Here is a 115,343-nt window from a genome sequence, read left to right on the forward strand (position 1 = left end):
GTTCGGCGGCGCGCACGAGGGAGCGGCCGATGTCGGTATCTGGCTCGCACAACGCGGCGTGCAGCACTGGCAGTCGCCACGACGCATCGCCGACGGCGCGCATGCCGGCACGGATGGCGCCGCGCTGCCGGCCTGGAATCCGGTGTTGTTCCAGTCCGGCACCGGCCCGGTGCAGCTGTACTACAAGCTCGGCCCGAATCCGCGCGATTGGTGGGGCCTGCGCACCACCTCCGATGACGACGGTGCGCACTGGTCGCCGCCGCAGCGCCTGCCCGACGGCATTCTTGGCCCGATCAAGAACAAGCCGGTGCAATTGCCGAACGGACGCATCCTTGCGCCCAGCAGCAGCGAAGACCGCGGCTGGCGCGCGCATCTGGAATGGAGCGACGACGACGGCGCGCACTGGCAGCGCGGCATGCCCCTCAACGACCCGGCGGTGATCGGTGCGATCCAGCCCAGCGTGTTGCTGCATGCGGACGGGCGCGTGCAGGTACTCGGGCGCAGCCAGCAGAACAAGTTGTTCAGTACCTTCTCGCAGGATGGCGGCCTGCATTGGCAACCGATGCAGTTGCTGGACGTGGAGAACCCCAACTCCGGCACCGACGCAGTGATGCTGCACGACGGCCGCGCCCTGCTGGTCTACAACCCCGGTATCGCCGGCAAGGACTGGTGGGATGGTCGCGGCACGCTTGCGGTGGCGCTATCGACCGACGGCGTGCACTGGCAGCGTGTACTCACGCTGGAAAACAGCGCAAAGGACGAGTTCTCCTATCCGGCGGTGATCCAGACCCGCGATGGCCTGGTCCATATCAGCTACACCTGGAAGCGCCAACGCATCAAGCATGTCGTGATCGATCCGGTGAGGCTAGGCGGCAATGCAGATGGCACGATGCCATAGCCACTTCTGCATTGTCCGGAAGTAAGCCAAGCGCACGGTGTCCTTGCCGCTCGCGGGACACGCCGCGAAATGCGCAAGACACAAGCCCAATTCAGTCGAGCGCGCGGTGCCCTCGCCGCTCGCGGGACACGCCGTAAACCCGTCCCTGGGGGCTCGGTGGCGGCATCCATGCCGCCACACGGTCCCGCAAGCGGCGAGGACACCGCACCAGAGAAGTTGTTGGCTGTTTTATTGAAAGCCATGCGTACCGACCATCGAGACAGGTCCTTGCCCGCCCACCGTCGCGGGACCTTACGCGGCATGGATGCCGCGTAAGAGCCTACAAGGACGTACTTGCGGCGTGTCCTGCGATGGTGGGCGGGCAAGGGCCCTGCAACGAAGCACCAGATCAGACGCTTTGCGTTCGCTGCTTCCACAGTGACCTGTCTAAGCTCAACACAACATGCTCTTGAGCTCGGCCGCCGCTTCAACGCAGCAAAGCCTAGTGGTCGAGGGCGCAATGCCCTCACCACTTCCGGGACACGCCGTGAATCCATCCGTGGAGGCTCCGTGGCGGCATCCATGCCGCCAAGGGTCCCGGAACCGGCAAGGGCATCGCGCCTGCTAAGTTGGTCGTGCGCTGATGGAACTGCACAAGCGACGCGCCGACAACCGCTCCTGCTCTTCTCCATGCATACCGACCATCTCGACAAGTCCTTGCCCGCCCACCGTCGCGGGACCTTACGCGGCATGGATGCCGCGTAAGAGCCTACAAGGACGTACTTGCGGCGTGTCCTGCGATGGTGGGCGGGCAAGGACCCGGCAGCCAAGCTACAGCTCAGATGCCACGTCTTCGCTTCACCTAAATTGCCCAGCCACAGCGTGCAAAAAGGTCCCAGCTCACGTGCTCCACAATCGGCATACAGCGCCTCACAGCTCCTGCAACAACCCCACGATCCGCCGCACACGCGTCACATCGGTACGCTGGTAGTCGCCGCCCAGATCGGAGATGTACGCATGCGGCGCATGCACCTGCGCCGCAACCGGCCCACGTGAGGAAGCATGGAATTCGCGCGCGCCGGTGTTGGCGCGCAGCGCACGCACATTGCTTTCGGACACTCCAGCGCCCGGCATGATGCTGATGCGGTCGCCCGCCTGCCGCACCAATGCGGCAATGGTGTCGACACCTTCAAGCGCGCTCGCACGCGCACCGGAGGTCAGCACGCGCTCGCAGCCCAGCGTGATTGCATCTTCCAGCGCGCGTGACGGCTCGGCACTGACATCGATCGCACGATGAAAGGTCACGCCCAGCGAACCGGCTGCGGCGATCAACACCCGCATCGTGCCCATGTCGACCTGCCCGTGCGGATCCAGCGCGCCCAGCACCACGCCATCGCAGCCCAGCCGCACGCATTGCTCCACATCGCGCCGCATCACCTCGACCTCTGCCGCATCGAAAACGAAGTCGCCCACGCGCGGACGGATCAATACGTATAGCGGAATCTGCAATCGCTCACGCACCACCGCCAGCGTACCGAATGATGGCGTCAGCCCGCCGCCATCCAGGCCCCCGCAGAGTTCGACCCGCATCGCACCGCCTTCCTGCGCCGCCAATGCCGACCCCACCGAATCGGCGGCCACTTCCAGCCCCAACGCACTCATGCTGCAGGCTCGGTGGTGTAGTGGCTTTCGCCGGGCACCAGCAGATCCTGCCGCTGCGCATCGCAGACCGCGTAACTGAAACCCTTCTGGATCGCAAACGCACCCACCTCGCCGCGCTTGTTCATCGCCAGAAATCCTACCTGCAAGGTGCGGGTGAGTTCGGGCTTGCGCCGGATCAGCCGCATCACCACCTCGCGGCAGGCATCGGCCGGCGACTTGCCCTGGCGCATCATTTCCACCACCGCAAAACTGCCGACATTGCGGATCACCTCTTCGCCGACGCCGGTCGAGGTCGCACCGCCCACCTCATTGTCCACATACAACCCCGCGCCGATGATCGGGCTGTCGCCAACCCGGCCGTGCATCTTCCACGCCATGCCGCTGGTGGTGCACGCGCCGGACAGGTTGCCGTGCGCATCCAGCGCCAGCATGCCGATGGTGTCGTGATTGTCCTTGCCACCCGGCAATTTGGCATCGCGCCAGGCACGGTTTTCGATATTGGCTTCCGGCGAATACTTCGAGGTCTTCAACCACTCTTTCCACGCCGCTTCCGAGCTGGGCGTGAGCAGCTTGGTCTGCGGGAATCCCTGCTCCAGCGCGAACTGCCGCGCGCCATCGCCGACCAGCATCACATGCGGGGTTTTTTCCATCACCGCGCGCGCCACCGAAATCGCATGCACCACATCTTCCAGTGAAGCAACCGAGCCGCAATTGCCCAGGTGATCCATGATGCAGGCATCCAGCGTCACCCGGCCGTCGCGGTCCGGATAGCCGCCCAGCCCTACGGTGGGATTGCTCGGGTCCGCTTCGGGCACGCGCACGCCGGCTTCCACCGCATCCAGTGCGATACCGCCGCTGCTAAGGATTTTCCAGGCTGCCTGATTGGCGGCAATGCCGAAATCCCAGGTGGAAATCACCCGCGCCGCGCCGCGCGGCAGCGCGGTAACGCGTCCGGCCGTGCCGGAACCGGCGGCGGCCTGCGCACGTGCGCCCCACCCGGCCAGGCCGGAAGCGATCGCACCAAGCGTGGCGCTCTTGAGGAAGTGACGACGTTGGATCATCCGGGCGAACTCCATGCAGAAGGAAGACAGGCAACCGCACTGCGCGGCCACAGCCTTCCATCATGCGGCAGCACCGTGCGCGGATAAACCGCCTTCCGCCACCCAGCAATGCGGATTCGCGCATAACGCGCAGCACTGACTGTAAAACCCCTCTCCCATAGGGGCGAGAAGGCACGGCTGGCGCGCGTGCCTTGGAGCGCCCGCGCTGCTGGCGCGGGCCGGGGCGCGGAGCGGAGGTTGGGGTGAGGGTACGGGCAACCGACACCGCCCTGCACCGCCGTACCCTCATCCGGCGCTACGCGCCACCTTCTCCCATTGGAGAAGGGAAGCATCAAGCCCCTCCAACGGGAGAGGGGTCGGGATGAGGGTACGCAGGCAAGTGATGCCGATCGCCCAGCCCGCCCCCCAGCGGGCACTGCACACAGCACTCAGCAGCGATCGAAAAAATCTTCACCCCAGTTAACCCCGTTTGCCGCACTGGCCCGTTTACTCAATAGAGGCGCAGTGCACGGCGACCTTGGGCTGTCCGTTGTTCACCCATCCCTCTTCGCCACGCAAAGGATTCCCATGCCCCGTCACAGCCTTCTTGCGCTCGCCTTGCTGCTGAGCGCCTGCTCGCACGAGCCGACCGAGCCGAACAGCGACAGCTCGCGCGCCACCGTGCTGCCTGCCACCGCGCAGCCATCGCCATCCACCGCTTCGACACCCGCGCAGATCGAGGGCAGTCTCGCAGCGCCTGTCCCCGCCCACCCCATGCAGCCGCCGTCTGTACCGAGTCCACCACCGGTACCATCGCCATCCGCAATGCCGATGCCGATGCCAGCAGCGGCCATCGCACTTGAGGCCTCCGTTGCACAGCGGGCGCCAAGCGCCAAGTGGGCCGCACCACGCCCAATACTCGACAACCGCATGCCGATGCCGCTGGTCCTGCCGGCGCCGGCCGAAGACCGCGAAACCTATCAAACGCTGCGCGACAACCCGATCGTGCAGACTGCGGCGAATCCGGTGTCCACCTTCAGCATCGACGTGGACACCGGCAGCTACAGCAATGTGCGACGCTTCCTGAGCGCAGGCACGCTGCCGCCGGTGGACGCCGTGCGTGTGGAAGAGCTGATCAACTACTTCCGCTACGACGACCCCGCGCCCACCAATGGCCAACCGTTCGCCGTGCGCACCGAACTGGCGCCCACGCCCTGGAACAACGACAGCCTGCTGTTGCGTGTCGGCATTGCCGGCCGCGACATTGCCACCGCCGATCTGCCGCCGGCCAACCTGGTGTTTCTGGTCGATGTCTCCGGCTCGATGGACTCGCCTGACAAACTGCCGCTGCTGCAATCCTCGCTCAAGCTGCTGGTGCGTCAGTTGCGGGCGAAAGATCGCATCACCCTGGTGACCTATGCCGGCAACACCGCAGTCGTGCTGCCGCCCACGCCCGGCGACCAGCAGGGCCGCATCATCGAAGCCATCGACAGCCTGCAATCGGGCGGATCCACCGCCGGCGCCAGCGGCATCGAACTGGCCTACAGGGCTGCCCAGCAAGCCTATCTGCGCGGCGGCATCAACCGCATCCTGCTTGCCACCGATGGCGACTTCAATGTCGGTGTCACCGACTTCGATCAGCTCAAGGGCATGGTTGCCGAAAAGCGGCGCTCCGGCGTGGCGCTGTCCACGCTCGGCTTCGGCACCGGCAATTACAACGAAACGCTGATGGAACAGCTGGCCGATACCGGCGACGGTGCCTACGCCTACATCGACTCGGCGCTGGAGGCCCGCAAGGTACTGACCCATGAGCTCGGTGCCACGCTGGCCACGATCGCGCGCGACGTCAAGATCCAGGTCGAATTCAATCCGGACACCGTCAAGGAATACCGCCTGATCGGCTATGAGAACCGCGCACTGCAACGCGAGGACTTCAACAACGACCAGGTCGATGCAGGCGAGATCGGCGCCGGCCACACCGTCACCGCGCTGTATGAAATCACCCCGACCGACGGCCACGCATCGGTGGACCCGCTGCGCTATGCCAACACCGCCACACCTCGAAAAGTGCGTGCAATCGACAGCGAACTGGCGCACGTCAAACTGCGCTACAAACTGCCCGATGCACAACGCAGCCAGTTGCTCGACACGGTGGTCCGCAGCAATCAGCGCCGGGCCTTGAACGCCACCAGCGATGCCTTCCGCTTTTCCGCCGCAGTGGCCGGGTTCGGCCAGCGCCTGCGTGGCGGCACTCAGCTGCACGGCTGGGATTATCCGCAGGTGCGCGCCCTGGCCGCGGCCAGCCTGGGCAGCGACCGCTTCGGCTACCGCGCCGATTTCCTGCAGATGGTGCAGCAGGCCGATGCACTGAGTAGCCGGCCAATTGCAACCACCGACTGATGCGCGCGGCACCTGCCTATACTGCGCGCATGCAACCTGCCGACCTTGCGCATCTTCCCGACGAGGAGCTCATGCTCCTCGTCGCCAATGGCTTTGTCGAACAGCCGGCCACCGAGTTGTTCACGCGTCACAACCGCGCGCTGTTCAACTTCCTGGCCTGGTTGTGCGAAGGCAACCTGAGCGAAGCCGAAGACCTCGCGCAGAAGACCTGGGTCAAGCTGATGACCCGCTGCAGCGACTACCGCCCCGGGCAGGCCGCCTTCACCAGTTTTCTGTTCCAGATCGCGCGCAACGGCTGGATCGACACCCGTCGCAGCGCCTCTCACAGCACCTCGGTGGCGCTGGACGACGCGCATCTGCAGCTGCCCGATGACGACCTGTCCACCGAGCAGCTGGCCATGCTCGGCCAGCAACACCATCGCGTGCGCGCCGCGGTGATGGCATTGCCCGACGCACAACGCGAAGTGGTGGTGCTGCGCTTTTTTGCCGAGCTCGGCGTCGAAGAGATCGCCCAGGTGATCGGCGAAGGTTTCGAGACCGTCAAGAGCCGGCTGCGCTATGCATTCGCAAAGTTGCGCCTGAGTCTGGACGCGACCCGATGAGCCAGTCCTTCGAACGGTTTGTCGCCGGCAGCGATGGCCTTGCCGCACTGCTGCGTGCACTGCCGGCGCATACGCCGCCGGCGTCGATGCAGGCGTGGTTCGCACAGGCCGCACGCAACGCCGATGCCGAACGCGCGGCAGTGCATCCACCGCAGGACACCTTTCAGTTCGAAGCACCCGCCACGATGGCGGCGATGTTTGCGGCGGCCGCCGCGCAGGCAGAGCAGGCGCAGGCCGCACGGCGTGCTGCCGTGCAGGCGCGTCTGGCACAGGGCCAGCCTGTCGATCAGGCCGGGACGACGAGCCTGAGCGAGTCCGCGCGTGCGTGGATCGCCGCGCAGCAGCTACACGCCGATACGGCAGAGCTGCGTCCGACGGCGGACGTGGCCGCAGCATCAGCTGCCCTGCTGGCTGCGGCAGTACCCGCATCTGCGGAGGAAGCCGGAGCTGCATCTGGAGTCGCATCGCGCGCGCTTTCTGGGCCTGATAGCGCGTCCACATCCACCTCCCATGCATCGGCGCAGGCGCAGGCATCAGCAGCCACAGCAAGCTCAAACCCCGCCCCTGCCGGCAACCCAGCCGCCCGCCGACGCAGCAGCCGTCGCCCGCGCTGGATGCCGACGCTGGCCTTCGCAGCATCGATCACCCTGGTGGTTGGCCTCGGATTGCAGTGGCAGGCCAGTCAGCCCACCGCGGAGGCGCCGGCAGCGGCTGCAGTCGGGACGGCAGTCGTCGAACCATCGACAGTTCACCCAGCCAGGCGCGCGCCTGAGCAGCTCGATCCCGGCGCAGAGCATGCGTTGGTTTTGCCTGCGGTGCCGGCACCAGCGGATGCCGAAGTCCCCGAAACCGCAGCGCGCCCGAGCGCGGCATCCCCCTCCCCGCCGCCAGCGCCGTCAGCCCTGCCATCGCCCCCCTTGGCCTCGGAACCAGTCAGTGCACCGGCACCTGTAGCGCCTGCGCCGTCATTCGACTCCGCACTCGCCGCCGAACCCACGCCAGGCACTGACCTGCAATCTGCCGACGCCCAGCCACCCGCGGCGCCTGCACCAGCTCCAGCCCCCATCGCCGCACTCCCCGAGGATGCGTCGGTAAGTGGCTCGCTCGCAGCCAGTGCCCGGCGCAACGCGCCTGCGGCACTTGCTCCCATCCCGCCCCCGCCCGCACCGGCATCGCTGCCGGCCCCGATGCCGGTGACCGAGCAGGCGCCGATCGTCATCAGCGCAACAGACGGCACGCTGCAATCACGCGCGCCTGTTGCAGGCCAGCCCGCACCGCTGCGCGTGCTCCACGCACCCTTGCCGCAGACAGACGCCACCCGCGCAACACCGCCCGCCAGCCAGCCAGCCGTCGGCACCACGGCAACCGAGATCAGGATGTCTCGAGCAAAATCCGCTCCGGTGCGCCGCATCGCGCCGATAACGCGCGCCATGTCGCCGGCCGACTGGCTTGCGCGCCACGTCGCCGCTGACGATCACGCGCCGGCTCGGATCCGCATCCTGGCCGCCACACCCGATGCACCCGAAGTGCAGGACTGGGCCACCCGACTGCGCGCGCGCCTCCGGCAACGCGGCTGGTCATCAACACAGGTGGAGGTCTTGCAGGATGTAGGGCTTGAAGCCGACCAACTGCGTGTCGAGCCGCTGACTGTCACGCCCTAGGCCACCGCACCGCGCGCATCGCTGCACTCGCCTGCGCAACCGGGCTCACGCACCCGCCGCCGGAGCGTCGTCGCGCAATCTGCTGGTCAATACATGGTCGCGCCAGACGCCGTTCAATTGCAGATAACGACGCGCATAGCCTTCGATCTGGAAGCCCAGCCGCTGCAGCACACGCGCACTGCGCAGGTTGTCGGGGACGTATTGCGCCATCACTCGATGCAGGCCAAGCGGGCCGAACGCAAACCCGATGCCCTGCGTGGCCGCCCACTGGATCAAACCGCGTCCCTGCTGCTGCGCATCCAGGCCATACCCGAGATGACAGCCCTGGAAGGCACCGCGCTGGATCTGGGTGAAGCCGACCGTGCCGATCACCTGTGCATCGCGCAGCAACACCAGTTGCAATTCGCGCTCGCCCGGCACCGCGGTGCGGTAGGCGATGCTCAGCCGGCGCCAGCCCTCGGTGGTGTAGAACGCCGGTGGCCGCAGCGGCATCGCCGCGGCCAGATGCGCGCGATTACGGCTGTGGTAATCGGCCATCGCGGCCGGATCGACGATGGCCAGATCGCACAGCAGCACACCGTCGGCGTGCTCGACCGGCGCGAAGACGGGAAGACTCATGACAGCCGCGGGCGCGCCTTGCGCGCGGCGTGCGAGTTGTGTGGAGCAGGCTGACACATACAGATCACGCCCCCGCAAACGGTTGCCCTACAGCAGCAAGACATCCCAGCCATCTGCGGTGTCGGCATGCACTGCACGCAGCAAGGCGGCACTCGTCCGGGCAGCGCGGCCCCTACCCGACCCTCATCCCGGCACTGCACGCAACCGGGCAGCGTCATCGCCCAGCACTGGCGCTTTAGGCGGCAACCGCCGCAAGCGCCTGCGCAACCTGTGCTTCGATCGCATCCAGGTTCGGCAGCAACGCGCTCTGCTCGCCCAGCAGCACGCGCATGTGCACGCCGTCGGGCAGCGCATCTTCGGAGGCGTCGGCCAGCAGGCCATCGCGCGGCACCGAGATCAGCTGCGGGAACGAGGCGGTGAGCAAGGCGAAATACGGCAGCGCCGGATTGCCGCCCAGCGCCTTGAGCACGATCACCTTGTTGTTGACCGCCGTGGGTTCGTCGCCCATGCCGCTCAAGCGCGCGAACGACAGCAGCGGCACCTTCCAGCCGTACCAGTCGATGCGCCCGACCACCCAGCGCGGCATTTCGGCCATCGGCTCGACCGCCACCCGCGACATCACCTCGGCCACCGTGGCGTTCGGCAGCAGCACGCGCTCCTGGCCGGCCTGGATCAGGACGCCGCGGATTTCGTCATTGTTGGCGTAGCTCATCGCACCTGTTCCGTTCTTGAGAGGAAGCGCCCGGCTTACGCCGGCCAGCGCTGCGCCAACGCCCGCGCCAGCTGCGCAGGGTCGCCGGTCAGAATGCCCTGGCGTGCCAGACGCGCCGCCGCGGCCGGGTCGTAGCAGCCGTCGGCGGATTGACCCGCCAACCAGCCGCCCTGCTCGGCCAGCGCCAGCGCGGCCTCGACCAGCGCCTCGTTGGCGCCGCTGAGCATCAGCACCGCGCTATCGGTCGGCGGCAACGCGGCCACCAGCCCGGCCGGATCGGCCTGCGCGACAAACGCCAGCGCGCCGGCATGTTGCTGCACGCCGATGTCGTCGGACAGCACGTAGACCTTGCCCGCCGCAATCACCTGGCCGGCTTCGCCCAGTTCGACCGGCAATGCCGACACGCGTCCCATCTGCCGCACCAGGTTGCCGTACTGCCCGCCATCCAGGGTCATGCGCACCAGCACGGCGCGCGGAAACGCCGGCGGCAGCGCGGACAGCAGGCGACGGATCGCATCCGGCCCGCCGATACCGGCCAGTACCAGCACCGCACCGGTGGTGTCACCGGCCTGATCCAGCTCCACCAGCGACAGCCCGCCGGTCGACAACGCGTCCATGTTCAATTCGGCACGCGGGCGCACCACCACCGCGACCTCGTCGACCAGGCCCCAGGTACTGGAATCGCCCAGCGTCAGGCCCGGCGTGTCGGCCGCGGCCTCGGACGTGTCCACGCCCCGTGCGAACAAGGCATCGCCGGGCACGCTGTCGAACGCATGCGCGGCTGCCTGCAGATGCTGGTCCAGCTGCAGGTCCGAATGCTGCCGCGGCGCCAGTTCCAGGCCCGGTTCGGGCTGCAGCGACGGCTCGCTCTCGGTGCCTGGCGGCAGTACGTCGGCATGGCCATGCAGCTTGGCGGCCAGATGGCGCACCCAGCGCTGCGCTTCCCAGCCCTCGCGGCGCACGGTCAGTTCGGCCTCGTCGAAGATCACCGTGACGCCGGGCATGTTGAAGGCCGGCTCCAGCGCTTCGAGCGCGTCTTCGATCGACGGCTCCAGCGCGACCAGCACCGCCACCGGCTCGGCATCGCGCAGCATCTGCACATCTACCGCGGAGGGCTCGTCTTCCAGCACCACGTGGGCGCCAGCCAGGCCGAGCGCTTCACGCAGGCGCTCGCGCGCCTGCCCGGGGCGGCCCAGCAGGGCGACCGGAGTTCCCATTGCGCCATTATTCTCGGACACGGGCGATCCCCAGCAGGTCATACACGTTTCGCATCAGATCCAACTCTTGGTAAGGCTTGCCCAGGTAACGCTGCACGCCGATCTCGAAGGCGCGCTGGCGATGCTTCTCGCCGCTGCGCGAGGTGATCATCACGATCGGCACCGCTTTGAAGCGCGGGTCGGCACGCATCGCGGTCGCCAGCTCGTAGCCGTCCATGCGCGGCATTTCGATGTCCAGCAGCATCAGGTCGGGCACGCGCTCCTGCAGCAGTTCCAGTGCCTCGACACCATCGCGTGCGGTGGTGACATCCAGATTGTGGCGTTCCAGCACGCGGCTGGTGACCTTGCGCATGGTCAGCGAATCGTCCACCACCATCACCAACGGCACCTGGCGCTGCGATTCGGCCGGGGTTTCCGGCGCCGGACGCGCCGGCTGGCTGAGATAGCGGCGCACCAGCGGGGCCACGTCCAGAATCACCACCACGCGGCCATCGCCGGTGATGGTGGCGCCGTAGATGCCCGGCACCGAGGCGATCTGCAGGCCCACCGGCTTGACCACGATTTCGCGGTTGCCCAGCACCTGATCGATCGCCACCGCCGCGCGCAGGTCGCCCGCACGCACCAGCAGCAACGGCACCTGCGCCTGACCATCGGCACGCGCGGTGGCCTGGCCGACCAGCGAGCCGAGATCGTGCAGCACGTACTCTTCGCCGGCATAGTGGTAGCCGCCCTCGCCCGATTCGTAGCGGCTGCGCGAGATGCGGCCGATACCGCTGACCGACGCCACCGGCACCGCGAAGGTGGTATCGCCGATGCGCACGAACACCGCCTGGGTGACCGCCAGCGTCTGCGGCAGGCGCAGGGTGAAGGTGACGCCCTGGCCGCGCACCGAGTGGATGTCCACCGAGCCGCCCAGCTGACGCACTTCGTTGCGGACCACGTCCATGCCCACGCCACGGCCGGCCAGCTGGCTGACCTGCTCGGAGGTACTGAAACCGGAGGCGAAGATCAGCCCATCCAGTTCGGCCTCGCTGAGCTCCTGGCCGGGTTCGATCAGGCCGCGCTGCTCGCCGCGGCGACGGATCGCCTCGCGGTCCAGCCCGGCGCCGTCGTCGGCCACTTCCAGCACGATTTCCGAACCTTCACGGCGCAGACGGATCGCGATGCTGCCCTCTTCCGGCTTGCCCGCGTCCCGCCGTTGCTCCGGCGCTTCCAGACCATGTGCCACCGAGTTGCGCAGCATGTGTTCCAGCGGCGCGACCATGCGATCGAGCACGTTGCGATCGAGTTCGCCCTGGGTACCTTCCAGCAGCAGATGCACCTGCTTGCCGGTGTCGCTGGCGGCCTGGCGGACCACACGGCGCAGACGCGGCACCAGGCCGTCGAACGGCACCATGCGCGCACGCATCAGGCCGTCCTGCAGCTCGGAGCTGACGCGCGACTGCTGTTGCAGCAGGCCGTCGTACTGACGCGAGAGATCTTCCAGCACGCCCTGCAGACCGCCCAAGTCGGCGGCCGATTCGTTCAGCGCGCGGCTGAGCTGCTGCAGGGTGGAGAAGCGGTCCAGTTCCAGCGGATCGAAGGTGCGATCGCCCTGGTCCTGCTCGCGCTGATAACGCGCCACGATCTGCGCTTCGGTTTCCAGATCCAGACGACGCAGCTGGTCGCGCAGACGGGCGTTGGTGCGATCCAGTTCGCCCATGGCGCCGCGGAAGGCGCCCATCTGCTGTTCCAGCCGCGAGCGATAGATCGCCACTTCGCCGGCGTGGTTGACCAGGCGGTCGAGCAGGTCGGCACGCACGCGCACCTGTTCCTGCTGCGTGCGCGGCATCAGTTCTTCCTCGACCTGGCCGTCGACCGGGATGGGCGCCGACAGCGGTGCCGGTTCCACCGACGCCTTGGCGATCGCACGCACATCGGCGTCGCTGGGCTCTGCGGCATTGCGGCCACGGGTGCGGGTTTCGAAGGCTTCCACCAGGTCGGTCGGCATCGCCACGGCGCGGTGCATGCCGGTGCGGGTCAGCAACTGATGCAGGCGGTCGAAGCCGCGCTCGAACAGGCGCACATCGTCGCGGTCGATGTCGGTCCGGTTGGCCGCCACCGCTTCAAGCAGCGATTCGATCGCATGGCCGAGGTCGCCGATGGCGTTGATGCCGGCCATGCGCGCGCCGCCCTTGAGCGTGTGCAGGTCGCGCTGCAGTCCGTTGAGGACCTCACGGTCTTCCGGCACCTCGCGCATGCGGGCGATCAGACCATCGCAATGGTCGAGCAGGTCACGGCCTTCCTCGACAAAGATGTCGACCAGTTCGCCATCGAGCTGGTCGAAGTTGAGCGGGCCGGTATCGAAGGCTGCGCCCACGTCACTGGCGGCGCTATCGCCCGCTGCGGCGTCTTCCACCGGCGCACTGAAGGCCACGGCTGCGGCGTCTTCGTGTTCGCTTGCGGAGTCGGTGGGTTTGGCTTGCTCGGCTTGCTCTGTGTGTTCGGTGTGTTCGGCTTGCTCGGTGTGTTCGGCTTGCTCGGCGTGTTCGACTTGCTCGGGATACTCGACAGCATCCGTTGCGTTCGCAGCCTCGAGCGTCACGTCTGCGTCTGCGTCTGCGTCTGCGCCTGCGCCTGCGTCTGGATGCTGCGCGTTGACCTCGGCATCGGCATGGGTGTCCGCCTCGGCGTCAGCAACGACGTCCGAATGCAGCTCCGGCGCAATTTCCGACTGCGGATCGCCGGTCTCTTCGACCTGATCGGCCACCTGCGCCATCTCGAAGGCTTGCACCGACTCGATGGTGTGTTCGGGTAGCGCTTCCGCAGCCTGTTGTACGTCTGCAGCGTTGTCTGCGTCTGCGGCCTGTTCCGCCGCTGCAGACTGTTCTGTCTCTGTAGCCTGCCCTGCTTCAGCCTGCCCTGCTTCGGCCTGCTCTGCTGCTGGAGTCTGCTCTGCTTCTGCAGCGCGCTCGGCTTCCGCAACGTGCTCAACTTCGTCGGCATGCGCGTGCGCGCCCAGATGTTCCTGGTCGCCCGACTCGACATGCGATTCCGATTGCGCAGCCTCGTCCGCATGCGCAGGTTCCTGTAGGTGCACCTGCTCGCCCGACAGCGCATGTTCTTCGGAAGACGGATGCTGGCCCAACTGCGCGGTGTCTTGCACCTGCAACTGGTCGCCAAGCTGCGCGTCGGCATCCTGCGGCAGCCCGGCATCGCCGTGCTGCGCTGCCTCCTCGGCAGGCGGCTGCGCGTGCGCACCGATAGCCTCGTCGTGCGGGGTGGACACGTGGTCACCTTGCTCGGTCGACTCGCCGTCCAGCGCCGCGCTGTCCTGCGTCCAGTCTTCGCTGGTCGCCGCTTGCGTGTGGTCGGCCAGCGGGGCCTGCGCATGCACCGCTTCCAATGCCTCGATGGTCTCGACAGGCGCTTCGTCCGCGGACGCCGCGTCATCGCTCAATGCCGCGTCGGCATCCTGCGCGCTTGCGTGGCCCTCGCGCTGCTCGAGCTGCTCGTGCTCGGCAGCGTACTCGCCCGGCGACTGCTGCTCGGCGTCTGCACGCTCGGCAGCAATCTCCCCGGCTTCGGGTGCGGAGAGCGTCTGCGCATCGCCCAACGCGGCTTCCGCGTCGGACAACTCGTCTACTGCCACGTGCTCGCCAGCTTCCGGCACGTCACCTGCTTGCGCATGCGACGCCGCATCGACACGGCCGGCCTGCTGCAATCCGGTCGCATCCCAGGCGTCGGCGTCGACCACCGGCTCATCGGCCGGCGTGTCGTGCACATCGAGGCCAGGCGACTCGGCTTCGGCTTCGTCTGCATGCTGGTGCCGATGCTGGTGCTGGACAGCATCGCCACGCGACGCATCGGCGACCGGCTCCACTCCAGCATCGGATGCGACTGCATCCCCGGCCGGGGCCTGCGCAGTCTCGACCGAATCAGCAACCCGCTCCTGCTCCGGCGCAGCAAGGTCTGCCGTCTGCGCCTGTTCGTGCGGTGCCGGTGCGTCCAGCGCAAGCGACGAGGTGTCTTCAGCCTCGGCCTCGGCCAGCTCGTCCACCGCGATCGCTGCGTCGGCATCGGCGTGCGCATCGGCATCCGCTGCGTCATCGGCGGCATGCACGGGCGCGCTGTGATCGCTCGTATCCGACGGCAGCGCGCTGGCGTCCAGGTACTGCGACAGATCCTGCGCATCGGTCAGCTCGACCGCCGACTCGCTGCTGACCGCCATCTCGCCCGGCGCATCCAGATCTTCCAGTTCGTCCAGGAACGCCTGCGGTGGCCACTGCGCTTCCGGCAGCGTCTCCACCAGCGCGCGCAGGCGCTCGCTTAACGGCGCAAACGACGGAATCAACGGCGCATCGGCGCGCAAGGCGGTCACGGTGGTCGCGATTGCCGACGCCGTCGCGGCAATGGCGTCGATGCCCTCATGCGAGGGGAGCAGCGACGCGGCAAGCAGACGCTTGACGTAGCTCTCGGCCGGCGTGGTCACCAGCGTGATTTCCGGCACGTCGGTCATCGCAAACGCGCCACTCATGGTGTGCACCGCGCGCAGCAATTCTTCGCTCGCCAACTGCGGCTCGGCCTGGTTGGCCTGCAGCCATGCGTTGACGGTTTCCAGGTGGGTGGCGACTTCGGCTTCCAGGATCTCGCGCAGCACGCTGTCCACCGACGCCGGTGTGCCACCGGTCGCCGCGAACACGCCTGCCGCTGCCGGAATGAAGGCGACATCCGCAGCCACCGGCGTCGCCGGCGCGGCCACGTAATAGACTTCTTCGCCCGCGGCCACACGCTCGGCAACTGCCTGGATGTCCGGCAGATCGGCGCTGATGCGGCCCTGGTCGCGCAATGCGGCGTTGAACTGCGGCAGCACCTTGTAGGCCAGTTCGACCATCGCCACCACCGCCGGGCTGGCCGGCCGCGAGTTGTCGAGCACGCGGTTGAGCATGCTTTCGATCTTCCAGCTGAACTCGCCGAGCACCTGCGCGCCAACCAGACGACCGCTGCCCTTCAAGGTGTGGAAGACGCGGCGGATCGGGCGCAGGTTGTCCTGGCTGTGTGGCGCGGCACGCCAGACCGGCAGCAGTTGGCCAAGATTGACCAGCTCTTCGTCGAATTCCTCCAGGAACACGTCGCGGATATCGTCGTCGATATCGCTGTCGCCAAAGCCGCCGAAGATGCCGGCGTCGGCACCGGCCTGGGCCGGCTCGCTCACTGCCGGCTCGGGCGCTGCCTTCGCAGTCTGACTGTCGGCATCGGTGGTCTGTTGTACCTGCGGACGCTGCACATCGAACTGCGCGGCGGCCACGTCGAGCTGGGCCAAAAACGCCGTCGATGCGGCGTCCAGTTCGAACTCGCTGACCACGCCCTGCTGCACGCGCGGTGCGCTCTGCTCGGCGGCGTCGTCAGCCGGGGCTGGCTGCGGTTCGGGCGCGGATTCGACGAACGGGTCGTCCAGCTCTTGCGGCGCCATGGGCGGCAGCGGCGGCGGCGAGAACGCATCCTCGATGCTGGTCTGCGCGCGGCCGGTCTGGGCCTGCGCGATGAAGTCCAGCGGTGCCTCGGTCTGGTCGGCATCGCCGGGCAACTCGATCTGCTCGATCTGCAGCGGCGTCGGTTCGGCAACCGCCGGCGTGGCGCTGTCGTCCTGCTCCAGCCCACTCAGATCCACGGTGTAGCTGACCTGCGCGGCATCGGCCGACACGCTGCCGTCCTGCTCGGCCAACACCGGGTCGAACACCGAGGTGGCGATCGGTGCGGCGTGTTCGGTGGTTTCCAGCTGCCAGTCGCCGGGCGCCTGCGCGCCATCGTCGGACAGGTCCAGCGGCGCAACCGTAAACGGCACGTGCGCCTGGCCGGAGACGGTTTCTTCGGCGGCGACCGGGTCGAACGAGAACACCGTATCGGTGGCGGCAGCGCCGGTGTCGTGCACCACGCTGGCGGCAAACGGCGCCTCGACCACGGTTTCGTTGGCCCATTCCAGCGACGGCGTCGGCGCAGCGTCATTGGCCGCCAGCGCCGGGGCAGCGGCCTGCTGAGCGAGCGATGCGGCAAGCGGCTCGGCCACGCTGCCCGGCTGGTCGGCACCGACCGGCAGGTCGGAGGGCTGGCCCGAGGGCAGCGGCCAGTAGCGCAGCGTTTCCAGGCTGTTGCGGGTGATGTCCAGGATCTCCTCGCGGCCGGGACGGCGCTCGCGCAGGGCTTCCAGGTAGTACTCCAGGCTGGCCATCGCATCGGCCAGCGTGTCCAGCTGGCGCCCGCTGGGCACGCGCTGCTTGCCGATCAGTTCCAGATCGACATAGCGGCGCACGCCTTCCAGATAATCGGCGGCCTGCGGCAGCTCGAGGATGCGCAGCGCACCGCCGACTTCGCCGAGCAGATGCGGCACGTCGGTCAGGCGGGCGTGGTCCCAGTTGGTCTCGATGAAGGCGACGAAATGCTCGCGCGCCGCACCGAAATTGGCGATCGCTTCCTGTGCCAGCACGTCCACCGTGCGCCGCACTTCCGACGACGTGGCGCTGTTGCTGGCTTCATTGCCGTCGCCGACATCGGCACCCAGGCTGGCGACCTGGTCATCCAGCGAGGCATCGACATACAGCAGCGCGCCGGCGATATCCAGCAGCACGCCTTCGTCCATCTGCACCTGGCCGTCGACCACGCGCGCCAGCGCATCGCGCTGCTGCACGACCACATTGCGCGCCACGCCCAGGCCCATCATGCCGAGGGTGTCGGCAACGCTGCCGAGATCCTTGACCTGGGTCTGCAGGTCGGCGATCTCGCCGCCGGTACGCAGGTGCAGGTCCAGCGCGTCCTTGACGCGCAGCAATTCTTCCTTGACCGCATTGCCGACGGTGTCGAGCAACTCGCGATTGCGCCCGCTCAGGCTGCCACGGGCATGATCCAGTTCGGCCTCGGTGGCGACACCGGCCTGCGGATCGAACGCGAACAGCACGCTTTCGCTCAGACCGGGTTGACCACGCGTGGCACGGATTTCGTTGAGCAGCGGCAGCAGCACGATCGGGATGTCGCGGTGACCGTTTTGCAGGCGCTCCAGGTAGTCGGGCAGCAGCACGGTGCCGCGCATCAGCATGGCGCAGGCTTCGTCGCGGTCGGCCACCTCGCCCACCTGCACCGCCTGGGCCAGCAGCTCGAGTTCTTCGGCCACCATCGCCGGGGCGTACAGCTCCACCATGCGCAAGGTGCCCTGCACCTGGTGCAGATAGCCGGCGCAGAAGCGCATCCGACTGGTGTCGGACGGTTCTTCGGCAAAATACTCGATCTCGTTGCGCGCCTGGCGCAACGTCTCGTCCAGCTCCGGCTTGACCCAGCCCAGCGCGGCGTGACTCATCGCATCGCGAAGCGCACTCATTGCAGCCCCCTGCCTACGGCCGGGGTACCGCCGAGGCGGCCACCGGTCTGTTCCTGCATCGACGTAACGCTACTACGCGCCATCTGCTGATCCTTTCCCGTTCCGCGTCGTGCTCACGCCGGCAGCTTGAAGTCGGCGACCGAACGGCGCAGATCGGCAGCGAGCTGAGCCAGGTTGCCGATCGACTCGGCCGTCTGCTCCGCACCCTGCGATGTCTGGCTGGTGATCTGACGGATCACGCCCATGGTCTGTGTGATATCCGTCGCTGCGGCCGACTGCTGGTGCGCGGCGATGGAGATGTTCTTGATCAGGTTGTTTAAGGCGTTGGACACGCGCTCGATTTCGGTCAGCGCGGTGCCGGCGTCTTCGGCCAGGCGTGCACCGGACACCACTTCGGAGGTGGTCTGCTCCATCGAGCTGACCGCCTCGTTGGTATCGGCCTGAATGGTCTGCACCAGGCCTTCGATCCGCCGGGTCGCGCCGGAGGTACGTTCGGCCAGGCGCTGCACTTCGTCGGCCACCACCGCGAAACCGCGACCGGCCTCGCCCGCCGAGGCGGCCTGCACCGCGGCGTTGAGCGCCAGGATGTTGGTCTGCTCGGAAATGTCGTTGATCAGTTCCACGATCGAGCCGATCTCCTGCGAGGATTCGCCCAGGCGCTTGATGCGCTTGGAGGTTTCCTGGATCTGGTCGCGGATCTGGTCCATGCCCTGGATGGTCTCGCGCACCACGCCGGCACCTTCGGCGGCGATCACCACCGAGCGCTGCGCCACTTCGGCCGACTCGGTGGAGTTGCGCGACACCTGTTCGATGCTGGCGGCGATTTCGCTGATGCGCTCGGAGGCGGTGGTGATCTGGTTGGCCTGCTGGCCGGCGGCGTCGGCCAGCTGCATCGCGGTGGCCTGGGTCTCCTGGGTCGACACGGCGACCTTGGCCGAGGTGTCGTTGATCGTGGTCACCAGGTGGCGCAGCTCGTCCACGGCGTAGTTGATGGCGTCTGCAATCGCGCCGGTCATGTCCTCGGTCACCGAGGCCTTGACGGTCAGGTCGCCCTCACCGAGCGAGCTGATTTCGTCCAGCAAGCGCATGATCGCCTGCTGGTTGCGGCTGTTGAATTCCACCTGCGCCTGGTAACGCACGTCCTGCTCGCGCGAGCGTACCCGCACCGAGCTCCAGACAAAGCCAATGATCGCCAGCAGCGCCAGCAGGCCGGACACCACGCCCAGCCAGAAGTTCGGAAACAGGCGCGTGTCGCGCACCGAGCCAAACGCCGAGAACGCATCGAACAGCTTCTTGCTGTCGTCCAGCATCTTGTTCGAGCCGGCGGTCAGCGCCGCGGCCGAGGACTGCGCGGCAAAAAGGTTGCGCGAGCTGGCCAGGATGGCGTCGACGTCCTTCTTCATCGTCGCCCACTGCGCCTGCGACTGCTCCAGCGCCGACAACGCGGCCGGGTTGCGCACCGCGGCGATGCCCAGTTCGTCGTTGCCTGCGCGCAGGCCTTCGAGCATCTGCGTGAACACCACCGAGTCGCGTGCCAGCGCATCGCCGGAGGCGGCGGCATTGGCGCCACCGGCACGCATTTCGGTCACCCGGCGCGCCATGGTGCCGGCGACCACGACCTGCTGCAGCGTGTTGTAGATCTGCGAGGCGGGCGCGCCGCTGACCGTCATCGCGCGCACCACTTCGTTCAACTGCGCCTGCAGCTGCGGCACGCTGCCGGAGAAGCGTTCGGCGTTGCCTGACAGACCGAGCACCGCCGGTTCGCTGGCGATGACCTGATCGGCATTCTTGCTCAGCGGCACCCAGGTCGCCTTGAGCTGGGCCATCGAGCTGGCGACCGAGCCTTCCTGACCGTAGCGGCCATCCAGTTCGCTGACCGTGCTGTCGATGCGGGCCTTGGTCTCCTTGAACGCGGCAAACGCCTTGGGGTCGCCGGAGACCGCTTCGCGGCCCTGGTTGGCCAGCTGCTGCGACAGCACCTGCAGATCTGCCGCGCCGGTGCCGGCACCGGCCAGGCGACTGCCCTGCCAGGTGGCGACGCCGGTATTGGCGCCGAACACGATCATCGACAACACCAGCAAACCAAGCCAGAAGCTGGTGCTGACGCTGCCGAGCTTGTTGGTCTTGCGGGCGTCCGGGGCGGTACTCATGGTTCGACCTCGATCTGTATGACGTGGCGGGGTCGCGGCTTAGGCCGCGGCCTGCCGGAATTCAGGAGTGCGCGACAGCAACGCCAGGGAGAACACACCCCAGTCCTGCGTCTCGTTGCGGAAGGCACGGTCGATGAAGTGGGCATAGCGGCCTTGCGCCAACTCGCCGGGTTCGACCGCCTGGACCTGCTCGAAGCTGCGCTGGCCGTACAGCTCGTCGATAGTCAGCGCGACGTCGCCGCCGCTCTGGCGCATGATCAGCACGCGCTGGCCTTCCTGCAGCACCGTCCGCCGGCCCTCCAGGAACTGCTTCAAATCGATCACCGGGAACAGGTTGCCGCGCAGGTTGCCCACGCCCAGCAGCCAGGGCTGTGCGCCCGGCACCGGGGTGACCGGCGGCATCGGCACGATTTCCGCAACTTCGCGGAAATCCGAGACCAGCCGCCGGGTACCGACGCGATAACCGACGCCGCGCCAGATGTCAGCCGAGAACTGGCGTTCCGGCAGCGGCGTGGCGTGCGCAAGACTACGGCGCTCGTAGTCTTCGAGAATGTCGAATGGAGAACGCATCAACGCACCAATTGTTTGATGCGGGCGATCAGATCGTCTTCGCGCGGCGGCTTGACGAGGTAGTCGCTGGCACCTTGTCGCAAACCCCAGGCCTTGTCGGTTTCCATGCCCTTGGTGCTGACCAGCAGCACGGGGATGTCCTTGGTGGCCTGGTCGCGCGCCAATGCACGCGTTGCCTGGAAACCGCTCATGCCGGGCAGCACCACGTCCATCAGCACCAGATCGGGCGCCTGGCTGCGAATCAGCGCAAGTCCCTCTTCGGCATTGTCGGTGGCGACGACCGTATGGCCTGCTTTTTCCAGCCATTGACTGAAGACTGCCCTGTCGGTGGGCGAGTCCTCGATCAATATAATTCGAGCCATGTTGCCTTTCCCCCTGGTCAGGCGTGGACGTACGTGCGAATCGCGCTCAGTAGTTCTTCACGTGTGAACGGCTTGGTCAGATATTGCTCGGAGCCGACGATGCGGCCGCGTGCCTTGTCGAACAGGCCGTCCTTGGACGACAACATGATCACCGGCGTCGACTTGAAGAGCTGGTTGCCCTTGATCAACGCGCACGTCTGGTACCCATCCAGGCGCGGCATCATGATGTCGACAAAAATGATCTGAGGTTGCTGGTCGGCAATCTTGGCCAGTGCCTCGAAACCATCGGTTGCTGTCACTACTTCACAGCCTTCCCGCTTCAGCAGCGTTTCGGCGGTGCGGCGAATGGTCTTCGAATCATCGATCACCATCACCTTCAGTCCTGCGAGTTCCCCACCCGCAGCAATGTTTTCAGTCATGCAAATATCCCCGGACGCGCGACGCTTCTTCCCTGCCGGCGTCGCTACGAAACTGCATGTATATCCCAAGACCCGCATTGACTGTCAAGGGTACGTTGCCGGGGGCCCGCCAGGCGGACGTTCCGACCGTGTGCAGCTGCGGGCCGAGCGGCAAGTCGCGCATTCACGACCGGCCGGGCGCGCCATCGCCACCGCTTGAAGTTACCATCGGCAGCCTGTTCTAAAGGTTTAGCTCCCCATGTCGCTCGACGTCGTTGTGGTGATGGATCCCATCGCCTCCATCAAGATCGCCAAAGACACCACCTTCGCCATGTTGCTGGAAGCGCAGCGGCGTGGTCACCGCCTGCAGTATGTGCGTCCCGGCGGACTCAGCCTGCGTGAGGGTCGCGCGGTGGCACAGGTCGCACCCTTGAGCGTGCGCGAGGACAAGGCCGGCTGGTTCACCCTGGGCGAGTTCGCCGAACTGGAATTCGGCCCCGGCCAGCTGGTGCTGATGCGCAAGGACCCGCCGGTGGATGCGGAGTTCGTCTACGACACCCAGGTCCTGAGCGTGGCCCAGCGCGCCGGCGCGCAGGTGGTCAACGACCCGCAGGGCCTGCGCGACTACAACGAGAAACTGGCCGCATTGCTGTTTCCGCAGTGCTGCCCGCCGACCCTGGTCAGCCGCGACTCCGCCGCGCTCAAAGCGTTCGTGCTCGAACATGGCCAGGCCGTGCTCAAGCCGCTGGACGGCATGGGCGGGCGTTCGATCTTCCGCAGCGGCACCGGCGACCCCAACCTCAACGTGATCCTGGAAACGCTGACCGACGGCAATCGCAAGCTGACCCTGGCGCAGCGCTTCATCCCCGACATCACTGCCGGCGACAAGCGCATCCTGCTGGTCGATGGCGAGCCGGTGGACTACTGCCTGGCACGGATTCCGCAGGGCGACGAATTCCGCGGCAACCTGGCCGCCGGCGGACGTGGCGAAGGCCGGCCGCTGTCCGAGCGCGACCGCTGGATCGCCGCGCAGGTGGGCCCGGAAATGCGCCGCCGCGGCATGCGTTTCGTCGGCCTGGACGTGATCGGCGATTACCTGACCGAGGTCAACGTCACCAGCCCCACCTGCGTGCGCGAGCTGGATGCGCAGTTCGGCCTGAACATCGCCGGGCTGCTGTTCGACGCCATCGAGGCCGGCGCGGCGCAATGAGCGCGGCCGCGGCACTGCCGGCTCCCATGGACGAGCGCCGCCGGCTGACCGCGACGCTGGTGATCTCGCTGCTGCTGCACGGCGTGCTGATCCTGGGCGTGGGGTTTGCGGTCAGCGAGGACGCACCGCTGGTGCCGACGCTGGATGTGATCTTCAGCCAGACCAGCACCCCGCTGACGCCCAGGCAGGCCGATTTCCTGGCCCAGGCCAACCAGCAGGGCGGCGGCAATCACGCCACCGCGCAACGCCCGCGCGACAGCCAGCCCGGGGTGGTGCCACAGGACCGCAGCGGGCTGGCACCGCAGGCGCAGCGTGCGACCACGCTGCAGGCGCCGGAACCGACCCAGACCCGCGTGGTGGCCAGCCGCCGCGGCGAGCAGGCCGTGCCCACGCCGCAACCGAATCCGCAGACCGACCTGCTCTCGCCCACCGATGCGCAACGCGTGCAGCGCGACGCGGAAATGGCCCGGCTCGCCGCCGAGGTGCATCTGCGCTCGGAGCAATATGCCAAGCGCCCCAATCGCAAGTTCGTCTCGGCTAGTACCCGCGAATACGCCTACGCCAACTACCTGCGTGCCTGGGTGGACCGCGCCGAGCGCGTCGGCAATCTCAATTACCCGGACGAGGCGCGCCGGCGCCGACTCGGCGGCAAGGTGGTGATCAGCGTGGGCGTGCGCCGCGACGGCAGCGTGGAAAGCAGCCGCGTGCTGGTCTCCAGCGGCACCCCGGCGCTGGATGCGGCAGCGCTGCGGGTGGTGCAGCTGGCGCAGCCGTTCCCGCCACTGCCCAGGACCAAGGACGACGTGGATATCCTGCAGGTCACGCGCACCTGGCTGTTCCTGCCCGGCGGCGAGCTGCACGACGATCGTTGAGCCGTCGCGCGTCCCGACAGGGACGCGTCTTTCTGCGGCATGCCTTCCCGGCGGACTGCGTTGGCCAGTGCGTTGCGCGCGGCGTTATGCGGCCTGCGCGGCTGCGTACAGCCGGTCGGCCAGCTCGACGATCGCGTCCGCATCCTGCACGCGCGCGCGCCAGGCGGCGGGAATCCCGTCGATGCCATGGAATGCACCGGCCAGCTGACCGCAGATGGCCGCGGTGGTGTCGGCATCGTCGCCCAGGTTGGCCGCACGCAGCACCGCATCGGCGAACGTGTCGGTGGTGGCGAAGCACCAGAGTGCCGCCGACAGCGCATCGACCACATAGCCGGTGCCGCGGATCCGGGCGGCGGGAACTGCCGCATGGTCGCGCACCGACAACGCACGCAGCGCCGGTGTCGACAGCCCTTCGCAGCGGGTCTGCAACACCTGCTGGCGCTGGCCACCGAGCAATGCGGCACGCAACTGGAAGGCGAACAGCCGGCAGGCATCCAGCGCTTCGTCGGCAGCATGCGTGGTGCGCGAGCTGTCGGCGGCGCGCTCGCCCAGCTCGTCGGGGCGGTGCGCGTAGTACATCGCCACCGGCGCCAGCCGCATCAGCGAGCCATTGCCGGCCGAGCGTGGATCGGTGCTGCCGCTGAAGGCCGGGCCGCCATCCAGATAGCGCTCCAGTGCCTGCCGCACGGTCGCGCCGATGTCGAAGCAGGTGCCGGTGCTGCTGAGATAGCCGTGCTGGTACCAGTTGCAATAGCGGTTCATCTGGTCGGCGGCGTCGAAGCCCTGCCGATACAGCAGGCTGTGCGCCAGGCACAAGGCCATCGAGGTGTCGTCGGTCCACTGCCCGGCGCGCAGCGCGAACGGGCCGCCGCCGCGCATGTCGTCGATCGGCGTGAAGCTGCCCGGCGCGCAGAATTCCAGCGTGGTGCCGAGCGCATCGCCCACCGCCAGGCCCAGCAGGCAGCCGCGGAAACGCGCGCGTTGCAGGTCGTCGGTCATGGCGCGGCGCCGGCGGCCTTGGCTGCGCGTGCAGCCTGCTGCTCGAGCAGGGTCAGCGCCACGTTGTCGCGCAGATAGGCCGGCTCCACCCGCTCCGGCGCCACGCCTTCGCCGCGCAGCAACGCCGGCACGGCCAGCGTCAGCAGGTCGGCGGCATGCGGTAATGCGGCGGCATCGATGCTGCTCAGCCGGGTCGCAAATCGTTGTTGCAGCACTGCCTCGGCAGCGGCGAACCCGCTGCCGACACCGGCAAAGCGCTGCGTCGTGTCCGGCACGACGCATTCCTGCGGTGCGCACACCACTTCCGGCATCAGCTCCCGCAGCGTATCGCCAGCGCTCGCGAAGACGCCGGCATACACCTCGCCCATGCGCGCATCGATGCAGGCCAGCACCTGCGTCGCCTCGGCGGGCGCGCGCAGGGCCAGCACCTGCAGCGTGGACACCGCCAGCACCGGCACGTCCAGGCCCAGCGCGATGCCCTGCGCAATGCCAATCGCCAACCGCACGCCGGTGAAGGCGCCCGGGCCACGACCGACCGCGATCGCGTCGAGCTGGCGGCGCGCGATGCCGGCGTCGGCCAGCAGTTGCTCGGCCCACGGCAGCGCCAGTTCGGCATGGCGACGCGGCGCCAGTTCGAAGCGCTCCAGCACGCGGCCATCCACGTGCAGCGCGACGGAACAGGCTTCGGTGGAGGTCTCGAACGCGAGGACTTTCATGGCAGGACCGCAGGCAGGAAGGGGACGCTCAGGCGTCGCCGAACGGCAACGCGAGCACGCCATTGTCGCCCACCGGCTCGGCGACGCCAAAGAACGCGCGCACGTCGCCGATCTCGCGGGTGCGCGCAAACGGCGGCAGCGACTGCATGAAGGTGCGGCCGTAGCCCTTGTTCACCAGGCGCGGGTCGCACAGCACCAGCACGCCACGATCGGTCTCGCTGCGGATCAGCCGGCCCACGCCCTGCTTGAGCGCGATCACCGCCTGCGGCAACTGCTCGTCGCGGAACGGGTTGCCGCCGTCGCGGCGGATCGCATCCAGGCGCGCTTCGAACACCGGGTCGTCGGGTGCGGCGAACGGCAGCTTGTCGATCACCACCACGCTCAAGGCATCGCCGACCACGTCCACGCCCTCGCGGAAGCTGGCCGACCCCAGCAGCACGCCATTGCCGGAAGTGCGGAAACGCTGCAGCAAGGTGGCACGCGGCGCCTCGCCCTGCACGAACAGCGGCCACGGCGCGCCGCGCAATGCGTCGGCCGCCTCGCGCAGCGCGCGGTGCGAGGCGAACAGCAGAAATGCGCGGCCATTGGACGCGTCCAGCACCGGCATCAGCGCCGCGATCAGCGCCGTGCCGAATCCGCGTGCGGCAGGATCGGGCAGATGCGGCGGCAGGTAGCACAGCGCCTGGCGCGCCCAATCGAAGGGGCTGGGCTGCAGCAAGGTCACCGGATCGCTCAGGCCCAGGCGCTGCGCGATGTGGTCGAACTCGCCGCCCACCGCCAGCGTGGCCGAGGTGAACACCCAGGCCGCATGCGATTTTTCGCGGTGCTCGCGCAGCGGGCCGGACACATCCAGCGGCGTGCGCTGGCAGCGGAACCCGCGCGGGCTGAGCTCGTACCACAGCACATCGTTGTCGACGGTTTCCGGCAGCTCCTGCTCGAAATCCGGCACCGGCGCATCCTCGCCCAGCCACCGCGACAGCCGCGCCAGCGCTTCCTGCGCACGTGCACAGCAGCCATCGAACCCGGGCGAGGCCTCGCGCAACGGCAGCAGGGCCTCGCCCAGCCGCGCCAGCGACGACAACACCGCATCGAAACCCTCGCGCACCTGCGGCTTGGCCAGCGCGCGCCATTGGGTGCCGCGTGACGGCAGGCCCTCCATGCCCGCACGCAGGCCGCGCAAGGCCTCGTCCAGGGCGAGGATCGGCTCCTGCAGGCTGGCCTGCGCACCGGCGACCAGGCGCGCTTCGACCATGCAGTCGCGCGCCAGTTCCTGCCACGGCCGCATGCCGAAGCTCTCGCCGAAGAAGTTCGCCGCCAGCTCCGGCAGCTGATGCGCTTCGTCGATGACGAAGGCCTGCGCGCCGGGCAGGATCTCGCCGAAGCCTTCCTGCTTGAGCGCCAGATCGGCCAGCAGCAGATGGTGGTTGACCACCACCAGATCGGCGGCCTGCGCGCGCTGGCGCGCCTGCACCACAAAACACTCGCTGTAGAACGGGCATTCGGTGCCCAGGCAGTTGTCGACGGTGGAGGTCACCAGCGGCAGCAGCGGCGAGTCGTCCGGCAGGGCTTCCAGCTCGGCCATGTCGCCGAACTGGGTACGCCCGCTCCAGGCCACGATGCGCTGGAACTGCGAGACCTGCTCGGGCGTGGCAAAGCGGGGCTCGCCGCGCGCCTGCTGGGTGCGGTATTTGCACAGATAGTTCGCGCGGCCCTTCAGCAGCGCGCTGCGCAGGCCGATGCCGAGCGCGGCGCGCACGCGCGGCAGGTCGCGATGGAACAACTGGTCCTGCAATGCGCGTGTGCCGGTGGAGACGATGGTCTTCAGCCCCGACAGCAATGCCGGCACCAGGTAGGCGTAGGTCTTGCCGGTGCCGGTGCCGGCTTCGGCCAGCAGCACATCGCGTGCCTCGAACGCCTCGGCAATCGCGCCGGTCAGGCGCAACTGCGCGGCACGCGGCGCGAACGCATCGAGCTGACGCGCAAGCGCCCCGCCCTCGCTGAGCGCCTCGATGCTGGCAGTGGCAAGTTGGGACATGGGACCGGGAGCTGGGGCAGGAAGCGCGACAGCCTAGCGCGTGCGCGCTGACGCTGCCTGGATTGCGCCGGTGGGCCGGTGGCGGCACTGACCGCGCAGCCGGCGTTTACGCACCGAAACAAACCGCCTGCCGCCGCTGGCGGTCGCGCGCGGGAACGAACGGCTCGCGTCGAGCAGGTGCGCGCAACTGACAGGCGGCATCACGCTCGCCGCGCCTGTCCTGCAGCAGGCGCAGCCGGCGGTGTGGCCGTGCTCAGTAGCGCTTCACGCCGGGCACCGTGCACCCGGCAATCTGCGACTTGGCCGAGGCGGCGTTTTCCTTCTCGCCACGCGCCAGCCGCGACTGCTCGATGGTGGCCCAATGTCGGCGGCACAGCGGCCCGGTCTTGGAGCCCAACTCGATGGCCTGTTTGGCGAAACGCTCGGCGGCGGGCCAGTCGGCCTGCAGCACCGCCACTTCGGCGCGCTCCTGCAGGATGGCGGGATCGCCGGAAACCAGGCCCACGGCCTGATCCAGCGACGCCGCCGCGCCGGCCAGGTCGCCGGCCTGGCGCTTGCTCTTGGCGGTCTCGCGCAGGTCGTCCACCTGCGGGTCGCGCAATGGTTGCACCGACAGCTCGGTATCGTCGACGCCGGCCTCGCGTTCGATCAACAGCAGTCGCTGTGTCGGCGTGGTCGCGTCCACCGGGGCCGGCGGTGGCGCGGGTGGCGCGCTGACGCAGGCGGTAAGTGCGGCAGACACGCCAGCGAGGGCAAGCAAACGGTGCAGTCGGTTCATCGGGTCACTCCAGTCAACGTGCAGGTGCAGCCGCGGCGGGTGCCGGCGCGGGTTCTTCCGGCTTCTTTTCCAGACCGAAGAAGCGACGCCAGCCACCACCGCTGGATTGCTCGGCCGGCGCGGATGCATCGCCGGGCACGCCTTCGATCGACGGTGCATTACCGGCACAGGGGGCATAGGCCGGGGTGAAGCCGACCACGAACGGGAACTGGCGCGCGCCCGGGCAGCCGGCATCGGTCACGCCGGTACCGGCCGCGTCCACCCACTGCCAGTCCAGGCCCTTGCCGCTGACCTTCAACGGCGCACTCGGCAGCCGCGCGAAGATGCTGGACCACACCCGCATCGCGCCGGTGGCGCCGTACAGGCCGGTCTGCTCGTTCTGGTCGTTGCCCATCCAGATCACCGCCAGATGGTCGCCGGTGTAGCCGGCGTACCAGCTGTCGCGGCCGTCGTTGGAGGTGCCGGTCTTGCCGGCCGGCGACAACCGTCCCAGGCCATCGCCCAGCAACTGCCGCGCAGTGCCGCCGCTGACCACCTGCTGCAGGGCGATGCTGATCAGGTTGGCCGCCACCGAATCGCCCTCCTGCGCTGGCGCCGGGGTCTTGTCGTAGCGCTTGAGCAGCTTGCCCTGCGGATCGAGCACGCCGCGCACCGCATGCAGCGGCTGGATCTCGCCACCGGCAGCCAGGAACTGGTACAGCTGCGCCATGCCGTACGGGCTCTGGTCGGTGGCACCGAGGATCAGCGAGGGATTGGTGTCGGCCTTGATGCCGGCCAGTACCTGGATCAGCTGCGCGATGCGTTCCGGGCCGACCTGCATGCCCACGCGCACCGTGGCCTGGTTGTAGGAATGCGCCAGCGCATCGATCAGCCGCACCGTGCCGTGACTGCGGTTGTCGGAATTGCCCGGCGACCAGGTCTTGCCGCGGCTGAGCTGCACCGTCACCGGTGCATCGTCGACCCAGCTGGACAGCGCCCAGCGGTCCGGCGAGGCCAGCGCCAGCAGGTAGACGAACGGCTTGAGCAGCGAGCCGACCTGCCGCTGCGCTTCAACCGCGCGGTTGAAGCCCGGCTTGGCCACGTCGCGGCTGCCGACCACCGCCAGCACGTCGCCGTTATGCACGTCGGTCAGCACCAGGCCGGCCTGCAGCGGTGGGCGCTTCTTGGTGTCCAGCCGCTTGATGGTGCCGGTCACCGCGCCTTCGGCATAGGCCTGCGCGGACGGCGACATGCCGGTGAGCACGCTCATGCCGGCACCCTGCAGCACGCCTTCCGGGTAGTCGTGCGCCAGCTGGCGCCGCACCAGGTCCACATAGGCCGGGAAGCGGTTGGCCGCGACCAGCCCCGGCTCGGTGGGCACGCCCAGCGGTGCGGCCAGCGCGCGCTTGTATTCGGCCGCGTCGATCAGGTTGTTTTCGTGCAGCTTGCCCAGCACGAAATTGCGCCGATCCAGCGCGCGCTCCGGGTTGCGTCGAGGGTCGTAGTAGGACGGCCCCTTGACCAGCCCGATCAGCAAGGCGATCTGCTCGGTGGTCATCGAATTGAGCTCGCGGCCGAACCACAGCTCCGCGCCCGAAGACACGCCGTGGATCGCCTGGCCGCCGCGCTGGCCGAGATAGACCTGGTTGAGATAGGCCTCCAGGATGGTGCGCTTGTCGTAACGCGCCTCCATGATCACTGCGTAGAGAATTTCGTTGAACTTGCGGGTGACGGTCTGTTCCTTGCCGATGCCGAGCAGGCCGCTGCGCGCCAGCTGCTGGGTCAGGGTGCTGGCGCCCTGGCGGACCTGGCCGCCGGAGCGCGCCATGATCCAGGCCGCACGCACCATGCCGCTCAGATCGATGCCGTGGTGGCTGTTGAAGTCACGGTCCTCGACCGCCTGCAGGCCGGTGACCAGCAGCTCGGGCACTTCCTCCATGCGCACCAGGCGGCGCTCTTCCTGCTTCTGTCCGTACAGCGTGGCGATGCGCGCCGGGTCCAGCCGCGCACTCTTGAGCGCCTTGCGGTCACCGGCGTCGCGCAGGCTGGCTACCCGCCCGCCGGAGAGGCTGACTTCCACCCGCAGCGCAGGTACGCGCCCATCCACATCGATATAACCGCGGCTGGCGATGGTGAAGCGACTGCCGTCTTGCTGGTAGGTGCCGGCCAGCTTGGCTTGCCCGTCGTCACGGTAGGAGGCGGCGTCCAGTTCGGTCTTCAAGGTGGCTGCATCCAGCGCATTGCCCGGCGCCAGCACCAACGGCCGCCCGTACACGCGGGTCGGGATCTGCCAACGCAGCTCGCCAAACCGCTGGGTGACCTGCTTGTTCAGATACACCGTGTAGGGAATCAGGAAACCGAGCGCCAGCGCGAATGCCGCAAAGGCCCAGACAATCAGCCTGCGTTGCCAGCGGGAACCTTGCTCGGTGGAGTCGTCCTCGAAATCGTCGGGAGCGTCGTTGTCGTGGCGTCGGGGCACAGGGATGCGAGAATGTAGAGTCCGGCGAGTCTAGCGCAGCGCTGTCGTGGTTGTGGTCAGCCGGCCCCTCTGACTTAAGAGCGGCTAACAAAACGGCCACGCTCACCGTCAGCGGGCACGGACCGCCTCCGGCATCTGCGGGTACCCTGCGTCCCCTGCGCTTGCCTTGCGCCGTCCTCGCCGCCTGACGACTGCTCGCCGGGTTTTCTTCGTCACGCCACGTCTGGAGTTCCAACGGAATGTCGATGTCCCTGGCCGATGCACGCTATCTGTTCAATCGCGTGCTTGGGCTGATTCACCGCAGCGTGGCGAGCATGCGCACACGCGGCTGGCGCGCCACCTGGCAGCGCATTCGCGTGCATACGCAGGCACCGCCGGTGGCGCTCGGCACGCCGCTGTGGTTGCCGGAAGCGGGGCCGTTTGCCGCGTTTGCGGTTCCGCACAGCGACACCCCGCGCGTGACGCTGGTGATTCCGGTCTACAACCACATCGCGCACACGCTGGCGTGCCTGCGCGCACTGGCGGCGCATCCGCCGCTGCTGGATGTGGAGATCATCGTCGTGGACGATGGCAGCAGCGACGCCACGCAGGCGCAGCTGCCGCTGGTGCAAGGGCTGCACTACCACCGGCGCGCCAGCAATGGCGGTTTCATCGCCGCCTGCAATGACGGCATCGCCCTGGCGCGCGGCGACTACGTGGTGCTGCTCAACAACGACACCATCCCGCAACCCGGCTGGCTGGATCGGCTGATCGACACATTTGCCCAGCACCCCGGCGCCGGGCTGGTCGGCGCGCAACTGGTGTACCCGGACGGACGCCTGCAGGAATCCGGCGGCGTGGTGTTCGCCGATGGCAGCGCCTGGAGTTACGGCCGCTTCGAATCGGCCGACGACCCGCGCCATGCCTATGTGCGTGCGATGGACTACTGCTCCGGCGCGGCCATCGCGCTGCCACGCGCGCTGTTGCAGACGCTGGGCGGGCTGGATCGCCGCTACATGCCGGCCTACTACGAGGATACCGACCTGGCGTTTGCGGTGCGTGCCGCCGGCTACCGGGTGCTGGTGCAGCCGGCCAGCGTGGTGGTGCACGACGAGGGCACCAGCAATGGCACCGACACCCGCACCGGCGTGAAGGCGTACCAGGTGCGCAACCAAGGCGTGTTCGCCGACAAGTGGCAGCAGGCGCTGGCAACGCAGCTGCCGGTCGGCACGGTCCCCGGACCTGCGCTGCTGCACCGTGGCCAACGCCAGGTGCTGATCCTGGACGAATGCGTGCCGCAACCGGATCGCGACTCGGGCTCGTTGCGGCAGTTCAATCTGATCCGCCTGCTATGCGAAGAGGGCGCGCACGTGGTGTTCGTGCCGACCCGCCGCGAACACGCCGGACGGCACACGCAGGCACTGCAGCAACTGGGCGTGGAAGTCTGGTACGCGCCGTTCCTGGACGGCATCGGCAGCTGGTTGCGCACGCACGGCCCGCGGTTTGCGGTGGTGCTGCTGGTGCGTCACCACGTTGCGCATGCCTGCCTGCCGCTGCTCAGACAATACGCCCCGCAGGCGCGCACCCTGTTCGACACCGTCGACCTGCACTACCTGCGCGAGCGCCGCGGCGCCGAGCTGGCCGGCGATGCCAACCTGTTGCGCGCGGCCGAACGCACCCGCCTGCGCGAGCTGGAGATCATGGCCGCCACCGATGTCACCTTGCTGGTCTCGGCGGCCGAACAGGCGCAGCTGCAGGCGGACGCACCGCAGATCCGCACCGCCCTGCTCTCCAACCTGCATGAGGTGGCCGGCAGCGGCCGCTGCTTCGAGCAACGCCACGACCTGGTGTTCGTCGGCGGCTTCCGGCATCCACCCAATGTGGATGCGGTGCAGTGGTTCATCAGCGCGATCTTTCCGCAGGTGCGTGCGCAATTGCCGCAGGTGGTCTTCCACTGCATCGGCGCGGACATGCCGGAGGCGCTGACACTGCTGGCCGACGAATGCCCAGGCGTGCAATTGCATGGGCATGTACCGGATCTGCTGCCCTTCATGGAGAACGCACGCATCGCGGTGGCGCCGCTGCGCTTCGGCGCCGGCGTCAAAGGCAAGATCAACCTGAGCATGGCGCACGGGCAGCCGGTGGTCGGCACCACCTGTGCGGTGGAAGGCATGCATCTGCGCGACGGTGAGGATGTCTGCGTGGCCGATGACGCCGATGCCTTCGCCGCGGCGATCGTGCGCCTGTATCGCGATGCGGCGCTGTGGCAACGCCTGGCCGACAACGGATTGCAGAACGTGGCCCGGCATTTTTCGCTGGATGCGGCGCGTGGCACGGTGCGCGCGCTGTTTATCGCGGAGTGAGTGCGTGCCGGGTGCTCAGGGATGGCGTTGTGGGTGGCGCCGCCGAAGACAGCCGCTGCGTCAACGCTGCTCGGTCACGGCCTTGACCCGGCGCGTGAACTCGGCCAATTCCGGCAGCCCCGGATCCAGCTGGTGCGCCTCGTCCTGCGCGCGTCGTGCAAAGGCGGCGTCTTCCTGTCCAAGGCGTTCGCTGCCCACCGCAACCCAGCGTTGCGCCAGCCGTCGACGCGCGCCGGCCAGTGCATCGCCATTGGGTGTCAGCGCCTGCCAGGCATCCAGGCAGCCGCGCGCGGCACGCAGGCGGTTGTTGCGCAGCTCGTCCTCGAAGCAGCGCTGACTGGCAGGCACCACACGTGCGGCGGCCTGCAGCACGCGTGGATCGCGCGGCGCCAGCGCCTGCGCGGCACGCACCGCGTCGTAGGCACTGGCGCCGGGCGGCGTCATCCACTGCTGCTGCGCTTCGGCAGCTGCCACCCGTTGCAGCAGCGCGCGCAGGCGGCGCTCGCGGGTACCGCGCGACAGCCCGGTTTCGGGGCTGCGTTGGGCATCGCGTGCACGCGCAATCGCCTGCTCGGCCTGCGCAATCGCTGCGGCGCCGGGCAGCAAGGTCTTGGCTTCCTGCAGCGACTGCAGCGCGGCGTCGAACTGGAAATCTGCCGCCTGCCGGCCGGCTTGCGCGGCATATTCGCCTGCTACCTGCTCCAGCCCACGCTGGGCGGCCACATCCGCCGGCTCGGCTGCCAGCACTGCGGTGAAATCGCGTGCGGCCGGTGCCAGCCGGCCACGCCGCAACAGGCCCTGCGCGCGCTGACGGCGCTGGTCCAGCGCACGGTGATAGTGGCCTTCGGTCAGCGGCACATCGGCATGCCCGGCGTCATAGCGCTTGGCGGCGGCCAGCAGCATCGCCGCATCGGCCAGCGCATCGCGCGCCAGGGCCTGGCGCGCCTGCGCCAGCAGATCTGTCAGGGCGTCCTCGCGTCCTTCCAGCGCATCGGTGCGGTCCGGTGCCAGGGTCAGGATGCGCTGATACAACGGCAGCGCGCTGTCCGGGCTGCCATCCAGGCGCCCGTGCTGTTGCGCGGATACCGCCTGTGCGAACAAGGCGTCCAAACCTGCCCGACGCGCCTGCAACTGGCGCAGGCGCAGTGCCACCGGTGCGATCTGCGCCTGCGGTACCTCCAGCGCGCCCGCCAGCGTCAGCGCGCGCTGCGCAGCAGCGGCGTCCCCGGCCGCAATCGCCGCGCGCGCCTGCACCACGGCGGCGGCACCGGTGCGCGCCAGGCCGGCGCGGGCTTCGCCACGATCGCTGTCCAGCGCAAGCGCAGCAGCGAACAGTTCGCGCGCGCCGTTGCCATCGGCCGCACTGAGATGGCCACGCGACAGCGCCGCATCGCCCCGCTGCAGCAGTTGCTGGATACGCGTGTCCGGCCACAGCCAATCGGCCAGCGGCTTGCGCAGCACGACCGTGGCCAGCAGGAGACAGGCACACAAGGCCAGCACCACGCGCCATAGCGCGCGGCTGCGCAATGGTGCCCAGAGGCGAGGCGATCTTGCCCAGCGCGGAAGCGGGAGCATGCGGTGGCGTCCGTCCTTGGCGCGACCTGACGGGGACGCGTTCACCCCGTCATGGTAGCTGGCTGCTGCGAAGACGATGTGGGCTTGGGGGAATAGGGAATAGGGAATAGGGAATAGGGAATAGGGAATAGGGAATCGGGATTCGGGGAATCGGGATTCGGAAGCGGGAAGCGGGAAGCGGGAAGCGGGCACACCTTGTTTGCTGTGGGTGCGGTCTGTTTCCAGGCGATGGGCGCCGGCGGGCTGCGGCGCACTCAACCGAGTCGCCGCACCTCGCTCACCCCAGGCAAGGCGTCCAGCTTGCCAAGCAGGCTGGACAGCTGGTCGTAGTCGCTGACCTTCAGGCGCAGGCGCAGTTGCGCCCTGCCGGTGTCGCGCACGTTGTCGCTGTTGATTTCCAGCACGTGCGCGTCCTCCTGCGCGATCAGGTTGGTGATGTCCTTGAGCAGCCAGCGGCGGTCGACTGCGCGCACCTGCACATCCACCTCGTAGCCGCTGCCGGCCTGGCCCCACTCCACCGGCAACACGCGCTGCGGATGGGCCGCGGCCAGACGCGACAGTGCCGCGCAATCGGTGCGGTGCACGGTGATGCCGCGGCCGCGGGTCAGATAGCCGGCGATCGGCTCGCCCGCCACCGGCTGGCAGCAGCGTGCCAGCTGCACCAGCAGATTGCCCACGCCCTGCACGGTGAACTTGGACTTGCCCAGGCCGTCGCGGCGCGCGGTGGGCCGTGGCGGCGCCGGCACCGCCGGCTGCGAGGCGGCCCGCTCGGCTTCCAGCAGCGCACGGCTGACCTGGTTGGGCCCGGTATCGCCCAGCGCCACCTGGATGTACAAGTCGTCGACATTCTCGGCGTGGAACTTGCGCGTGGCCACGCTCAGGTCGGCGTGCTGCAGGCCCAGCCGCTTAAGCTCGCGATCGAGCAGGTCCTTGCCGGCCTGTACGTTGCGCGCGCGGTCGAGCTTGTGGAACCACGCGCGCACCTTGTCGCGCGAACGCCCGCTGGCCAGGAACCCATTGGACGCCAGCAGCCAGTCGCGCCGCGGGTCGGCCTCCTTGGCGGTCATGATCTCCACGCGGTCGCCGCTGCGCAGCCGGTAGGTCAGCGGCACGATGCGGTCGTTGACGCGCGCGCCGCGGCAGCGATGCCCGACCATGGTGTGTACGTGATAGGCGAAATCCAGCGGCGTGGCGCCTTGCGGCAGGTCGATGACCTCGCCCTTGGGGGTCAACGCATACACGCGGTCTTCGATCAGCTCGGCGTCCAGCGCGCCGGCCAGTTCGCCGTGGTCGCCTTCCTGCACCTGCTCCAGCAACTGGCGCATCCACAGGATCTTGCGGTCGAAGGCTTTTTCGCCGCCCTTGCCGCCTTCCTTGTATTTCCAGTGCGCGGCCACGCCGAGCTCGGCCTGCGCGTGCATCTCGTGGGTGCGGATCTGGATTTCGATCGTGCGCCCTTCCGGGCCGACCACCGCGGTATGCAGCGAGCGGTAGTCGTTGGCCTTGGGCCGGGCGATGTAATCGTCGAACTCACTCGGCACCGGCGCCCACAGCGAGTGCACCGCCCCCAGGGCGGCATAGCAGGCGGCCACGTCATCGACCATCACCCGCACCGCGCGGATGTCGTACAGCTGGTCAAAGGAAAGGCGCTTTTTCTGCATCTTCCGCCAGATGCTGTAGATGTGCTTCGGCCGCCCGCTCACCTCCCCGCGCAGGCCCTGCTGGGCCAGCGTCGTCGACAGGGTGCGCTTGACCGCGTCCAGATAACGCTCGCGCGCCACGCGGGTTTCGTCCACTTCGCGGGCGATGCGGCGGTAGGTCTCCGGCTCCAGATGCCGGAACGCCAGGTCCTCCAGCTCCCACTTCACCTGCCAGATGCCCAGCCGGTTGGCCAGCGGCGCATGGATGTCGCGGGTGAGCTGGGCCAGTGCGCGGCGCTGTTCTTCGCTCAGGCGGTCGGCCACGCGCATGCGCGCCAACTGCCGCGCCAGCAGGATCGGCACCACCCGCAGGTCGTGGATGATGGACAGCAGCAGCCGCCGCAGACCTTCGCTGTTGCGCCCGGCCTCGCGACCGGCGTGCAGGGCCCAGACCTGATCGGCCGCATCCAGCCCGTCCAGCAGGCCTTCGACCGCCACCCGGCGCTCGGCCGGCTGCCACGGCAGGCCGGCGATCGCGCCGCGCAACGCCGGCAGGTCGAACAGCAATGCCGCAATCAAGGTGGCCTCGTCGGCGGCCAGCAGCGCCAGCGCGTCCAGGGTGTCGGCGAGCAGCGTCCAGGCCACGTCCTCGCTTGGCGCCGGCAACTGCTGCCAGGCCTGCGCCAGGGCATCACGCAGATCTGGCGCGATCGACGCGATGGCGGGACGCTGCAGCAAGGCATGCAGGCGCTCGAGTGAGGAACTGGTCACAGCGGTGGACACGGCGATGGGCAACAACGGGGGGCTGACAGCTACGGTAACGTGCGCGTCACCTTCTCCACAACGCGCAATCGCTGCATCGTCGGCACAATCCCGCGTGCTTGCGCTTATGGTCGGTTCACCCGCCAACGTCTTGATTCGCAACCGCTGTGCGCCGCTTGTGCGGCAATGCTGCAGGCCAATCGGCACGCTCAATCGGCTTTTTACGTGCTTTTTACAACTCGCCCAAACCGCCTGCCTATCCTCCAGTGGCGTTGTCGCTGCGTCCTGCCGCGGCGACGTCACTCCAACCAACTGCGAGGTAGCCGATGAAGACCTGGAAGAAGCCTGTCGTTCGTGAAGTCAATTGTGGCGCCGAGATCAACTGCTACGTCTCCGGCGAATTCTGAGCTCACCTGCCGCCCCTCCTCCCGATGCATGACCGGCAATCGCCGGCAGATAGGTAACAGTTCTCCATGCGCATCATCGTTCTGGGATCGGCGGCCGGCGGTGGGCACCCGCAGTGGAATTGCCACACACCCGCCAGCAGGCGGGCATGGCAACAAGCCGATGGTGCCCAGCGTCGTACCCAGGCCAGCATCGCCGTCAGTGCCGATGGCCAGCGCTGGGTCCTGATCAACGCCTCCCCCGACCTCCGTCAACAAATCCTTGCAACGCCCGCACTCTGGCCGCAGCGTGACTTGCGGCATTCGCCGATCAAAGCGGTGCTGCTGACCAGCGGCGAGATCGACCATATCGCCGGATTGCTGTCGATGCGCGAGAGCCAGGCGTTCTCGCTGCATGCCAGCAGCCGCGTGCTGGATCTGCTGTCGCAAAACCCCATCTTCGATGCGGTCAATCCCGCCTACGTGCAGCGCCAGCCATTTGCGCTGGACACGCCGGTGTCGCTGCTGGGCCTGCAGCTGACGCCATTCTCGGTACCCGGCAAGGTGCCGCTGTTCATGGAGTCGCGTAGCGGCGGCGACCTGGCCGGTTCCAACGAGGAAACCCTCGGGCTGACCATCGACGATGGCCAGCACCGCGTGCATTACATTCCCGGCTGCGCGGCGATGACCGATGCACTGCGCGCGCGCCTGCAAGGCGCCGAACTGGTGTTCTTCGACGGCACACTGTGGCGCGACGACGAAATGGTGCAACTGGGCATCAGCCAGAAGACCGGCCAGCGCATGGGCCACATGAGCATCGACGGCCCCGACGGCACGATTGCCGCGTTCGCTCCGCTGGAGGTGGCGCGCAAGATCTTCATCCACCTCAACACCACCAATCCCGTGCTCGACATCCACTCGCCGGAGTACGCCAGCGCGCGCGCCAGCGGCTGGGAAGTCGCGCACGACGGCCTGGAGATCACCCTGTGACCACCCTGCTCACTCCGGACCAGCTGGAGGCGGACCTGCGCGCCATCGGCGCCCGCCTGTACCACGACCAGCATCCCTTCCATGCGCTCCTGCACGAGGGCAAGCTCGATCGCGGCCAGGTCCAGGCCTGGGCGCTGAACCGCTTCGAATACCAGCGCTGCATTCCATTGAAGGACGCCGCGATCCTGGCGCGCATGGAAGACCCGGCGTTGCGGCGGATCTGGCGGCAACGCATTCTCGATCACGACGGCAACAGCCCCAGCGATGGCGGCATCGCGCGCTGGCTGCACCTGACCGACGCGCTCGGCCTGGAGCGCACGCTGGTGGAATCCGGCCGTGCGCTGCTGCCCGGCACCCGTTTCGCGGTGCAGGCCTACCTGCAGTTCGTGCGCGAAAAAAACCTGCTTGAGGCGATCGCCTCCTCGCTGACCGAGCTGTTCGCCCCCAACATCATCGGCCGGCGCGTGGCCGGCATGCTTAAGCATTACGACTTCGTCTCGCCCGAAGCGCTGGCCTATTTCGAGCATCGTCTGACCGAGGCGCCGCGCGATTCGGATTTTGCGCTGGACTACGTCAAGCAGCACGCCGATACCGTCGAAAAACAGGCCCTGGTCAAGGCCGCGCTGCACTTCAAGTGCTCGGTGCTGTGGGCGCAGCTGGACGCATTGCACGTGGCCTACGTCGCCCCGGGCATCGTGTGGCCGGATGCGTTCGTGCCCGACCGCGACGCCAGCCGGGCCGCGGCGTGAGCAGCATCACCCGCGACAGCCAGCCGGCCCTGCGCGCAGGCGTGCGCCTGCAGCACGACCGCGCGCGTGACCAATGGGTGCTGCTGGCGCCGGAACGCGTGGTCGAGCTGGACGAGATCGCACTGGTGGTGGCGCAGCGCTATGACGGCACGCGCTCGCTGGCGCAGATCGCGCAGGAACTGGCAGGCGAATTCGATGCCGACGCGGCTGATATCGAGATTGATGTGATCGAGCTCACCACCACGCTGCATCAGAAGCGTCTGCTGCGGCTATGACCGTCGCCCCGCCGCCACTGTCGGTGCTGCTGGAGCTGACCCATCGCTGCCCGCTGGCCTGCCCGTATTGCTCCAACCCGATCGCGTTGGCGGCGCTGCGCGAGGAAATGAACACCGCCGGCTGGCGCTCGCTGCTGCAGCAGGCCGCCGACATGGGCGTGCTGCAGGCGCATTTTTCCGGCGGCGAGCCGATGCTGCGCAAGGACCTGCCCGAGTTGGTGGCGCATGCGCGCGCGCTCGGGCTGTACAGCAACCTGATCACCTCCGGCGTGGCCGGCGGCGAGCCGATGCTGGACCAGTTGCAGGCGGCCGGACTGGAGCATGTGCAGCTGAGCGTGCAGGACGTCGACCCGGCCGGTGCCGACCGTATCGCCGGCTATCGCAACAGCCTGGCAAAAAAGCGCGAGTTCGCCGCCGCCGTGCGTGCGCGCGGCCTGCCGCTGACGCTCAATGCGGTGCTGCATCGCCATAACGCCGAGCGCGTGCCCGGCATGATCGCGCTGGCGCTGGAATGGCAGGCCGAGCGCATCGAAGTGGCGCACACCCAGTACTACGGCTGGGGCCTGCGCAATCGTGCCGCGCTGATGCCCAGCCGCGAGCAGCTGATGGCCACGATTGACGCGGTGGAATCCGCCCGCCGCGAGCTCGGCGACCGCCTGGCGATCGACTTCGTCACCCCCGATTACTACGCGCGCCAGCCCAAGCCGTGCATGGGCGGCTGGGGCCAGCGCTTCGTCAATATCTCCCCGCGCGGCGATGTGCTGCCCTGCCATGCGGCCGAAACTATCGACGGCATGCGCTTTGACAACCTGCGCGAGCGGTCGCTGGCCGACATCTGGAACAACGGCGAGGCCTTCGTGCGCTTCCGCGGCACCGCATGGATGCCGGAGGTCTGCCAGGGCTGCCCCAAGCGCGAGATCGACTGGGGCGGCTGCCGCTGCCAGGCGCTGGCGCTCAGTGGCGATGCCGCCACGCTGGACCCGGTCTGCGAACGCTCGCCGCGGCATGCCGAGGTGCGCGCCACCGCCGAACGCGAGGCGGCCGCACTGCCGCCGGAGTTCGTCTACCGCCGCCCCGGCCGCCCCGAACGCGTGGCATCGGCCAGCGCAGACGCACGAACCGCCGACGCACCGTAGCCGGCTGCGGCAGGCGCGGGCTAGCGTCTACACTAGCCGCCTCTCCTGATCGGATGGCATCCATGTCGCTCGCGCGCCGCATTCCCTTGCTGGTCTGCCTGACCCTCGTCCTGAACGCCGCTCCGGCCCTCGCGCAGCGCGCGGTGCAGGGCGACCTGCAATCGCAGATGAGCACCGAACAGTTCAAGGCCGCCGGCCTGGACAAGCTCGATGCCGGCGAACTGGCCGCGCTCAACGACTGGCTGCAGGGCAAGGTCGCCAAGGAAGCTGCGGTCGTGGTCGAACAGGCCAAGGAAGCCGGCCGCCAGGAAGTGATCGTCAAGAACCGCGGCTTCTTCGATTTCGGCAGCAAGGAGCCGATCGAGAGCAACATCGTCGGCGAGTTCAAGGGCTTTTCGAAGGGGCGCGTGTACACGCTGGCCAATGGCCAGGACTGGGAGCAGACCGACGCTGCGACGTTGTCGGGCGTGCGCAAGGAGGCCCCCAAGGTCAAGATCAAGCCGGGTCTGGTCGGCGTGTGGTATCTGCAGATCGAGGGCTACAACACGCCGGCCAAGGTGCGCCGGGTCAAGTAAGCGCGTCCAGGCATTGCCCGCCCGCCACCGCAGATTGAGCAGGCCACGGAGAACACGCATGCGTTGGATGCTATGTTGCAGCCTGGCGTTGCTGGCGTCGCTGGCCTGGCTCGCAGGCGTTGCGCCTGCAGATGCGGCCACGCCCACCCTGTCAGCGCAACAATGCGCTGATGCGCCCGAAGTCGGCATCGACCAGGCGCTGGTGTGCTATCACGATGCCATCGAGCGCCAACCGCTGGTCTACCGGCGCGTGGCCACCCGCACGGTGGGCGGTGTCGAAAGGCGCGATTACCTGCTGACCTCGCAGCAGTGGTCGCCGGAGGACCTGGTGCAGCCAGCCAGCTGGCAGCACGATGTGGCGATCTACGTGCCGGCGGATGCGTTGCCCACGCGTGCACTGCTGATCTCCACCAATGGCACCCGCCAACCGGCCGATGGCGGCGCGCCACAACCGCCCAGCGAATTGCCGCCCGAGTCCCTGGCCACATTGGCGCAACGCAGCCGCACCGTGGTGATCGCGCTCGGCGATCTGCCCAGCCAGGCACTGACCTATCGCAACGATGGCACGCCGCGCCGCGAGGACGACAGCGTCGCCTACAGCTGGTCGCTGTTCCTGGCATCGCCGCAACAACGCAAGACCATGCCGCTGCATGTGCCGATGGCCGCCGCAATCGCGCGCACCATGAGCCTGGCCGAACGCGAATTGGCGCCGTTGCAGATTCATCGCTTCATCCTCGCCGGCGCCTCCAAGCGTGGTTGGGCCAGCTGGCACGCCACCATCGCCGATGCGCGCGTGGAGGCCGTGGTGCCGTTCGTGATCGACATCCTCAATCTGCCGGCCGTGCTCGATCATATGTCCCGGGCCTATGGCGGCAACTGGCCGATCGCATTCGGCGCCTACGCTAGGCAGGGAATCACCGCGCAGCTGCACACGCCGGCATTTGCGCAATTGGTGCAACTGCAGGACCCGCTGAGTTATCTGCACACGCCGCAGCGCAAACGCCTGGCCGTGCCCAAGTACATCGTCAATGCCAGCGGCGACGATTTCTTCCTGCCGGACAACACGCAGTTCTTCTACGACGCGCTGCCCGGCAGCAAGGCGCTGCGCATGGTTCCCAACAGCGCGCATAACGGCATCCGCGCTTCCATCGTCGACAGCCTGGTGCCCTTCGTGACCCGGCTGCAGCAGCAGCGTGCATTGCCAAAGGTGCGCGATTCCCTGCACGCAGGCGAACACCCGCAGATCCGCTTCCAGTCGTCCGAGCGCCCTGCGCAGTTGCGTCTGTGGCAGGCGCGCAACCCGGCAGCGCGCGATTTCCGCTATGTCTGCGGCATTCGTTACAGCGCCACGCCGATCACACCTGCACGCGGCAACACGGTGTCGGTACCGGTGCAGATTCCCGACGCTGGCTGGAGCGCGTACTTCGTCGAGGCCACCTACGCGGACGGCTTCGTCGCCACCAGCCAGACCTACGTGCTCGGCAAGCAGCAATACCCGACGCAGGCGCCACCCAGCGACGGCGCGGCCTGCAGCACCTTGCCGGCGGGCGCAGCCTCCGCGGCGGCTGCACGCTGAGCCGGCGACTGCGCGAGCACTGACGTAATCGGGCTGGCGGTAGCCACCGCCGAATCCAGTGTCGATGTCGCGGGGCGATGCCAGCGCCGCTCAGCGTCCAGATGGCGACAACAGACGCGACCGTTGCGACAGCGCGGTGGCGCGTGCGCGCGCTTCCGCACTGCGCAATCACGCCCATGCAGGCAGCCCTGGAACGGGCGATTTTGCACTTGAGTCCGCCAGCAAGATCGATCCAACCCGACTGAACCATTGACATCGTTGTCACCAACTTCTACACAGGCCGCTACTCGCCGATCGCATTGGCCGCTCGGACGAATCCAAAGGACTGCACGTGGCTGCGACTTCGCGTTCTGCTCTCGCTTCTGGCTTGCCCACCACACCGATTGCCACCGGCTTTATCGCAGCCGACGTGGGTGGCACGCATGTGCGGGTCGGCCACATCGCGCGGGTAGGTACTGCTGCGACCGAGTTGTCGCATTACCGCACCTACCGCTGCGCCGAACACGCCAGTCTGGACGCCATCCTTGCCGACTTCCTGCAGCAACGGCGCGACGTCGAGGCGGTGGTGATCGCCAGTGCCGGGGTGGCACTGGACGATGGCAGCTTCATCAGCAACAACCTGCCGTGGACGATTTCGCCTGGCCGCATTCGCGCCGCGCTCGCCGTGCCCAGCGTGCACCTGGTCAACGACTTCGAAGCGGTGGCCTACGCCGCACCGCTGATGGAACAACGCGCCGCGCTGCAACTGAGCGGGCCGACGCCGCGGCATGCGCGCGCCAGCGGCCCGATCCTGGTAGTCGGCCCCGGCACCGGGCTGGGTGCGGCGGTCTGGATCGATGCCAAGCCACGCGCGATCGTGCTCGCCACCGAGGCCGGCCAGGTCGCCCTGGCCAGCAACGACGAGATGGAACTGCAGGTGCTGCGGCTCCTGTTGCGTGGCGAGCGCTATCTGCCGCTCGAACATGTGCTGTCCGGGCCCGGCCTGCTGCATCTCTACGATGCCCTGTGCGAACTGCAGGGCGCCACGCCCCGCCATCGGCTGCCGGCCGCGATCACGCATGCCGCGCTGCACGAAGACGATGCATTGGCACGCGATTGTCTGCAGGTCTTCTGCGCCATCCTGGGCAGCGCGGTCGGCGACATGGCGCTGGCCTACGGCGCCGCCGGCGGCATCTATCTGGCCGGCGGCTTTTTGCCGACGATCGGGCCGTTCCTGCAGAACAGCCGTTTTCGCGAGCGTTTTCTGGCCAAGGGACGCATGCGCGCGGTACTCGAACGCATTCCGGTCAGGCTGGTCGAGCACGGGCAACTGGGCGTGCTCGGCGCGGCCAACTGGTATCTGCAGCACCACGCTGACCTGTCGTAAGCGATCCACCACGCGCTCGGCCCCGGGCGCGCGTCTGCAAGACCCCGCATCCGGCGAGCAGCAGCCCGCCGTCCATCCCTGTGCGTGATGAGGAGAGACATCATGAAATACAGCACCACCCTGCTGTCCAGCGCGATCGCGTTGTCGCTGGCATTCGCTGCGCAAGCCCAGGACACGGTCGACCAGGCCACCGATCTGGATGCCGTGCAGGTCGTCGGCATCCGTGCCAGCCTGGAAAAATCGCTCGACACCAAACGCAACAACGCCGGCATTTCCGAAGCGATCACCGCCGAAGACATCGGCAAGTTTCCAAGCACCAACGTGGCCGAGGCGCTGTCGCAGATTCCCGGCGTCACCCTGGACCGGCGCTTTGGCCAGGGCGAGCGGGTCAGCATCGACGGCACCGACCCCAGCCTCAATCTGTCCTTCCTGGACGGCCACCCGGTGGCGCAGGCGATCTGGCTCTACGGCGAGCAACCCAGCCGCGGATTCGACTACACCTTGCTGGCGCCGCAGATCCTGGGCCGCGCGGAAATCCTTAAATCCTCCGAAGCGCGCCTGACCGAAGGCAGCCTGGGCGGCACCGTGTTGATGCACACCCGGCAACCGCTGGACCTGGACGTCAACGAGGTGGCCGCCTCCATCGGCTACAGCTACAGCGCGCAGGCCAGCGAAGGCAAACCGAACGCGGCGCTGCTGTATAGCTGGAAGAACGCGGCCGACACCTTCGGCATTGCGGTGTCGGCGCAGCATTACGAAGAACGCGTCGATCGTCGCGGTATGGAAGTGTTCGGCTATGCGCCGGCCAGCACCTTCGCCAATGCAGCAGGCGGCGTGCCCGCCGATGCGGACGTGCCCAACTCGATCAACGCGGCCTGGTTCCAGCAGGATCGCGAGCGCGACAGCGCCGTGGTCAACCTGCAGCTCAAGCCCAGCCAGGCGCTGGAATTCAACCTCAGCGGTCTGTACATCAACGAAAACTTCGACAACTACAACCAGTCGATGTACAGCTTTCTGACATGGAATGCCGGCACGGTGGCGGCAGTGGACCAACTCGGCGGCCTGCGCAATGGCGTGGTGACCAGCGGGCATTCCGGCGCCAATGCCGACCCGCTCGGCGGCAGCGTGATCTACGACAACAACGTGCGCGAATCGGAAGTCACCACCAAGGGCCTGGACCTGCGCGGCGCATTCCGCGGCGATGGCTGGGGATTGAATGGGCAGGTGGGCCAAAGCAGATCCGAGAACAAGGACCTGTCGCAGTATTTCATCGAGCCGTTCTACAACGGCGGCTTCAGCTGGGACACGCGGCGCGGCATCCGTTTCGACGATCCGGCGCGTGCGCGCGATCCGGCCAACTGGGGCTCGGCCGGCGGCTGGTTCGGCAATAACGGCATCTTTTCCACCGAGAGCAAGGACACCTACGGCCAACTCGATCTGAATCTGCAGTTCGACAGCGTGTTCAACCAACTGCTGCTGGGAGTGCGCCATGGCAAGCATGAGGAGCGCTTCGAGCTCAACGTCTATGGCGGCGTGACGCCGGGCACGCTGGCCGACGTGGGCACGATCGGGCTGACCGATCTGCAGGATTTCTATCCGGACCACGGCCGGCATGTGCAGGCAGGCCGAAACAACGTGCTGAACTGGATCCGCAACAGCCCGGTCGACTACGGCGCGCCGGATCCGGCCAGCTACCTCAACAACACCTGGGCGCTGCAGCAGACCAATAACGCCGCCTATGCGCAGTTGAACTTCTCCGGCGGCGGCCTGCGCGGCAATCTCGGGCTGCGTTATGTCGATTCGAAGACCGAGGGCAGCGGCTTCGTCTACAGCGGCACGCCCACACTGCAGAACGCCGACAGCCTGTGGCAGACCCGCACGCGCAAGGAGGATTTCCTGCTGCCTTCGCTCACGCTGTCCTACGAGGCCGCTGACGATTGGGTGTTCCGCTTTGCCGCGGCCAAGGTGATCGCCTGGGCACCGTACAACCAGATGGTCAACAACACCTTCCTCAACGACACCACGCTGACCGGCAGCGGCGGCAATGCCGAGCTGTCGCCGTACGAATCCTGGAACTTCAACCTGTCGGCCGAGTATTACTTCGCGCAGCAGTCGGTGGTGGCGTGGTCGCTGTTCTACAAGAAGATCGACAACTACATCGACACCAGCGCCAGCGTGGAGCGCCAGTACAACGCGCTGCGCGATACCGCGCCGCAGAGCTGGGCGCAGTTGCTCGGCAGCAACGGCTGCAGCGCCGATGGCTATTGCGATTACAGCATCCAGCGGCCACGCAATGCCGGCGATGGCAAGGTCAAGGGCTTCAACATCGCGTTCCAGCAGCCGTTCGGCGACAGCGGCTTCGGCCTGACCGCCAACTACACCTACGCCAATGGCGAAAACAACACCGGCGACGCCCTGCCCTACCAGTCGCGCAACAGCGTGGCAGTCAGCCCGTACTACGAAAAAGGCCCGCTCAACGCACGGCTGACCTACAACTGGCGCGACAGCTATCTGGCCGGCGGTTACGTAGCCGGCGCCGCGCCGGCAAGCGTGGATGACTACGCCGAACTCGGCGCGAGCATCGGCTATGCGTTCAGCCCGAACTGGTCGCTGCAGATCGACGCGCAGAACCTGCTGGACGAACAATACCTGCAGTATCTCGGCGACACCGACCATCTGGCCGGCCGCTACAGGAGCGGGCGCCGCTACATGGCGAGCCTGCACATGAAGTTCTGACAGCGGCTGGCAACCGGACGGCGCGCACCGCCAGGCGGTGCGGCCAATGTCCGGAACCGGCATGTACCGGGCGTACACGCCGGTTCCCGGCACCGTCCACGCCCAGCTGACCACTGCGCGCTGGGTTGCGTTCACCGCTCAAAGCGCAGTGCTCGGCCTGAGTGGCCAGTCGGTGGCAGGACCAGCGCCGACCCCGCGCGCTGGCGATGGCGGCAAGCCGTCGTCACCAGCGCCTCCGGCACCAGTCAGTTGCGCAACGCGGCCACCCGCTGCGACAGCTTCTTCGCCGACACGCCCGATTTGGCACCCAGCTCCTGCGCAAACACCGACACACGCAACTCCTCCAGATCCCAGCGCAGCGACTGCCATTCATCACGTTGCTGCAGACCACGCGCAGCCGCCTGGTCCAATGCATCCACGAACGGCTTGAGTTCGAGCATGCGCGCCTGGTCGCGGGCCGGATCGCGTTTGGCGCGCTCGGTCCGCAGGATCATGGCCTTGAGATAGCGCGGGTAATTGGCCAACGCCTCGGCCGGTGTTTCGCGCAGGAAGCCGGCGTGCACCAGCGCGCGCAGCTGTTGCTCCATATCGTCCAGGTTGCCGCGCGCCCAGCCCATCAACGGCGCTTCCAGCAGGGGCTTGAGCTCGGCCACCGCAGCGAGAATGCTTTCGGCCAGCTTCAGCCGCTCCATCGCCTCGCCGAACAGCCGCTTGATCGCCTCGTCGCGGCGCTGCGCAAAGGCACCGGGGTCGCGGATGGCGCCCAGACCATCGGCCAGCACCGCGTTGAGCGCGGCATCGACCAGATCGCCGCGCAGGCGCTCCTGCGATTCGATCGCCGCATACAGCAGGCCGGTCTTGGGCGACACCGGCAACTGCTTGCGCGCCTGCTTGATCTTGTCGGCCAGCGCGATTTCCAGCAGCCGGCGCACGCCGCGCGGATGCGCCTGCGCCGCCTCGTTGCGGTCGGCAAAGATGCGCAGCGCCGCGTCGTCGCCCTGATCCACCAGCGCCGGATAGGCCGGCACGCCGGCTTCGCCGGCAACCTGTTCGGGAATCGGCGTGGACGGAAAATCGCGCAAGCCCTCGGCAGCCAGCGCGCGCCCTGCACGCGCGGCGAAGGCCTGGCCGGCACGCTCGCCAAAGTGGGCGCGCAATCCGTCCAGATCGCGCGACTCGGCCAGCACCTTGCCGTCGTCATCGCGCAGGCGCAGGTTCATCAGCAGATGCGTGTCCAGCGACTCTTCGTCAAAATCCAGCGCCGCCACCTGCGTGCCGGTGGTCTTGGTCAGAAAGCGCGCCAGCTCGCCGCGGATGTCGTCGGCCGAGGCGATGCTGTAGGCCTCGTAGAACGCGCGCCCGAAATCCGGGGCCGGCACATAGTTGCGCCGCTGCGCCTTGGGCAGGCTGCGAATCAAGGCCGATGCCTTGTCGGCGACGAAGCCCGGCGCCAGCCACGACAGCCGCGCCGGATCCAGCGCGTTGAGCAGGTGCAGCGGCACGTCCAGCGTCACCCCGTCATCGATGGCGCCCGGCTCGAAGCGGTAATGCAGCGGCAACCGCGCATCGCCCAGCGGGAAATACTTCGGAAAACGATCGGCCTCGCTGCCTTCGCCCGGCAACAGGTCATTCAAGCTCCAGTGCAGGCTGCGGCGCTTGTCCGGCGGCAGGGTTTTCCACCACGCATCCAGCCCGCTGGCCGAATGCAGTTCGGCCGGGATACGGTCCAGATACCAGCGCGCCTGCCAGTCTTCGTCGGCCACGATGCCGGCGCGGCGCAGCTTGGCTTCTTCTTCGCGCGCCTGCTCCAGCACTTTGAGGTTGTCGGCGATGAACGCCGCACGCGTATTGATCTCGCCCGTGACCAGGCCCTGGCGTACGAACAGGTCATGCGCGCCGGCCGGGTCGATCTTGCCGAAATGGACCGGCTTCTTCGGCGCCAGCACCAGGCCGAACAGGCTGATCTGTTCGGACGCCACCACCTGCCCCTGCGCACGCGACCAATGCGGGTCGAAATGCTTGCGTGCCAGCAGATGCCCCAGCTCGGCGATCGCCCAGTCCGGCTCGATCGCGGCATTGGTCATGCCCCAGACTTTTTGCGTGTCCAGCAGCGTAGCCGCCAGAATCCACGGCGGCGGCTTGCGTGCCAATGCCGAGCCGGGGAACGGCACGAACCGGCGTTGCCGCGCCGCGAGAAAGTCGCCTTTTTCGGTGCGATGGCCGATCTGCGTGGGCAGGCCGGCCAGCAGCGCGCGGTGCAGGGCCTGATACGCCGCTGCACGTTCGCGCTCGCTGGTGCGTGCCGTGGCTTCGGCCGCTTCGGCCTGTTTGGCGGCAGCGGCAGAGGTGGGTTGTGCAGGTGGCGCGTTCGGATCCGGCTTGCCTTCTCGTGCCAGCCGCGCAGCGCGATGCAGCTGCCCGCGCGTGGGCCGGTTGGCGTTGTGCCCATCCTCGCGCGCAGGCGCGCTGGCACCGGCCAGCAGTGGCGCCAGCATCGCGGTGGCCGGCTCTTCGCTCCAACCCAGCTCTTCGCACAACAGGCGCAGCTGCCGATGCAGCTCACGCCATTCACGCATGCGCAGGAAGCCGAGAAAATGCCTGTTGCACCAGTCACGCAGCTTGGACTGGGTGAGATCTTCGTGCACCTGTCGGTAGGCCTCCCACAAGCGCAGGATACCGACGAATTCCGAGCGTGCGTCGGCAAACAACGCATGCGCGTTGTCGGCCGCTTCGCGTGCCTCGGGCGGGCGCTCGCGCGGATCCTGGATGCCCAGGAAGGCGGCGATGATGATCATCTCGCGCAGGCAGCCGTGCTGTTGCGCGGCCACCAGCATGCGCGCCAGCTTGACGTCCACCGGCAGGCGCGCCATCTGGCGGCCGGTCGCGGTCAGGCGGCGGTTGCCGTCGATCGCGCCCAGCTCCAGCAACTGCTGCCAGCCATCGGCGACCGCACGCTCGTCCGGCGCTTCCAGGAACGGAAAATCCTCGATCCGCCCCAGCCCCAGTTGCAGCATGCGCAGGATCACGCCCGACAGCGACGAGCGGCGGATTTCCGGATCGGTGAATGCCGGCCGCGCGGCAAAGTCCGCTTCGGCATACAGGCGGTAGCAGATGCCCTCGGCAATGCGCCCGCAGCGGCCCATGCGCTGGTTGGCGCTGGCCTGGGAGATCGGCTCGATATGCAGCCGGTCCAGCTTCTGCCGCGGGCTGTAGCGCTTGATCCGCGCAAAACCCGGGTCCACCACGTAGCGGATGCGCGGCACCGTCAGCGAGGTTTCGGCCACATTGGTGGCCAGCACCAGGCGCCGACGCGGCCCCGGGTTGAACACGCGGTCCTGGTCGGCCGCCGACAGCCGCGCGTACAGCGGCACCACTTCGGTTTCGCGGTACTTGCGCCGTTCCAGCGACTGGTGCGCGTCGCGGATCTCGCGCTCGCCGGGCAGGAACATCAGCACGTCGCCACGCGGATCGATGCGGGTGATCTCGTCGATCGCCGCCACGATCGCATCGTTGACGGTGCGTTCGCCATCGCGGCCATTGCCACGTTCGCCGTCGTCAGTGTCGCCGGCCTCGCCTTCGAGCGGCCGGTAGCGCACTTCGACCGGGAAGGTGCGGCCTTCCACATCGATCACCGGCGCATTGTCGAAATGCTGGGCGAAGCGCTCGGTATCGATGGTGGCCGAGGTGACGATCAACTTCAGATCGGAGCGCTTTTGCAGCAACTGCTTGAGATAGCCCAGCAAAAAATCGATGTTGAGGCTGCGTTCGTGCGCTTCGTCCACGATGATGGTGTCGTAGGCCGACAACCAGCGGTCGCTGGCAATCTCGGCCAGCAGGATGCCGTCGGTCATGAACTTGATCCGCGACTGCTCGCCGACCCGGTCGGTGAAGCGCACCTGGAAGCCCACCGTGGTGCCCAACGGCGTCTTCAGCTCCTCTGCCACGCGCGCCGCCACCGCGCGCGCGGCGATCCGGCGTGGCTGGGTGCAGCCGATCATGCCGGCCGCACCACGCCCGGCCGCCAGACACAGCTTGGGCAGCTGGGTGGTCTTGCCCGAACCGGTTTCGCCGGCGATGACAACCACTTGATGGTCACGGATCAGCGCGATGATGCGCTCGGCCTCGCGCGCGATCGGCAGTTGCTCATCGAGTGTGATGGCCGGCTGCTGCTCGGCGCGCGCCTGGCGTTGCGCCTGCGATGCCGCCAGCGCCTGCTCGAACGCCTCGCGCACCTGCGGGTTGCCGGGCTTGCCTTGCCAGCGCGACCATAGACCGAGCAGCCGGCCACGGTCGCGGCTCATCGCGCCATCGACGGCGCGGCGGCGCTCACGCAAGGTGTTGGCAAGGTCGGTGTCGATAGCGCTCATTGATGGAAAAATGTGAAAGATTGAATGACAAGAGATCCTTTAGCCTGTCTATTGTGACCCGATATCAGTTTCCTCAGGAGGACCATCCACATGTCCAAGAAAAAGAACGCCAACAAGCCCGTCGTCATCAATGAAGCATTGGACGCACTGCCGGTCGCCGCAGCATCGGCACCACATATCGATATCGGGATCAAGGACAGCGATCGCAAGCAGATCTCCGACGGTCTGGCCCGCTACATGGCTGACGCCTTCACCTTGTATCTGAAGACCCACAACTTCCACTGGAATGTCACGGGGTCGATGTTCAACTCGCTGCACACCATGTTCGAGACTCAATACACCGAGCAGTGGGCCGCGCTGGACGAAGTGGCCGAGCGCATCCGCGCCCTGGGCTACAACGCACCGGGCTCCTACAGCGAGTTCGTTGCCCTGACCTCGATCCCGGAAGAACAGGGGCTGAGCGACAGCGCCGACTGGCGTGAAATGGTGCGCCAGCTGGTCAGCGGCAACGAGGCGGTCTGCCGCACCGCACGCAAGGTGCTGGGCACCGCTGACGACGCCGGCGACGACCCGACCGTGGACCTGCTGACCCAGCGCCTGCAGACCCACGAGAAGTATGCCTGGATGCTGCGTTCGCTGCTGCAGTAACCCCCTGGGCTTCACCCCCGCGGGTTTGCCCAAGGTTTCGCTGCGCCGAAACCTTGGGCCCCTGCTGCATAAGTTAGACACAGAGCCCCTCTCCCCTCGGAGCGAGGAGGCACAGCTGGCGCGCCATGGGCTCACGTGCCTTGGAGCGCCCGCACTGCAGGCGCGGGCCGGGGCGCGAGCGGGGGTTGGGGTGAGCTTACGGAGCGAAGCTCCAATCGCCTTAGGCAACGCTCGGCCACCGGCCATTTTCCATGCCGCACGCCGCATATTCAGCAACGTCCGCATCAGCACTCGTAGGCACACCCACCACATCGCGGCAATCCCCGACGCACCATCGCGCAACAGCGTCAGCCTGACACCGACCAGGGCTTGACCTGCGCGGTATCCTAAGCAGATGTCTTCCCCCGCCCACGAACTGCTCAGCCGCGTCTTCGGTTACGACGACTTCCGCGGCCCACAGCAAGCCATTGTCGAACACGTCGCTGCGGGTAACGATGCCCTGGTGCTGATGCCCACCGGTGGCGGCAAGTCGCTGTGCTATCAAGTGCCAGCGCTGTTGCGCGACGGCATCGGCATCGTGGTCTCGCCGCTGATCGCGCTGATGCAGGATCAGGTCGAGGCCTTGCGCCAGCTCGGCGTGCGCGCCGAATTCCTCAATTCCACCCTGGACGCGGAGAACGCCCAGCGGGTCGAACGCGCCCTGCTGTCGGGCGATCTGGACCTGCTCTACGTCGCCCCGGAGCGCCTGCTGAACCCGCGCTTCCTGTCCTTGCTGGAACGTAGCCGCATCGCACTGTTCGCCATCGACGAGGCGCATTGCGTTTCGCAATGGGGCCACGATTTCCGTCCCGAATACCGCCAGCTCACGGTGCTGCACGAACGCTGGCCGCACATCCCGCGCATGGCGCTGACCGCCACCGCCGATCCGCCAACCCAGCGCGAGATCGCCGAACGCCTGGACCTGGTCGACGCGCGCCACTTCGTCAGCTCCTTCGACCGCCCCAACATCCGTTACACCGTGGTGCAGAAGGACAACGCGCGCAAGCAGCTGCAGGAGTTCCTGGGCCGCCACCGCGGCTCGGCCGGCATCGTCTATGCGATGTCGCGGCGCAAGGTCGAGGAGACCGCGCAGTATCTGTGCTCGCAGGGCTTCAACGCCCTGCCCTACCATGCCGGCCTGCCGGCCGAGGTGCGCGCGGAAAACCAGCGCCGCTTCCTGCGCGAGGACGGCATCATCATGGCCGCCACGATCGCCTTCGGCATGGGTATCGACAAGCCGGACGTGCGCTTCGTGGCGCATGTGGATCTGCCCAAATCGCTGGAAGGCTACTACCAGGAAACCGGCCGCGCCGGCCGCGATGGCGACCCCGCCGAGGCCTGGCTCTGCTATGGCCTGGGCGATGTGGTGCTGCTCAAGCAGATGATCGAACAGGGCGAAGCGGCCGAGGAGCGCAAGCGGCTGGAGCGCGCCAAACTCGATCACCTGCTCGGCTACTGCGAATCGATGCAATGCCGCCGCCAGGTGCTGCTGGCCGGCTTCGGCGAGACCTATCCCAAGCCCTGCGGCAACTGCGACAACTGCCTGACGCCTGCCGCCGCCTGGGACGCCACCGTGGCCTCGCAGAAGGCGCTCAGTTGCGTGTACCGCAGCGGGCAGCGCTTCGGTGTGGGCCACCTGATCGACATCCTGCGCGGCAGCGAGAACGAGCGCATCAAGCAGCTCGGCCACGACCAGCTGAGCACCTACGGCATCGGCCGCGACCTGGACGAGCGCACCTGGCGCGGGGTGTTTCGCCAGCTGGTGGCCGCCAGCCTGCTGGAGGTCGACAGCGAGGGCCACGGCGGGCTGCGCCTGACCGATGCCAGCCGCCAGGTGCTCAAGGGCGAGCGCCAGGTGATGATGCGGCGCGAGAACCCGGCTGCCGGGCGCGAGCGCAGCGCGCAGCGGACCGGCCTGCCGGTGCAGCCGCAGGATCTGGTGCTGTTCAATGCCTTGCGCGGCCTGCGCGCGGAGCTGGCCAAGGAGCAGAACGTGCCGGCCTTCGTGATCTTCCACGACAGCACGCTGCGCAATATCGCCGAACAGCGCCCGACCAGCATCGACGCACTGTCGCGTGTCGGCGGTATCGGTGGCGGCAAACTGGCCCGCTATGGAGCGCAACTGATCGAGATCGTGCGCGAGCAGGGCTGATGCAACGGCATGTATCATCGCAGTGGCGGCGCTGGCACAAAAATCCGCAGAATCGACAGCGCGCATTCAATCAGCCGTTGCTAGTTTCACAAGGCGATCTGGCACGCGCTGTCAGTCCCTCTTGAGTAGAGTCCACCCATGAAACGCAGCCTGCTTCTTCTGGCCACTCTGTTTGCCGCCGGCAGCGCGCTTGCCCAGGCCGGCGAGAGCAGCGCCGAGCCGGGGTCGGCGCGGTCGCTGGACCTGAGCGTTCCGCAAGCCCCGGTGCAGTACCGCTCCGATCCCGAATACAGCACCGACCCGCCGGGCACCTTCTACGGCGACAAGAGCGGCCCCAAGCCTGCGTTGACCCGCCCCAGCGCGGCCTCGCTCGCTGCCGAACGCGCCGAACAATGCCAGGGCAAGCTGCATGGCGCGGTCGAAACCGGCATGGGCTATTCCAACCGCGGCGGCAACAGCAACTGGCAGGCCGTCAACCTGAATTCCTGCAAGACCTATTACGACGACGACGGCAAGGCGCACCAGATCGGCGTCAGCATCAGCGTCGGACGCGGCGAAGGCGCGCTGTTCGGGCCGCGCTACGGCCCCGGCGGCTATGGCCCCGGCCCATTCGGCTGGTAACCGTACGGCTCCGTCTGCGTTGACAGAGGGTTCACTGCCGCATCGCTGAGAATGTGGCCTGCCTTACGAGACGTGCTCATGTCACAGAACAAGGAACGGCCAGTTGTATTCGTCGTCGAAGATGGCGATGGCACCCGACAACTCAGCTGCCTTGTGCTGGAAAGCTATGGTTTTACCTGCCGTAGCGCAGGCTCGGTCGAAGAAGCGCTGACCCTGATCGAAAGCGACCCGCGCGTGGATGTGCTGTTTTCCGACATCCATTTCCCGGGCGGTCTGACCGGCGTGGATCTGGCGCTCAAGACGGCGCACGCCCCATATAACCTGCCCGTGCTGCTGACCTCCGGACTTGCGGTCGAGTATGTGGAAGAGATCCTGCCGGACGGTGTGGCCTTCCTCGAAAAGCCCTATACCCCCGAGCAGCTGCTGAGCGCCATCCGCAGCGTGATGGCCAAGCACCGGGTGCTCCCTACCCCGGTCGCATAAGGGCAGCGGCGCCGCGCAGATCGATGTGATGGCTTCCGCTGCAGCTCGACCTTCGTTGATGTGACCAGGCTGGGGTACGGATCGACGCATCCCGATGGGACGATAAATGTCGGAAACGTCCCGACAGACTGTCGGCGCGGCCCCTATTTACGTGATGCGCACCTCATTTAGACTGCAGCCACCGGACGCGAGGCCTGTTGGGCCGCTCAACTCGAGCACGCCCCTGCCGGAACATTGCCGGCACCGGCCAAGCGGCTCCCACATCGTGGTGGGTTGGTCGTCCATCAGCCTGGCTGCGCGCTTTACTCGACGAAAGAGTCGTTCGTGCGCAAGCACAGACGGCTCACTTGGGTTTGCAGTCGAACTGCTCGGTGACACGCCGGCCCTGTATCCGAGCTCCAACGTTACGAGCTCCAACCTGCAGCTCGATCTGTGCCGATGCTCATCGCGGCTGAGCTCACGCGCTGGCGTTGCATGCGCGTTGAATTGATCACCTCCAAACGCTGCTCCTTATGCGCTTGTGGCTTGAGACTTATCGGCTTGCCGTTGCCGCCAGCACAGCGGCAGTGCGCCGGTATTGCCACGGCAGCGCCGGCAGCCAGATGCCCAGCAACCGCGCTCGCAGCTATAGCGTGCTCTTGCGCGGATGGCGATGCACCGCTGCTGCGAGGGACGAATGCAGTGTATTTCACGCCATCAAGCAGGCCGCTCGCTAGGCTGATGTCAGTGCAGCACTTGGCTGCGAAGACTTTCAGGAAATTCCCATGGGCGACAATTCGTTTCTGTCACCGGCTTTCGTCATTCTGGTTATCGGCGTGATCGCTGTGGTGTTCTGGCTGGTGACCCGCGCCAAGAAGAAGCGCAACAAGAAGTAAGCAACGCAGGAAGCACGCCAGACATCGGGATGCGACGTATCCCGCGCTCGATACGCACTTACCCTGAGTTGCTGATACCGGGCGCCGGTCCCGGCCGGCCTCTGCCTGGCACGGCCAACACACGCTACTTCCCGCGTAACAGCGCAGCAGTGCTAACGCTGTCTGGAAAGCGAGGCCCCGCAGCGACATCGCTGCGTTGAGGCCGCGCGGATTGTATGCATGTGCCGTGTCAGCAGCATCGGCAGGCGACCGCCTTGCGATTAGGCGCGCCGAAAACCGACGCCAATCAGAACCGCTCGCCTGTCGGCAGATAGCGCCATTCACCGATGGCCAGCTTGCCCAGCGACACACGGCCCACGCGCAGGCGCCGGATGCTGACCACCTCCAGCCCCACCTCAGCGCACATGTAACGCAGCTGGCCGGGTTGCACGTGCTTGATCGCAAACCGCAAGCGCTCCTCGTTCTGCCAGCTCACCTTGCACGGCGACAGGCTGCGCTGCTGATACACCAGGCCATGCGCAAGCCGCGCCATGCCATACGGGCGCAGCTCACCGCGCACCTCCACCAGGAATTCCTGTTCGATCGAGGTCGCATCGGCACTGAGCCTGCGCAGCACGCGGCCGTCCTGGCTCAGCACCAGCAAGCCGCTCGCCTCGTCCTCCAGCGGCAGCGGCGCGTTCAAGCGCAGGAAGTGCCGCTTCAGCACACGCATCTCGAGCTGGTCCAGTGCGCTGCGCGTTGCCGGCGTGGCCAGTGCCAGCGCCGCTTCGGCGCTCATGCCTGCCGGTTTGTGCAGCAGCAGCGTGGCAGGCTCGGCAGCTGCGAGCACGGCGTCTTCCGCCAGCGTCACCTGCGCTGCAGTGGCCAAGGCTTGCGGCTCTTCGACCACGGCCCCGTCCACACTGACCCAGCCGCCTTCGATGTACTGCTGCGCCTCGCCACGCGAGCAGCCGAACAGCGCGGCCACGCATTTGTCGAGACGGATCGGATTGGACATCGGGCGAGCTCGGTTTCAGGGCACGGCAGTGTACGTGCTGGGTCGATGGATGCGTGAGGCCGGCTTCTGCACCGCCCGACAACATGGGAAACTGGGCGCTCACACAGGAGATTGCAGATGTTCATCAAGTTCGGCACCACCCGGGTCCGCCTCAACCATATCTCCGTCATCAGCGATCCCTTCAATGCAGGCGAAAACTTCGGCTCGTACTGCCACTCTGTCCGGGTCGGCCTGCTCTCCGGCGAGGAAATCTTTGCACGCTTCAATACCGAAAGCGGCGCCGAGCAGCTGCATGCAGAGGTGCTCGCTGCACTGGAAGGTTGAGCGCAAGACCCACAGTGCCGCCACGCGCGTGATGCCTCACGCGCGATGCATGCCGCCAACAACAGCAGCCGGCCAAGCCAGCTTGCAGGGTGCACGTGGCAAGGCCGACTAGCCGCACCGCAGCAGAGCCGATCGAATCGCGTGACCCCGCTACACCGGCGCTGGCGCTGCTTGAAGACACGCGTCTTGCCGGCATCGCGACACAGGATGAATTGGATCCTGTCCCAGCACCGTCTTTGCCCTGAGTGCGTCCACCTGTCAGCAGAACGTCGGAAAATCGTTCCGCCGTTGGCACGCTTCGATCCAGCAATAACGCGAGAAACAAGCAATTTCTGCGCGCATGTCAGGCCGCTGCGGACGGCTGTCGGGAAATTTCTTCCACACGATGAATTCAATATAAGTACTTTCAAATACGAGCCTTTAGCTCGTCGCAATCCGGCCGCTAGCTGGGGCAAGACGCTCTGGTGGATGACCCATTCATCAAGCCCCTCAGTTGCACTACCTGGATGCGGTCATGAATACATATCTGCAACGCCTCAATGTCGGCCGCCGCTTGGGCATGGCCTTTGGCATCTTGATCCTATTGTCGGGCCTGCTTGTGGCCACCGGCCTAGTCACCATGTCCAACGCCCGTTTCGAGCTGGACACCATCGTCAACAGCAACATGGAGAGGATACAGCTGTCCTCGGAAATGCTCGACGCCAACACCAACGTGGCAATCGGCCTGCGCGACATCGTCATGGTCTCTGGCGACGCGGCCAATCGCCGTTCGATGGACATGATCGAAAAGAACCGCGCACGCTACAAGCAGGCACACGACGCCTTGGCCGCACTGCCCAGCAGCGCGGCTGAAAAACAGGCGCTCGACCTGGTGCAGGAAAAGCGCGACATCTCGGTCAAGCTCAATAACCAGATTCTCGAATACGGCCTCCGCGATCAGAACCAGGAAGCGCAGGCCTTGCTGCAAGGCGACGCCGCAGCGGCCATGGATGCGCAGCAGACGGCGATCCGCGAGAACGCTGCACTGGAGCGCCGCCTCAGCAAGGATGCCTACGCGGCCGCGGTTGCCTCGATGCATCGAGGCAAAATCACCCTGGCCACCGGCGGCATTGCCGCACTGGTCATCAGCGGCCTGCTCGCATGGCTGATCACACGCAGCCTGACCCAGCCGCTCAGCCAGGCCACACGCACCGCAGAAGCGATCGCGGCCGGCAACCTGCACAACGATGTGCACACCAACGCCAACGATGAAACCGGCCGTCTGCTCAAGGCCATGGACAAGATGCAGCTGCAGCTACGTAACCTGATCACCGCGCAAACCGACATGGCCAGGCATCACGACAACGGCCAGATCAGCTTCCGCATCGATGCGGCGGCATTCCCGGGCGACTATGGGCGCATGGCCAACGACACCAACCTGCTGGTTGCCTCGCACGTGGCAGTGCAGACCGACCTGGCACGCATCATGGGCCGGTATGCGGTTGGCGAACTCTCCGAAGACATGCAGCCGCTGCCCGGCGAAAAGGCCGTTTTCAGCGACACCATGTCGCAGGTCAAGCTCAACCTGTCGGCGATGAACCATGAGATCAAGCACCTCGCCCAGGCCGCCGCCAATGGCGACTTCAGCGCGCGCGGCGATGCCGAGCGTTTCCAGTTCGATTTCCGCATCATGGTCGAAAGCCTCAACCACCTGATGTCCACGGCCGACGGCAATCTGCAGTCGCTGTCGTCGCTGCTGCAGTCCATCGCCGCCGGCGACTTGACCGCACGTATGAGCGGCGAATTCCGCGGCGTGTTCGCACAGATGCGCGATGACGCCAACACCACGGCCAGCCAGCTGGCGCAGATCGTCGGCAACATCCAGGAATCGGCCGTGTCGATCAACTCCGCGGCCAGCGAAATCGCCGCCGGCAACCAGGACCTGTCACAACGCACCGAACAGCAGGCGGCCAACCTCGAAGAAACCGCAGCATCGATGGAAGAGCTGACCTCCACCGTCAAGCAGAATGCCGAGAGCGCACGCGAGGCCAACCAGCTGGCGATCGGCGCCGCACGCGTTGCCTCGCAAGGTGGCGAGGTGGTCGGCAAGGTGGTGGACACCATGACCGGTATCGAAGCCTCGTCCAGGAAGATCGCCGACATCATCAGCGTCATCGACGGCATCGCCTTCCAGACCAATATCCTGGCCTTGAATGCGGCGGTGGAAGCCGCGCGTGCCGGCGAGCAAGGCCGCGGCTTTGCCGTGGTGGCCTCGGAGGTGCGCACGCTCGCGCAGCGGTCCTCCGGCGCCGCCAGGGAGATCAAGGACCTCATCGACGACTCGGTGCAACGCGTGGCCGAGGGTTCGGCACTGGTGCACAGCGCAGGCAAGACCATGGGTGACGTGGTGGCCAGCGTGCAACGCGTCACCGACATCATGGGCGAGATTTCTGCAGCCTCGCAGGAACAGTCGGCCGGAATCGAGCAGGTCAACCAGACCATCACGCATATGGACGAAACCACCCAGCAGAACGCCGCGCTGGTGGAAGAAGCCACTGCCGCCGCGCGCGCGATGGAAGAGCAGGCGGTGCAGCTCACCGATGCGGTGGCGATCTTCAAGATCGACGCACGCCAGACACGGCAGTCCGCCTCGCGCGTAGCGGCACCGGTCGCACAGCTGCTGAGCAAGGTCCGCAACGCCTGAGCCAGCGGCCGGCACTGCGCCGTCGACCGGGTCGTCGGTGCAGCCATGCTGATGCAACACCGCGGATGTGCCCGCGGCCATTGATGCCATCGCATACGAAGAAAGCGCCCGCCAGGGCGCTTTCTGCGTTTATACCGCCTGCTCACCGGCATTCGGCGCAGACAGCTCAGGCACCGCAACGCGCGCCCAGTGCACACAAAACAACCTGGAAAACAAGCACGCAAACCACTCAAAAGCGCTTGTTTCCAGCGCCATGCCTGGTTACGCTGCGCCGGTCGAAAGAGAGCAGGCCGGATGGTAGCCCGGCCACCGTCTGCAGCGCAGGCGGCATCTTAGCCATCGGTACCCACGACATCCGCAGCCGGCGATGCCGGCACTGCAGGTGTGTCCGTGCGTGCTCTCGTCACCGCTCGGCACGCCTTCTCAATCAGGAAGGATCACCCGTGAATACCAGTAACGACAGTTACGATCTGCATCGCCCAATCAACGATGAGCATGCCAGCGTGCATGCTTGCGCATACGCAGCGGACGCAGACGCAAAGCCATACGACGATGCCTTATCGCACTGGCGACAAGCCCATCTCGACACGCGCGTGATCTGGCGGCGGCAGCTCATGCTCCAGGGCGGCATGTCGGTGCTGTTGGCAGCCTGGCAGATGCCGCATTCGCCGCGCTGGGAGTGGGAAGCCATCGACCTGCGGCAGGATCGGCACCTGTGCGGCGGCAACTGCGATTCATCGCTAGCGGCAATGCGCGCTGCCGATGCCTGGCCGGCACTGTGCGGTGACGAGGTCGCAGTGCTCGCCTAACATCATGCAGCGCGTTGAACCGTCTTTCTGCCCCGGCGGTGCCATGCCGGTACGGCCGCGCAACAGCCGGCCCACCGCGGCTAGCGCGTGTAGAGACCGGGACGATAGCGTTCCATCAGCGACTGCGGAGCCAGCGGCGGCGTGAAGCCGTAGCGCGCATAGAGACCATGCGCATCGCCGGTGGCCAGGCTGAAACGGCGCAGCCCCTGTAGATCGGGGTGCGCCATGACCGCATCCATCATTGCCTTGCCATAGCCCTTGCCCTGATGCTCGGGCAACACGAACACATCGCCCAGATAGGCGACGGTTGCGTAGTCGGAAACCACCCGCGCAAACGCCACCTGCCCGCCCTGCAGAAACCCGCCGAAGCATAGCGAGTTGGCGATGGAGCGCTGTACCACCGCCAGCGGGGTGTCCCTGGCCCAGCTGCTGTGCTGGGCCAGGTAGCGATGGACCAGCGCAACATCGAGTTCGGAGTGATCGGTGGAAACGCGCAGCGGCGACATGACAACGACTCCGGCAACAGTAGGCCTCAGGGTAGCGCCTGCGCAGGCAGCAGCAACAGTGCGCACAGCACCAGCATGAATCCTGCGATCGCCGCATCCAGCACACGCCATGCCCGCGGATCGCGGAAGGCCGGCTGCAGCAAACGCGCGCCATAGCCCAGAGCGGAAAACCACGCGATGCTGGCCAGGCACGCACCCGACGCGAATGCCCAGCGCAGCTGGCCCGGGTAACGCGCGGCCAGGCTGCCCAGCAGCAGCATCGTGTCCAGATAGACATGCGGGTTGAGAAAGGTAAATGCCAGGCACGCCAGCATGGCACGCTGCCAGCGTTGCGCACCGGCCTGCGACGGCGCCAACCCGCTGGTGCCACGCCAGGCCCTGCGTGCAGCCAGCGCGCCATATGCCGCGAGAAATGCAGCTCCCGCATAGCGAAGTCCCTGCAGCAGCTCCGGCCATTGCGTCACCAGTACGCCGATCCCGGCCACGCCCAGCACGATCAGCGCGATATCGCCAAACGCGCAGATCGCCACCACCAGACCGACATGCTGGCGCTGCAGTCCCTGCCGCAGCACGAATGCATTCTGCGCACCGATTGCGATGATGAGACCTGCGCTGGCGATAAAGCCAGAGATTGCGGCTTGAAGGAACACGAGCACCTCCCGGATCACAGGCGCCAATGCTGGGCGTTCCGCTGCAATTAGGAAAACTAAATCTTCTGTATCCTGCTTAGAACTTCTAATCCTGCCAAACGCCATGGATCTTCTGCATCCGCAACTGGCTGCATTCGCTGCCGTTCTCGAGGAAGGCAGCTTCGACGCCGCTGCGCGGCGGCTGTCGGTGACGCCGTCGGCGATTTCGCAGCGGATCAAGGCATTGGAAGACCGGCTCGGCCAGGTGCTGGTGATCCGCAAAGCCCCCTGCCGCCCTACCCCGGCCGGCGAGCGCTGCTACGCCGGGTGAAGCCGATGCAGGTCCTGGAATCCGAAGCGATCGCCGACTTCCTTCCCGGCGACAGCAGCGCCGGGCATCCGCGCACGCTGGCCATCGCCGTCAACGACGACTCGCTGCAGACTTGGTTTCTGGCGGCCCTGTCGGCGCTGCACCGGGAGCACGGCGTTCTTTTCGATGTGCAGATGGACGACCAGGACCACACCCTGGAGCTGTTGCGCTCCGGGGCGGTGCTCGGTGCCGTCACCGCCGAGCGCAAGCCGCTGCAGGGCTGCAATGTGCAGGCGCTGGGAGTGATGCGTTACCACGCCATCGCATCGGCCGCATTCGTTGCGACGCATTTCAAGCAGGGCTTCAGCGCAGCGGCCCTGGCCCACGCACCGATGCTGGTGTTCAACCGAAAGGACACGCTGCAGACCCGCTTTGTCCGCCGCATCACCCGTACGCAGGTGGCGCCGCCGATCCACTACCTGCCGACCTCGACCGGTTTCGTGGAAGCGGCCGCACGCGGACTCGGCTGGTGTCTGGCGCCGGAATCGATGGTCGTGCCAGCCGTGCGCGACAGGCAGGTGGTCATCATCGACCCGACACGCTGGCTCGATGTGCCGCTGTACTGGCAATGCGCTGCGGTGCGCTCGAGCGCCTTGCAGCAGCTGGGCCAGGCCCTGCGCAAGGCCGCGTCTGCGAGCCTGCGCTGAGACCGGCCGTGCCGCACGCGAAGCGGGCGGGCAATACCCATGAACGAGGCGCGCAACTGCCGGCAGGCTATCGCACCGGATTGGCCTGCAGGTGCATCGCTGCCCTGCCCGCGCACTTGGCACAGCCGCGTTGCCCGGCATCCCGCTGCCGCCGCAGCGACAGCCGGGTCGCCGTGCCACGCCGAGCCTGCTAGCCTTTCCGCCTATTCCGTTGTGATTGCCGATCCGTCATGAAAAAAGCCGTTGTTCTGTTGTCCGGGGGCATGGATTCCGCCGCCGTCATCGCGCTTGCGCAGGAGCAGGGCTTTGCCGTGCATGCCTTGAGTGTGCGCTACGGCCAGCGCCACACCTCCGAGCTGGACGCCGCCGCGCGCGTGGCGGCGGCGCAGGGCGTCATCGCGCACAAAGTGGTGGACGTGGACCTGCGCAGCATCGGCGGCTCGGCGCTCACCGACGACATCGACGTGCCCGATGCCGGTGGCGACGGCATCCCGGTCACCTACGTGCCGGCGCGCAACACCATCATGCTGTCGCTGGCACTGGGCTGGGCCGAGGTGATTGGCGCCAACGACCTGTTCTGTGGCGTCAACGCGGTCGATTATTCGGGTTACCCCGACTGCCGGCCCGAATTCGTGCGCGCCTTCGAAGTGCTGGCCAACCTGGCCACCAAGGCCGGCGTGGAAGGCGCCGGCCTGCGCGTGCACGCACCGCTGCAGTTCCTCAGCAAGGCCGACATCGTGCGTGAAGGCGTGCGCCTGGGCGTGGACTTCGGCCTGACCGTGTCCTGCTACCGCGCCGACGCCGACGGACGCGCCTGCGGCCACTGCGACGCCTGCCGCCTGCGTGCCGCCGGTTTCGCCGACGCCGGCGTCGCGGACCCCACCCACTACGCCATTTCGCCTTGACGCCGCTGTAGGGTAGAATGCGCACCCCGGCGCACTGCCGGGACAGTGGGCCGTTAGCTCAGTCGGTAGAGCAGAAGACTTTTAATCTTTTGGTCGATGGTTCGAATCCATCACGGCCCACCAATCAGATCAGCAACTTGAAGAGCGCCGAAGGCGCTTTTTTTGTGCCCGCCGGAAAGTTGCCGGGACCTGCGTTGCCGGGGACCCTGCGTCACGGCCGCGAAGTCGGATGGCATCCACCATCTGGCGCGCCGCCGTCAACGCCGGCTCCTTTCTTGCCGATCGCGCGTGTCATCTTGCAGGTCGCGGGCCCGGCGCAGGCGGCCGTGGCGCCCTCGCCAATCATGTGGCTCCCGTCTTCCAGATGCGCGATTGCACGCGCCGCGTTCGTCGCGCAGCTCCAGCGGCGCGTGCCTGCTTGCGCAGCCAGCCGAGGACGTCCACTGCAGCATCCACGCGCATGCAGACATGCAGGCGGCCCAGTACGACGCTCTGCGCATCGCCGCCCGGCAGGATCTCGTCAAAGCCGGTGGCTTCGCAGGCGATCAGGACGGGCGAGGCATCGGGCTGCGCGTCGGAATGCAGCATGGCCAGCACATAGCCCTGCATCATCTCGACGTTGAGGACGACGCCCGTGCAGACGCGGAACTGTTTGCCCATGCTCATCGCTGCGGCTCCAAAGAGGGGCAAACGATCACTGCAACGAGAGGAAAACAGGCAGACGCAGCGGTGTGGATGGCTTTGCTCGTGCCTGCGAGGCTCGGCCTCATGTTGAGCGAAGCGGCACGGTTCCATTCGAGAGCGCTGGCGGTCAAATTGAAATGGCGGCCGAATCGGCCTGCCGCAGACGCGGATACTCCTTGGGTGTCGTAGTACATGCAGAACTCCTGAGTAGATTGGAGTCCGCCAACCCGAGACCAAGCGGGGTGGCGGACGGCACGGGTTGGTCTACCGGACTCAGGGACCGGCGGGGCCGAAGCCCCCCGCGTACCGCCCGCCATAAACATGGCAAGCACGCACCCCGCTCGATGCCGGGCAACAAAAAAGCGCCTTGCATCGATCGATGGGCGCTGGTGCGCCTGAGTAATCGGGAGACCAATCCCGGTCGCCGATTGTGCGGCGATGTTGGAATACTCGCGCCGACGCTCGGCGCCTGTCAACGCAAAACGCACCGCGCGGCGACGACGGTTGCGAAGAAACGCGGCGAAAGCACTGCCCGCGTAGCCAGCAAAACCTGAAACTCCAGCACATCCCGTCGGACGATCGGCCCGGGGCGCTGCGGCTGCGCCCATATGCCACAAGCCCTGGCGGGAGTGGACTGGCGCCGCGGCAAATGCGAATTCACATGCCGCGCCACGTTTCCTATCGTTGTTGGCTCAACGACACGCGAGCGCCACGCCATGACCAACATCGAAAAAGCCGGAACGTTTCTGCTTGGAGACCGCAAGCTCACCCGCATCGGCTACGGCGCAATGCAGCTCGCGGGGCCTGGCGTGTTCGGCCCGCCCAAGGACCGCGACGGTGCGTTGGCGGTGCTGCGCGAAGCCATCGCGCTGGGCGTCAACCATATCGACACCAGCGATTTCTACGGGCCGCACATCACCAATCAGCTGATCCGCGAGGCACTGCATCCCTACCCGCAGGAATTGACCATCGTCACCAAGATCGGCGCCGCGCGCGGCACGGATGGTTCCTGGCTACCTGCCTTCTCGCCGCAGCAGCTGGTCGAGGCGGTGCACGACAATCTGCGCAATCTCGGGCTTGAAACGCTGGATGTGGTCAACCTGCGCGTGATGTTTAAGACGCAGGAGCCAGCGGAAGGCTCGATCGCCGAGCAACTGGAAGCCTTGATCAAGCTGCAGCGCGATGGCCTGGTGCGGCACATCGGCATCAGCAACGTCACCGCAGCGCAGGTGGCCGAGGCACGCGCCATGACCGACATCGTCTGCGTGCAGAACATGTACAACATCGCGCATCGACATGACGACGAAATCATCGACACGCTCGCGCGCGACGGCATCGCCTACGTACCGTTCTTCCCCCTTGGCGGCTTTTCGCCATTGCAATCGTCCACGCTTGCCGCTGTTGCCCAGCGCCTGGCCGCAACCCCGATGCAGGTGGCACTGGCGTGGCTGCTGCAGCGCTCGCCCAACATCTTGCTGATTCCGGGGACCTCGTCGGTGGCGCATCTGCGCGCCAATCTGTTCGCGGCGGAACTGAAACTGCCGGCCGATGCCGTCGAAGAATTGAACAGGATCGCCGCGTAAACGCAGACGGCCGTGTCCTGGCAGGCAGCGCCTTGCACCGGGGATCAGTGCGAGCAACTGAGCGTTGCGGGTTGTCGTCAGGCGGGTACAAACGGCATGCCAGCAACCGCAGTCGATGCGTGACACGCCGATTGCGGGCAACCGGCTGCGCCTGCCTTTCTTGGGTGAGCGCGGTCGCTCTATCGCCCGGGCTTAGCGCTCGGGCTTAGCGCCCCGGCTCATCGTTCCACAGCAGCTTGTGCAGCTGCATCTGGAAGCGCACCGGCAGACGATCGGCCACGATCCAGTCGGCCAGCTCCCGCGGCGTCACTTCGCTCTTGCTGGGCGAAAACCACACCGTGCAGCGGCGGTCCAGCGCATGCGCGGCGACAATCTCGCGCGACCATTCGTAATCGGCGCGGCTGCAGATCACGAACTTGATCTGGTCGCGTGCGGTCAGCAGCGGCAGATTCTCCCAGCGATTGCGCTGTTCCTCGCCGGAGGCGGGCGTCTTGATGTCGACCACCCGCGAGACGCGCGGATCCACGGCCGACACGTCCAATGCACCGGACGTCTCCAGCGAAACATCGAAGCCGGCATCGCACAGCTTCTGCAGCAGCACCAGGCAGCGCTTCTGCGCCAACGGCTCGCCGCCGGTCACGCAGACATGGCGCACGCCGTGGCTGGCCACCTCGGCGACAATCGCATCGATGTCATGCCATTCACCGCCGTGGAAGGCGTAGGCGGTGTCGCAGTAGTGGCAGCGTAGCGGGCAACCGGTCAGACGCACGAACACGGTCGGCCAGCCGGCGGCCTCGGCTTCGCCCTGCAGGGACAGAAAGATTTCGGTGATCTTCAATCGCGGCAACGGCGACTGGACGATCTCGCTGGGGACGACGGCGGCGGCGTTCATTGGCAAAGTATGCGTCACGCCCGAAGGCGCGCACGCGCGGGCTCAGCGCAGTTGCTGGCCGAGACGGATGGACTGCAGACGTTCCTGGGCCACGCGCGCTGCGTCGGAGCCGGGATACTGCGATGCGACCTGCTGCAAGGTCTGCTGGGCCTGGTCGTTCTTGCCTTCGCCATACTGCGACAGGCCAAGCTTCAACAGGCCGCCAGAGGCCTTGTCATGCGTGGGGTAGCGGCTGACGAGATCGCGAAACTGCGCCTCGGCCAGCTGGAAATTTCGGGTGGCGTAGTAACTCTCACCCAGCCAATACAAGGCATTGGGGGTGTAGACGCCGTTGGGATACAGCTCCAGAAAACTCAGGAACAACTGCGAGGCATCGTCGTACTTGCCGTTCTTCAATGCATCGAAGGCGACGTTGTAGGCAGTGCGTTCCTCGTTGCTGACGGCCAGGGTGCCTGGGTCGCCATGCACGCTGGGCGGCTTCTCGGAAGTTGCCGCCGCTGCAGGCCGCGCGGCCGGAGCCGGGGCGGGTGTGACGCTGCCGGTGGGAGATGGCAATGGCGGGGTTGCGCCACCTGCACCTTCCAGACGATTCAGGCGTCCGTCCAGGTCCAGATACTGATCCTTGGACTGCTGCTTGAGTTGTTCGTTGTCGTGCTGCAGCTGCTCCACGGTCGCTCGCAAGCCCTGCAGGTCCGAACGCGCCTGCTGCAGCTGATTGAGGAGATCGTTGTTGGCCTGGCTGTTGGCCTGCTGCTGCTCGAGAACGGCAACACGATCAGCGAGACTGGCTCGCTGCGCGTGTGCCGGCGCGGCGACCACAAGGGCCGCCGCGACGAACAGGGATGTCACTCGAAAGCGCATCGCTTCTTACTGAGCCGTGTACACGATTTCGACGCGACGGTTCTGCGACCAGCAGCTTTCGCTGGTTTCGGTGCAGACCGGACGCTCTTCGCCGTAGCTGACGACGGTCAGCTGGCTGGCGGAACCGCCGGCAGCCTGCAACGAGGACGACACGGCATTGCCGCGACGCTCGCCCAGACCCATGTTGTACTCACGCGAACCGCGCTCGTCGGCATTGCCCTGCAGGGTGATGCGCGAGGAAGGACGGTCACGCAGGTACTTGGCGTGGCACGCCATGATGGCCTGGAATTCCGGCTTCAGGGAGTCCTGATCCAGATCGAAGTAGACAACGCGCTGGCGCAGGCAGGCATCGGTATCCAGGTCGCCCGGGCCGTACAGGCCAGAGGTGGACGGGCCGGTGGGAACGGAGGAACCAGCGGTGGTGTCAGTCGCAGGAGGCGGAGTTTCCTTCACCTTCTTCGAACAACCGGCCAGCACGGCGACGGACAACAGGGAGACAAGCAAGACGCGGGTGGACTTGTTCATGGGATACCTATGGAGGCTCTGAGCCAATGAGTGGTTTAACGCAGCGAAATATTAACATTAATGCGCGGTTCGGTAAGGCCCCCATGCAGGTTCTCTCACATCTCCATCGGCCAAGACCAGACGCTGGCGGACGCGAGCGTCGGAGGAGACCGCGTAGAGCACGCCGCGACCACCCTCACGCGCGGCGTACAGCACCATGCTGGCATTCGGCGCGAAGCTCGGCGACTCGTCCAGCGAACCCGGCGAGAGCGTGCTCCAGCTTGGCGAACCCAGGCTGCGGTCCATCATGGCGATGCGGTAGCTATTGCCGCTGCCCTGTGCCACGGCGACCTTCTTGCCGTCGAACGAGACGCTGGCGGTGGCGTTGTAGTTGCCCTGGAAGGTCACGCGGTTGGCGCTGCCGCCGCTTGCGGCCACCTGGTAGATCTGCGGACGACCGCCGCGGTCGGAGGTGAAGTAGATGCTGCCGCCGTCCGGCGCCCAGGTCGGCTCGGTGTCGATGCCGAAGTGATTGGTCAGCTGAGTCAACTGTTTGCTGCCCAGATCCATGACGTAAATTTCCGGGTTGCCGCTGCGCGACAGTGCCAGCGCCAAGCGGCGACCGTCCGGCGAGAACGACGGCGCACCGTTGATGCCGCGGAAGCTGGACACCAGCTCACGCGCGCCGGTGGCGATGTCCTGCAGGTAGATCGAGGAATTGCCGCGCTCGAAGCTCACATAGGCCAGCTTCTTGCCGTCCGGGCTCCAGTTCGGCGACAGCAGCGGCTCGGCCGAGCGCACGATGGTCTGCGGGTTATAGCCGTCCGAGTCGGCCACCATCAGCGCATAGCGCATCGCGCCGCCCTTGCCGCTGGCGGTGACATAGGCAATCCGGGTCCAGAACGCGCCACGCACGCCGGTGATCTTCTCGTAGATCGCGTCGGCCATCTGGTGCGAGACATCGCGCATCGCATTGGCACGTGCGGTCATCGCCAGGCCGAGCAGGCGCTCGCCCTTGGCCACGTCGAACAGTTCGTACTCGACGCGGTAGGCGCCTTCGCCGGCATCCATCACGCGGCCGACCACGATGTAGTTCTGCTTGAGCGTACGCCAGGTCTGGAACTGCACCTCGGTTCCGCGGGTCGGCTTCTCGACGATCTGCGCAATCGGCAGCGTGCGGAACTGGCCGGAACGGTCCAGGTCGGCGCCGACGACGGCAGACACATCGGTCTGCGGCGCAGTGCCGGAGCCCTGGTAGGGCATGGGCACGACGGTGATCGGCGTCGCCGAAGCGCTACCGCCGACGATATCGATGGTGAGCCCTTGCTGTTGCGCGAGTGCGCTCAGCGGCAACAACAGGGCGGTCAAGGCAGCTAGCCAACGCAGCGGTTTTTTCATGGACGGCTCGGATCGGGCAGGAAAAGTGTGCAAGGGATACCAATCAGCGAGTGAACATACTCGCAATCGTGAACGAGACAGCGTGAAAGTGGAGCGAGTGGTCAACCATCGGGCGTTCCATCGGCCAAACCGGCGAGCAGGCGTGCGGTGGTGAAGCACCACCTACCCGGCAGAACTACGTCAGGCAGCCGGGCCACACCCCGCAAATCTACATCCGGACCGAGGCGCAGCGCAGATCATGCGGCCGCGCGCCCGATCTGGGGCTTACTAGTCCTGCGGGGTGAACACAAACGTCAGGTTGCGCTGGAACACCGACTCGAACCCACGGTACGGCAATGGCTGCGCGCTCAGCACCGCGGCTTCGATCGAGCGCTGGCCGGCCTCGTCGTAAGGGCAACCCGGCGCCACCTTGGCCTCCATCACGGTGCCACCCGGCAACTGGCGGATGTTGATGCTGCACTTCTGGCCTGGCGGCACCGATGGCGGGCGCACCCACTGCGCCAGCACCTTCTGCTGGATCGCCGCGGCGTACTTGGCCGACAGATCGGTGTTGGTACCGCCCTGCCCTGCGGTCGGCTGCGCGGTGGCGGCGGCAGCCGACGAGGCCTGCTGCGCACGCGCGGCGGCGACCTGGCGCAGTTTCTGCTCGGCCAGCGCGGCTTCCTTGGTGGCCTGTTCGCGCTGGCGGCGGATGTCTGCGATCTTCTTTTCGCGTTCGGCATCGGCGGCAGCCTGCTGCGCCGCGGCCTGCTTCTTCTTGGCGTCGGCTTCTTCCTGCTGCTTGGCCAGGCGCAGTTTCTGCTCGGCCTCTTCCTGGCGTTTGCGCTCGGTCAGGTCGATCTGCTCCTGACGGCGCTTGGCCTCCTGTTCCTGCTTGGCCTTTTCCGCCGACAGCGCCAGCGCGTCGACGCGGTCCTGGTCGACCTTGTCCGGCTGCGCGACGCGCTCCTGCGCCTGCGCCTGTTGCGGCGTGGGCGCATCCTGCGGACGCGGCTCGGGAATCGGCTGCGGCGGCGGCACGGTATCTTCCGGTGCCGGTTCGGGCAGCGGTGCCGGCGGTGGCGGTGCCTCCACCGGCGTGGCCTTCAGCGCCTGGCGCGCAACGCGTGCTTCGGCCGCGGACACGTCCAGCGAGGCTTCCATGCTGGGGTCGCCCGCGGCCGGCTCGACCGAGCGTTCGGGCGACCACAGCCAGCCGGCGATGAACACCAGCGCGACCAGCACGTGCACGACCAGGGCCAGCACGACCGGCCGCAGCCAGCCATCCTCGCGCGCCGTCTGAGTGGGGAGTGCGTCAGCGTGCATCGCTGCCTGCAGTGCCGCCGGAGTCGGAGATCAGGCCGACCTTCTCGACCTTGGCCTGCTTGAGCACGTCGATGGCGTCCATGATCTTTTGATACGGCGCGGCGCGATCGCCGGCCACGACCACGCGCGCGTCCTTGTCCTGCGCGACGATGGCGGCAAGTTGCGCCTGCAGCGCCGCCACGTCCATCGCCTGCGGCTTGCCCTTGGGCAGCTGCAATGCGAGCTGGCCGTCGGCGGCGACCACCACCACGACCGGATCCTGCTTACTCTCCAGCGCCTTGGCGCGCGAGCTGGGCAGGTTGACGTCGGTGCTCAGGGTCAACAGCGGTGCGGTCACCATGAAGATGATCAGCAGCACCAGCATCACGTCGATATACGGCACGACGTTGATGTCGGATTTGAGCTTGCGCTTCTTACGGCGGGAAATACCGGAAATCATCGCGGAACGTTCCTATTGATCCCCCGCACATGGATGTGCGGGCTCTTGCGAGGGACTCGCCCATCCAATCCATCGCACATGCGTGTGCGAGCTGTCGCGAGTGGCTTGCCTGTCCAATCCCTGCGCCACGTCAGACGCGCATGTGCGAACGCCGCACCTGCCACGTCCACGCACCGGGATGTGCGTGCCGTGACGGGGCATTCGCCTGGCTGCCGGCTGTCGCAGGGCACGCGCATTACTCGTCCGCGCCGGCCTGGCGCTGCAGAATCGAGCTGAACTCGTCGGCAAAGGTCTCGTAGCGCACCGACAGCCGTTCCACGCGGGTGGTGAAGCGGTTGTAGGCCCACACCGCGGGAATCGCCACGAACAGGCCGATGGCGGTGGCGAACAGCGCTTCGGAAATACCCGGTGCGACCGCAGCGATACCGGCCTGCTCGCCGCTGCTGACCATGTCGTGCATGGTCACCATGATGCCGAACACGGTGCCGACCAGGCCGACGTACGGCGCGGTGGAACCGATGTTGGCCAGCAATTCGAGATTGCGCTCGAGCTGGTCGACTTCGCGGGTGAAGGCGGTGCGCATGGCGCGCTGTGCGCCTTCCAGTTGCACCCGCCCGTCCAGCCGGCGACGGTCGCGCAGCCGCGAGAACTCGCGGAAGCCGCTCTCGAACATCGACTCCAGACCGCCTACGGTGCGGTTACGGTCGGTGGCCGACGCGTAGAGCTTGGCCAGATCGGCGCCGGACCAGAAGCGGTTTTCGAACTCGTCCGCCTCGCGGTTGGCCTGCTTGAAGGCGCGCGCCTTGCGGAAAATGATCACCCAGCTGATGAACGAGCCGATCAGCAACAGCAACACGATGATCTTGACCGGGATACTCGCCCGCAGGATCAGATCGACATAGTTGATGCTGCTGTTGTGCGCCACGCTGGCGGTCTGTGCCGCAGCGGCGGCAACGTCCTGCGGTAGTGCTTCCACTACCGTGTCCTGCAGGGCCAGGAGCAATGCAATCGACATCCGTTTGTTCCTCAGTAATCGGATTCTGGGGTTTCTAGAGCTTTCAACACGTCATACAGCGCATCGTCCATCCCGCGCGGGCGGAAGTCGCTGGTGCCGAGTGCGGCAATGCGCACCTCGGCGGTCAGCAGCACTTCGCCCTCGCGACGTACCGACTGCGCAAACAGCAGGCTGGCCCGTTTGCATCGCAGCAGTACCGCCGACACTGACAGCGCGTCGTCGAGCCGGGCCGGCTTGAGGAAATCCAGTTGCATCGAGCGGACCGCGAACACCAGCTCGTGCTGCTGGCGCATGCGCTCCTGCCCGTAACCGAGTGCGCGCATCCACTCCGTGCGCGCCCGTTCCATGAAAGCGACGTAGCGCGCGTGGTAGACCACGCCCCCGGCGTCGGTATCTTCCCAGTACACGCGTGTCGGCCAACTGAATACAGGCGGGGATTGGGGAATCGGGAGTCGGGAATCGGCGGTCATGGGCACGGCTGATTGATCGAGACGGCCCGGGCGCGCGATAAACGGAGCGTCATCAGAACAGGTCTCCCGGTTCGCCGATGCCCGGTGAGCGGTCGCGCGGCGGCTTCAGGCCCAGGTGCAGATAGGCCTTGGTGGTGACCATGCGGCCGCGCGCGGTGCGGATCAAAAAACCCTGCTGGATCAGGTAGGGCTCGATCACGTCTTCCAGCGTGCCGCGCTCTTCCGACAGCGAGGCGGCCAGCGACTCCACCCCGACCGGGCCGCCGTCGAAATGATCGACGATGGTACGCAGCATGCGGCGGTCGAGCTCGTCGAAGCCTTCCGGGTCGACCTTGAGCATCTGCATCGCCGCCTGCGCCACCGGCAGGTCGATATGCCCTGCCGCCTTGACCTGGGCAAAGTCGCGCACCCGCCGCAGCAGCCGGTTGGCGATACGCGGGGTGCCGCGCGCGCGGCGGGCGATCTCGGCCGCGCCCTCGGGCGTGCAGTCGATGCCCAGGATTGCCGCGGAGCGGATCACGATGCGGGTCAGTTCCTGCGGCGAATAGAACTCCAGCCGCTGCACGATGCCGAAGCGGTCGCGCAGCGGCGCGGTCAGCAGGCCGGCACGGGTGGTAGCACCGATCAGGGTGAACGGCGGCAGGTCGATCTTGATCGAGCGCGCGGCCGGGCCGTCGCCGATCATGATGTCGATCTGGAAATCTTCCATCGCCGGATACAGCACTTCCTCCACCACCGGCGAGAGGCGATGGATCTCGTCGATGAACAGCACATCGTGCGGCTGCAGGTTGGTCAGCAGCGCGGCCAGATCGCCGGCCTTCTCGATCACCGGCCCGGAGGTCGAGCGCAGGTTCACGCCCAGCTCGTTGGCGATGACATGACTGAGCGTGGTCTTGCCCAGACCCGGCGGCCCGAAGATCAGCACATGGTCCATCGCCTCGCCGCGCGCCTTGGCCGCTTCGATGTAGATCTCCATCTGCTCGCGTACCGGCTGCTGGCCCAGATAATCGGCCAGGCGCTTGGGCCGGATGCTCGCATCGGCGGCATCGTCTTCGCGGGTGGCACTGCTGGCGATGATGCGGTCCATTGAAAAGCCGGGAATGGGGAATCGAGAATGGGGAATCGAGCGGACAATAGTAGCGGTTACCGGCACCGCTGGTGCCCTTTTCAGCCGCCGCCGAGTGTCTCGGGCCGGCGCAGGCCGTTGCTTTTCCTATTCCCCATTCCCGTCTCCCGATTCCCAAGGCCGCGACGCTGTCGCGGCCTCAGATCTCCACCTGCGCGCCCAGCTCGACCAGGCGGTTGCCGGGGATGCGGAAGAAGCCGGTGGCCGGGGCGGCGTTGCGATGCATCAGCGCGAACAGCTTGTCGCGCCAGATCGGCATGCCGCGGTTGGCGCTGGCCACGATGGTCTCGCGGCTGGCGAAGAAGGTGGTGTCCATCGGGTCGAAATGGATGCCGCCCTGGTCGCAGGAACGCATCAGCGCCAGCGGCACGTCGGGCGTTTCCATGAAGCCGAAGCGCACATAGACGCGGTAGAACTCGTCGCCGATCGACTCGATCTGCAGCCGCTTGTCCGCCGGCGCGTACGGGATCGGCAAGGTGTCGACGTTGAGGAAGATGTTGCGCTCGTGCAGCACCTTGTTGTGCTTGAGGTTGTGCATCAGCGCATGCGGCACCACCATCGGGTCGGCGGTGAGGAACACCGCCATGCCCGGCACGCGCGCCGGCGGGGCCAGCATCAGGCCCGGCAGGAAGCTGTCGATGCGGATGCCGTCCTTGCGGATTTCCTCGCGCAGCAGCGCGCGGCCGCGGCGCCAGGTGCGCATCAGGGTGAACACCACGATGCCCAGCGCCAGCGGGAACCAGGCACCCTGCAACAGCTTGGCGCCGTTAGCGATGACGAAGGCCAGCTCGATGAAGAAGAACACCACGCACAGCGGCAGCACCCAGTTGCGCCAGCGCGGCCACAGCGAACGCGCCACCAGCGCCAGCAGCAGGGTATCGATCAGCATGGTCATCGACACCGAGATGCCGTAGGCCACCGCCAGATTGGTGGAACTGCGGAAGATCAGCACCAGCGCGATCACCATCACCATCAGCAGCCAGTTGATGCCGGGCACGTAGATCTGGCCGATGGTGGTGCGCGAGGTGTGCTTGATCAGCATGCGCGGAATGTAGCCCAGCTGCATCGCCTGGCGAGCCACCGAATAGGCGCCGGTGATGACCGCCTGCGACGCGATCACGGCCGCCAGCGTGGCCAGGATGATCATCGGATACAGCGCCCAACCCGGCACCGCTTCGAAGAACGGGTTCTTCAGTGCGGAAGGGTGATTGAGCACCAGCGCGCCCTGCCCCAGGTAGTTGAGCAGCAGCATCGGCAACACGAAGAAATACCAGCCATGGCGGATCGGTTTGGCGCCGAAGTGGCCCATGTCCGCGTACAGCGCCTCGCCGCCGGTCACCGCCAGCACCACCGCGCCGAGAATGAACACCCCGTGCCAGCCGTGCTCCATGAAGAAGCGGATCGCCCACCAGGGGTTGAAGGCCTTCATCACTTCCGGCGCGTCGACGATGTTCCAGGCGCCGATCGCCCCCAGCGACAGGAACCACAGGCAGGTGATCGGGCCGAACACCTTGCCGACCTTTTCGGTGCCGAAGCGCTGCACCATGAACACCACCAGCAGCACGATCACGGTGATCGGCACGATGAAGGGATGCAGACTGGGCGCGGCGATTTCCAGGCCCTCGACCGCGCCCATCACCGAGATGGCCGGGGTGATCACGCCATCGCCGAAGAACAGCGAGGCGCCGAAGATGCCGAGGATGCCGACCACGTACGCCGAGCGCGACCCGCTGCGCAGGGTGCGCTGGGTCAGCGCCATCAAGGCCATGATGCCGCCCTCGCCCTCGTTGTCGGCACGCATGATGATGGTGACGTACTTGAGCGTCACCGTGACCATCAGCGCCCAGAACGCCAGCGACAGCACGCCCAGCACGGTGTCGTGGTCGCTGGTCAGCCCGTAGTGCGGCGAGAACGCCTCCTTGAGGGTGTACAGCGGACTGGTACCGATATCGCCGAAGACGACGCCAATGGCGCCGATGACCAAGGCCATATGGCTATTGGCAGGCGCATGGCCGTGGCCAGCTGCGGAAGTGGGGGTCTGGGACATGAAGTGGGCAGGGTATCGCCAAGGGGCGTGAAGGAGAGGAAGACGGCGCGGCGTTGAGTGACTAAAAACGTAGTGATCGATGGTCGGCAGGGTGCGGGCGGCGCGCAGGGAGCCGCAGTGTACGAGTGGTCCCTGCCGATTCCGAGCACCGGCCGCGCCCGCCTGGCGGGCGCGCAGCCGTTTTGCCAGGCGCCCTTAACGCAGTGCGGCCTGGAGGGCCTTGCGAATGACCGTGGCGACTTCGTCGCCCTCTGCCCCGGCCTCGCGTGCCATGCGTGCGGCCTCGGCCGGCTTGTAACCCAGTTGCTGCAAGGCCACCGTGGCTTCGGACACCGCATCCGGGCCAAGCTGGCCGGTGATCGGCGCGCCACTGCTGAAGTCGGCGGCGCGGTCGCGCAGCTCCACCACCATACGCTCGGCGGTCTTCTTGCCGATGCCGGGGATGCGGGTCAGCGCGGTGATGTCGCCGCTGGTGATCAGGCGGGCGAACTCGTCCACGCTGACCCCGGACAGCACCGCCAGCGCGATCTTGGCGCCGATGCCGGTGACCTTCTGCACGTCGCGGAACAGCCGGCGCTCGCCTTCGCGCAGGAATCCGTACAGCGACACGCTGTCTTCCTTCTGCGCGTAGTGGGTGAACAGGATCACGTCCCGGCCGACATCGGGCAGGTCGTAGAAGGTGCTCATCGGCGCCTCCAGCTCATACCCCACCCCACCGACATCGATCACCAGCCACGGCGGCTGCTTGTAGGCCAGCAGCCCGCGCAGGCGGCCGATCATTGGGCACCGCCTTGGCGGTGCCGGGAATGGGGAATCGGGAATGGGGAATCGCAACAGCGCGCACTGCTGTGGACTCTGCGTTTGCAATTCCCGATTCCCGACTCCCGATTCCCGATTCTCATTTCTTGCGGCTCCAGGCCTGTTGGGTATTGACGCCCAGGCGCTGCGCGGTGGCGCGCACGTGGGCGTGAGTGATGGCGACCGCCAGTGCGTCGGCGGCGTCGGCCTGCAGCTTGCCTTTCAGGTTGAGCATGATGCCGACCATGTGCTGCACCTGCACCTTGTCCGCCCCGCCCTTGCCAACCAGTGCCAGCTTGATCTCGGTGGCAGCGTACTCGTGCACCGGCAGATCGCGCAGCACCACCGCGCAGATCGCCGCGCCGCGCGCGTGGCCGAGCTTGAGCGCGGAATCGGCGCTCTTGCCCATGAACACCTTCTCGATCGCCACTTCCTGCGGCCGGTAGGTCTCGATCACCTCGCCCAGCCCGTGCAGCAGGCGCTTGAGCCGCTGCGCGAAGTCGCCCTCGCCCAGCAGCACCAGCGGCGCATGATAGACATGCCGGCTGCGACCGCTCTCGTCGACGTCGATGATGCCGAGCCCGGTGCGCTGGGAGCCGGGATCGATGCCTAGGATGCGGGTCATCGAGCGGCCGGGAATTGGGAGTCGGGAATCGGGAATGGGTAACGCGGCCTCCTGGCGTGCTCGACGCTGCCGAGCAATGCAGGATGCGGCTGTTTCGATTCCCGATTCTCCATTCCCAATTCCCGGCGCTTACGCGCCAAGCGCCGCTTGATCGACGTTCGAATAGACGTCCTGGACGTCGTCCAGGTCTTCGAGCATGTCGAGCAGCTTGCGGACCTGCACGGCGGTGTCGCCGTCGACGGCGATGTCGTTTTCGGCGCGGAAGGTGATTTCGGCGTGCGCCGGCTCCAGGCCGGCGGCGGTCAGCGCCTGCTTGACCTGGGCGAAGGCATCCGGGGCGGTCAGCACGTCGATGGCGCCGTCTTCCGGGTAGACCACCACATCGTCCGCGCCAGCTTCGATCGCCGCGTCGGTGAGGGTGTCTTCGTCGGTGCCGGCGGCAAAGCTCAGCACGCCCAGGCGCTTGAACATGAAGGCCACCGAGCCGTCGGTGCCCATGTTGCCGCCGCACTTGCTGAAGGCATGGCGCACGTCGGCCACCGCGCGCACGCGGTTATCGGTCAGGCAGTCCACGATCACCGCCACGCCGCCGGGGGCGTAGCCCTCGTAGCGCACTTCCTCGTACTCCACGCCTTCCAGCTCGCCGGTGGCTTTCTTGATGGCGCGCTCGATCACGTCCTTGGACATGTTCGCCGACAGACCCTTGTCCACCGCCACGCGCAGGCGCGGGTTGTTGGACGGGTCGCCACCGCCGCCGCGCGCGGCGACGCTGATCTCGCGAATGATCTTGGTGAACATCTTGCCGCGCTTGGCGTCGGAGGCGTTCTTGCGGCCTTCGATGGAGGGGCCTCTACCCATGGGTGGTTCCAGACTGGCTTGGATGACAGGGCGCGGATTTTACCTGATTGCTCGCCCGCACCGGGGCGGCGGCGTTCAGTGGCGGAACCGGCCCTGGCGCAGGAAGCGCAGTACCTGCTGCGCGGCCTCGGGCGAGCGCAACAGGCCGCTGTGGCTGGCCTGCACCACGCAATGGTCGCGCAGCCCGGGCAGGCGGGTTTCGGCCAGCGCCACGGTGCCGTCCGAGCCGCCGTCCAGCGGCGCCAGCCATTGCCCCACCCCGCGCGCGACGGTGCCGGCGATCTGGCCGATCTCCGCCTCGCCCTGCCATTGCACGACACCGTGCTGCAGCAAGGCCGCGCTGCGCCCCAGCGCCCAGCGCCCGCCGTGGCGGGCCAGGCCGCGCGCGGCGGCGCTGCCGCACAACGGCGAGCCCAGACAGACCACGCGGCGCACCGGCAATTCGGGCGCGGCGCGCAGCGCCTGCAGCGCGACCAGCCCACCCAGGCTATGGCAGACCAGCAGCTGCGCGCCGGTCGCCTGCAGGCGTTCGATCAGCCGTGGCACGGCACGTTCGGGTCCGCCGAGCACACTGGCGTAGCCGAACAGCACCGGCGCTAGGCCCTCGGCACGCAGCCGGCGCGCGAGCGGCAACAGCCAGTGCGCGGTGTTCCAGATGCCGTGCACCAGCAGCACGTCGGCGGTCGCGGCGCTCGCCCGCTCACGCAGGATGCGTTGGGAGTGACCCGGGATGAACGAGGCTGCGCCGGACGCGGACGTCATGACCGCGCCATGGCGCCGGCCTCAGGTGAGCGCGGATGTGCGGCGGATCTACCGCAGGTCGCTTGCGCGCGAATCAACGCCACCCGCGCCTGGCCAGCAGACCGACAACCGATGCGCGCGCCGGCCTGCAGGCGACCGAGGTGGGGATGGTGCCGGTGGCACTCAGCGTGGCCAGGCGCCGGCAATCGTGGTCGCACGCCGCGCCAGCCGGGCATCGGCGCGCCGTTCAATCGGCCGCAATGCGCGGGGTGCGGCGCAGGATGAATTCGCGGTCGAGGATCTTGCCGACCGGGAAATCGTATTCGCCGACCTTCTCGAACCCGTAGCGGGCGTAGAAGCGCTGCGCGCCGAAATTCTCCGACCACACGCCGATCCACAGCGTGCGCGGGCCGTCGCGCTCCAGCCACTCCAGCGTGGTCTCGAACAGGCGGCTGCCCCAGCCGCTGTTCTGGTAGTCCTTCAACAGATACAGCCGCTTGAGCTCACCGTCGCCGGGACGCACGTCCTGATGCGGCAGCCCGCAGGGGCCGGCGGCAGCGTGGCCGACCAGCAGGTTGTCCATCTCCAGCAGCCAGATCGCATAGTCCGGATGCGCCAGCACGATGCGCGCGCGCTCGACTGCATAGGTCTCCTGCAGGAAGCCGTGCAGATCCTCCTGCGGGTACAGATGCCCGAAGGTTTCGGTAAAGGTCTGCGCAGCCAGCAGCGACAAGGCTTCGGCATCGTCCGGTGTGGCGCGGCGGATGCGGGTCATGCGGGCGTCTCGTGCCGGGTGGACGTGGCAGCTTGGCGCATGCGGTGGTGGGGTCGCAAGCGGGGAATCGGGAATCGGGAATCGGGAATCGGGAATCGGGAATCAGGAATCGGGAGAGCGTCCGCGATCCGCGTTTGCGGGTGGGCGCAGGTTTGGACTGCGCGCAGTGCGTTGTTGAGGGCGAGCGAGGGGCGCGGCCCTGCGTCGCGGCTGCGGCAGGCGCCGCCGGTGTGGGCATAAATCGTTGGGCCGGGCGCGATGCGCCCGCGGCATCCCTGCACGCGACACGCTGCGCGGCGCAGCGTGTCGGTTGCACGGCCACGCTGGGGTGGCCGTGTGGGTGGCAGGTCAGACCTGCTTGGGGCGTACCTGCACGTGCACTTCGGCCAGCTGATCGGCGGCGATCGGCGACGGGGCGTCGGTCATCAGGTCCTGTGCGCCGGTGGTCTTGGGGAACGGGATGACGTCGCGGATGGAGTCGGTGCCTGCCATCAGCGCCGCGATGCGGTCGATGCCGAAGGCGATGCCGCCGTGCGGCGGTGCGCCGTAGTTGAGCGCATCCAGCAGGAAGCCGAACTTGGCGCGCGCTTCTTCCGCGCCGATGCCGAGCAACTCGAACACCGCGCTCTGCATGTCCGGGCGGTGGATACGGATCGAGCCGCCGCCGATTTCGTTGCCGTTGAGCACCATGTCGTAGCCGCGCGACACCGCGGTGCGGGCATTGGCGCGCAGGTCGGCGATGTCGTCCACCGCCGGCGCGGTGAAGGGGTGATGCAGGGCCACGTAGCGCTGCGCCTCCTCGTCCCACTCGAACATCGGGAAATCGGTGACCCACAGCGGCGCCCAGCCATCGGCGATCAGGTTGAAATCCTTGCCGGCCTTCAAACGCAGCGCGCCCATGAAGTCGGACACCTTGTTGTAGCCGCCGGCACCGAAGAACACGATGTCGCCGTTGCCGGCCCCGACGTGCTTGAGCAGCGCAGCGAAGGCGTCTTCGCCGAAGAACTTGGCGATCGGCGAGCTGACTTCGCCGCTCTCCGACAGCTTGATGTAGGCCAGGCCCTTGGCGCCGTACTTGGCGGCGTGGGCGGCGTATTCGTCGATCTGTTTGCGCGACAGCGTGGCGCCACCGGGGATGCGCAGCGCGGCCACGCGGCCGTCGGCATCGTTGGCGGCGGCGGTGAACACCGGGAACTCGCTGGTCTTGACCAGTTCGGCCACGTCGACCAGTTCCAGCGCGATGCGCAGGTCCGGCTTGTCCGAGCCATAGCGACGCATCGCCTCGGCCCAGGTCATGCGTGGGAACTGCGCGGCCAGTTCGACGTCCACCACTTCGGCGAAGATGGCGCGGATCATGTCTTCGACGAAATCTTGCACGTCGCGCTCGCGCACGAAGGCAAATTCCATGTCGAGCTGGGTGAATTCCAGCTGGCGGTCGGCGCGCAGCGCTTCGTCGCGGAAGCAGCGCGCGATCTGGTAGTAGCGGTCGAAGCCGGCCACCATCAGGATCTGCTTGAACAGCTGCGGGCTCTGCGGCAAGGCGTAGAACTCGCCCGGATGCATGCGCGCCGGCACCAGGAAGTCGCGTGCGCCTTCCGGGGTGGCCTTGGTCAGGATCGGGGTTTCGATGTCCTGGAAATCGCGTGCATCCAGGTGCCGGCGCAGCGCCTGCACCAGCTTGATGCGGGTGCGCTGCATGCGCTGCATTTCCGGACGGCGCAGGTCCAGATAGCGGTACTTCAGGCGCGTCTCCTCGCCCGGGTTCTCGTGCGCGTGGAACGGCAGCGGCGCGGCCTTGTTGAGGATGCTGATGCGGGTGGCGATCACTTCCACCTTGCCGGTACGCAGCTTGTCGTTGACCGCGTGCCGCGCACGCACCACGCCTTCGACCTGCAGCACGTCCTCGTAGCCGAGGCTGGCGGCCACCTTGAACAGTTCGGCGCTGGCGTCGTCGCCAGCCACCGGTTCCACCGTCACCTGCACGATGCCTTCGTGGTCGCGCAGGTCGATGAAGCACACCCCGCCCAGGTTGCGGGCCACGTCGGTCCAGCCGGCGAGAGTGACGGTTTGGCCGATCAAGGTCTCGTCGACCAGGCCGCAGAAGTGGGTACGCATCGAAAGCTCCGCTGAAAAACCCGACACAGGACAGCGCCGGAGAGCCCGATATTCTGGGGCCGGCGGGCGGCAGGAGCAAATCTGCGGGCGCTCATGGCCGCTTAAGTCAGGGCCCGGCTGAATAGGCGCAAGACCCTTCCGCACCAAGGACGCCACGATGCTGCGCACCGCCCTGCTGCTCTCCGGCTTCGGCCTGATCACCCTGACCGGCCTGCTGACCAGTGCGCCTGCCGCCGCGCAGGACCGCGGCTGGAACGGCCCCAGCATCACCTGCTCCAGCAACGACAACCGTCGCCGCGAGTGCGATACGCCGTTCCGCGGCCGCGCGGTGCTGGTCGAGAACATCTCCGGCACGCGCTGCATCGAAGGCCGCAACTGGGGCAGCGAGCGCGGCCGCGTCTGGGTCGACAACGGCTGCCGCGCGCGCTTTGTCGATGGCCGCAACGGCGGCGGCTGGGGCGGCAACAGTGGCCCCGGCGGCGGCGGGGTGGCCGGCACGGTGCGCTGCGAGAGCAACGACCAGCGGCAGAAGATCTGCGACACCGGCTGGCGCCGCGCGATGCTGGTGCGCCAGCTGTCCAACACGCCCTGCGTGGAAGGCCGCAACTGGCGCCAGGACGGGGGCCGGATCTGGGTGGACGACGGCTGCCGGGGCGAGTTTGCGCAGGCACGCGGCGGCTGGGACCGGGGTGACGGCGGCTACGCTGGCCGCGACGACCGCCCACGCAACGATTACGCCATCACCTGCGCCAGCGACGACCGCCGCCTGCGTACCTGCGGCTGGGATGGCCGCTATGGCCGCCCGGTGCTGACCCGCCAGCTGTCCGACACCCGTTGCGAGGAAGGCCGCAGCTGGGGGTACGACGAGCGCCGTGCGACGGTGTGGGTCAACGATGGCTGCCGGGCACGCTTCGAGGCGCGTTGAGGCCGCGAATGGGCGCGCCGCGCGCGGCTGGGTCCAGGGACTGCGACGTCCGCCCTGCCAGCGGCTGCGGCGCGCTGGTACGGCTCAAGCGGGGTCGGCCGCGGGCTTGGCAGCGGGCTTGCTCTCGGCGGCGGCTGCCGGCTTGGCATCGCCACCGGCGCTGCTGCTTTCGGTGAGGTTCTTCTTCTTCTCGCCCGCCGACTTGAAGTCGGTCTCGTACCAGCCGCTGCCGGACAGACGGAACGAGGGCGCGGTGATCTGGCGCTTGATCGTGGCCGCCGCACAGGCAGGACAGGTCTGCGGATCGGGGTCGGCCATCTTCTGCAGGCGGTCGAAGGCGTGACCGCAGGTGGTGCACTGGAAACCGTAGATGGGCATGGCAGGATCAGCTGAAGACGATGCGGGGCGCAGATTCTAGACGGATGCGGGCAGGCAGGTGCAGTGGGCCGTCTGCGATGTTGAACACGCGCGAGCGTGTTGCGGGGATGAGACATCGATCGATGGTGGTTGTGTCGCGCTTGCACGCCAGGTGCGCTCGCTAACCAACGCTGCCCTCATTGGCAGATAGCAGGACGGTAGAAGTGTTCGCGCGTATGCCGAAGAACGCGAATCTACGTAATGGATGGTCATCAGATCGGCGCGACTGCCCGAACTGCGCGGGTAGGTGAGGCAGTCATCCCGCACGCCAGAAGCCCACGCTTCGCATCGGCCTGACATCGCATCAGCGGGTATCGAGAGCTATAGAGCCAGGTCGTTTCGATCAAGCCGCACGACCCGGGCTGCTACACTCGAACACGTGATCGACGCGCCTCTCCCCCCACGAGGACCGCATCCATGTTGCGGCTGACTGCCTTATTGCTGGGCGTTGCCCTGCTGCTGACCGGCAGCGGGCTGCTCGGCACCTTGCTTGCCGTGCGCGGTGGCCAGGCCGGTTTCGATGCGCGTGCGCTGGGCCTGATCATGTCCGGGTATTTCGCCGGCTTCTTTCTCGGCACCTTTTTCGCACCGCCGCTGATTCGGCGCATCGGGCATATCCGCGCATTCGCCTTTTACGCGGCGCTGGCGGCGATTGCCGTGTTGCTGCATCCGATCTGGTTGAACGCCTGGGGTTGGGGCCTGCTGCGCCTGGTCACCGGCGCGGCACTGGTCGGCCTGTACACCGTGATCGAAAGCTGGCTCAACGCCGAGCCGGACGCGCGTCGGCGCAGTCGGGTGTTCTCGGTGTACATGGCGATCAACCTGTCGGCGTTGGCGCTGGGCCAGATCCTGCTCACTGCGGGCGATGCGGGCGCACCGGCGATGTTCACGCTGACGGCGATCCTGATCTGTGCGGCAGTGATGCCGGTGATGACCACGCGCCTGATTCCGCCCGAGGTGCCGCACGTCTCGCGCCTGCGACTGAAAACGCTATACGCATTGGCGCCGGTGGCGACCATCGGCGCAGGACTGTCGGGCCTGGCGATGGGGGCGTTCTGGGGATTGCTGCCGGTGTACGCCAACCGTATCGGGCTGGATGCCGATGGCGTGGCGATGTTCATGCTCACCGCCATCATCGGCGGCGCGGTGTTGCAGTGGCCGATCGGGCGCATCAGCGATGGCCATGACCGGCGCATCGGCCTGGTCACGATCAGCGTGCTGGCGGCCGGCATTGCGATCGCTGCCGCGGTGCCGATGGTGCAAACACAGACCCAACTGTTGTTCGTGCTGTTCTTCGTGTACGGCGGGTTGGCGTTCTCGCTGTATCCGTTTGCGGTGGCGCACATGCTCGACTACCTGCCGCGCGAAGATCTGCTCTCCGGCTGCAGCAGCCTGCTGCTGGTGCATGGCGTGGGCGCGGCGATCGGTCCGGCCCTGGCCGGTGGCGCAATGCAGAAATTCGGGCCTGCGGCACTGCCGGTGTATTTCGCGGTGATGCTGTTGGCGCTGTCCGGATTTACGCTGACACGCTTGCTACGCTTCACGCGCCGCCGCACCCATCCGATCTCGTTCCGCCCGATGCTGCGCACCACGCCATCGGCGCTGGAGTTGATGCCGGAAACACAACAGGCCGAAGCACCGCCGCACGCCAGGGGCGGCTGACACACCTATTTCGCTGTCGTCAGTCGCTACGCTGCTGATCAGGCGATATGCGGCGTTGCTGCAGAGGCCCCTTTGCCCGCCCACCATTGCGAGGGGCGCCGCGAGGCGAAGCAGCTGGTTGACGACTTTTTGGATGGATCAGCTATGGAGCGGTCTATCTGCCGCTTGGCTGCAAGGCCCTTGCCCGCCCACCATCGCAGGACACGCCGCAAGTACGTCCTTGTAGGCTCTTACGCGGCATCCATGCCGCGTAAGGTCCCGCGACGGTGGGCGGACAAGGACCAGTCGAGATGGTCGGTGTGCATGGTTAAGAGCAGTCAGAGCGGTGCGTGGTGCGCGTCGTTTGATCCTGATGCGCCGGCTCGATGTCCGACACACGTTTCGACAAGCGGCTTTTCACGCGGCCACCGACCAACTTTCTGGTGCGGTGTCCTTACCGGTTGCGGGACCCTTGGCGGCATGGATGCCGCCAAGGAGCCTCCATGGACGGATTCACGGCGTGTCCCGCAAGTGGTGAGGGCACCGCGCACTCGACTCACCAGGCTTTTGACCTGAGCACTTGAGTGCATCTACAACAACGCGACGACTCGAAACCGCTTGTCTTGGAGTGAAGACAACGCTGCGGCGCGAAACTCCAGGTGTCTTGCAACCAGCGCGGCCCGGAAACATCCAGACAGCGCTAAATCGCCATCGTCCCGGCGTTAGGACTTCCCAAGTCCATCTGGTGATCCCGGCCACACCTTTAGCGCGGTCATCATCACGCAATGCAAGCGCGGCAGTCTTTGCAGACCCTCCCCGCTTGTTGGATTGCAATGGATTCGACGTCCTCCTCGCGCGTGCGCCGTCCGGCCACGCTCGCCTTGTTGCTGGTTCCGCTCACCCTGCCCGCTTACGCACAACAAGTCCCGGATGGCGCGGCGTCTGGCCCGGCTGCGGCCGAACCGGGCAGCGCTGGCGAACAGGTGTCCACGCTGGATCAGGTGCAGGTGGTCGGCCAGGCGATGACGTATTCCAAGACCAATGTCAGCAAGGAAATGCTGGACCGCCAGTTCGTGCTCGGCAGCGTCAACGATGCGCTCAACGAACTGCCCGGCGTGGTGGTCACCGAGGCCGATGCCTTCGGCTCGTCGGATTGGGGCACGCAGATCAGCATGCGCGGCTTTGTCAGCAATCGCGATACCCAGCAGATCGGCACCACCATTGATGGCGTGCCCAACGGCGGCTCGGCGTATGGCGGCGGCTCCAAGGCCAACCGTTTCATCGACATGCCGGATCTGGAAACGGTGGAAGTGAGCCAGGGCACCGCCGATATCGCCTCGCGCTCCAACGAAGCGCTGGGCGGCACCTTGAACTATCTCACCGGCGAGCCGCTGGAAGAGCAGCGCGTGCGCGTGATCGGCGGCATCGGCGACAACCAGGCGCGTAAGTATTACGCGCGCTACGACACCGGCCTGCTCGGCGGCAACACGCGCGCCTGGGTCAGCGGCTCGTCGGCACGCAACGACGACTGGATCGACGGCAGCGGCCACACCAGCCGCGATCACCTGGCCGGCAAGTTCGTCAGCGTGTTGGACAAGTGGACGCTCAGCGGCTACGCGTCCTACGACGATGCCGACGAATCCGAATACACCAGCGTGACGCCCGAGCAGTTCGCGCGCGACCCCGAGCACGATCTGTTGACCGGCACGCTCACCGGCATTCCGTACCTGGACCAGAACTACCGCTCCGGCTCGCGTGCGTTGCGCAAGAATACCTTTGGCTACCTGCGCGGCGCCTTCGATGGCGGCAATGGTTTCAAGACCACGCTGACCGGCTATGCGCATCGCATGCAGGGCCGCGGCGACTGGATTCCGCCGTATCTGGTGGATGTCACCAACGATGGCGCCGGCGCGCCGGAATCCGAAGCGCGTGGTGGCAACACCGTGTACGCCGGCAGCGACCTGGGCAAGCTGTATTACCTCACGCCCGGCGGCGCGGCCGCGACCATGCTGGCCGGCTGCGCCGGCAGCGATGCGGTGCCGGCCGAATCCAACCCGGCCTGCTATCCGGCCGGCTCGGTGCCGGTGCAGTCGTATCGGCACAGCCACTACGACAACCACCGCGCCGGCGCGATGGCCGATGTGGAATGGCGCGCCGATCTCGGCGCCATCGACAACACCGTGCGCGCCGGCGCCTGGCTGGAGCGCTACGACCGCAGTGTCACCCGCGACTGGCATCGCCTGCTCAACGTCGGCACCAACATCAGCTTCGACCATCAGCCGTACTGGGTGCAGTTCAAGGACAACTACCAGACCGACGAGCAGATGTATTACGTCGAGGACGTGATGCGCTACGGCGCCTTTGCCTGGCGCGTAGGCGTCAAGCAGTTCTTCGTCGACCAGACCCGCGACCGCCGCATCGGCGATGCGCAGCATGTGGAATCGGATTCGCATTCGGACCCGCTGCTGTCGGCCGGCCTGACCTGGACCACCCCGGTGCAGGGCCTGGAAGCCTTCGCCGGTTACTCGCAGAACTTCGCTGCGATTCCCTCCGGCGTGCTCGGCGAAACTGACCCGGTCGCACTGAGCCGCGTGCAACCGGAAACCGCCGACAACGTCGAACTCGGCCTGCGTCTCAGCCGCTGGCCGCTGACCGGCAGCGTGACCCTGTACGACATCCGCTTCGACAACCGCATCGTCTATGTGCCGGCCAACTTCGTCACCGGCATCGACTACCTGGGCGAAACCGACGGCGTGTACGAGAACTTCGGCGGCGTGCATGCGCGTGGCGTGGAAGCGGCACTGGGCTATGGCTGGGACAACGGCTGGCGCATCAACGGTGCCTACACCTACAACAAGGCCGATTACCTGGGCAGCGGCGATGCCGCACGCGACACCGCGCTGGAGATCACCCCCGGCGCGCAGGTGATCGGGCAACCGCGCAACACCTTGGTGATGTCGGCGGACTGGCGCGGCCAGGCGTGGCGCTTCGGTGTGTCCGGACGCTATCTTGGCAAGCGCTACCTGGATGCCTCCAACCGCGCCGCACTCGATGGCGTGACCACCTTCGATGCCAACCTCGGGGTGGAGCTGTCGCAGCTGTCGTCGCAGCTCAAGGGCCTGCAGCTGGCGCTCAACGTCAGCAACCTCACCGACAAACGCTACCTGGAAGGCGTGGACGGCAGCGACAGTGCCTTTATCGCCGCGCCACGCACGGTCGGGCTGACGTTGACGCTGGATCTCTAGCGTCGGCGGCGCATTGCCGACCTGCGCAGGATGGGCCTGCAACGTGCGCGAGCGGATCGGGCTGAAGACACGCCACCCGATCCGCTCCCTGCATCGGCTGCCGCGCAGGCGCAAACGGAAAGGGTCGGCGATGTTGCAAGCACGCAGAGAACATACGCGCTGACGCGTCGGGTACGCTCGACCCGCTCCAGCGCAGACAGGATGGGAGCGCCAACCAGGTGACACGATGATCGACCTTCCCCGCCGCCGCGTTCTGCAGACCGGGCTTGCCGGTGCCGCCGCCGCGCTGCTGCCCCCCAGCATCGCGCGGGCCGCCGCCATCGCGCCGGACCGCCGCACCGGCACGCTGGAGGATCTGCAGCATGTGGTGATCCTGATGCAGGAAAACCGCGCCTTCGATCATTACTTCGGCAGCCTGCCCGGCGTGCGCGGGTTCGGCGATCGTTTTCCGATTCCCGCACCGCCGTTACCGGGCGCGCCCGCGCGCACGGTGTGGCTGCAGCCCAGCGAAGACGGCCGCCAATGGCTGACGCCGTTTGCGCTGGATACGGCAGCGCAATTCGGCTTCATGCGCGTGCAAGGCACGCCGCACAGCTGGGTGGATGCGCAACGCGCCTGGGATCACGGCCGGCTCGGGCACTGGGCCGCCGCCAAGCACAACCATGCGCTGGGCTATTACCGGCGCGCGGATATTCCGTTCCAGTACGCGCTCGCCGACGCCTTCACCATCTGCGATGCGTACCACGCCTCGATCCAGACCGGTACCAATTCCAATCGCGTGTTCCTGTGGAGCGGCGGCAACGACCCGCAGGCGCGTGCCGGTGGTCCGGTGATCGGCAACTCGCACGACAACTTTGCGGAGCTGGGCGGTTTTGCCGACCCCTACCGCTGGACGACCTACGTCGAGCAGCTACAGAACGCCGGCGTGTCCTGGCAGATCTATCAGGACATGCGCGACAACTTCACCGACAACCCGCTGGCGGGCTTTGCGCCGTTTCGGCAGGCCTTCACTGCTGCGCCCGGGCACGATGCGCAACTGCGCGCGCGTGGCGTCAGCACGCGCGGTGTGGAGCAATTACGTGCCGATGTGCTGGGCGGGCAACTGCCATCGGTGAGTTTCATCATTGCCGATGCGGCCGGCAGCGAACATCCTGATCCCTCCAGTCCAGCGCAAGGCGCGGCCTACACTGCACGCGTGCTGGATGCGCTGACCGCCGACCCACAGGTATGGAGCCGCACCGCATTGCTGTTGATGTTCGACGAGAACGACGGCTTTTTCGATCACATGCCACCGCCTGCGACCCCGTCGCCGGACCCGCACGCGGCCAGCGGCTTTGCGGGCGCATCCAGCATCGCCACCGACGATGACTACCATCGCCACCCGGCACCGGGCGAACAGAAAGTGGATCTGCCCGAGCTGCGCGGCCGCCCCTATGGCCTGGGCCCGCGCGTGCCGCTGTACGTGATCTCGCCGTGGAGCCGCGGCGGCTGGGTGGATTCGCAGGTGTACGACCACACGTCGGTATTGCGGCTGCTGGAGCGCCGCTTCGGCGTGCCCGCACCGGAGATCACGCCGTGGCGGCGGGCGGTCTGTGGCGACCTGGTCAATGCGTTCGATTTCCGCAGGGCCGATGCGCGCCTGTTCGCCGCGGCGCTGCCCGATGTCAGCGCGACCGCAGCGCGCGCAGCAGCCCTGCGCGAACACGCACTGCCGCCGTTGCCTGCCGCGTTGCAACCGCCGCAGCAGCCCTTCGGTACACGCCGTTCGCGGGCGCTGCCGTATCGCCAAAGCGTGGAACTGGCCCAGTTGCCCGAGCGTGGCCAAGTGAGGCTGCGCATGTCCAACGCGGGTGCTGCGGTGGTCCTGCATGTCTACGACCGCTTCGATCTTGCGGCGATTCCGCGCCGTTACACCGTAGGGAGCGGCGCAGCAGTGGATGCCACGTGGACCACCGCCGATGGCCGTTACGATCTGTGGTTGCTCGGCCCCAACGGATTCCATCGCCACTACCGTGGTGATCTGAGTGCAGCGTTGCTGATGACCGAGATCACCCAGGATGCGAACGATCCCGCAGCCGTGTCGTTATCGCTGCGCAATGCCGGCAGCACTACCGTGCAGGTGGAGCTGCAACCAGCCGCATATTCAGCCGCGCAGCCGCATGAACGCCTGAGCGTTGCACCCGGCACCACCGAGCAGCGCCGTTGGAAGGCGGCGGCAACTGGCGGCTGGTACGACCTGTGGGTACACCACGACGGCGCAGCCCAGCGTCTGGCCGGACGTATCGAAACCGGCGCAGACAGCGTCAGCGACCCGGCCATGGGCGGGCCGGCGCGGCTGCAGCAAGATCTGCCTTTGCCGATCGGCGCACCCGGCTGAGCCTTGCAGCCGGGCATGCGGTGAGAACGCAGGCGGCTGCGCGATCAGCACGCTTGCGCACGCTTGCGCACGGTCGCGCTCAGTGCGCGTCGGCCGCATCCAGCATGCCGATCGTCCCAAACCAGGTTTCCACCAGATGCGGACATTGTGCGATCGGCAGTGCACCTGCGCGTAGACCGAACGCATGCCCGCCCTCGGCGTAGAGATGCATTTCTGCCGGTACGCCAGCCTGCTTGAGCGCCACGTAGTAGGCCAGCAATTGACTGACGCCATTCACCGCATCGTCCTTGGCCTGCAGCAAGAAGATCGGCGGCGTCCGCGCAATGACGATGATGTCTGGCCGCAGCGACAGATGGGTAGGATCGCGTGTGGCACTGTCGTCGTCCTCGTGCGCCCACAGATGGCCCGGATAGACAGCGATGGCAATGACACCCCCTGATGCGTCCCGTCGTACCTCGAACAGCTGGCAGGAAACCGCAAGCAGCTTGCGGACTCACATGCGACATAACGCGGAAGACAGCGGGTCGTTGCGCTCAACCCACCATGCTGTCGCGCACCGCGGCCGCCACTGCCTTCAACGCCGCATCGCGCGCATCGCTGTCGACGCTGGCGCCATTCAAGTACGCGGTGAGCAGCAATGGTGCCTTGCCTGCCGGTGGCCAGATGATGGCGATGTCGTTGCGGGTGTCGCTGCCGTTGCTGCCGGTCTTGTCGCCGATCTTCCAGCCGCGCGGCAGGCCGGCGCGCAGGCAGGTATCGCCGGTGCGGTTGTCGATCATCCAGTCGGTCAGCTGCTTGCGCGAGGCCGGTTGCAGCGCGTTGCCGAGCAGCAGGGTGCGCAAGGTGGCGGCCATTGCCGCCGGCGTGGTGGTGTCGCGCGGGTCGCCTTCGGCATAGCGGTTCATCTCCGGCTCGTGGCGGTCGCTGCGGGTGTGCGCATCGCCGATGCCGCGCAGGAAGGCGGTCAGGCCGGCCGGGTTGCCGACCAGCGGAAACAGCAGGTTGGCGGCCGGGTTGTCGCTGTAGATCATCGTGGCCCGGCAGAGCTCGGCCACGCTCAGCGACCCGCCGACATGGCGCTCGGTGACCGGGGCATGCTCGAGCATGTCGGAGGCGCGGATCGTTACCCGTTGCGCCAATGTCAGCTCGCCCCTGTCCACCCGCTGCAGCACCGCCGCAGCCAATACAAATTTGAAGGTGCTGCACATCGGAAAGCGCTCGTCCTCGCGCTGGCCGAGGCGCCTGCCGGTGGCACTGTCGAGCAGGCTGATGCCCAGGCGGCCGCCAGTGCGGCGTTCAATCTCCGCCCACTGTGCCCGCAGCACATCGTCCACCGTCATCGCCGGGGTGAGTGCCCATGCAGGTCTGGAGGCCGCAAGCAGCACGCCCACGCCGGTTGCGTACAGGAATTGTCGACGGTTCAACATGCAGCAACCTCCCTTGGAGAGCGCGCAGTATCGGCGCATGCCGGCCACCGGACTATTGCGATGTTTCGATCCCTGGCATGAATTGAACTAATCTCTGCGCATGCCCCGCCCCCGTCTCCCGCTCAATGCCCTGCGCGCCTTCGAGGCCGCCGCGCGCCACCAGAACCTGACCCGCGCCGCCAGCGAGCTGTGCGTCAGCCAGGCCGCGCTCAGCCACCAGATCAAGGCGCTGGAGCAGCAACTGAGAACCAGCCTGTTCCACCGCCTGCCGCGCGGCGTGGCGCTTACCGACGAAGGCGCGGCACTGGCGCCGGTGCTCGGCGAGGCCTTCGACCGCATCGCGGCCACCCTGGAGCGCTTTGCCGATGGGCGCTATCGCGAGGTGCTCAGCGTCGGCGTGGTCGGCACCTTCGCCACCGGCTGGCTGCTGCCGCGCGTGGACGCCTTTCATGCGGCGCATCCGGAGATCGAGCTGCGCCTGTCCACCCACAACAACAGGGTCGATCTGGCCGGCGAAGGACTGGATCTGGCGATCCGCTTTGGCGATGGCGACTGGCAAGGCCAGATTGCCGAGGCGTTGATGGAGGCGCCGTTTGCGCCGGTGTGTGCACCCAGCATGGCGCGTGGCTTGCGCACCCCGGCCGACTTGGCAGGTATGCCGTTGTTGCGTTCGTATCGCCTGGACGAATGGCCGCAGTGGTTTCGCGCGGCGGGCATGACCGAGATCGCCGCGCGCGGGGCGATGTTCGATTCGTCGTTGACGCTGGCCAGCGCGGCGGCCGCCGGTGCCGGCGTGGCGTTGTTGCCGTTGCCGATGTTTCGCCAGGATCTGGATGCCGGACGCCTGGTGTGCCCGTTCCCGATCCAGATCGATGCCGGACGCTACTGGCTGACCCGGCTGCGCTCGCGGCCGGCCGGCGCAGCCGCGCTCAGCTTTCACCGCTGGCTTGCGCAAACCATTTCCGCATGAGCGGTCCAGCGGCACCTGTTCCCTCTGGACCCGCGCCGAAGGCGCACGCCGACATACTCGCTGTTGGCCGCCTGTTTTAGAGATGAAAGACGTGGTGAAAACGAATAGCTGCAATAGCTTTATTCCCGGAAAGTGATGGCTACATTGGGCTCCCATCCCGCATCGGGCGGCCCCATGATCACGCCTTCGCATCTTCTTCGTTTCTCGCTCTGTATCGGCGCAGGTGTTGCTGCCGCCAACGCGACAGCGCAAGCCCCTGCCCCTGCAACAACCTCGCCTCCCACAACGAACGCCGCTGCCCAACAAGATGCCGCACCCACGCCCAGCTTCGAACAATGGCTGGTCGACTTCCGCCAGCGTGCGCTCGCTGCCGGCATTGAACCAACCACACTGGACACCGCATTCGCTGGCGTCACACCCGATCCATCGGTGCAGGCACTGGATCAGCGGCAGCCCGAATTCACCCGTTATCTCTGGGATTATCTCGATGACCGTGTCACCCCGTCCGCCATCCAGCAAGGACAGCAACTGCTGGTCAGCCAGCGCGCCCTCTTTCAAAAGTTGCAGCAGCAGTACGGTGTGGATCCGCGCATCCTGACGGCCATCTGGAGCATGGAAAGCGAGTACGGCAAACAGATCGGCGACCGCTACGTGATCCGCTCGCTGGCGACGCTGGCGCATGAGGGTCGGCGTACCCGCTATGGCAATACGCAACTGCTTGCGGCGTTGCAGATCCTGCAGACGGAAAAAGGCGTCGATCGATCGCAGTTTATAGGCTCGTGGGCCGGCGCCATGGGACAGACGCAATTCATTCCGAGCACCTATCGCGACTACGCCGTCGACGACGATGGGGACCACAAACGGGATGTGTGGAATTCCAGTGCGGATGCCTTGGGCTCTACCGCGAACTATCTCAAGCAGAGCAACTGGAGCAGCGCTGTTCCCTGGGGCCAGGAAGTGCATCTGTCAGGCGGCTTCGACTACGCGCAGGCCGACATGACGATCAAGAAAACCGTTGCCGAATGGCAGCGCCAGGGTGTGGTGTGTGGCAACAAGCCGATTGCGCCCGCACTGGCCCAGGAACAGGCATCGGTGCTTTTGCCCACCGGGTATCGCGGCCCGGCGTTCCTGGTGTTCGACAATTTCCGCAGCATTTTGCGCTACAACAATTCCACCGCCTATGCGCTGGCGGTCGGTCTGCTGGCCGATGGCTATGCGGGTGGAGCCGGGGTCGAACAGCCCTGGCCCAAAGACGATCCGCCGCTTAATAGCGTGGCAGATATCACCGAGCTGCAGCAGCGGCTGACCGACAAGGGATTCGACGTAGGCGGCGTCGACGGTGCGCTGGGGGCGCGAACTCGCCAGGGAATCCGTGCATTCCAGCGCAGCCAGCAGTTGCCGCAGGACGGGTATGCCAGCACGTCGTTACTGGCACGACTGCGGGCAGGCTGATCGCACGACGTGACCGTCGCAGGGATCGGCAACGCCGGTGCCGCGTAGGCCGCGATGGTCCTGCCACATCGGGCGGTGCGACGCACGCGCGCCTTGATGAGGCAAGCGCGGCGCGATACCGGCGCAGTGACGTTCTTCCGGCCGGGTGCGCCGCTACGGCGCCAGCCGGATGCGCGCTGTCAGTCCGCCCCGTCCAGCAGCTCCATCCACGCCGCCTCGGCGGCGACCAACTGCTGCGCCGTCGCCTCACGGTCGCGGCCCAGCACCGCCATCTTGTCGCTGTCGGCATAGTTGCCGGGGTTGGCCAGTTCGCGGTCCAGTGCCGCCAGCGCCGCTTCCAGTTCGCCGACGCGCTTTTCCGCGCTGGCCAGCTTGTGCGGGTTGACGGCTTTCTTCGGCGGCAGCGGCTTGGTCGGCGGCGGCGGGGTGGGCGCCACTTCGGCCATCTTCTGCTTGGTGCCTTGCGCGGCCGGGCGGCTGCGCAGCCAGGCGGCGTATTCGTCCAGATCGCCAGCGAACGGCTCGACCACGCCATCGGCCACGCGCCAGAAACTGTCGCAGACCAGGCCGATCAGATGGCGGTCATGCGAGACCATCACGATGGCGCCTTCGAAGTCGCTCAGCGCTTCGGCCAGGGCCTCGCGCATCTCCAGGTCCAGATGGTTGGTCGGTTCGTCCAGCAGCAGCACGTTCGGCTGCTGCCAGGCGATCAGTGCCAGCGCCAGACGCGCGCGCTCGCCGCCGGAAAACCCATCCACCACTTCGAAGGCGCGGTCGCCGGCGAAATTCCATTTGCCCAGGAAATCGCGGAACGCCTGATTGGAGCCATCCGGCGACAGCTCGCGGAAGTGATCCATCGGCGACTGGCCCTCGTGCAGCGATTCCACCGTGTGCTGGGCGAAGTAGCCAATCCGCAGATCCGGATGCGCACTGCGCTCGCCCGACAGCGGCGCCAACTCACCGACCAGGGTTTTGACCAATGTGGACTTACCCGCTCCATTCGGCCCCAGCAACCCGATCCGGTCACCCGCCTCCAATCCAAATCCAACATCGTGCAACACGGTAATCGCATCGCTGGACCCCAGCTTTTGCGATTCCCCATTCCCGATTCCCGAATCCCGCGGCGCAGCCGCATACCCGCACGCAGCGTGATTCAGCCGGATCAACGAAAACGGCAACCGATTGGGCTGGGCGAACTGGATGCGAAATTCGCGCTCGGCGCGTACCGCTTCGGTGCCGGCCATCTTGGCCAGGCGCTTCATGCGGCTCTGCGCCTGGGTGGCCTTGCTGGCCTGCGCCTTGAAGCGGTCGATGAAGCTCTGCAGATGCGCGCGCTCGGCTTGTTCCTTGTCGTGGGCGATCTGCTGCTGACGCAGGTGCTCGATGCGCTGGCGCTCGAAATCGGTGTAGCCGCCGACGTACAGCTTGGCGGTGCCGCCGTGCAGATGCAGCGTATGCGTGGCCACGTTGTCGAGGAACTCGCGGTCATGCGAAATCAGCAGCAAGGTGCCCGGGTACTTGAGCAGCCATTGCTCCAGCCACAGCACCGCATCCATGTCCAGGTGGTTGGTCGGCTCGTCCAGCAGCAGCAGGTCGCTGGGCATCATCAGCGCGCGCGCCAGGTTCAGGCGCACCCGCCAGCCGCCGGAGAACGAGGACACCGCGCGGTGATGGGTGTCGGCCGGGAAGCCCAGGCCGTGCAGCAACTTGCCGGCACGCGCCTCGGCATCGTAGGCGCCCAGCTCGGCCATCTTCTGGTGCGCGTTGGCGACCGCTTCCCAGTCCTCGCGCGCAGTGGCCGCCGCCTCTTCCTGCAGGATCGCCGAGACCTCGATGTCGCCGCCGAGCACGAACGACAGCGCCGGATCGGGCAGCGACGGGGTTTCCTGCGAGACGCTGGCGGTGCGCACCTTGCCGGGCAGGTCGACATCGCCCTTGTCCGCTTCCAGTTCGCCCTTGACCGCGGCAAACAGGCTCGACTTGCCGGTGCCATTACGGCCCACCACACCGACGCGGTAGCCGGCATGCATGGTCAGGTCGACGTTGGACAACAGCAGACGCTCGCCGCGTCGCATGGAGAAGTTGCGCAGGGAAATCATTGATGGACAGTCCGATAGAACGAAAAGGAATGAGCAGATGAGCAGCACTCCTGCGACGCCATTCTAGCGTTAACGAATAATTAGCGCCTTCGGGCTGGCCGTCGTTCCCTTCGCATCGCCGCGACCAGACCCCGCCCAGCCTTGCTGGTCCTGCCTGGACCCCCGTTCGGAGTTGTCATGAATTACCCGTTGTCCACGCTCGCAACCGCCGTCATTGCGGCGCTGCTCGCCTCCCCCGCCTTCGCCCAGACCGCCAACCCGGCCAGCGCGCCCGCCAATACGCTCGATACCGTCATCGTCACCGGCACCCGGGTGTCCGACCGTACCGTGGCCGAGTCGCAGTCGCCGATCGACATCATCAGCGCCGAGTCGCTGCAGGCCACCGGCACCTCGGAGCTGGCCACCGCGCTGGCCCGCGCGCTGCCGTCGCTGAACTTCCCGCGCCCGGCCCTGAGCGACGGCACCAGCGCGATCCGCCCCGCGCAGCTGCGCGGCCTGTCGCCGGACCAGGTGCTGGTGCTGGTCAACGGCAAGCGCCGCCACACCTCCTCGCTGCTCAACCTCAACGGCACCATCGGCCGTGGCGCCGCGGCAGTGGACCTGAACACCATTCCGGTGGCGGCGATCGCGCGCGTGGAAGTGCTGCGCGACGGCGCCTCGGCGCAGTACGGCTCCGATGCCATCGCCGGCGTGGTCAACATCGTGCTCAAGGGCGCGGAGAAGGGCGGCAGCCTGCAGGCCGGCTTCGGCCAGTACTCGGCCGGCGACGGCAGCAACTACGAGCTGTCCGGCGACACCGGCGTGGCCTACGGCAACGAGCGCGGCTGGCTGCACGTGGCCGCCCAGCTCAACCAGCAGGACCCCACCGACCGCGCGCGCGGCTATGCCGGCGCACCCAGCGCCTCGCAGCCGGCCGTGGGCCAGAAGGCGTTCAAGATCGGCGACCCGGACGTGAATGCGCAGGCGGTGTCGGCCAATACCGAGTTCGCCTTCAGCGACAGCATCACCGGCTACGCCTTCGCCACCGCCAGCAACCGCGACATCACCTCGTTCGCGTTCTTCCGCGCGCCGGGCAGCAGCCAGAACATCCTGTCGGTGTATCCGCAGGGCTTCCTGCCGGAAATCCAGACCTACGCCAAGGACCGCTCGCTGGTGGCCGGCGTGCGCGGCTCCACCGCCAGCGGCTGGGACTGGGATGCCAGCTACAACTACGGCTACAACAAGATCGATTTCCACACCCGCAACACGCTCAACGTGAGCCTGGGGCCGAGCTCGCCGACTTCCTTCTACGACGGCGCGCTGGAGACCACGCAGAACATCGTCAACCTGGACGTCAAGCGCGGCTTCGACTGGGGCCTGGCGTACCCGGTGACGGTGGCCTTCGGCGCCGAATACCGCAACGAGAAGTGGAACCAGTCGCCAGGCGAAGTGGGCTCGTATTTCCAGGCCGGCACGCTGGCCGGTGGCGCGCAGGGCTTTGGCGGATTCGCGCCGAGCGTGTCCGGGCGGTACTCGCGTGACAGCTACGCGCTGTATGCGGACCTGGAAGCCGATTTCACCGACAAGTTCTCCGCCGGCCTGGCCGGGCGCTACGAAGACTTCAACGACTTCGGCAGCCAGGCATCGGGCAAGTTGTCCGGGCGCTATGCGTTCACCGACAAGATCGCGCTGCGCGGCACGGTGGCGTCGGGCTTCCGCGCGCCGTCGCTGGCACAGCAGTATTTCCAGTCCACCAGCACCACCTTCCTGGCCGGCAATCCGAACCCGTTCGAGATCCGCACCTTCCCGGCCGACAGCAACGTGGCGCGCGCGCTGGGTGCAGAGCCGCTGGATGCCGAGACCTCGCTGTCCTACAGCCTGGGCCTGGTGTTGCAGCCGACCGATGCGCTCTACCTCACCGTGGATGCGTACCAGATCGACGTGGACGACCGCATCGTGCTGTCGTCCAACCTCACCGGCACCGGCGTGCGCAACCTGCTCGAAGCGCAGGGCATCTTCGGCATCAACGGCGGGCGCTACTTCACCAATGCGGTGGACACGCGCACGCGCGGCGTGGACGTGGTCGGCAGCTACCGCTGGCAGCTCGCCGCCAGCAGCGTGGACCTGACCGCCGGCTACAACTATTCGGAAACCGAAGTGCGCAGCGTCGCCGCCAATCCGGCCGCGTTGTCGGCCAACGGGCTGAGCCTGGAGCGCATCGACCGCACCGAACGCGGTCGCATCGAGGAAGGCTTCCCGCGCGACAAGTTCCTGGTCAACGGTAGCTGGAACCTAGAGCACTGGACGCTGGCATTGGGTGCCACGCGCTATGGCAAGTACAGCACGCGTCCGGCCGCGGCGATCAACGACCAGACCTTCGGTGCCAAGTGGGTGGTGGATGCCTCGGCCAGCTACAAGATCGATCGCTGGACGCTGACCCTGGGTGCGGACAATCTGCTGGACGAGTACCCGGACGAGAACAACTTCGCCAACTCCACCAGCGGGCAGTTCCCGTACAGCAATCTGTCGCCGTTCGGCTTCAACGGTGCCTACGTGTACGGCCGCATCAACTATCGCTGGTAATCAATACAGCACTCCACACTGCTGCGGTGTTGCCACGTGTTGGTTACTGACCCACGCGGCACGATCGCATCCTGACGCCTGACCACACGCCCCGGCCTGCCCGGGGCGTGTGCGTTTTTATCCGTTGTGCGTGCGGCGTTTTGATGCAGCCATCCAGGCGCGGGCATCGATGCGCCGTGAAGAACTGCCGACGGCCGCGGTGGTATCAACACCGCTTCCACCCTGCCGGAGCACCCACCATGGACGCAGCGCAGCTCTCACGTGGCCGCCTGATCGATCATCTGCATCTGGTCGTCCACGACCTGGCGGCGAGCCGACGTTTCTACCAGGCGGTGCTCGATGTGCTGGGCATTCCGATCGGTGGCGAAGGCGAGGGATTCTTCTGGGCCGACGAGCTGTTCGTATCCGATCGCGACACGATGGCGCAAGGCGAACTCACCGGCCGCCACCATCTGGCCTTCCAGGCGCACGACGTGGCCATGGTGCATGCATTCCATCAGACCGCCCTCGCCCACGGCGGTCGCGACAACGGCGCGCCGGGCGTGCGCCCGTATCACCCCAGGTACTACGCTGCGTTCGTGCTCGACCCGGATGGCAACAACATCGAAGCGGTGTTCCATGGTCCTGCGCAACGCAGTGCCGATGCGGTGCAGATCACGTTCTGATGCAGAAGTTTCATATCTCGTATCGATGTCCATGATGGTGCAGGCAAGCGGCTGATACCGCAGGTCTGGTGCAAACGGCGCATCACTTTGGTGCACGATGACAACGATGGCAGTAGCACGTCATGCATGACAGTTACTTGCGCAACGTAACCAAAATTTGACATGCGGTTACACGTGGTTAATGGTTGGGAACGCACCGCAGCTGCCGCAACGGACGCGGCCCGGGAGGGGGCCCCCTGCGATGCATCCGTTCCCCACTCGGAGTTGTCACCGCATGAATTGCAAGACCAGTCCACTCGCAGTTGCCGTTGTTCTTGCACTGTCGTTTTCCGCTTCAAACGCGTCCGCGCAGTCACAGGCTCCCACCCAGAAAACGCTCGATACCTTGATCGTGACCGGCACGCGCGTGGCCGATCGCACCGTGGCCGAATCGGCATCGCCGATCGACATCATCTCGCCACAGGCACTGGAATCGACCGGCACCACCGAGCTGGCTACCGCGCTGTCACGCGCGATCCCCTCGTTGAATTTCCCCCGCCCGGCCATCTCCGACGGCTCGGACGCAGTGCGCCCGGCGCAGTTGCGCGGCCTGTCGCCCGATCAGGTGCTGGTGCTGGTCAACGGCAAGCGCTATCACAGCACCGCGTTGATCAATCTCAACGACACCCAGGGTCGTGGTTCGTCGCCGGCCGATCTCAACACCATTCCGATCGCCGCAGTGGAGCGCATCGAAGTGCTGCGTGACGGCGCATCGGCGCAATACGGTTCGGATGCGATTGCCGGTGTGATCAACATCGTGCTCAAGGGCAGCGGCGAAGGCGGCAGCGTCAATGGCCGCTATGGCAAGTACAGCGCCGGCGACGGCGAGCAGTATCAGCTGTCCGGCGATGCCGGTTTCAGCTTTGCCGGAACCGGCAAGGTGCATCTGGCCGCACAGGCCGGGCATTCGGACCAAACCAACCGTGCGCTGCCATTCCAGGGCCGCGTGGAGCAGCGTTACGGCGATCCGGACATCGACCAGGGCGCCATCTCCTTCAACGGCGAATACAGCCCCACCGATTACCTGACCTTCTACTCGTTCGGCATGGTCAGCCGCCGCGAGGTACTGTCCAACGGATATTTCCGCTTTGCCGGCGACAACCGCAACCGCCCGGAAATCTATCCGGACGGCTTCCTGCCGCAGATCTACAACGTCAGCAAGGACGTGTCGTGGGTGGGCGGCTTGAAGACCTCGACCGAAGGCGGCTTGAACATCGACCTGAGCTACAACTACGGCCAGAACAATCTCACCTTCGATGTGCGCAACAGCTTGAACAACAGCCTGGGCCTGGCCAGCCCGACTGACTTCCATGCCGGCACGCTGGAAGTGACCCAGAACGTGCTCAATGCCGACTTCACCAAGACGCTCGACTGGGGCCTGGCGTATCCGGTCACGCTGGCCTTCGGTGCGGAATGGCGCGGTGAGAAGTTCAACCAGTCGCCCGGCGATGCGGCATCCTCGGCCAATGGCGGCATTCCCTCTGCGGCAGGCACACTGATTCCGGGCGCACAGGTGTTCCCCGGCTTCAAACTCTCCGACGCCGGCTACTACAACCGCAACAGCCATTCGGCGTACGTCGACCTGGAAGCGGATCTGACCGAAAAGCTTTCGGCCGGTCTGGCCGGGCGCTACGAGAAGTACAGCGACTTCGGCGACACCGCCACCGGCAAGCTGTCGTTGCGCTACGCGTTCACCGACAAGGTGGCCGTCCGCGCCACCGCCTCCACCGGGTTCCGTGCGCCGTCGTTGCAGCAGCAGAACTTCCAGTCGATCGCCACCCAGTTCCTCAACGTGGCCCAGCCCAACGGCACGGTCACTGCAGTCCCGTTCGAGATCGGCACCTTCCGTACCGACAACCCGGCCGCGATCGCACTCGGTGCCGAGCCGTTGAAGGCCGAGGAATCCAAAAACTACGGACTTGGCGTGGTGCTGCAGCCGATCGAAAACCTTTACATCACGGTCGATGCGTACCGCATCGATATCGATGACCGCATCGTGCTGTCGGAAAACCTCACCTCCAATGCGGCGCGCAATTATCTGCAGGCCAATGGCTTCCCGGGCATCGGTGGCGGGCGCTACTTCACCAACGCAGTGGACACCAAGACCCAGGGCGTGGATGCGGTCGGCACCTATCGCTGGAACCTGGACGGCGGCAGCGCGGAGCTGACCTCCGGCTACAACTACAACAAGACCGAAGTGGAACGGGTCGCCGACAACCCGGCAGCGCTGGAAGCGATCGATCCGGGCGCGGTGCGCATCGGCCGCGCCGAACTCGGTCGCATCACCGAAGGCACGCCGCGCGACAAGTTCTTCCTGGGCGGCACCTGGTCGCCGGGCAACTGGTCGTTCACCGGCACCGCCACGCGCTGGGGCGAGTTCAGCACCTTCGGCACCAACGCCGGCAGCGACCAGACCTATGCGGCCAAGTGGACGCTGGACCTGGCCGCGTCCTACAAGTTGAACGACTGGAACTTCACCATCGGCGGCGACAACGTGCTCAACGAGTATCCCGACCGCCAGGAAGCCGGCCTGGGCACGCGCACCTACCTGCCCTACAGCAGCGCCTCGCCGTTCGGTTTCAACGGTGCGCTGGTGTACGCCAACGTGAGCTACAAGTGGTAAATCGCCGCGTGCCGGTCGGCAGCGACCGGCACGTCGATCGCCTCGTCCCACCTCGCTGAGACGAGGCAGCACGCCCGCAGCATCGCTCGCCCTTTCCGATTGTCGCGAAAGGGCGAGTTCCCCCCCTTCTTTCGCAAGGATGCGCCACGCAGCAGACGCTGCGTCGCAGTCTGCTGTCTTGCTGTGCACGTCGCCTTGCCAGCGCACACGCGCTGCGCGCAGGCAACACGGATCACGCAGTCCGCCGTCGTCTTCCCCCGGCAACACGCACAACGCATCGCTGCGTCCACCATCCCCTTTGAGTCTCCATTCCCATGCACACCTCCAACGCACTCTCGCTTGCGATCTCGGTCGCACTCACCGTCTGTACGTTCGCTGCCAGTGCGCAATCGCAGCCTGCCCAGCCGCAGAAAACCCTGGACACCCTGATCGTCACCGGTACGCGCGTCAGCGACCGCACGGTGGCCGAATCCGAATCGCCGATCGACATCATCACCGAGCAGTCGCTGCAGGCCACCGGCGCGACCGACATCGCCACCGCGCTGGGCAAGCTGCTGCCGTCGCTGAACTTCCCGCGCCCGGCGATCTCCGACGGCAACGATGCAGCGCGCCCGGCCACGCTGCGCGGCCTGTCGCCGGATGCGGTGCTGGTGCTGGTGGACGGCAAGCGCTATCACACCTCCTCGCTGATCAACTACAACCCGTACGTCGGCCGCGGCTCGGCGCCGGCCGACCTGAACTCGCTGCCGATGTCGGCCATCGCGCGCATCGAAGTGCTGCGTGACGGCGCTTCGGCCCAGTACGGCTCCGATGCGATCGCCGGCGTGGTCAATATCGTGCTCAAGCATGGCGCCGATGCCGGCAGCAACAGCGTGTCGGTCAATGGCGGCATCATGGACAAGGGCGATGGCGAGCAGAACGGCATCGACGGCTCGGTCGGCCTGCCGTTCGGCGGCAGCGGCGGCGACACCGCGCCGGGCTGGGTGCGGTTATCGTGGAACTACCAGAACACCATGAGCACCAACCGCGGCGAGAACACCAACCGCGCCACCACCGTGCCGGGCACGCCCAATCCGGGCGGTGTGCCCTACCAGCGCCACGGCGACCCGGCCTCCACGTTCTATCAGGGGCTGGCCGCATTCGGCTACACGTTCTCGCCCAACCTGGAACTGTACGGCCATCTCAGCATGAGCCGTCGCGAGGTCACCTCCAACGGCTATTACCGCGCCGCCGACAACACCGCGCGCAACGTGCAGGCGATCTACCAGAACGGCTTCCTGCCGCAGATCTACAACCCCACCAACGACCGCTCGGCGGTGCTGGGTTTGAAGGGCAGCACCGAGAGCGAATGGAACTGGGACGTGTCGGCCACCTACGGCAAGAACGACATGACCTTCAACATCCTCAACAGCATCAACACCAACCTGTACTACACCACCGGCAGCTCGCCGACCAACTTCAATTCCGGTGGCTTCGAAACCGAACAGGGCACGATCAACCTGGACGTCAACAAGTCCTTCGACTGGGGCCTGGCGTATCCGGTCAACGTGGCCTTCGGTGCCGAGCATCGCCAGGACCGCTACCAGATCACCGCCGGCTCGCCGGAGTCGTACTTCTTCGATCCCAATACCATCAATCCCGACGACGGCGCGCCGTATCCGGGCGGCGCACAGGTGTTCTCCGGCCTGGAGCCGACGGTGGCCGGCAAGTTCGGACGCCACAGCAATGCGGTCTACGCCAACCTGGAAGCGGACATTACCGACAAGCTGTCCGGCGGCATCGCCGCGCGCTACGAAAACTACAGCGACGCTGGCTCCACGCGTTCGGGCAAGCTGTCGGCGCGCTACGCCTTCAGCGACACCTTCTCGCTGCGCGGCACCATCTCCAACGGCTTCCGCGCACCGTCGCTGGCCCAGCAGAACTACGCCTCGGTGGTGACGCTGATCCAGAACGGCGAGCTGGTACAGGTCGGTACCTACCGCACCTCCGACCCGGTCGCGGTGGCGCTGGGCGCCGGCCCGCTGAGCCCGGAGAAATCCACCAACTACGGCCTGGGCGCCGTGTGGCAGCCGACCGCCAGCTTCACTTCCAGCCTGGACATCTACCAGATCCGCATCTGGGACCAGATCCTGTATTCGGACCAGCTGCAGCTGGCGCAGCCGATCGGCCAGGTGGCCGCGGTGCAGTTCTTCGTCAACGGCGCCACCAGCCGCACCCGTGGCGTGGACTGGATCAACAGCTATCTCGCCGACCTGGGCAGCTACGGCAAGCTCAATCTCAGTGCCAGCGCCAACTACAACAAGACCACGATCCTGGAACTGTCCAACCCCAACTTCGGGCGCGCCAGCCAGGGCCTGCTCACCGACGCCACCCCGCGCACCAAGTACATGGCGGCGGCGGACTGGACGCTGGGCGGCTTTGCGCTGAACTTCAACGCCACCCGCTACGGATCGATCAAGCGCATCAGCGACCCGGCCGATGGTAGCCAGGACCAGACCTACGACGCGCGCTGGTTGTTGAACCTGGCCGCCAGCCAGACCTGGAACGCGTTCACCTTCACCGTGGGCGCGGACAACCTCACCAATCAGTATCCGACCAAGGCGCAGCTGACCACCGCCTACGACGACCGCGCCGGCGGCCTGCAGTATTCGTCGCTGTCGCCGTTCGGCTTCAACGGCCGCTACTGGTACGGGCGGGTCACCTACCGGTTCTGACCGGTGGGTTTCGAGCGGATCTGACGATCCGTACATGCGTCCACGCAAACACCGCCGAGTGATCGGCGGTGTTTGTCGTTGTGGGCTTCGATTCGCCAGCAGCGGCCGTGCGTCATCTGCCGCGGTGATTGCCAGCGCTATGACTGCCGCAACACTGCGTGCCGGCCTGGCGCCTCACTGCGCCGCCTGGCCGTAGCTCACCAGGAGGCGAGCAGCGCGTCCACACCACGCAGGTTGGCGCGATCGTTCCAGCTCAGCGTGTCCAGCTGCTCCAGCCGAAGCGCCGGCAGACGCGCCAGCAGGCAGGCCAGCGCGGCTTCCATTTCGATCAGCGCCAGCCGGTTGCCCAGGCAGTGGTGAATGCCGCCACCGAACGACAGCGCGCGCCCCTGCTGGCGGCGGATATCCAGCAGCTGCGGGGCGGTGAACTGCAGCGTGTCGTGATTGGCCGCGCCCAGCATCAGATACAGCATGGCGCCCTGGGGAACCGCCACGCCCTCGATCTCAAAATCCTGCAACGCCGTGCGCGTGGCGATCTGCACCGAGCTGTCGTAGCGCATGCATTCGAGCACTGCATTGGGCAGCAGGCTCGGGGTTTCCTGCAGCAGGCGCAATTGCTGTGGATGCCGATGCAGCGCGACCAGCGCATTGCAGATCATGTTGGAGGTGGTCTCGTGGCCGGCAAAGAACAGCAGGATCACGTTGGAGACGATCTCCTCGTCGCTCAGGCGGCGGCCGTTGTCCTCGGCCTGGATGAAACGCGCGATCAGATCGTCGCCGCCAGCGCTGCGCCGTTGCGCGATCACGCCGTGGAAATATGTTGCCAGCTGGTCGTACGCAACGCTGGTGGCCTGCAGTTCCTCCGCCGTCATCATCGGATCGAAGACTTTTGCCAGTGCGCTGGTCGCGTGACTCAACGCGGTGACATCGGCCGCATCGATATCCAGCATCCGGCAGATGATGGCGATCGGCAGCGGGAACGCGAACTCGGTCAGCAGATCGCAGTGGCCGTTTGCCTGAAAGGCATCGATCAACCCGGCGGCGGTATCGCTGGCCACTTCACGCATGGATTCCATCTGCCGCGCACCAAAGGCCTGTGTCATCAGTCCGCGCAGCTGGGTGTGCAGCGGCGGGTTGAGCAGCAGGAACATGCGGCTCATGCCCTGAAACAGCGGCAGGTGCACCGCCGCCTCGCCGTAACGCAGACGAATGCTTTGCAGATAGTCGCGGCCGACCCGGCGATCGCTGAGCAGGCGATCGACCACGGCGTAACGGCCGGACATCAGCCGCCCGTCTGCCACCTGCACCAATGCGCCTTCCTCGCGCAGGCGCGCATAGGTCGGATAGGGATCGTGCCGGAACTGAGATGTTGCCAAATCGCTGAGATGCATGGCCTGGCTCGTGTGGCGTCACCCGCAACGGGGCGATGCGTGCATGGGCCTGCCGAAGGACGCAGGCGCTCCACTGGGAGCCCGGATTGTCGGCCGGCGCCGCGCTGCGACCTTGCGCAAGCGCGAAGCGGTGTCGTCAATGTTGAATCGGCGTGCCGGACTTGCGCCCTGCGTCGCAACTCGCACGCACACGTGCGGGCCACAGCGGTTTACGCGCGGCGCCTGACGCATGGATCGGCCTGCGTGCATGCGCTGCGTGTCGCATCGCGTTAATCAAGCGCTGTGTACTATGGGCGTCCGGCCAACCGGACTAGCAACGCGGTCCCGGTTCCCCCGCGCCGGACCCCAGCCATGACCACGCAATGCCCGCAGGCGACGCCCGGCGCAGTGCCGTTGGCTGGTCGCGCCCGCGACGCTCTCTCGGACACTCTCACAACGGATTGGAATGCATCACGACACCAGCCTCATCGACATCATCGCCGTCGGCCTCGCGGTCGCTTTCGTGCTGGGCACGCTCGCACAGAAAGTGAAACTCTCGCCGCTGGTCGGCTATCTGCTGGCCGGCGTCTGCGTCGGGCCGTTCACGCCCGGCTTTGTGGCCGACCAGACCATGGCCAACCAGCTGTCCGAGCTGGGCGTGATGCTGCTGATGTTCGGCGTGGGCCTGCACTTCTCGCTCGACGATCTGATGGAAGTGAAATGGATCGCGATTCCGGGCGCGTTGGCGCAGATCGTGGTCGCCACGCTGCTTGGCTGGGCGCTGGCCTGGAGCATGGGCTGGCCGTTGATGCATGGGCTGGTGTTCGGTCTGGCACTGTCGGTGGCCAGCACCGTGGTGCTGCTGCGCGCACTGGAAGAACGCCGTCTGCTGGAAACCCAGCGCGGGCGCATCGCGGTGGGCTGGCTGATCGTCGAAGACCTGGTGATGGTGATCGCGCTGGTGATGTTGCCGGCGCTGGCCGAGGTGCTGGGCACCGCCGCGCCGGCCGCGGCACATGCCGGCGAATCCACCTCGCTACTGGCCGCGCTGGGCCTGACGCTGTTCAAGATGGTGGCGTTCGTGGCGGTGATGCTGGTGGTCGGGCGGCGGGTGATTCCGTGGTCGCTGGAAAAGGTCGCCGCCACTGGCTCGCGTGAGCTGTTCACCCTGGCCGTGCTCGGCATCGCGCTGGGCGTGGCGTTCCTGTCGGCCACGCTGTTCGGCGTGTCGTTCGCGCTGGGCGCGTTCTTCGCCGGCATGTTGTTGAAGGAATCCGAGCTCAGCCACAAGGCCGCCAGCGATTCGCTGCCGTTGCGCGATGCATTCGCGGTGCTGTTCTTCGTCTCGGTGGGCATGCTGTTCGATCCGATGATCCTGGTCGAGCATCCGTGGCAGGTGCTGGCCACGTTCCTGACCGTGACCCTGGGCAAGTCGCTGGCCGCATTCGTGATCGTGCGTGCGTTCGGCCACCCCACCGGCACCGCGCTGACCATTTCCACCAGCCTGGCGCAGATCGGCGAGTTCTCCTTCATCCTGGCCGGGCTGGGCGTGCAGCTGGCGATCCTGCCGGAAACCGGGCGCGACCTGATCCTGGCCGGCGCGCTGCTGTCGATCATCGCCAACCCGTTCCTGTTCTCGTGGCTGGATCGCTGGCAGGCCAGGCAGGCGCAGGACGCCCCGGCCGCGGTGGAGCCGGAACTGCCGCCCGGCCCGCCGCTGCCGCTGGATGGTCATGCCATCGTGATCGGCTATGGCCGCGTCGGCAGCGCGCTGGCGCAGTTGCTGCGTAGCCGCGGCGTGCCGGTGCTGGTGATCGACGACAACAGCGATCATGTGGCCAAGGCGCATGCGGCCGGCATTCCTGGCATCCGCGGCAGTGCGGCGGCCGACCGCGTGCTGGCCGAAGCCCGCCCGGAGCATGCCAAGATCGCGATCCTGGCGATCCCACAGCCGCTGGAAGCCGGCGAGGCGCTGGCCAAGCTGCGCGCGATCAACCCGTCGCTGACGCTGCTTGCGCGCGCGCACAGCGACACCGAGGTCAAGCACCTGCTCGAACACGGCGCCGACGGTGCGGTGCTTGCCGAACGCGAGCTGGCCTATTCGCTGGCCGAGATGGTGATGTCCACCCCGCCGTATCGGGCATTGCGCGTACCGGCGTCGTAACCGCAAGGCTGGGTGACGCACCGCTGCGAGAACGAAGAACCCGCCGGCGGCGCCTGCGGGTTTTTTGTTGCCCGCAGGTGGTTCAGTGCGGAACGGCTTGCAGCCGTGCCTTGATCGAACTGCGACCAGGGCACCGAAAACTGCCCACCAAATCCACTTGATAATCATTCCCATCCGGAGCAGGATGGGCGCCCGTTTCCTTGGCGGCCTCATCCATGACGTTTGCGGTTGGCGTCCTCAACGCAGTGCCAAGCGTGCAGTTGTGCGAGCTGCTGGGTCGCATCGGCTACGGCTTTGTGGTGCTCGATCTGGAACATGTGCTGCGCGCGCCGGACGAACTGGAACACGCCATCCGCGCCTGCGAGCTGTCCGGCTGCGAGGCCTGGGTGCGCGTACCGGAGGTGGACGAAAAACTGATCGGCCGCGTGCTGGATGCCGGCGCACGTGGGATCGTGATTCCACGCGCCGAATCGGCCGCGCAACTGGCCGATGCCATCGCCGCCGCACGGTTCCCGCCACTGGGCCGGCGCGGCATCACCGGCGGGCGCGTCACCGCCTTCGGCAATGTCGACCTGCCCACCTATATCGCGCAGGCCAATCACGATATCCGCATCGTGCCGATGATCGAAAGTGCCGCCGGCATTGCGGCAGTGCCCGAGCTGCTGGCGCTGCCCGGCGTGGCACTGGTGATGGAAGGCGCGCTGGATCTTGCGCTGGATCTGGGCCTGGGCCCGCAACCGACCCATCCACAGGTGTGGGAGCTGCTGCTGCAACTGCATGCGCATTGCGTTGCGGCCAACGTGCCGTTCTGCCCCAATCCGCGCACCGACGCGCAACGCGCGCACTGGCTGCAACAGCCGGACCTGCGCTGGCTGCTGGCCGGCGAAGACCGCGCGCTGATTCAACGCGCACTGCGCAGCCACCTGGCCGGCTTCGCCGCACCCACACCACCACCCGCCTGCAGGAGCACGCCGTAGATGTCGACGTTCCGTTTCCACGCCCTGACCATCGCCATCGCTGCAGCCACCTGGGCCCTGCCGCCGTTGGCGTTCGCCACCGAGTCGCCGGATGCGGCGGCCACCGATGCGCAGACGCCGATCCGTGCGCTGGACACGATCCAGGTGCAAGGCAGCCTGCTCGGGCGTTCCAAACCCGACGATGTGCAGCGCTATGCCGGTAGCCGCCAGGTGATCGACCGCGAACAACTGCGCAATGGCGGCAACCGCTCGCTGGACGATGCCCTGCAGCGCGTGCCGGGCATCAAGATCTTCGACGAGACCGGCACCGGTGCGTTGCCGCAGCTGATGCTGCGCGGCCTGTACGAGAGCCGCAGCGGCCGCGTGCAGGTGCTGGAAGACGGCATTCCGCTGGCACTGGCGCCGTACGGGCAGACCAGCCTGTCGCTGTTTCCGGTGGGGCTGAACCAGATCGACCGCATCGATATCGTGCGCGGTGGCGCGGCCGTGCAGTACGGGCCGAACAATGTCGGCGGGGTGATCAATCTGGTCAGCAAGGAGATCCCCAGCGAGTGGAGTACCACGCTGGCGCACAAGGTCACCGCCGGCGGCCAGGGCCAGTTCCTGCAGGACAGCGCGCTCAGCAGCGGCGGCTACCTCACCGACAACCTCGGCCTGCAGGTCGATGCCAATCGCACTTACGGCGAGTACTGGCGCGCGCACAGCGATACCGACATCAGCAATCTGCGCGTGCGTGCGGAGTGGTGGCTGGACGACACCAAGTTGCTCAAAGCCAGCGTGCAACGCTATCTGGTCGACATGGATCTGGCCGGCGCGCTGAGCCCGGACGATTACCGGCGCGACCCGCGCCAGTCCACCCGCCCGCTGGACAGCTTCAATGGGCGTACCACGCGCGCATCGTTGAGCTACGAGCAGTTGTTCGGAGACTGGGGCCCGCTGAAAGATGTTCGGTTGTCCTGGACCAACTTCAGCGCGCGCAGCAGCCGCAACTTCATCGTCGGCATGCGCCAGGCCGCCACCGAAACCTGGCGTTCGGACCTGCCGCCGCAACTGCGCCAGACCGCACCGCGCGACTTCCGCGTGGTCGGCAGCGAGCCGCGTCTGAGCTGGAGCATGGGCGATGCCGGTGGCGTGCGTCAGCAGTGGACCGCCGGCGTGCGTGCGGTGCACGAGGACATCGATTTTTTGGTCGGCAATCTGCGTCTGCGCGATGGCCTGTTCACCAGCGTGCGTGACTGGCAATTCGAAGACCGCGCCCTGGCCGCCTACGTCAGCAATGCGATCACCCTGCCCGACGAACGCCTGACCATTACCCCGGGCCTGCGCTACGAGCGGCTGGATTCGCGCTACTTCAATCGCGCCACCGGCCTGCGCACGCTCAACCAGACCCGCGATGTATTGCCGGGTCTGACGGTCGGGTTCCAGGCCAACGCACACTGGTTCTTCTATGCGGACGGGCAACGCTCGCTGCGTGCGCCGCAGGTCACCCAGATCATCTTCGGCAACAACCTGGATGCCGAACTGGCGTGGAATTACGAAGCCGGCACGCGCTACCAGCCCAACGACCGCACCCGCATCCAGCTCGGTGCGTACCTGATCGATTTCGATCAGCAGATCCAGCTGGACAACACCACGCGCGTGTTCCGCAACCTCGGCAAGACCCGCCATCAAGGCGGCGAGCTGGAACTGCAATGGAGCCCGGAAAACCTGCGCGCGCTCACCCTCAACGCCGGTTATGCGTATCTGGATGCCAGCCAGGAATCGGGTGCATTCCGCGGGCTGCGCGTTCCCTACACCTCGCGCAACCAGATCACCCTGGGCGGCAACTACACGCTCGGTCACACCACTGTCGCACTGTCGAGCTACTACTTCAGCAAGGCCTACAGCGATGCGGCAAACACCGTGCAGGAGAACGCGATCGCCTCGGTCGGCGAGTTGCCGTCGTACTGGGTATGGAACACGCAGGTGAGCCATACGCTGTTCGAACGCGATGGACAAAAATTCAGCGCGTCGCTGGCGATCAACAACCTGTTCGATCGGCAGTACTGGTTCCGCGGTGTGGATACCAGCCCGTGGGGCCGCCAGGCCGCACCGTCGCGCACCGTCACCGCCGGGCTGGAGTACACGTTCTAGGCCTCACACCCGGCACATGCCGTAGCGATCGACGTACAGGGGCGTCGGTCGACTGACGGCAACGGCGCTCGCGCTGGCGGGCGCCGCAGACAACACGGCGTGCATGACGCACGTCTCCCTGCCGCAGCATGCGGCATGCGATCACCGTATCGCAGGCCACCCAACGCCCCTGCGGCGCCAGGCAGCCCGTTTCAGTACCGGTTTTTCCACCGTCCTGTTGAACGAGAGCTGCCATGACTGCCACATCCGCTGCACCGTTGGTGATCCTCACCCATGTCTGCCATCCGGCCATCACCGAAGGGTTTCTTCCGGCCGCGCATGCGCTCGGCCTGCCGGTGTGGCTGCTGACCGACCACCGACTCGATCACCTCAGCCATTTCCGCGAGCATTCGGCGCATGCACCGCAACGGGTGATCGAATGCGATGTGTTCAATCCGCTCGGCGTGCTGGATGTACTGCACGACGCCGATGTATCGCCGCGCGCGGTGTTCAGCAACAGCGATCACCTGCAGACCAGCACCGCGCTGGTCGCAGCGGGTCTCGGCCTGCCTGGCAAGGACTGGCAGGTCTGCTACGCGGCCAAGAACAAGGCGGCGATGCGTCAGCGCCTGCGTGCGCGTGGGTTGCCATCGCCGTGGTTCTGCACGCTGGCCCCGGGCGCCGCATTGCCGGGCGACATTCCGTGGCCGGTGGTGGCCAAACCGCGCGAGGGCGTGGCCAGTCTGGACGTGCGCCACTGTGCAGATGCCGCGCAGTTGCAGGCCTATCTGGACGATGTGTGGCAGCGCCATCCGCAGCGCACCGTGCTGCTGGAAGGCATGCTGGAAGGGGCGCTGTTTACGCTGGAAACGCTGGGCGACGGCCACACGCTGCAGGCGCTGGGCGGCTTCAAGGTGCGCTTGTCACCGCCGCCGCACTTCGTGGAATGCGAGGCGCAGTGGGATGCCCGCGTGGACACGCCGGTGATTGCGCAGGCGCTGCAACAGCTGCGCAGCTTCGGGGTTGGCTTCGGGCTGTGCCATAGCGAATTCATCCTCACCAGCGACGGCCCGGTGCTGGTGGAGATCAACTATCGCAGCATCGGCGACCGCCGCGAGTTCCTGCTCGACGACATGTTCGGCAGGCAATGGTTCACCGCCGCGCTGGCGCCGCATCTGGGCCTGCCGCTGCCGCAGCTGCGCTGCGATCGTGCCCATGCCTTGCTGCGTTACTACGTCGCCGAGCAGGACGGCGAGCTAGTGACCGCCAGCGAAGATCGCCGCCACCATGATGCGCATAGCGATGTGCAGTACCGGCGCATGCGCGCGCCTGGCGAGCGCATCCGCCTGAGCCATTCCAACAAGGATTACCTGGGTGTGCTGAGCGCGGTGGCCAGCGATGCACAGGCGCTACAACAGGCGGTGCTGCATGCCGAAGCTGGGCTGCAGTGGCGGATCGATGGCGCGGAGCTGCGCGCATGAGCAGTGCCGCCGACCAACGCTATATCGCCACCCGCATCATCGATGCCTGCCTGCGCGAGGATCTGCGCGGTATTGCCAGCCGCGGCAGCGCCGCAATACCCGAGGCAGGCGTGCTGGCGGCATGGACCGACCCCAGCCCGGTGGAGGGCTGGTGGCGCATCGCGCATCTGCCCGACGGCACGCTGTGGTTGCCGATCCATCGGCAGGGCTATCTGCAGGACATCAGTGCCTGCGGCGACAACTGGATCGTGCAGGGCGCCGATGGCGCGCATGTCGAACGCGGTGCGCAGGCCTGGCTGCAACGCATGAGCGCGCAGCTGGATAGCGAGACGCAACAGCTGCATCGCGCCTACGCCGAAGAAGCCGAGTGCGCTGCCGCCCACCTGGGCCTGGCGCGCCAGGCCTACGACGCGCAGGCGCCTGCGCTGCTCAATGCCTTGCAGCACCCAGATGCGGCCGAGCGGGCGTATCGCTGCGATCAACTGGCCAGCTATCGCGATCATCCGTTCTATCCCACCGCACGTGCCAAGGCCGGGCTGGATGCCTCGGAACTGCGCGATTACGCACCGGAATTCGCCCCCACCTTCGCGTTGCGCTGGCTGGCGGTTCCGCGTGCGCAGGTCAGCTGCACCAGTGCAGCGCCGGCCGAGTTGTGGCCGGACTTCGCCACGCTGGGCCTGCCGCCCGCGCTGGCAGACACGCATGTCGCCTGGCCGGTGCATCCGCTGGTGTGGGCGCGGCTGGAGCAGGACGGGTTTGCACTGCCGCCAGGCACACTGCGGGCGCCGCAGGCCTGGCTGGAGGTGCGCCCCACCCTGTCGGTCCGCACGCTGGTGCCGCTGCAGCATCCGCAGCTGCATCTCAAGCTGCCGATTCCGATGCGCACGCTGGGCGCGCTCAATCTGCGCCTGATCAAGCCCTCCACGCTGTACGACGGCCACTGGCTGGAGCGCGCACTGCGGCGCATCGATGCGCTGGATCCGGCCCTGCGCGGCCGCTGCGTGTTCGTGGACGAATCGCATGGCGGGCATGTGGGACAGACCCGTCATCTGGCCTATCTGCTGCGGCGTTACCCACCGCTGGACGCCACCACGCTGGTGCCGGTGGCCGCGCTGTGCGCGCGGTTGCCCGATGGCCGGCCGATGGCGATCCATCTGGCCGAGCGCTTTGCACAGGGCGATCTGCTCGGCTGGTGGCGCGAGTACACCGAGCTGATGCTGGCGGTGCATCTACGCCTGTGGCTGCGCTACGGCATCGCGCTGGAAGCCAATCAGCAGAACAGCGTGCTGGTCTACGCCGATGGCCAGGCGACGCGGCTGCTGATGAAGGACAACGACGCCGCGCGCATCGCGATGCCGCAGTTGCGCGCGCAACTGCCGGATCTGGACGCGTCGGGCCCGCTGCACGATACGCGCATCGCGGTGAACCAGCCGCAAGCCCTGGCGCAGATGTTCTGCACCATCGTGCTGCAGCTGGATCTGCAGGCGGTGCTGGAAGGCCTGGCCGAATGGCAGCCGGCGCTGCGCGCGCCGCTGTACACGCAGTTGCAGACGCAGTTCGCCTTGACGCTGGCGCAGCTGGATGTCGATGGCATCGATACCGCTCCCGCGCGTCGCCTGCTGGCCGCACCGCAGCTGCCGGTGAAGTGCCTGCTCAGCGCCGGCAGCCTGCTCAGCAAGCAACTCACTGGTGCGAGCGACATCAACAAGTTCTACGGCGATAGCGCGCCCAATCCCTTCGGCGATGCCTTCGCTGGCGCGCAGCACAGGCCGCGTCGGCAGGCGGGTGCCCAGCGATGAAGCGCATCCTGGGCCCGGTGCTGGCCGCGCATTACCTGGCCGCCTTCACCGCATTGGGCATGCCGTTGTTTCTGCCGCAGGTGCTCGCCGAACTGGCACCGTCTGCGGCGGTTGGCTGGAGCGGCGTGCTGTACGTGTTGCCGACGCTGTGCACCGCGTTGACGGCCGGCACCTGGGGGCGCCTGGCCGACCGCTATGGACGC

General features: G+C 66.8%; 84 protein-coding genes, 1 tRNA gene, 2 other RNA genes and 2 pseudogenes (2 of these 89 cut by a window edge). 44 read left to right on the top strand and 45 right to left on the bottom strand.

What is annotated here, in order from left to right; translation table 11 throughout:
* Window positions 1-898, top strand: the 3' portion of a protein-coding gene (locus ABQY64_RS15145; protein WP_349779877.1) for a sialidase family protein. 188 nt of this gene lie to the left of the window's left edge; only the last 898 of its 1,086 coding nucleotides appear in the window; its start codon lies off the left edge, out of view; the stop codon is at window positions 896-898.
* A gap of 909 nt (window positions 899-1,807) precedes the next feature.
* On the opposite strand, the gene ABQY64_RS15150 is transcribed toward ABQY64_RS15145, so the two are convergent.
* The 3 genes from ABQY64_RS15150 to ABQY64_RS15160 form a co-directional block, all read right to left on the bottom strand.
* Window positions 1,808-2,539: a copper homeostasis protein CutC gene (locus tag ABQY64_RS15150; RefSeq protein ID WP_161961497.1), complete on the bottom strand. Its 732-nt coding sequence runs from the start codon at window positions 2,537-2,539 to the stop codon at window positions 1,808-1,810.
* Complete coding sequence (locus ABQY64_RS15155; RefSeq protein WP_349779878.1) at window positions 2,536-3,600, bottom strand: N(4)-(beta-N-acetylglucosaminyl)-L-asparaginase; 1,065 nt, start codon at window positions 3,598-3,600, stop codon at window positions 2,536-2,538. Before ABQY64_RS15155 ends, ABQY64_RS15150 begins: the two co-directional genes overlap by 4 nt.
* 575 nt (window positions 3,601-4,175) lie before the next feature.
* Window positions 4,176-4,433 carry a hypothetical protein gene (locus ABQY64_RS15160; RefSeq protein WP_349779879.1) on the bottom strand — a complete coding sequence of 86 codons (258 nt, stop codon included), beginning with the start codon at window positions 4,431-4,433 and terminating at the stop codon, window positions 4,176-4,178.
* A 76-nt stretch (window positions 4,434-4,509) separates the two neighbouring features.
* Between ABQY64_RS15160 and ABQY64_RS15165 the strand changes: the two genes are divergently transcribed.
* The 3 genes from ABQY64_RS15165 (at window position 4,510) to ABQY64_RS15175 (ending at window position 8,242) form a co-directional block, all read left to right on the top strand.
* Entirely contained in the window at window positions 4,510-5,979 is a 1,470-nt protein-coding gene (locus ABQY64_RS15165; RefSeq protein WP_349779880.1) for a VWA domain-containing protein, read from the top strand.
* Window positions 5,980-6,008: 29 nt separating this feature from the next.
* Window positions 6,009-6,581, top strand: coding sequence for a sigma-70 family RNA polymerase sigma factor (locus ABQY64_RS15170; protein WP_024940204.1), 573 nt, complete (start codon window positions 6,009-6,011; stop codon window positions 6,579-6,581).
* Window positions 6,582-7,768: 1,187 nt separating this feature from the next.
* Window positions 7,769-8,242: a hypothetical protein gene (locus ABQY64_RS15175; protein WP_349779881.1), complete on the top strand. Its 474-nt coding sequence runs from the start codon at window positions 7,769-7,771 to the stop codon at window positions 8,240-8,242.
* Window positions 8,243-8,287: 45 nt separating this feature from the next.
* Here the strand turns inward: ABQY64_RS15175 and ABQY64_RS15180 are convergent, their stop codons facing one another.
* The 8 genes from ABQY64_RS15180 to pilG all read right to left on the bottom strand — a co-directional run bounded on the left by ABQY64_RS15180 (window position 8,288) and on the right by pilG (window position 21,638).
* The gene (locus ABQY64_RS15180; protein WP_102251502.1) at window positions 8,288-8,860 is read right to left on the bottom strand and encodes a GNAT family N-acetyltransferase; all 573 of its coding nucleotides are present in this window, start codon (window positions 8,858-8,860) and stop codon (window positions 8,288-8,290) included.
* Between the two features lie 235 nt (window positions 8,861-9,095).
* A complete protein-coding gene (locus tag ABQY64_RS15185) occupies window positions 9,096-9,572 on the bottom strand; it encodes a chemotaxis protein CheW (RefSeq protein WP_039526024.1) in 477 nt (158 codons plus the stop codon).
* Window positions 9,573-9,607: 35 nt separating this feature from the next.
* Window positions 9,608-10,789: a chemotaxis protein CheB gene (locus ABQY64_RS15190; RefSeq protein WP_349779930.1), complete on the bottom strand. Its 1,182-nt coding sequence runs from the start codon at window positions 10,787-10,789 to the stop codon at window positions 9,608-9,610.
* Window positions 10,790-10,796: 7 nt separating this feature from the next.
* Window positions 10,797-18,137, bottom strand: a complete 7,341-nt coding sequence (locus ABQY64_RS15195) for an Hpt domain-containing protein (protein WP_349779882.1) — start codon at window positions 18,135-18,137, stop codon at window positions 10,797-10,799.
* A gap of 113 nt (window positions 18,138-18,250) precedes the next feature.
* On the bottom strand, window positions 18,251-20,287 hold the full coding sequence (locus ABQY64_RS15200; RefSeq protein ID WP_016904289.1) for a methyl-accepting chemotaxis protein: 2,037 nt from the start codon (window positions 20,285-20,287) through the stop codon (window positions 18,251-18,253).
* 39 nt (window positions 20,288-20,326) lie between these two features.
* Window positions 20,327-20,857: a chemotaxis protein CheW gene (locus ABQY64_RS15205; RefSeq protein ID WP_003482487.1), complete on the bottom strand. Its 531-nt coding sequence runs from the start codon at window positions 20,855-20,857 to the stop codon at window positions 20,327-20,329.
* A complete protein-coding gene (locus ABQY64_RS15210) occupies window positions 20,857-21,219 on the bottom strand; it encodes a response regulator (protein ID WP_349779883.1) in 363 nt (120 codons plus the stop codon). The genes ABQY64_RS15205 and ABQY64_RS15210 overlap by 1 nt, the downstream gene beginning before the upstream one ends.
* Window positions 21,220-21,236: 17 nt before the next feature.
* Complete coding sequence (gene pilG / locus ABQY64_RS15215) at window positions 21,237-21,638, bottom strand: twitching motility response regulator PilG (protein WP_024711139.1); 402 nt, start codon at window positions 21,636-21,638, stop codon at window positions 21,237-21,239.
* A gap of 238 nt (window positions 21,639-21,876) precedes the next feature.
* Here pilG and gshB point away from each other — a divergent pair, with 238 nt between their 5' ends.
* Together gshB and ABQY64_RS15225 are read left to right on the top strand one after the other, a co-directional pair.
* On the top strand, window positions 21,877-22,827 hold the full coding sequence (gene gshB / locus ABQY64_RS15220; RefSeq protein WP_104594556.1) for a glutathione synthase: 951 nt from the start codon (window positions 21,877-21,879) through the stop codon (window positions 22,825-22,827).
* Window positions 22,824-23,699 carry an energy transducer TonB gene (locus tag ABQY64_RS15225; protein ID WP_039519592.1) on the top strand — a complete coding sequence of 292 codons (876 nt, stop codon included), beginning with the start codon at window positions 22,824-22,826 and terminating at the stop codon, window positions 23,697-23,699. The genes gshB and ABQY64_RS15225 overlap by 4 nt, the downstream gene beginning before the upstream one ends.
* Window positions 23,700-23,783: 84 nt before the next feature.
* On the opposite strand, the gene ABQY64_RS15230 is transcribed toward ABQY64_RS15225, so the two are convergent.
* From ABQY64_RS15230 to mrcB, 5 genes are all read right to left on the bottom strand, one after another.
* Window positions 23,784-24,698 carry an ADP-ribosylglycohydrolase family protein gene (locus ABQY64_RS15230; RefSeq protein WP_016904593.1) on the bottom strand — a complete coding sequence of 305 codons (915 nt, stop codon included), beginning with the start codon at window positions 24,696-24,698 and terminating at the stop codon, window positions 23,784-23,786.
* On the bottom strand, window positions 24,695-25,414 hold the full coding sequence (tsaB, locus tag ABQY64_RS15235; protein ID WP_349779884.1) for a tRNA (adenosine(37)-N6)-threonylcarbamoyltransferase complex dimerization subunit type 1 TsaB: 720 nt from the start codon (window positions 25,412-25,414) through the stop codon (window positions 24,695-24,697). The genes ABQY64_RS15230 and tsaB overlap by 4 nt, the downstream gene beginning before the upstream one ends.
* Window positions 25,415-25,442: 28 nt before the next feature.
* Window positions 25,443-27,449, bottom strand: a complete 2,007-nt coding sequence (locus tag ABQY64_RS15240) for an ATP-dependent DNA helicase (protein ID WP_039519583.1) — start codon at window positions 27,447-27,449, stop codon at window positions 25,443-25,445.
* Between the two features lie 253 nt (window positions 27,450-27,702).
* Window positions 27,703-28,227, bottom strand: coding sequence for a hypothetical protein (locus ABQY64_RS15245; protein WP_349779885.1), 525 nt, complete (start codon window positions 28,225-28,227; stop codon window positions 27,703-27,705).
* 13 nt (window positions 28,228-28,240) lie between these two features.
* A complete protein-coding gene (gene mrcB, locus ABQY64_RS15250) occupies window positions 28,241-30,685 on the bottom strand; it encodes a penicillin-binding protein 1B (RefSeq protein ID WP_349779886.1) in 2,445 nt (814 codons plus the stop codon).
* Window positions 30,686-30,924: 239 nt separating this feature from the next.
* On the opposite strand from mrcB, the gene ABQY64_RS15255 reads away from it, so the two are divergent.
* On the top strand, window positions 30,925-33,027 hold the full coding sequence (locus ABQY64_RS15255) for a glycosyltransferase (protein ID WP_349779887.1): 2,103 nt from the start codon (window positions 30,925-30,927) through the stop codon (window positions 33,025-33,027).
* A 60-nt stretch (window positions 33,028-33,087) separates the two neighbouring features.
* Here ABQY64_RS15255 and ABQY64_RS15260 read toward each other — a convergent pair whose 3' ends face one another.
* Complete coding sequence (locus ABQY64_RS15260; protein WP_349779888.1) at window positions 33,088-34,602, bottom strand: hypothetical protein; 1,515 nt, start codon at window positions 34,600-34,602, stop codon at window positions 33,088-33,090.
* A 254-nt stretch (window positions 34,603-34,856) separates the two neighbouring features.
* Complete coding sequence (locus ABQY64_RS15265; protein ID WP_349779889.1) at window positions 34,857-37,040, bottom strand: bifunctional (p)ppGpp synthetase/guanosine-3',5'-bis(diphosphate) 3'-pyrophosphohydrolase; 2,184 nt, start codon at window positions 37,038-37,040, stop codon at window positions 34,857-34,859.
* 290 nt (window positions 37,041-37,330) lie between these two features.
* On the opposite strand from ABQY64_RS15265, the gene pqqA reads away from it, so the two are divergent.
* From pqqA to ABQY64_RS15315, 10 genes are all read left to right on the top strand, one after another.
* A complete protein-coding gene (gene pqqA / locus ABQY64_RS15270) occupies window positions 37,331-37,411 on the top strand; it encodes a pyrroloquinoline quinone precursor peptide PqqA (RefSeq protein ID WP_002812057.1) in 81 nt (26 codons plus the stop codon).
* Window positions 37,412-37,477: 66 nt separating this feature from the next.
* The gene (gene pqqB / locus ABQY64_RS15275) at window positions 37,478-38,377 is read left to right on the top strand and encodes a pyrroloquinoline quinone biosynthesis protein PqqB (RefSeq protein WP_349779890.1); all 900 of its coding nucleotides are present in this window, start codon (window positions 37,478-37,480) and stop codon (window positions 38,375-38,377) included.
* Window positions 38,374-39,126 (top strand): pyrroloquinoline-quinone synthase PqqC, encoded by a 753-nt coding sequence (pqqC, locus tag ABQY64_RS15280; RefSeq protein ID WP_349779891.1) that lies wholly within the window; start codon window positions 38,374-38,376, stop codon window positions 39,124-39,126. The genes pqqB and pqqC overlap by 4 nt, the downstream gene beginning before the upstream one ends.
* Window positions 39,123-39,401: a pyrroloquinoline quinone biosynthesis peptide chaperone PqqD gene (gene pqqD, locus ABQY64_RS15285; protein WP_184518208.1), complete on the top strand. Its 279-nt coding sequence runs from the start codon at window positions 39,123-39,125 to the stop codon at window positions 39,399-39,401. The genes pqqC and pqqD overlap by 4 nt, the downstream gene beginning before the upstream one ends.
* Window positions 39,398-40,537, top strand: coding sequence for a pyrroloquinoline quinone biosynthesis protein PqqE (pqqE, locus tag ABQY64_RS15290; protein ID WP_349779892.1), 1,140 nt, complete (start codon window positions 39,398-39,400; stop codon window positions 40,535-40,537). Before pqqD ends, pqqE begins: the two co-directional genes overlap by 4 nt.
* Window positions 40,538-40,599: 62 nt before the next feature.
* Complete coding sequence (locus ABQY64_RS15295) at window positions 40,600-41,112, top strand: hypothetical protein (protein WP_349779893.1); 513 nt, start codon at window positions 40,600-40,602, stop codon at window positions 41,110-41,112.
* Window positions 41,113-41,170: 58 nt separating this feature from the next.
* On the top strand, window positions 41,171-42,688 hold the full coding sequence (locus tag ABQY64_RS15300) for a PhoPQ-activated protein PqaA family protein (protein WP_349779894.1): 1,518 nt from the start codon (window positions 41,171-41,173) through the stop codon (window positions 42,686-42,688).
* A gap of 331 nt (window positions 42,689-43,019) precedes the next feature.
* A complete protein-coding gene (locus tag ABQY64_RS15305; RefSeq protein ID WP_349779895.1) occupies window positions 43,020-44,054 on the top strand; it encodes a glucokinase family protein in 1,035 nt (344 codons plus the stop codon).
* A 102-nt stretch (window positions 44,055-44,156) separates the two neighbouring features.
* Window positions 44,157-46,790: a TonB-dependent receptor gene (locus tag ABQY64_RS15310; RefSeq protein ID WP_349779896.1), complete on the top strand. Its 2,634-nt coding sequence runs from the start codon at window positions 44,157-44,159 to the stop codon at window positions 46,788-46,790.
* A gap of 61 nt (window positions 46,791-46,851) precedes the next feature.
* Window positions 46,852-46,926: non-coding RNA, sX9 sRNA (locus tag ABQY64_RS15315), on the top strand.
* 109 nt (window positions 46,927-47,035) lie between these two features.
* On the opposite strand, the gene hrpA is transcribed toward ABQY64_RS15315, so the two are convergent.
* Window positions 47,036-51,157, bottom strand: coding sequence for an ATP-dependent RNA helicase HrpA (hrpA, locus tag ABQY64_RS15320; RefSeq protein ID WP_349779897.1), 4,122 nt, complete (start codon window positions 51,155-51,157; stop codon window positions 47,036-47,038).
* A gap of 90 nt (window positions 51,158-51,247) precedes the next feature.
* Here hrpA and ABQY64_RS15325 point away from each other — a divergent pair, with 90 nt between their 5' ends.
* From ABQY64_RS15325 to ABQY64_RS15340, 4 genes are all read left to right on the top strand, one after another.
* Window positions 51,248-51,805, top strand: coding sequence for a Dps family protein (locus ABQY64_RS15325; RefSeq protein ID WP_016903711.1), 558 nt, complete (start codon window positions 51,248-51,250; stop codon window positions 51,803-51,805).
* A gap of 394 nt (window positions 51,806-52,199) precedes the next feature.
* Window positions 52,200-53,996: a DNA helicase RecQ gene (gene recQ / locus ABQY64_RS15330; protein ID WP_039519542.1), complete on the top strand. Its 1,797-nt coding sequence runs from the start codon at window positions 52,200-52,202 to the stop codon at window positions 53,994-53,996.
* Window positions 53,997-54,134: 138 nt separating this feature from the next.
* A complete protein-coding gene (locus tag ABQY64_RS15335) occupies window positions 54,135-54,617 on the top strand; it encodes a hypothetical protein (RefSeq protein WP_016903709.1) in 483 nt (160 codons plus the stop codon).
* A 78-nt stretch (window positions 54,618-54,695) separates the two neighbouring features.
* Window positions 54,696-55,100: a response regulator gene (locus ABQY64_RS15340; protein ID WP_016903708.1), complete on the top strand. Its 405-nt coding sequence runs from the start codon at window positions 54,696-54,698 to the stop codon at window positions 55,098-55,100.
* Window positions 55,101-56,261: 1,161 nt separating this feature from the next.
* On the opposite strand, the gene ABQY64_RS15345 is transcribed toward ABQY64_RS15340, so the two are convergent.
* Complete coding sequence (locus ABQY64_RS15345; RefSeq protein WP_349779898.1) at window positions 56,262-56,972, bottom strand: rRNA pseudouridine synthase; 711 nt, start codon at window positions 56,970-56,972, stop codon at window positions 56,262-56,264.
* Window positions 56,973-57,089: 117 nt separating this feature from the next.
* Between ABQY64_RS15345 and ABQY64_RS15350 the strand changes: the two genes are divergently transcribed.
* The 3 genes from ABQY64_RS15350 (at window position 57,090) to ABQY64_RS15360 (ending at window position 60,788) form a co-directional block, all read left to right on the top strand.
* Window positions 57,090-57,296 (top strand): hypothetical protein, encoded by a 207-nt coding sequence (locus ABQY64_RS15350; protein WP_016904346.1) that lies wholly within the window; start codon window positions 57,090-57,092, stop codon window positions 57,294-57,296.
* 514 nt (window positions 57,297-57,810) lie between these two features.
* The gene (locus tag ABQY64_RS15355) at window positions 57,811-59,979 is read left to right on the top strand and encodes a methyl-accepting chemotaxis protein (protein ID WP_104555596.1); all 2,169 of its coding nucleotides are present in this window, start codon (window positions 57,811-57,813) and stop codon (window positions 59,977-59,979) included.
* A gap of 629 nt (window positions 59,980-60,608) precedes the next feature.
* Window positions 60,609-60,788 (top strand): hypothetical protein, encoded by a 180-nt coding sequence (locus ABQY64_RS15360; RefSeq protein ID WP_126967615.1) that lies wholly within the window; start codon window positions 60,609-60,611, stop codon window positions 60,786-60,788.
* Between the two features lie 80 nt (window positions 60,789-60,868).
* On the opposite strand, the gene ABQY64_RS15365 is transcribed toward ABQY64_RS15360, so the two are convergent.
* Both ABQY64_RS15365 and ABQY64_RS15370 read right to left on the bottom strand, forming a co-directional pair.
* A complete protein-coding gene (locus tag ABQY64_RS15365) occupies window positions 60,869-61,294 on the bottom strand; it encodes a GNAT family N-acetyltransferase (protein WP_349779899.1) in 426 nt (141 codons plus the stop codon).
* 26 nt (window positions 61,295-61,320) lie between these two features.
* Window positions 61,321-61,971, bottom strand: coding sequence for a LysE/ArgO family amino acid transporter (locus tag ABQY64_RS15370; protein ID WP_227024003.1), 651 nt, complete (start codon window positions 61,969-61,971; stop codon window positions 61,321-61,323).
* 76 nt (window positions 61,972-62,047) lie between these two features.
* Here ABQY64_RS15370 and ABQY64_RS15375 point away from each other — a divergent pair.
* The 3 genes and pseudogenes from ABQY64_RS15375 (at window position 62,048) to ABQY64_RS15385 (ending at window position 63,968) form a co-directional block, all read left to right on the top strand.
* Window positions 62,048-62,940, top strand: a pseudogene (locus tag ABQY64_RS15375) (LysR family transcriptional regulator ArgP).
* Between the two features lie 230 nt (window positions 62,941-63,170).
* Window positions 63,171-63,845 carry a 7-cyano-7-deazaguanine synthase QueC gene (queC, locus tag ABQY64_RS15380; protein WP_039519526.1) on the top strand — a complete coding sequence of 225 codons (675 nt, stop codon included), beginning with the start codon at window positions 63,171-63,173 and terminating at the stop codon, window positions 63,843-63,845.
* Between the two features lie 47 nt (window positions 63,846-63,892).
* Window positions 63,893-63,968 (top strand) — tRNA-Lys (locus ABQY64_RS15385).
* Window positions 63,969-64,187: 219 nt separating this feature from the next.
* Here ABQY64_RS15385 and ABQY64_RS15390 read toward each other — a convergent pair.
* The gene (locus ABQY64_RS15390; RefSeq protein WP_374151303.1) at window positions 64,188-64,640 is read right to left on the bottom strand and encodes a hypothetical protein; all 453 of its coding nucleotides are present in this window, start codon (window positions 64,638-64,640) and stop codon (window positions 64,188-64,190) included.
* 605 nt (window positions 64,641-65,245) lie between these two features.
* Between ABQY64_RS15390 and ABQY64_RS15395 the strand changes: the two genes are divergently transcribed.
* The gene (locus tag ABQY64_RS15395; protein WP_349779901.1) at window positions 65,246-66,112 is read left to right on the top strand and encodes an aldo/keto reductase family oxidoreductase; all 867 of its coding nucleotides are present in this window, start codon (window positions 65,246-65,248) and stop codon (window positions 66,110-66,112) included.
* A 205-nt stretch (window positions 66,113-66,317) separates the two neighbouring features.
* On the opposite strand, the gene queE is transcribed toward ABQY64_RS15395, so the two are convergent.
* The 17 genes from queE to aspS all read right to left on the bottom strand — a co-directional run bounded on the left by queE (window position 66,318) and on the right by aspS (window position 82,081).
* Window positions 66,318-67,004: a 7-carboxy-7-deazaguanine synthase QueE gene (gene queE / locus ABQY64_RS15400; RefSeq protein ID WP_349779902.1), complete on the bottom strand. Its 687-nt coding sequence runs from the start codon at window positions 67,002-67,004 to the stop codon at window positions 66,318-66,320.
* Between the two features lie 42 nt (window positions 67,005-67,046).
* Complete coding sequence (ybgF, locus tag ABQY64_RS15405; protein ID WP_024939947.1) at window positions 67,047-67,865, bottom strand: tol-pal system protein YbgF; 819 nt, start codon at window positions 67,863-67,865, stop codon at window positions 67,047-67,049.
* A 6-nt stretch (window positions 67,866-67,871) separates the two neighbouring features.
* A complete protein-coding gene (gene pal, locus ABQY64_RS15410) occupies window positions 67,872-68,390 on the bottom strand; it encodes a peptidoglycan-associated lipoprotein Pal (RefSeq protein WP_016904129.1) in 519 nt (172 codons plus the stop codon).
* Between the two features lie 57 nt (window positions 68,391-68,447).
* The gene (tolB, locus tag ABQY64_RS15415; RefSeq protein WP_349779903.1) at window positions 68,448-69,767 is read right to left on the bottom strand and encodes a Tol-Pal system beta propeller repeat protein TolB; all 1,320 of its coding nucleotides are present in this window, start codon (window positions 69,765-69,767) and stop codon (window positions 68,448-68,450) included.
* A 267-nt stretch (window positions 69,768-70,034) separates the two neighbouring features.
* Complete coding sequence (tolA, locus tag ABQY64_RS15420) at window positions 70,035-71,072, bottom strand: cell envelope integrity protein TolA (RefSeq protein ID WP_024939949.1); 1,038 nt, start codon at window positions 71,070-71,072, stop codon at window positions 70,035-70,037.
* Complete coding sequence (gene tolR, locus ABQY64_RS15425) at window positions 71,062-71,511, bottom strand: protein TolR (protein ID WP_016904126.1); 450 nt, start codon at window positions 71,509-71,511, stop codon at window positions 71,062-71,064. The genes tolA and tolR overlap by 11 nt, the downstream gene beginning before the upstream one ends.
* Before the next feature lie 235 nt (window positions 71,512-71,746).
* The gene (gene tolQ / locus ABQY64_RS15430; protein ID WP_016904125.1) at window positions 71,747-72,526 is read right to left on the bottom strand and encodes a protein TolQ; all 780 of its coding nucleotides are present in this window, start codon (window positions 72,524-72,526) and stop codon (window positions 71,747-71,749) included.
* Between the two features lie 11 nt (window positions 72,527-72,537).
* The gene (gene ybgC / locus ABQY64_RS15435) at window positions 72,538-72,996 is read right to left on the bottom strand and encodes a tol-pal system-associated acyl-CoA thioesterase (protein ID WP_039519514.1); all 459 of its coding nucleotides are present in this window, start codon (window positions 72,994-72,996) and stop codon (window positions 72,538-72,540) included.
* Window positions 72,997-73,048: 52 nt separating this feature from the next.
* A complete protein-coding gene (gene ruvB, locus ABQY64_RS15440) occupies window positions 73,049-74,083 on the bottom strand; it encodes a Holliday junction branch migration DNA helicase RuvB (RefSeq protein WP_047129158.1) in 1,035 nt (344 codons plus the stop codon).
* Between the two features lie 178 nt (window positions 74,084-74,261).
* Window positions 74,262-76,169: a potassium transporter Kup gene (locus tag ABQY64_RS15445; protein WP_026064726.1), complete on the bottom strand. Its 1,908-nt coding sequence runs from the start codon at window positions 76,167-76,169 to the stop codon at window positions 74,262-74,264.
* Between the two features lie 59 nt (window positions 76,170-76,228).
* Window positions 76,229-76,303: non-coding RNA, sX9 sRNA (locus ABQY64_RS15450), on the bottom strand.
* A 61-nt stretch (window positions 76,304-76,364) separates the two neighbouring features.
* The gene (gene ruvA / locus ABQY64_RS15455) at window positions 76,365-76,949 is read right to left on the bottom strand and encodes a Holliday junction branch migration protein RuvA (RefSeq protein WP_016904121.1); all 585 of its coding nucleotides are present in this window, start codon (window positions 76,947-76,949) and stop codon (window positions 76,365-76,367) included.
* Between the two features lie 118 nt (window positions 76,950-77,067).
* The gene (gene ruvC / locus ABQY64_RS15460) at window positions 77,068-77,592 is read right to left on the bottom strand and encodes a crossover junction endodeoxyribonuclease RuvC (RefSeq protein ID WP_016904120.1); all 525 of its coding nucleotides are present in this window, start codon (window positions 77,590-77,592) and stop codon (window positions 77,068-77,070) included.
* 129 nt (window positions 77,593-77,721) lie between these two features.
* A complete protein-coding gene (locus ABQY64_RS15465; protein WP_024940614.1) occupies window positions 77,722-78,450 on the bottom strand; it encodes a YebC/PmpR family DNA-binding transcriptional regulator in 729 nt (242 codons plus the stop codon).
* A 75-nt stretch (window positions 78,451-78,525) separates the two neighbouring features.
* Window positions 78,526-79,212 carry an alpha/beta hydrolase gene (locus ABQY64_RS15470; RefSeq protein WP_349779904.1) on the bottom strand — a complete coding sequence of 229 codons (687 nt, stop codon included), beginning with the start codon at window positions 79,210-79,212 and terminating at the stop codon, window positions 78,526-78,528.
* A gap of 226 nt (window positions 79,213-79,438) precedes the next feature.
* Window positions 79,439-79,966: a GNAT family N-acetyltransferase gene (locus ABQY64_RS15475; protein ID WP_039519508.1), complete on the bottom strand. Its 528-nt coding sequence runs from the start codon at window positions 79,964-79,966 to the stop codon at window positions 79,439-79,441.
* Between the two features lie 348 nt (window positions 79,967-80,314).
* Window positions 80,315-82,081 carry an aspartate--tRNA ligase gene (gene aspS / locus ABQY64_RS15480; protein ID WP_349779905.1) on the bottom strand — a complete coding sequence of 589 codons (1,767 nt, stop codon included), beginning with the start codon at window positions 82,079-82,081 and terminating at the stop codon, window positions 80,315-80,317.
* 157 nt (window positions 82,082-82,238) lie between these two features.
* Here aspS and ABQY64_RS15485 point away from each other — a divergent pair, with 157 nt between their 5' ends.
* On the top strand, window positions 82,239-83,006 hold the full coding sequence (locus ABQY64_RS15485; RefSeq protein WP_349779906.1) for a DUF3011 domain-containing protein: 768 nt from the start codon (window positions 82,239-82,241) through the stop codon (window positions 83,004-83,006).
* Window positions 83,007-83,090: 84 nt separating this feature from the next.
* Here the strand turns inward: ABQY64_RS15485 and ABQY64_RS15490 are convergent, their stop codons facing one another.
* Window positions 83,091-83,384 carry an FmdB family zinc ribbon protein gene (locus ABQY64_RS15490; protein ID WP_016904137.1) on the bottom strand — a complete coding sequence of 98 codons (294 nt, stop codon included), beginning with the start codon at window positions 83,382-83,384 and terminating at the stop codon, window positions 83,091-83,093.
* Between the two features lie 456 nt (window positions 83,385-83,840).
* Between ABQY64_RS15490 and ABQY64_RS15495 the strand changes: the two genes are divergently transcribed.
* The 3 genes from ABQY64_RS15495 to ABQY64_RS15505 all read left to right on the top strand — a co-directional run bounded on the left by ABQY64_RS15495 (window position 83,841) and on the right by ABQY64_RS15505 (window position 90,686).
* Window positions 83,841-85,085, top strand: a complete 1,245-nt coding sequence (locus tag ABQY64_RS15495; RefSeq protein ID WP_349779907.1) for an MFS transporter — start codon at window positions 83,841-83,843, stop codon at window positions 85,083-85,085.
* Between the two features lie 812 nt (window positions 85,086-85,897).
* Window positions 85,898-88,309 carry a TonB-dependent receptor domain-containing protein gene (locus ABQY64_RS15500; protein ID WP_226427315.1) on the top strand — a complete coding sequence of 804 codons (2,412 nt, stop codon included), beginning with the start codon at window positions 85,898-85,900 and terminating at the stop codon, window positions 88,307-88,309.
* Between the two features lie 226 nt (window positions 88,310-88,535).
* On the top strand, window positions 88,536-90,686 hold the full coding sequence (locus ABQY64_RS15505) for a phosphocholine-specific phospholipase C (RefSeq protein WP_349779908.1): 2,151 nt from the start codon (window positions 88,536-88,538) through the stop codon (window positions 90,684-90,686).
* A gap of 79 nt (window positions 90,687-90,765) precedes the next feature.
* Here ABQY64_RS15505 and ABQY64_RS15510 read toward each other — a convergent pair.
* Together ABQY64_RS15510 and bla are read right to left on the bottom strand one after the other, a co-directional pair.
* A pseudogene (locus tag ABQY64_RS15510) lies at window positions 90,766-91,110 on the bottom strand (alpha/beta hydrolase); the annotation flags it as partial.
* Between the two features lie 109 nt (window positions 91,111-91,219).
* Window positions 91,220-92,113 carry a class A beta-lactamase gene (gene bla / locus ABQY64_RS15515; protein ID WP_102253605.1) on the bottom strand — a complete coding sequence of 298 codons (894 nt, stop codon included), beginning with the start codon at window positions 92,111-92,113 and terminating at the stop codon, window positions 91,220-91,222.
* Between the two features lie 100 nt (window positions 92,114-92,213).
* Between bla and ampR the strand changes: the two genes are divergently transcribed.
* Together ampR and ABQY64_RS15525 are read left to right on the top strand one after the other, a co-directional pair.
* Window positions 92,214-93,083, top strand: a complete 870-nt coding sequence (gene ampR, locus ABQY64_RS15520) for a LysR family transcriptional regulator AmpR (protein ID WP_039519488.1) — start codon at window positions 92,214-92,216, stop codon at window positions 93,081-93,083.
* Window positions 93,084-93,257: 174 nt separating this feature from the next.
* A complete protein-coding gene (locus tag ABQY64_RS15525; RefSeq protein WP_349779909.1) occupies window positions 93,258-94,535 on the top strand; it encodes a lytic murein transglycosylase in 1,278 nt (425 codons plus the stop codon).
* 179 nt (window positions 94,536-94,714) lie between these two features.
* Here the strand turns inward: ABQY64_RS15525 and ABQY64_RS15530 are convergent, their stop codons facing one another.
* Window positions 94,715-96,634, bottom strand: coding sequence for an ABC-F family ATP-binding cassette domain-containing protein (locus ABQY64_RS15530; protein WP_104600138.1), 1,920 nt, complete (start codon window positions 96,632-96,634; stop codon window positions 94,715-94,717).
* A 177-nt stretch (window positions 96,635-96,811) separates the two neighbouring features.
* On the opposite strand from ABQY64_RS15530, the gene ABQY64_RS15535 reads away from it, so the two are divergent.
* The 4 genes from ABQY64_RS15535 to ABQY64_RS15550 all read left to right on the top strand — a co-directional run bounded on the left by ABQY64_RS15535 (window position 96,812) and on the right by ABQY64_RS15550 (window position 105,237).
* Window positions 96,812-99,196 (top strand): TonB-dependent receptor, encoded by a 2,385-nt coding sequence (locus ABQY64_RS15535; RefSeq protein WP_349779910.1) that lies wholly within the window; start codon window positions 96,812-96,814, stop codon window positions 99,194-99,196.
* A 239-nt stretch (window positions 99,197-99,435) separates the two neighbouring features.
* Entirely contained in the window at window positions 99,436-99,861 is a 426-nt protein-coding gene (locus ABQY64_RS15540; protein ID WP_349779911.1) for a VOC family protein, read from the top strand.
* Between the two features lie 274 nt (window positions 99,862-100,135).
* Window positions 100,136-102,523 carry a TonB-dependent siderophore receptor gene (locus ABQY64_RS15545; RefSeq protein ID WP_039519478.1) on the top strand — a complete coding sequence of 796 codons (2,388 nt, stop codon included), beginning with the start codon at window positions 100,136-100,138 and terminating at the stop codon, window positions 102,521-102,523.
* Between the two features lie 314 nt (window positions 102,524-102,837).
* Window positions 102,838-105,237 carry a TonB-dependent receptor gene (locus ABQY64_RS15550; RefSeq protein WP_349779912.1) on the top strand — a complete coding sequence of 800 codons (2,400 nt, stop codon included), beginning with the start codon at window positions 102,838-102,840 and terminating at the stop codon, window positions 105,235-105,237.
* Window positions 105,238-105,434: 197 nt separating this feature from the next.
* Here ABQY64_RS15550 and ABQY64_RS15555 read toward each other — a convergent pair whose 3' ends face one another.
* Complete coding sequence (locus tag ABQY64_RS15555) at window positions 105,435-106,628, bottom strand: cytochrome P450 (protein ID WP_349779913.1); 1,194 nt, start codon at window positions 106,626-106,628, stop codon at window positions 105,435-105,437.
* 445 nt (window positions 106,629-107,073) lie between these two features.
* On the opposite strand from ABQY64_RS15555, the gene ybaL reads away from it, so the two are divergent.
* The 6 genes from ybaL to ABQY64_RS15585 form a co-directional block, all read left to right on the top strand.
* Window positions 107,074-108,771, top strand: coding sequence for a YbaL family putative K(+) efflux transporter (ybaL, locus tag ABQY64_RS15560; protein ID WP_046343878.1), 1,698 nt, complete (start codon window positions 107,074-107,076; stop codon window positions 108,769-108,771).
* A gap of 215 nt (window positions 108,772-108,986) precedes the next feature.
* A complete protein-coding gene (locus tag ABQY64_RS15565; protein ID WP_349779914.1) occupies window positions 108,987-109,748 on the top strand; it encodes an aldolase/citrate lyase family protein in 762 nt (253 codons plus the stop codon).
* A complete protein-coding gene (locus ABQY64_RS15570; RefSeq protein ID WP_349779915.1) occupies window positions 109,749-111,881 on the top strand; it encodes a TonB-dependent siderophore receptor in 2,133 nt (710 codons plus the stop codon).
* 233 nt (window positions 111,882-112,114) lie between these two features.
* Entirely contained in the window at window positions 112,115-113,341 is a 1,227-nt protein-coding gene (locus tag ABQY64_RS15575) for a siderophore biosynthesis protein PvsA (RefSeq protein ID WP_349779916.1), read from the top strand.
* A complete protein-coding gene (locus tag ABQY64_RS15580; protein ID WP_349779917.1) occupies window positions 113,338-115,140 on the top strand; it encodes an IucA/IucC family protein in 1,803 nt (600 codons plus the stop codon). Before ABQY64_RS15575 ends, ABQY64_RS15580 begins: the two co-directional genes overlap by 4 nt.
* Window positions 115,137-115,343, top strand: the start of a protein-coding gene (locus ABQY64_RS15585; protein WP_054591046.1) for an MFS transporter. It continues 1,002 nt past the right edge of the window; 207 of the gene's 1,209 nt are visible here — the first part of the coding sequence; its start codon is at window positions 115,137-115,139; its stop codon lies off the right edge, out of view. The genes ABQY64_RS15580 and ABQY64_RS15585 overlap by 4 nt, the downstream gene beginning before the upstream one ends.

The sequence above is a fragment of the Xanthomonas sp. WHRI 7065 genome (assembly GCF_040203115.2).
Lineage (GTDB): Bacteria > Pseudomonadota > Gammaproteobacteria > Xanthomonadales > Xanthomonadaceae > Xanthomonas > Xanthomonas arboricola.

Bases quoted from the DNA above. Each gene is read 5' to 3' on its own strand.
- ABQY64_RS15150 (WP_161961497.1), bottom strand. From the start codon at position 2,539: ATGAGTGCGTTGGGGCTGGAAGTGGCCGCCGATTCGGTGGGGTCGGCA.
- ABQY64_RS15155 (WP_349779878.1), bottom strand. From the start codon at position 3,600: ATGATCCAACGTCGTCACTTCCTCAAGAGCGCCACGCTTGGTGCGATC.
- ABQY64_RS15160 (WP_349779879.1), bottom strand. From the start codon at position 4,433: ATGGCCGCTGCTGGCATCGGCATCGGCATTGCGGATGGCGATGGTACC.
- ABQY64_RS15165 (WP_349779880.1), top strand. From the start codon at position 4,510: ATGCCGATGCCGCTGGTCCTGCCGGCGCCGGCCGAAGACCGCGAAACC.
- ABQY64_RS15170 (WP_024940204.1), top strand. From the start codon at position 6,009: ATGCAACCTGCCGACCTTGCGCATCTTCCCGACGAGGAGCTCATGCTC.
- ABQY64_RS15175 (WP_349779881.1), top strand. From the start codon at position 7,769: ATGCCGGTGACCGAGCAGGCGCCGATCGTCATCAGCGCAACAGACGGC.
- ABQY64_RS15180 (WP_102251502.1), bottom strand. From the start codon at position 8,860: ATGAGTCTTCCCGTCTTCGCGCCGGTCGAGCACGCCGACGGTGTGCTG.
- ABQY64_RS15185 (WP_039526024.1), bottom strand. From the start codon at position 9,572: ATGAGCTACGCCAACAATGACGAAATCCGCGGCGTCCTGATCCAGGCC.
- ABQY64_RS15190 (WP_349779930.1), bottom strand. From the start codon at position 10,789: ATGGGAACTCCGGTCGCCCTGCTGGGCCGCCCCGGGCAGGCGCGCGAG.
- ABQY64_RS15195 (WP_349779882.1), bottom strand. From the start codon at position 18,137: ATGAGTGCGCTTCGCGATGCGATGAGTCACGCCGCGCTGGGCTGGGTC.
- ABQY64_RS15200 (WP_016904289.1), bottom strand. From the start codon at position 20,287: ATGAGTACCGCCCCGGACGCCCGCAAGACCAACAAGCTCGGCAGCGTC.
- ABQY64_RS15205 (WP_003482487.1), bottom strand. From the start codon at position 20,857: ATGCGTTCTCCATTCGACATTCTCGAAGACTACGAGCGCCGTAGTCTT.
- ABQY64_RS15210 (WP_349779883.1), bottom strand. From the start codon at position 21,219: ATGGCTCGAATTATATTGATCGAGGACTCGCCCACCGACAGGGCAGTC.
- pilG (WP_024711139.1), bottom strand. From the start codon at position 21,638: ATGACTGAAAACATTGCTGCGGGTGGGGAACTCGCAGGACTGAAGGTG.
- gshB (WP_104594556.1), top strand. From the start codon at position 21,877: ATGTCGCTCGACGTCGTTGTGGTGATGGATCCCATCGCCTCCATCAAG.
- ABQY64_RS15225 (WP_039519592.1), top strand. From the start codon at position 22,824: ATGAGCGCGGCCGCGGCACTGCCGGCTCCCATGGACGAGCGCCGCCGG.
- ABQY64_RS15230 (WP_016904593.1), bottom strand. From the start codon at position 24,698: ATGACCGACGACCTGCAACGCGCGCGTTTCCGCGGCTGCCTGCTGGGC.
- tsaB (WP_349779884.1), bottom strand. From the start codon at position 25,414: ATGAAAGTCCTCGCGTTCGAGACCTCCACCGAAGCCTGTTCCGTCGCG.
- ABQY64_RS15240 (WP_039519583.1), bottom strand. From the start codon at position 27,449: ATGTCCCAACTTGCCACTGCCAGCATCGAGGCGCTCAGCGAGGGCGGG.
- ABQY64_RS15245 (WP_349779885.1), bottom strand. From the start codon at position 28,227: ATGAACCGACTGCACCGTTTGCTTGCCCTCGCTGGCGTGTCTGCCGCA.
- ABQY64_RS15255 (WP_349779887.1), top strand. From the start codon at position 30,925: ATGTCGATGTCCCTGGCCGATGCACGCTATCTGTTCAATCGCGTGCTT.
- ABQY64_RS15260 (WP_349779888.1), bottom strand. From the start codon at position 34,602: ATGCTCCCGCTTCCGCGCTGGGCAAGATCGCCTCGCCTCTGGGCACCA.
- pqqA (WP_002812057.1), top strand. From the start codon at position 37,331: ATGAAGACCTGGAAGAAGCCTGTCGTTCGTGAAGTCAATTGTGGCGCC.
- pqqB (WP_349779890.1), top strand. From the start codon at position 37,478: ATGCGCATCATCGTTCTGGGATCGGCGGCCGGCGGTGGGCACCCGCAG.
- pqqE (WP_349779892.1), top strand. From the start codon at position 39,398: ATGACCGTCGCCCCGCCGCCACTGTCGGTGCTGCTGGAGCTGACCCAT.
- ABQY64_RS15295 (WP_349779893.1), top strand. From the start codon at position 40,600: ATGTCGCTCGCGCGCCGCATTCCCTTGCTGGTCTGCCTGACCCTCGTC.
- ABQY64_RS15300 (WP_349779894.1), top strand. From the start codon at position 41,171: ATGCGTTGGATGCTATGTTGCAGCCTGGCGTTGCTGGCGTCGCTGGCC.
- ABQY64_RS15310 (WP_349779896.1), top strand. From the start codon at position 44,157: ATGAAATACAGCACCACCCTGCTGTCCAGCGCGATCGCGTTGTCGCTG.
- hrpA (WP_349779897.1), bottom strand. From the start codon at position 51,157: ATGAGCGCTATCGACACCGACCTTGCCAACACCTTGCGTGAGCGCCGC.
- ABQY64_RS15325 (WP_016903711.1), top strand. From the start codon at position 51,248: ATGTCCAAGAAAAAGAACGCCAACAAGCCCGTCGTCATCAATGAAGCA.
- recQ (WP_039519542.1), top strand. From the start codon at position 52,200: ATGTCTTCCCCCGCCCACGAACTGCTCAGCCGCGTCTTCGGTTACGAC.
- ABQY64_RS15335 (WP_016903709.1), top strand. From the start codon at position 54,135: ATGAAACGCAGCCTGCTTCTTCTGGCCACTCTGTTTGCCGCCGGCAGC.
- ABQY64_RS15340 (WP_016903708.1), top strand. From the start codon at position 54,696: ATGTCACAGAACAAGGAACGGCCAGTTGTATTCGTCGTCGAAGATGGC.
- ABQY64_RS15345 (WP_349779898.1), bottom strand. From the start codon at position 56,972: ATGTCCAATCCGATCCGTCTCGACAAATGCGTGGCCGCGCTGTTCGGC.
- ABQY64_RS15350 (WP_016904346.1), top strand. From the start codon at position 57,090: ATGTTCATCAAGTTCGGCACCACCCGGGTCCGCCTCAACCATATCTCC.
- ABQY64_RS15355 (WP_104555596.1), top strand. From the start codon at position 57,811: ATGAATACATATCTGCAACGCCTCAATGTCGGCCGCCGCTTGGGCATG.
- ABQY64_RS15360 (WP_126967615.1), top strand. From the start codon at position 60,609: ATGTCGGTGCTGTTGGCAGCCTGGCAGATGCCGCATTCGCCGCGCTGG.
- ABQY64_RS15365 (WP_349779899.1), bottom strand. From the start codon at position 61,294: ATGTCGCCGCTGCGCGTTTCCACCGATCACTCCGAACTCGATGTTGCG.
- queC (WP_039519526.1), top strand. From the start codon at position 63,171: ATGAAAAAAGCCGTTGTTCTGTTGTCCGGGGGCATGGATTCCGCCGCC.
- ABQY64_RS15390 (WP_374151303.1), bottom strand. From the start codon at position 64,640: ATGGAACCGTGCCGCTTCGCTCAACATGAGGCCGAGCCTCGCAGGCAC.
- ABQY64_RS15395 (WP_349779901.1), top strand. From the start codon at position 65,246: ATGACCAACATCGAAAAAGCCGGAACGTTTCTGCTTGGAGACCGCAAG.
- queE (WP_349779902.1), bottom strand. From the start codon at position 67,004: ATGAACGCCGCCGCCGTCGTCCCCAGCGAGATCGTCCAGTCGCCGTTG.
- ybgF (WP_024939947.1), bottom strand. From the start codon at position 67,865: ATGCGCTTTCGAGTGACATCCCTGTTCGTCGCGGCGGCCCTTGTGGTC.
- pal (WP_016904129.1), bottom strand. From the start codon at position 68,390: ATGAACAAGTCCACCCGCGTCTTGCTTGTCTCCCTGTTGTCCGTCGCC.
- tolB (WP_349779903.1), bottom strand. From the start codon at position 69,767: ATGAAAAAACCGCTGCGTTGGCTAGCTGCCTTGACCGCCCTGTTGTTG.
- tolA (WP_024939949.1), bottom strand. From the start codon at position 71,072: ATGCACGCTGACGCACTCCCCACTCAGACGGCGCGCGAGGATGGCTGG.
- tolR (WP_016904126.1), bottom strand. From the start codon at position 71,511: ATGATTTCCGGTATTTCCCGCCGTAAGAAGCGCAAGCTCAAATCCGAC.
- tolQ (WP_016904125.1), bottom strand. From the start codon at position 72,526: ATGTCGATTGCATTGCTCCTGGCCCTGCAGGACACGGTAGTGGAAGCA.
- ybgC (WP_039519514.1), bottom strand. From the start codon at position 72,996: ATGACCGCCGATTCCCGACTCCCGATTCCCCAATCCCCGCCTGTATTC.
- ruvB (WP_047129158.1), bottom strand. From the start codon at position 74,083: ATGGACCGCATCATCGCCAGCAGTGCCACCCGCGAAGACGATGCCGCC.
- ABQY64_RS15445 (WP_026064726.1), bottom strand. From the start codon at position 76,169: ATGTCCCAGACCCCCACTTCCGCAGCTGGCCACGGCCATGCGCCTGCC.
- ruvA (WP_016904121.1), bottom strand. From the start codon at position 76,949: ATGATCGGCCGCCTGCGCGGGCTGCTGGCCTACAAGCAGCCGCCGTGG.
- ruvC (WP_016904120.1), bottom strand. From the start codon at position 77,592: ATGACCCGCATCCTAGGCATCGATCCCGGCTCCCAGCGCACCGGGCTC.
- ABQY64_RS15465 (WP_024940614.1), bottom strand. From the start codon at position 78,450: ATGGGTAGAGGCCCCTCCATCGAAGGCCGCAAGAACGCCTCCGACGCC.
- ABQY64_RS15470 (WP_349779904.1), bottom strand. From the start codon at position 79,212: ATGACGTCCGCGTCCGGCGCAGCCTCGTTCATCCCGGGTCACTCCCAA.
- ABQY64_RS15475 (WP_039519508.1), bottom strand. From the start codon at position 79,966: ATGACCCGCATCCGCCGCGCCACACCGGACGATGCCGAAGCCTTGTCG.
- aspS (WP_349779905.1), bottom strand. From the start codon at position 82,081: ATGCGTACCCACTTCTGCGGCCTGGTCGACGAGACCTTGATCGGCCAA.
- ABQY64_RS15485 (WP_349779906.1), top strand. From the start codon at position 82,239: ATGCTGCGCACCGCCCTGCTGCTCTCCGGCTTCGGCCTGATCACCCTG.
- ABQY64_RS15490 (WP_016904137.1), bottom strand. From the start codon at position 83,384: ATGCCCATCTACGGTTTCCAGTGCACCACCTGCGGTCACGCCTTCGAC.
- ABQY64_RS15495 (WP_349779907.1), top strand. From the start codon at position 83,841: ATGTTGCGGCTGACTGCCTTATTGCTGGGCGTTGCCCTGCTGCTGACC.
- ABQY64_RS15500 (WP_226427315.1), top strand. From the start codon at position 85,898: ATGGATTCGACGTCCTCCTCGCGCGTGCGCCGTCCGGCCACGCTCGCC.
- ABQY64_RS15505 (WP_349779908.1), top strand. From the start codon at position 88,536: ATGATCGACCTTCCCCGCCGCCGCGTTCTGCAGACCGGGCTTGCCGGT.
- bla (WP_102253605.1), bottom strand. From the start codon at position 92,113: ATGTTGAACCGTCGACAATTCCTGTACGCAACCGGCGTGGGCGTGCTG.
- ampR (WP_039519488.1), top strand. From the start codon at position 92,214: ATGCCCCGCCCCCGTCTCCCGCTCAATGCCCTGCGCGCCTTCGAGGCC.
- ABQY64_RS15525 (WP_349779909.1), top strand. From the start codon at position 93,258: ATGATCACGCCTTCGCATCTTCTTCGTTTCTCGCTCTGTATCGGCGCA.
- ABQY64_RS15530 (WP_104600138.1), bottom strand. From the start codon at position 96,634: ATGATTTCCCTGCGCAACTTCTCCATGCGACGCGGCGAGCGTCTGCTG.
- ABQY64_RS15535 (WP_349779910.1), top strand. From the start codon at position 96,812: ATGAATTACCCGTTGTCCACGCTCGCAACCGCCGTCATTGCGGCGCTG.
- ABQY64_RS15540 (WP_349779911.1), top strand. From the start codon at position 99,436: ATGGACGCAGCGCAGCTCTCACGTGGCCGCCTGATCGATCATCTGCAT.
- ABQY64_RS15545 (WP_039519478.1), top strand. From the start codon at position 100,136: ATGAATTGCAAGACCAGTCCACTCGCAGTTGCCGTTGTTCTTGCACTG.
- ABQY64_RS15550 (WP_349779912.1), top strand. From the start codon at position 102,838: ATGCACACCTCCAACGCACTCTCGCTTGCGATCTCGGTCGCACTCACC.
- ABQY64_RS15555 (WP_349779913.1), bottom strand. From the start codon at position 106,628: ATGCATCTCAGCGATTTGGCAACATCTCAGTTCCGGCACGATCCCTAT.
- ybaL (WP_046343878.1), top strand. From the start codon at position 107,074: ATGCATCACGACACCAGCCTCATCGACATCATCGCCGTCGGCCTCGCG.
- ABQY64_RS15565 (WP_349779914.1), top strand. From the start codon at position 108,987: ATGACGTTTGCGGTTGGCGTCCTCAACGCAGTGCCAAGCGTGCAGTTG.
- ABQY64_RS15570 (WP_349779915.1), top strand. From the start codon at position 109,749: ATGTCGACGTTCCGTTTCCACGCCCTGACCATCGCCATCGCTGCAGCC.
- ABQY64_RS15575 (WP_349779916.1), top strand. From the start codon at position 112,115: ATGACTGCCACATCCGCTGCACCGTTGGTGATCCTCACCCATGTCTGC.
- ABQY64_RS15580 (WP_349779917.1), top strand. From the start codon at position 113,338: ATGAGCAGTGCCGCCGACCAACGCTATATCGCCACCCGCATCATCGAT.